Raw genomic sequence first — 111,903 nt, 5'->3', positions numbered from 1 at the left:
CGGCGATCATCAAACGCAAGAAGGACCAACTGGGCGACGCGCTCGGCGGCTTCGTCGAGAGCAACTTCCTCACGCCCGAGGTGATCGCGGAGAAGGTGGGCTCGCTCGACCTGAGCGGCCGCGTCGCGAACTGGATGGCCGACCCGGACAACTCCCAGAAGCTGGGCGCGGAGGCGGCGAAGCTGGTCAAGGTCATGAGCGAGGTGCTGCGCGACGAGGACGTCGAGGCGGTACTCAACTCGACGATCATCAAGCGGCTGGCCGAGCCCGAGTGGGGACCGCCCATCGGCCGCCTGGTGGAGACGCTGCTGCACGAGCAGCGCCAGCTGCCGCTGATCAACCTGCTCGCCGAGCGCGCCCACCATTGGGCCCTGGGCAGCCAGGGCGTGATCGACAAGATCGTCGACACCGACGGCCCGCAGTGGTCGCCGAAGTTCGTCAACTCGCTGCTGGGGGAGCGGATCTATCGGGAGCTCGTCGAGTTCACGTGGAAGGTGCGCAGCGACCCGGACCACGAGGTGCGCCAGTCCATGAGCACGTTCCTCTGGGACTTCGCCTCGGACCTGCAGCACGATCCGCGCACCATCGCCAAGGTCGAGGAGGTCAAGGCCGAGCTGATGGGCCGCGAGGAGGTGCGCCACGCGGCGCAGGCCGCGTGGCGGGCCGCGAAGCGGATGATCGAGGCGTCCGTCGACGATCCCGATTCCACGCTGCGGGAGAAGTTCAGCGAGTCGGCCGCTCGGTTCGGCGTGCGGCTGCGCGACGACCAGGCCCTGCGCGACAAGTTCGACTTCTGGGTCGACCGGTCCGTGCGGCACCTCGTCGAGAACTATGCGAGCCAGATCACATCGATCATCACGGACACCGTCGCGCGCTGGGACGCCGACGAGGCCTCCGGCAAGATCGAGCTCGCCGTGGGCCGTGACCTGCAGTTCATTCGGATCAACGGCACGGTCGTCGGTGCGATCGCCGGCCTGGTGATCTACTCGCTCACGCAGATCTTCTTCTGATTGGAATCACCCTGCTAGCTAACCGCTTGCAGGAGCTAGCACTAACTGTTAGCGTGGAACCAGCCGCGCGGACGGGAGACCGGATATGACGAGCGACGAAGAGACCGTTGAGAATTCGGGATCTGACATCGGAGCGTTCATTCGGGCGCAACGTCTCGCGGCAGAGGTGTCCATCCGGCAGCTGGCCGAGAAGGCGGGGGTGTCCAACCCGTACCTCAGCCAGATCGAGCGGGGGCTCCGACGACCGTCGGCCGACGTGCTCGGGCAGATCGCCAAAGCACTGCGGCTCTCGGCCGAGGTGCTCTACGTGCAGGCCGGGATCCTCGAAGAGCGTCCCGAATCCCCGGTGCGCGACGCGCTGATCGCGGACACGACCATCACCGAACGGCAGAAGCAGGCTCTGCTCGAGATCTACGAGAGCTTCCGCCGCGAGAACGAGACTGCATTGAAGGAGATCACCCCATGACCGAGCAGAACGCCCTCGACGACCTGAAGACCCCCCTCTTCGCCGCTCTCGGCGCCGGTGACTACGCCTACGAGGCCGTCTCCGAGGTCGTCGAGAAGCTGCGCGCCGCCGCGACCGACGCATCCAAGGACTTCCAGACCAAGGTCGAGGAGGCCCAGGCCAAGGTCGAGGAGGCCGCCGGCACCGCGCAGACCAAGCTGACCGAGGCCAAGGACGGCCTGCCCAAGGACGTCGACGAGCTGCGCGCCAAGTTCACCGCCGACGAGCTCCGCAAGGTCGCCGCCGCGTACATCCAGGTCGCCACCGACATCTACGAGTCGCTCGCCGAGCGCGGCGAGAGCGCCTTCGAGCGTCTCACCTCCGGCTCCGTGATCGAGGACGCCACCGAGCAGGCCACCAAGGCCTACAACTCGGCCGTCGAGCTGACCGAGTCCTCGCTGGGCCAGGTCGCGACCGCCACCAAGCAGGTCGGCGAGCGCGCCGCGAAGCTGGTCGGCCGCGCGGGCGACGAGAGTGCGGCCGCCGCCGATAAGGCGGAGGCCACCATCGAGGAGACCACCGAGAAGGCGGCCGCCGCCGTCAAGAAGGCTGCGCCGAAGAAGTCCGACGCCTGATCTTCCGCACGTGAGCTCCACCCCGGGCGCCCGGCGGCACTGCCGCCGGGCGCCCGACCTTTAGAATCGGTGTCATGGACGTCCTCCTCTACGGATTCGGCACTCTGAGCCTGCTCGCCTCGCTCGTGATCACGGTCGCGCTGCTCGCGACGGGTGCGTTCTGCCTCATTCACGCCCTCCGCGCCCCGGCCGACGCCTTCACCGCCGCTGGGAAGTGGAAGAAGAACTACTGGGTCATCACGCTGATCGTGTGCGAGCTGCTCGTGCTGGCCGGCCTGAACTACATGGGCACCGTGATCGGTGCGATCGGCATCCTCGTGTACCTCCTCGACGTGAAGCCGAAGCTCGACGAGGTCCGTCGCCCGCGCTACTGAGTCCGCGCTATTGAGTATTCGTTAGTAAGGTTGCTCGCATGAAGATCTCCAAGAAGCTCGTCGTCGGCGCCGCGGGCGCTCTCGGCGCCGGCGCCGCCGCCATCGCCGCGAGCGTCGCCGCCTACGCGCTGTCGTCGCCGGCCGAGCCGGCGAACGCGAAGCTGATCGAGGACTACGACGGGCCGCACGAGGACGGCGTCGTCGTCTCCGGCGACGGCACCCGCCTGCACACCAGGGTGTGGGGCCCGGTGGACGGCCCGATCGCCGTATTGATCCACGGCTGGACCTGCAATCTGGCCAACTTCCCGCGACAGGTCGAGCACCTCGTCGGCCGCGGATACCGGGTCGTCGCCTACGACCAGCGCGGCCACGGTGAGTCCGAGGCGGGCGCCTTCGCGTTCTCCGTCGGCGTGCTCGCCGACGACCTGCACGCCGTCCTCGCCGCCCACGTGCCGACGGGGAAGAAGGCACTGCTCGTCGGGCACAGCATGGGCGCTATCGCCATCATGGCCTGGGCGGACAAGTACACCGACGAGGTCGCCGAGCGCGCCCACCACGCGGTGCTGGCCTCCACCTACGCCAGCGATGCCATCGCCGGATTCGCCGGGGCCACGCCCCTGGCCGTGCTCACGCGCGTGGCGCCGCGGTTCACGCAGAAGCTCGGTGACGGCATTCTCGGTGCCACCTCCACGTTCAAACGCAACCGCCTGCATACCGCCGTCATCAGGTACACCGCGCTGTGCGGCTACTCGTCCTATGGCGCCGTGAGGTACACCGAGGACATGGTCGCCTCCTGTCCGCCGGACGTGCGCGCCGAATGGGGGCATGTGCTGGCCAGCGTCGACGTGACCGCGGGCCTGCGCAAGATCACGATCCCCACCTCCGTCGCGGTGGGCCAGTTCGACCACCTCACCCCGCCCGCGGACGCCGACATCATCGCCGGAGAGCTCCGCGTCGCCGGGAAGCTGGACCGCTTCGCGGTGATCCGCGACTCCGGCCACATGCTCCCCCTGGAGCAGCCGGAGAAGTTCAACGCCCTGCTGGACTCCATCCTCGACGGCCGCCCCGTCGCCGCCGGAGCGCCGCGCTGACACCCCGTCGGAATTGAACGACGTTTTTGAGAGGAAAACCGCAGGTCGCGCTCTCCAGAACGTCGTTCAATCGCGGGGGAGGGGGTCAGGAGAAGACGACGGTCTTGCGGCCGTGGACCAGCACCCGGTTCTCGAGGTGCCAGCGCAGGCCGCGGGCCAGCACGATCTTCTCGATGTCGCGGCCGCGGAGCACCATGTCGGTCGCGGCGTCGGCGTGGTCCACGCGCGCGACGTCCTGTTCGATGATCGGGCCCGCATCCAGGTCCGCCGTGACGTAGTGGCAGGTGGCGCCGATCAGCTTCACGCCCCGGGCGAAGGCCTGATGGTAGGGGCGTGCGCCGACGAAGCTCGGCAGGAAGCTGTGGTGGATGTTGATCGCCCGGCCGGCCCAGGCCGCGCACAGCTCCGGCGGCAGTACCTGCATGAACCGCGCCAGCACCACCGCGTCGGGGGCGAGTGCGTCGGTCAGGGACGCGACCTCGGCGAAGGCCGCCGACTTGTCGGAACCGGGGCCGGGGAAGGGCACGTGGTGGAACGGGAGGTCGAGGCGCTCGACGAAGTCCCGCTGGTCCTCGTGGTTGCCGATGACCGCGGCGATCCGCGCGTTCAGCTCGCCCGTCGCCACCCGGCCGACGAGGTCGTGCAGGCAGTGACCCTCCTTGCTGACCAGCACGACGATGTCCTTCGGCTCCGCGCTGGAGGTCAGGCGCCACTCCGTCTCGGGGCCGAGCTCCGCCGCGACCTCCGCCGCGAAACGGGACCGCAGCTCGTCGAGCGGGATCGCCACGCTGTCGGCGCGCACGGCCTGCCGGGTGAAGAACCAGCCGCTGTCCTGGTCCGAGTGGTACCCGGCCTCGACGATCCACCCGCCCACGTCGGCGAGGAAGGTCGAGATGCGCGCGACGATGCCGGTGGTGTCCGGACAGCCGAGGGTGAGGACGTAGCGTGTTTCGCGGGTCACGCCCGGTATCGTCTCAAACGTGCTCACACGCTCCGAAGTCGCCGCCTTCGTCGATCACACGCTGCTCAAGCCCGAGGCCACGGAGGCCGCGGCCGCCGCGGCCTACGCCGAGGGCCTGGACCTGGGCGTCTACGCCGTCTGCCTGTCCCCGTCGATGCTGCCGCTGCGCGCCGCGATCGACGCGCAGGCCGGTGCCGGGGAGACGGGGCCGCGGGTGCCGCAGCTCTGTGTCGTGGCGGGCTTCCCGTCCGGCAAGCACCACACCCTCATCAAGGCCGCCGAGGCGCGGATGGCGATCGAGGAGGGCGCGCACGAGGTCGACATGGTGATCGACGTCGGGCTCGCGCTCGCCGGTGACCTGGACCGCGTCTTCTCCGACGTGCTCACCGTCCGCGAGGCCATCGGCGCCGACCCCGTGCTCAAGGTGATCGTCGAGTCCGCGGCGCTGCTCGAGTTCGGCGACGCTGACCTGCTCGCCGAGGTGTGCCGGCGGTCCGTCAAGGGCGGCGCCACCTTCGTCAAGACCTCGACCGGGTTCCACCCGTCGGGCGGCGCATCCGCGGAGGCGGTGGCGCTCATGCGCGCGGCCGTCGGGCCCGAGGTGGGCGTGAAGGCCTCGGGCGGCATCCGCTCCGCCGAGGCCGCGCAGGAGATGATCGACGCCGGCGCCAGCCGGCTCGGCCTCTCCGGCACCCGCGCGGTGCTCGCAGGCTTCCCGGAGTAACGCACGTTCGCTCCGTCCGACGGTGCGCCCAGGCCCCGTCGGGCTAGGCGAGTTTCGCGGGCAGTGCCGCCCACCCGTACAGCGTGGCGAGCCCGCGATGCGTGCCGGGCCCGTCGAGCGCGAGGCCCGGGTACCGCTCGAACAGCGCGCGCAGCGCCACGGCGCCCTCCATCCGCGCCAGCGCCGCGCCGATGCAGGCGTGGATGCCGTAGCCGAAGGAGACGTTCTTCTTCGCCTCGGGCCGCGCGACATCGAACTCGTGCGGCCGGTCGAAGACGGCGGGGTCGCGGTTCGCGCCCGCGAGCAGCAGCGAGACGACGGTGCCCTCCGCGAAGGCGAAGCCCTCGATCTCGCCGCTCTCCCGGGCCGCGCGCGCGGTGCGCTGGACGGGGCTGGAGTAGCGCAGGATCTCTTCGACGGCGTTCGTCCACAGCTCGGGCTCGGCGCGCAGCCGCTCCAGCTGAGCGGGGTGCTCCAGCAGCGCGACGATCCCGTTGCCGATGAGGTTGACCGTGGTCTCGAAGCCCGCGCCGATCAGCAGCGCCGCGTTCGTCACCAGCTCCCGCTCGGTCAGCTCGCCGGAGCCGGCGAGCAGCGCGAACGGGTCGTCGGCGTCCGGCCGCGCGCGGACCCGCGCGAAATGCGCGGTGAGATATTCGTCGAGGCCCCGGAGCGCGTGTTGCGCGCGCCGGTAGACCGGCCAGTCGAGGCCCGTGTCGAGCAGCGGCGCCGCGGCCTCGCCCCACTCCAGCATGTACTCGTCGTCGGCCTCGGGCAGGCCCAGTAGCCGCCCGATCATCGTGACGGGCAGGCGCGCGGCGTAGCCCGTCACGAGATCGGGGCGGGGAGCGCGGGCGAGCTCGTCGAGGAGCTGCTCGCTCACGGTCCGTGCCCGGTCGGTGAGCGTCGCGATCGCCTTCGGGGTGAAGGTCCGGGCGATGGGGTGCCGGTACGCCGTATGCGCCGGAGGCTCGCTGACCAGCATCGACGGCGGCTCGACGGGGTTCGGCAGGCGCGGGTCGCTCCATTCGAGGACTTGGAGGAGCGGCCGCGGCAGGCCGAAGTCCCGCGGCTGAACGGTGGCGAACCGCGGGTCGCGCAGCACCGCCCGGCACAGCGCGTGATCGGCCGTCGCCCCGCCGACCTCGCTGCCGATGATCCGGCCCTGCTCGCGGATGCGGTCGAGCCGCGCGTACTGGCCGCCCGGCGCGCCGCGGTAGCCGAGCAGGAGCTCGGCCATGGTGTCGCCGCGGGCGGCGCGGCGGGGGAGGGCGTAGCGCGGCAGCCCGTGCAGCACCGCCCAGCGGACCCGCAGCCTCAGGTCGAGCCGCGGCGCGCTCACGGCCGCACCACCGTGGGATCGAGGGCCTCGACCACCAGCGGACCGTCGGGCGTGGTGCGCCAGAACCGGACCGCCGAGCCGACGCCCGGGACCTGCGGCTGCAGCAGTTCGTCGCCGCTCGCGCGCCACTGGGCGGAGAAGGGCCCGCCGTCGCCGGTGATCTCGAGGACGAACCCGGTGACGCCGCCGGTCTCGGACGTGCGCACGCGGCGTTCCTCGACGGTGCCGTGGCCGGGCACGGCCGCGCCGCGCAGTGCGGCCCAGCGCCGCTCGGCGTCCCGTTCCTGCGCGGCGCTTCCGAAGGAGGCCAGGTAGGCGAACCAGAAGCCGCACAGGACCAGCCCGGGGAAGGCGGTGAACAGCACCCGGAACCACAGGCCGGGGACGTCATCGGCCGTCCACAACCCGACGACGAGGACGGCGGCGCCGAGCGTGGCGATCACGAGGCCGACGCCGAGGAGCGTCTTCGTCGCGGCCGTGAGGCGCGGCGGCAGCCCCAGTGCGCTCGGTGGGTGCGCGCTGAAGTTACGCACGACGTGCACCACCCGACCCACCGGGGCGTCCATCGCCATGGCCCGCTAGAGCACCGAGCAGTTCGTGGCGCCGACGTCGGCGCCGCTCTCGATGTCCTTCGGCAGCACGTTCTGGCCGGAGTAGCGCAGCGAGATGCCCTCGTCGGTCATCTTCAGGTCGCTGGCGGTCAGGCCGTTCGGGGTGGGGATGTCGGCGACGGCCGTGATGAGCTGCTGCGCCAGGTCGTCGGGGACGCCGATGCCGAAGACCGACGCCTTGCTCGCCGTGAGCACCACCTTGTTGTCCTTGATGGTCGGCGTGAGGTTGACCGTGACCGGCACGATGACTGCGGTGCCGCTGATCTCGATCCGGTTCGCTGCGGCGTTCAGCGTGACCGTCGGGTCGCTGATGACCTGCGAGCTGACGACCTTGTTCTTGATGCCGTCGGCGGTGAAGGTGCCGACGATGGTGGCGTCGTCGATCTTGTTCTCGCCGCTGGGCTCGACGCCCTTGAGCAGGATGTGCGCGTTCAGCCCGGGAGTGCCCTGCATGCCGTCGACCTGGATGTCGATCGAGGAGATCTTGCCGCTCGCGTTCTGGATCAGCATCGGCGTCTTCGCGAAGCCGACCTTGGCGTCGCTCGCCCTCGTGCCCTGCTTGATGTTGTCCGCGAGGCAGTTCTGCACGTGGTTGCGGATGTACAGCTCGGAGCCGACGAGCACGATCACGAGGACCGCGACGAGGCCGGCCGCCGCCAGGCCGATGAGCTTGCCGGTGGAGCGCTGCTTGGCCGGCTTCGCGGGCTTACCGCCCCCGCCCCGGCCGCCCTGCCCCGACGGTCCGCCGGGCGGGATCTGCGTGGGCGGCACCGGGGGGAGCGGCGGCTGCTGGCCGGGCGCCGGCTGCGCGTGCGCGCCCGACGGCCGGGCCGCGGGCTCGATCGGCCGGGTGAAGCCGTCCTGCGGCCCGTCCTGCGGACCGTTCGGGGGGCCGGGGTTCTGCGGGGCGTTCGGGTTCGTGTCCATCGGCGTTAGATTGTTCCTCATCCCTGGGTGGCGACGGTGAAGGCCCTGCGATTGGCGAGGACGGGCAGCGTGGCCCGCACCTCGTCGACGCGGGCGAGCGGCAGGTCGACGACGAGCTGTTCCGGCCCGTCGCCGGCGGAGGCGAGCACCGCACCGTCGGGCCCGACGGCGAGCGAGCCGCCCACCCCGCGCGGCGCGGGGCCGGGCTCCGGGTCGGACGGGCGCGCCTGGTCGACGGCGACGACGTAGGTGGTCGAGTCCAGCGCCCGCGCGCGGGCCAGCGTGGTGAAGGCGTCGAGCTTGCCGGGGCCGTCGCCCCACGACGCGGGCGTGACGATCACCTGCGCCCCGGCGTCGGCGAGGCCCTGGTACAGGGCGGGGAAGCGCAGGTCGTAGCAGGTGCTCAGCCCGACGGTGACCCCGCCGACGTCGATCAGCACCGCACGCTCGCCGGGCTCGACGGTGCGCGACTCGGCGAAGCCGAAGGCGTCGAAGAGGTGGATCTTGTCGTAGGCGGTGCGGGTGCCGTCGGGGGCGGCGGACAGCAGGGTGTTGCGGACCCGGCCGTCGGCGGCGGGGGTGAACATGCCCGCGACGACGTGCACTCCGGTGGCCCGGGCGGCGTCGGCGACGCGCGTCGCCCACGGCCCGTCGAGCGGCTCGGCGACGGGCCCGAGCGGCACCCCGAACCGGCACATCGTGGCCTCGGGGAAGACGGCGAGCGCGGCCCCCGCCTCCGCGGCGCGCCGCAGCCCGTCCTCGACCAGCGCGGCGTTGGCGGCCGGGTCGGTCGTGGCCTCGAGCTGCGCCAGCGCGACGGTCAGCGATGTCATGCGCACCACACTACTGACTCACGCTCGACGACCCGTGCTCGAGACGGGTCGCCGCGCCGCACGGGCCGCTACGGGGCGACGAACGCCCAGTCGACGGTGAGCAGGTTGTCGCGGACCGGGCGACGGGGCGGGCGCGCGGCACCGTCGGTGCGTTCGGCCAGCGCGACCGCCGCCGCGCGCCAGCGGACCCGGTTGCCGTAGGGCGCGTACCCGGCGGCCTCGTCCCAGCAGCGATCCGCCAGCGCGAGCAGGGTGTGGATCCGCTCGCCGGGCACGTTGTGGTGGATCAGCGCCTTCGGCAGCCGCTCGGCCAGCTCCGACGGGTGGTCGGTGAATCCGGGATGCCAGGCCAGCGTGAGCGTCCGCGGCCCGGTGGCGTCGAGGACGATCCAGCAGCACCGCCGGCCCAGCTCGTCGCAGGTGCCCTCCACGAAGACGCCGCCCGGCGCGAGCCGCGAGGTGACCATCGCCCACGCGTCGGCCACCTCGGACTCGTCGTACTGCCGCAGCACGTTGAAGGCGCGCACCAGGTTCGGGCTCAGCCCCGCGAGCTCGAAGCCGCCGCGCGCGAACTCGACGCCGTCGCGGCCGGGCACCACGCGATCGGGGTCGATCTCCAGGCCCGTCACCCGGACCGCGGGGTTGATCCGCCGCAGCCAGGTGGCCCACTCGAGGGTGGTGTCGGGTAGCGCGCCGTAGCCCACGTCGACGGCCAGCGGCGACGGTCCGCCCAGCGCCGCGACGACGGGCGGCGAGTGCACCGACCAGCGATCACTGCGCCGCAGCCGGTTCAGCCCCGTCGTGCCGCGCGTGATGCGCCCTTCGGGCTGCCGAGCGATCCGGCCCTCGGGGGAGGGCACGGGTCAGTTGTTCTTGTCGACCCAGTACTTGAGGTACTCGGCCTCGGCGCGGAAGAGGTCCACGAGGTTGATGAGGATGAGCTGCTCGAGCTTGGTGCCCACGAACGGGACGAAGACCTTCACCACGGTGGTGTAGCGCATCGTGCAGCCCGTCTCGGTGTTGAACAGCGAGGCCTCACCCTTGAGCGTGCCGGGGCCCGCGGGGATCGACGCCTTGTAGTCGCCGATCGAGTTCTCGCCGTCCCATGCGCCGTAGAACTCCTCGCGCGTGATGATCATGTCCTTCTTCACGACGCCCTGCGCGATCGGCGGCAGGTACTCGTGCGGCAGGTTCTGCTTCTGGACGACCGTGATGCCCTCGTCGTCGACGTCGAACTCGGTGAGCTCCGACAGCGGGGTCAGGTTCCGGAAGTCGGTCATCTTCTCGGTCCAGTAGTCCTTGTCGGAGTACGCGGAGTAGAAGACCTCGGCGGGGAACGGGAAGCGCGCCGAGTAGCTGAGACGTCGTGCCATGTGGGGGAACCTTACCGGTCAGGCACGCTCGGCGATCCACTGCAGGGTGAACTCGCGCTCGCTCTCCATGAGCTCCTGCAGGTTCTCGATGACGAGCGACTCGACCTTGTTCGCGATGAACGGGATGGAGACGCTGGCCTCGCCGGTCCCGGTGATGCGCGCGCCCTCGGGGGCGGCTTCGATGACGCTCGTGCCGGACAGCTGCGCGGGGACGCCCTGGATCTCGGCGGAGAAGCGGCCCTCGGAGCGGGTGCCGTCGAACGGGCCCCACTCCTCGACGCGGTGGATCTCCAGGCCGCCGGGGCGGATCGCGGTCACGACGCTCGGCAGCTTGTCCTCGCCGATGAGGTGCACCACGAGCACGCGCACCGAGCGCTCGGCGCCCTCGCCGGTGATGGACAGTTCCGCGATGCGGGCGCCCTCGCCGCCGACCTCGGCCACGCGGGCGGGCCAGTACTCGGCGTCGGTGAACGCGCCGTGCAGCGTGGCCGGCTGGGTGGCGTAGTCGAGCGATCGCTCGAGACGGGTGGTCATAGCCGGACACGTTACCGTTGCGGGGTGCCTGAACTGCTATCGGAGTTGACCACGCTGCGTCTGGGCGGCCCCGCCCGCGCCTACCTGCGGTGCGATTCCGCCGCGGCGGTCGCGGAGGCTGTCGGCCGCTGCGACGCCGTCGGCGAGCCAGTGCTGCTGGTCGGCGGGGGCTCCAACCTCGTCATCGCCGATGCGGGCTTCGCCGGGACCGTCGTGCACGTCGCGCACGAGGACGTCGTGATCGACGGCACCGTGCTCACCGCCGACGCCGGCGCGATCTGGGACGACGTGGTCGCCGCCTCCGTCGACGCCGGGCTCGGCGGTCTCGAGTGCCTGTCCGGCATCCCCGGTTCCGCGGGCGCGACGCCGGTGCAGAACGTCGGGGCCTACGGCGTCGAGGTCGCGGCGTGGCTCGACGCCGTCGAGCTCTATCACCGCGCTACCGGGGAGACCGAGTGGGTCGCGCCCGAGACGCTGGGCCTCGGCTACCGCACGTCGCGCCTCAAGCAGCACGAGGCTCCCGGCGGCGGCTCGGCTGCTGCCGGCCCCGCCGACGTGGTGCTGCGCGTGCGGTTCGCCCTGTCCGACGGTGCGTCCGCCCACATCCGGTACGGCGAACTCGCCCGGGCGCTGGGCGCCGAGCCCGGTGGCACCGTCGACCCCGCGGCCGCGCGCCGCGCCGTACTCGACCTGCGTCGCGGCAAGGGCATGGTCCTCGACGCGGCCGACCACGACACGTGGAGCGTCGGCTCCTTCTTCACCAACCCCGTCGTGCCCGCCGCGAGCGCGGCGGCGATCGTCGCGCGCATCGAGGAGGCGACGGGCGAGAGCACCCCGCAGTACCCCGCGCCCGACGGCGTGAAGCTCTCCGCGGGTTGGCTCATCGAGCGGGCGGGGTTCCGCAAGGGCTACGACGGTGGCCGCACGGGCGTCTCCCTCTCGACGAAGCACACCCTCGCGCTGACCAACCGCGGCACCGGCACGACCGCGGAACTCCTTGACCTCGCGCGCGAGGTCCGGGATGGGGTGTTCGCCCGGTTCGGCGTCGAGTTGCGGCCCGAGCCCGTCCTCGTGGGTGCCGAGCTTCCTGCCCTGCGCCCGTAGAATTCCTACGGTGTTCGACATGTTTCGTGCGCCGGTAGGCCGGCGCGCCTTCCTCGGCGGTGCCGCGGCGACGGTGGCCGTCGTCGCCACCGCCTGCACCCGTGACGGCGGCATCGGCGAGACCAGGGCCGATGCCCCCACCTTCGAGTACGCGCCCGCGGCCGGGAAGAAGATCGGCCCCCGCGACACCGTCTCCGTGCGGGTGCGCGGCGGCACGTTCCGTCCGGGCGTGGCGCTGACCAACACCCAGTCGGGCAAAAAGGTCGAACTGACCGCGTCGCCCGACGGTGTGACCTATTCGACGGCCGAGCCCCTCGGCTTCGGCGCCACCTATCGCTGGTCCGGCGCCGCCGACGGCGAGGGCGGAACCTGGTCGAGTCTCGACGGCGAGGTCGCCGTGGTCTCGCCCGATGCGACCGTGTCGGTCCAGGTCAACATCGCCGACGGTGCCGAGGTCGGCATCGCCGCGCCGCTCATCCTCAAGTTCGCAGGCACGGTCGAGGACAAGGCGGCCGTCGAGAGGGCGCTCGAGGTCACCACGACGCCGCACACCGAGGGCTCCTGGGCCTGGCTGCCCGAGGACAACGGGTCCCGCGCGCACTGGCGCCCGCGGGAGTACTTCGCGCCCGGCACCAAGGTGTCGATGAACGGCAGGCTCTACGGCCTCGACCACGGCGGCGGCCAGTACGGTGCCAGTGATGTGACCAGCGATTTCGTCGTCGGGCGGTCGCAGATCGTCAAGGCCTCGGCTCCGTCGCACCGGATCCTCGTGATGCGCGGCGACCAGGTGTTCCTCGACCTGCCGTGCTCGTACGGAGAGGCCGACCTCCCGCGCAACGTCACCCGCTCGGGCATCCACGTGGTGAGCGAGAAGCACGAGGACTTCTACATGTCCAACCCCGCAGCCGGCTATTTCAACGTGCACGAGCGGTTCGCGGTGCGGATCTCCAACAACGGCGAGTTCATCCACGCCAACCCGCAGACAGTCGGGAACCAGGGCAGCACCAACGTCACGAACGGCTGCATCAACCTCTCGCTCGAGGATGCGCAGCGCTACTTCGCCAGCGCGCTCTTCGGCGATCCGGTCGAGGTCACGGGCACGTCGATCCCGCTCTCGGAGGCCGACGGGGACATCTACGACTGGACCCTAGACTGGCCGGCGTGGCAATCGATGTCGGCTCTGTCGAAGAAGTAGTGGTCCCCGGCGCGCGGAGGATGTCCGCGCGGGTGCTGTGCACCGTCCTCGCGCCCACGGTGCTCGAGTACCAGGCCACCGTCGCGCGGGTGCGGGGCCTGCAGGTGCACGAGGCGCTCGCGGTCACGCTCGACGGTGCCGCTCTGCCCGTCCAGGAGGTCGTCGGGCCGCACGGCGGCCGCATCCACCGCGTCGACGCGGGGCCGGGGCGGGTGCAGCTGGACTACCAGGCCCAGGTGGCGGGCTTCGCGGAGCCGGAGCCCGTCGACCCGTACCTGCAGTCGCTGTACCTGCGGCCATCGCGCTACTGCGAAGTGGATCGGTTCTACGGTTTCGCCGCGAAGCAGTTCGCGGACGTGACCGGGGACGCGCACCGCGCTGTGGCGGTGCGGGAGTTCGTGGCGAGCCGCCTCGACTACCTGCCCGGAGCCAGCCGCTCCGTCGACGGCGCCTCGGACACCCTGCTCGCCTCCGCCGGCGTGTGCCGCGACTACGCGCACCTGACGATCGCGCTGCTCCGTGCCCTGAAGCTGCCCGCCCGCATGAGCGCGGTCTTCGCGCCCGGCTGTGACCCGATGGACTTCCACGCCGTCGCCGAGGTGATGGTCGACGGCCGCTGGTGGGTGCTCGACGGGACCGGCCTCGCCCCGCGCGCCGCGATGGTGCGCATCGCCACCGGCCGCGACGCCGCCGACATCGCCTTCCTCGACAACCACGGCGGGTCCATCCGCTTCGAGCGGCTGACGGTGGCCGCGGAGTCCGCCGCGCCCCTGCCCTACGACGACCCCCGCGCGCTGATCCCCCTCGCCTGATGGTGCGTGGCGGCCGCCGCCGGGATCCGTGGCCGCCGCGCGATCATGTGTTGCTGCAGAACAGCCATGCGTGGGACGCATGGCTGTTCTTCGTGCAGGTCAAGGCGTATTTCGCGGCTCTAAGTCATGCGCCCGACGCATGCCCATCGGTGTGGCCGGATCCGGGTGCTGATCGCCGGCGCGCTCGAACGGGTGCGGGACATCGACGCGGCGCGGGGAACGGACGCGCACTTGGCACGGGTGGCCGTGGCCATGCGCCACACGCATGGCTTCGTCGCCGAAACAGGCCTCTGAACTGGGGAAACAGTAGCCATGCGTGGGACGCATGGCTCCTCGGCGGCAACACCACGCCTCCGACGGCTCGACGGCCGCCGACGAGTTGCCGTCGGTCAGGCGCGCCGCAGCGCCCGCAGCTCCTCGAAGACGGACCGGGCGTCGACGGGGCCGTCGACGCGGAAGCGGGCGGCGGTGGCCACCGCGGGGTCGGGATCGACCTTGATGGACACGTCGCCGGGCGAGTCGAGCACCGCGAAGGCCTTCTCGTCGGTCACGTCGTCGCCGAGGTACAGCACCGCGGCAGCACCGGTGCGCTCGCGCAGAGTCTGCAGCGCGCGGCCCTTCGAGGTCTCCAGCACCGCGAGTTCGAGCACGGCCTTGCCGTCGGTGGCGTGCACGCCGGGCAGGGCGGCGGGGCCCCGTCGGGCTTCCGCCAGGGCCAGCGGCGCCGCGGACGGATCCACCACATTGCGGACGTGCAGCGCGGCGCCCAGCGGCTTGGGTTCGACGGCCGCGCCGGGGAAGCGCTCGGCGATCGCGGCGAGGCCGGCGAGCACCGTCGACCGGAGCTCCCGCAGGTCGGCCGTGAGCGCGCCCTCGAAGCCCTCGGCCCACTCGGCGCCGTGGCTGCCCACGGTCACGAGCGACGACGGCGCACCGGACAGCCGCCCCAGCGTCGCGCGGTCGCGTCCGGAGACCAGCGCCACCGTCACCCCGGGCAGCCCTGCGAGCGACTCCAGCGCGGCGACGGTCCCGGGCAACGGGAACGCGGCGGCCGGGTCGGCGACGATCGGCGCGACCACCCCGTCGTAGTCGGTGGCCACCAGCACCGTCGGCAGCCCGGCGAACTGCGCCAGCGCCTGCGCCAGGTCGGTGGGCAGGCTCATGCCGGCGTCTCGTCGACGGTGCCGGCGAGCGTCTGCAGGAAGGAGCGGGCCCAGCGGTCGACGTCGTACTGCAGGACCTGCCGGCGCATGGTGCGCATGCGGCGCTTGCCGTCCTCGGGCTCCTGATGCGCGGCCTCGTCGATGGCGTTCTTCACGCCCTCGAGGTCGTGCGGGTTGCACAGGTAGGCCTGGCGGAGCTCGGCGGCGGCGCCGGTGAACTCGCTGAGCACCAGCGCGCCCGACGAGTCGTTGCGGCAGGCGATGTACTCCTTGGCGACCAGGTTCATGCCGTCGCGGAGGGGCGTGACGAGCATGACGTCGGCGGCGGCGAAGAAGGCGAGCAGCTCGCGCCGCGGCACGGGCCGGTGCACGTAGTGGATCGCGGGGCTGCCGACGCGGCCGAAGTCGCCGTTGATGCGCCCGACCTGCCGCTCGATGTCGTCGCGCATCATCTTGTACGACTCGACCCGTTCCCGCGACGGGGTCGCCAGCTGCACGAAGACGTGCCGCTCCGGATCGAGGCGGCCCTCCTTGTACAACTCGCCGATCGCGCGCAGCCGCACGTCGATGCCCTTGGTGTAGTCCAGCCGGTCGACGCCGAGCAGGATCTTCTCGGGGTTGCCGAGCTCCGTGCGCAGTGCGCGCGCCCGCTGCCGGGTCTCGGGGAGCTTCGCGGTGGCAGCGAGCTCGGCGGACTCGATGGAGATGGGGAAGGCGCCCACCCGTACCGACCGGAAGCCGACGGTGACCACGCCGAACTTCGATCGCACCCCGATCGAGCCCTTGCTGGTGGGGTACCCGGCCAGCTTGCTGGCGAGGTAGAGGAAGTTCTGGGCGCCGCCGGGCAGGTGGAAGCCGACGAGGTCGGCGCCGAGGATGCCCTCGATGATCTCGCGGCGCCACGGCATCTGCATGAACAGCTCGACGGGCGGGAAGGGGATGTGCAGGAAGAAGCCGATCTTCACGTCGGGGCGCAGCATCCGCAGCATCTTGGGCACCAGCTGCAGCTGGTAGTCCTGGACCCAGACGGTGGCGCCCTCGGCCGCGACCTTGGCGGTCTCCTCGGCGAAGCGGCGGTTGACCTCGACGTAGGTGTTCCACCACTCGCGGTGGTACTCGGGCTTGACGATGACGTCGTGGTACAGCGGCCAGAGGCTGCCGTTGGAGAAGCCCTCGTAGTGCTCCTCGACCTCCTGGGCGCTGAGCTTCACCGGCACGAGGAGCATGTCGGCGCCCTCGACGGGCTCGCGACCGACGTCGGGCGCACCGGGCCAGCCGACCCATGCGCCGTTGCGGGCGCTGAGGATCGGCTTGAGTGCGGTGACCAGGCCGCCGGGGGCTTCCTTCCAGGTCAGTGTGCCGTCGGGCGCCTTCTCGACGTCGACCGGAAGCCGGTTCGCCACGACGATGAAATCAGATTTTCCGAACGCCGCAGCAGTCATGGGCGGGCTACGCCTCCTTGGGGCCGATGCCGAGCATCGACAGCAGCATCCGGCACTCGTCGGCGTCCTCGGCGTACGCAGCCACGACCCGCTGGGCCTGGTGAGCCGTCTCGTCCGCTACGGGCTCGAGTTCGTCCTCGCTGATGTCCTGCGTGGTCTTCGGGGGCATGAACGCACCTTCGTTCGGGAATGACGAGCAAAGGACAGTTTACCCGCGCAACGATTCAGTCGCGGACCCGGCGGAACATGAGCCCGCCGATGGGGGGCTTCAGGTTCGGCGGGAGCTGGGGCCGGCGCAGCGTTCGGGCGATCCATTCGCCCAGCGTGACGCCCGCGGCAAGGGCGCAGCCGACGGTCAGTGCGGTCACCATGTTGGTCAGGGCGGAGGTGGTCTTGCCCTCCATCAGCTCGGACAGGCCGCGGTACACGGCGAGGCCGGGGACCAGCGGCGTGATGCCCGCGACGGCGACGATGAGTGGTGGGACCACGGCCCGGCGGGCGAGGAGGCCACCGGCCAGGCCGACGACGGTGGCGGCCGCCACCGACGAGACGATCGGGCCGAGCCCCAGGTTGAGGATCGATCCGGCGACCAGCGTACCCGCGCAGCCCGCCAGGAACGACGCGGTGAGCGCCCGGATCTGCGCGTAGCTGGCGAGTGCGAAGGCAGCGGAGGCGACGCCGCCGGAGGCGACCAGGATGGGTAGCGGCGCGTAGTCGAGGGGCTGCTGCTCCAGGGGCGGCAGCGTCGCGCCCAGCTGGCTGGTGACCCGCAGCGCCATGCCGACACCGGCGACCACGCCGCCGGTGAAGACCACCACCTCGAAGAAGCGCGCCGCGCCGGTCACGGGCGCGCCGGTGATGGCGTCCTGCACCGAGCCGACCAACGAGAGCCCGGCCATGAGCACGATGATGCCCGCGACGATCACTCGGTAGGGCTGCACGTCCCATCCGAATTCGATCGAGAGCCGGTAGATCAACGCGGCCGGCAGGGTTGCGAGGAAGCCGCCCACAACCTGTTGGAAGAAGTAGGGCAGGCCCCAGCTGCCCAGCCGCACGTTGACCATGTAGATCAGCGCCGTGGTCACGAAGGCCACAGCCGCGAGCGGGAGCTTGCCGCCGAGCAGCAGCGTGAGGGCGCCGGCCATGAGGGCCCAGCCGAAGGTCGCGACGGCGCGCGGGTACGGGTGCCCGGCGGTCATGATCGACTCGAGCGCGGCGAGCGCCTGGTCCGGCCGGATGCGGCCGCGGCCGATGCGCCGCACCAGGGTGTCGACCTGCGAGAGCCGGGTGTAGTCGAGGGATCGGTGGTTCACCGTCCGGATGTAGGTCGACGGGGGCAGGCCCCGCCCGCGCTGGACGCTCACGGTGATCGCGTTGTAGGTGACGGTGACGGTCACGTCGTCGATGCCGTAGGTCGCGGCGACGTACCGCACCTGCGCTTCGGTGTCGACGGCGCCGGTGCCCGAGTCCAGCAACACTTCGCCGACCTTCATCGCGACTTCGAGGACCTCGCCGACGGTCTCGTTGTCGCGGAGGTCGACGGGCTGCAGCGGCGTCAGGACCGGCATTCCGGCGGTGTCGACGGTCGCGGCGTTGCGCCCGGTCACCGCCTGGATTGCGTTCGCGAGACGGTCGCGGACCGCGGGCTTCATAGTGGGGCCACCTCCTCGGTGCATCACCGTAGTGCCGACGCGATCTCCGCGGCCACCCGCTCTCCCTATTCGATCGAGCGGACCGTCGCGCGGGGCCTCCCGGCCGTCGCCGCGGGTCGGATCCCCTGGTGGAGCCCCCTGTCGGGATTGAACCGACGACCTTCGCTTTACAAGAGCGGTGCTCTACCACTGAGCTAAGGAGGCGCGGGCCGTGTGGCCGGTGCTCAGCATATCGTTTGCACCATGACTGATTCCTTCGAGACCGTCCGCTGGAGCATCGACGATGACGGCATCGCCACCCTCGTGCTCGACCGCCCGGACCAGCTCAACGCCTTCAGTGTCACGATGGCGCGCGAGCTGACGGAGTTCTTCGAAGTCCACGCCCGGCGCGACGAGGTGCGGGCGGTCGTCGTCACCGGCGCGGGCCGCGCCTTCTGCGCCGGCATGGACCTCACCGGGGAGGGCAACGTCTTCGGCCTCGACGAGTCCGTGCGGCCCACGCCGGAGGAGTTCGCCGCGCACTACGACGAGGCCCCGTACCAGGACGGCGTCCGCGATACCGGCGGCAAGCTCACGCTGGCGATCTACTCCCTCCCCAAACCGGTCATCGCCGCGATCAACGGTCCCGCGGTCGGCATCGGCGCGACGATGACGCTGGCCATGGACACGCGCCTCGCGTCGACGAGGGCGCGGATCGGCTTCGTCTTCGGCCGGCTCGGCATCGTCATGGAGGCCTGTTCCAGCTGGTTCCTGCCGCGCATCGTCGGACCCGCGCAGGCCCTGGAATGGGTCTACTCCGCGGATATCCTCACGGCCGAGCAGGCGCGCGAGGGCCGTCTCGTGCGCAGCCTGCACGAGCCCGACGAACTCGTGCCCGCCGCGCAGGAACTCGCCCGGTCGTGGGTCAAGGGCCGCTCCGCCGCCGGCGTGGCCATCAACAAGCAGCTGATCTACCGCGGCCTCGGCGCCGCGACACCGCTGGACCAGCACCTGATGGACTCGCTCGGCATGTATTACACGTCGATCGGCGACGGCAAGGAGGGGGTCGCCGCATTCCTGGAGAAGCGCGACCCGGCGTTCACCGCGAAGGCCTCCGAGCTGCCCCGCATCGTCGCGGACTGATCCTCGCGGACTGACGGGGCCGCCCGGCCGACGTCCGGCCCGGCCTACTGTGGGGTCATGGCTCCTCCCCGCTTCCGGCAACTGGTCATCGACGCTGCGGACGCCCGAAGGTCCGCGGAGTTCTACCGCGCCCTCCTCGGTCTCGAATACCTCCCCGGCGACGAGCCGCGTGATGGCGCGGAGGACCCCGGCTTCATCGTCCTGCTCGGCACCGACGGCCGCCGCCTGCTGGGCTTCCAGACGGTGCCCGCGTTCGCCAGGTCGACGTGGCCGTCCATGGACGTGCCGCAGCAGCTGCACCTCGACTTCGCCGCCCGCGACGACGCCGAACTCGCGGAGCACCACCGCCGGGTCCTCGAACTCGGCGGTACGCTCGTCGAGGACCGTCTTGACGACCCGGAGGACCCGCTGCGTGTCTACGCCGACCTCGACGGGCACCCGTTCTGCATCTTCGTGGCCGAGCAATAAGCTGGCCGCATGGAAATCCGCGACGCCCAACCGGCCGACCTGCCGGCGGTCCTGGTCATCCACAACGATGCCGTGGAGAACTCGACCGCCATCTGGTCGGAGGAGAAGACCGACCTCGCCGAGCGCGAGGCCTGGCTGGCCGAGCGCCGCGCGGGTGGCTTCCCGGTCCTCGTCGCCATCGTCGACGGGGAACTCGGCGGCTACGCCTCGTACGGACCTTTCCGCGCGAAGTCGGGATACAAGCACACCGTCGAGAACTCGGTATACGTCGCCGACGGCTTCTACCGGCGGGGCATCGCCGAGGCCCTGATGAACGCGCTCATCGAGCGCGCGCAGCAGTCCGACGTCCACGTCGTCGTCGCGGCCATCGAGGAGTCGAACCACGCCTCGGTGGCTCTGCACCGCAAGCTCGGCTTCCGCGTCACCGGTCAGATGCCGCAGGTGGGCATCAAGTTCGGCCGCTGGCTGGACCTCGTCCTGATGCAGCGCATCCTTTAGCAGGATCGCTCGAACACCCGCGTCTACGGGGAGCGCGCCGCCATGGGTTCCGCGGCGGTCCGGCGCCGCAGGACGGTGGGCCGACCCCTCGAGCGGAGCGTCGAACCGACGGTCTCCCCGGCCGGTCGTAGCCGCGCGGGAGCGCCGATCGGAAACGATGTTCCGGACAGCTCGCTCGACATCGAATCTTCTTCGTACGCAGCTGATTCCGCGGCTTCGAGCTCGGCGATCTCGTCGGCGATCGCGGTCGCGAGGGCGATGTCCGCGATGCTTCTCTCGGCAGCCTCGAGCCAGGTGACGTGCTCGAAGCCTTCGCTGTCGTTCATGGCGCACCCCCGCCGTTCGGTGATGCTTTCGATCATATCGCCATCGTTCGATCAATAGATCACGAATAGATAACGATACGACGGCGATTGAACGCCCGCGAGCTGCTCCGGCCCGCCGGCCCCCCGGCTGGCCCGCCCGCCGGCCCTCCAACCGGCTCGCCCGCCGGCCCGCCGGCCGGCCCCGGCGACGTCGCGCCGTGGGCCGCGCTCACGCGCGGTGCCGCACCTCGTACCCGCTGATCACGGACACCCGGTTGAAGGCGTTGATGGTCACCGCGGCCCAGATGAGCACCGAGGCCTGCGCCTCGTCGAGCACGTCGGTGGCGCGGTCGTAGGCGACGTCGGCCGCGTGATGCGGCGGCAGTTCCGTGACCAGCTCGGCGATCTCGAGGGCCGCACGCTGCACGTCGTCGAACACGGCGGGCGCCTCTCGCCAGGCGGCCAGCACGTCGAGCTGCTGGTCGCTCAGGCCCGCCGCGCGGCCGGCGCGGGCGTGCAGGTCCAGACAGAACGCGCAGCCGTTGAGCTGTGAGCACCGCAGGTTCACCAATTCGACCACGTCCCGGCCGATTCCGGCCGCCTCCGCCGCCTCGGCCACTTCCGTCGAGACCGCGATCAACTGCTTGTAGATCCGGGGGGAGGCCTTGTCGATCCGCACGCGCTGGGCTGGCATGGCACTAGGCTAGCTGGCATGAGCAACGTCGACCCACAGCCCGAAGAGGTCGAGTGCGGGGCCGCCGCGGACGGGCCGGCCCCCGCTGCCGGCGTGGAGGTGATCGAACCCCGGGAGGTGCCGCTCGGCGGCCCCCGCGCGATGACGGTGCGCCGCACCCTCCCCACGCACGAACGCTCCATGGTCGGGGCGTGGTGCTTCGCGGACCACTACGGGCCCGATGACGTGGACCGGTCCGGTGGAATGAACGTCCCGCCGCACCCGCACACCGGCCTGCAGACCGTGAGCTGGCTGTTCGAGGGCGAAGTCGAGCACCGCGACAGCGCCGGCGTCGAGGCGTCGGTCCTCCCGGGCGAGATCAACCTGATGTCGGCGGGCTACGGCATCAGCCACTCCGAGGTCTCCACGCCGGAGACCCGCCGCCTGCACGGCGTGCAGCTGTGGCTCGCGCTGCCCGACCGGGCGCGCAACGCGCCCAACGGCTTCCAGCACTACGCGCCCCCCTCGGTCGACCTGCCCGACGTGCGGCCCGGCGGCCCGGGGGGCACCGCCCGCGTGTTCATCGGGGAGCTCGCGGGCAGCGCCTCCCCGGTCGTCACCGCGACGCCGCTGCTCGGCGCGGAGCTGATCCTGCGCCCCGGAGCGCGGGTCAGTCTCGCGGTGGATCCCGCCTTCGAGCACGGCGTGCTGCTCGATACGCCGCGCCTGCTGTTCGACGGTGTCGCGCTCGCCCGGGGCGGTCTCGGCTACGCCGGGCCGGGCCTCGGCGGCCTGCGCCTGCACAACCCCACCGAGGAGGACGCCCGGGCCGTCCTGCTCGGCGGCGTCCCCTTCGACGAGGACATCGTCATGTGGTGGAACTTCGTGGGGCGCACCCACGAGGAGATCGTGGAGTACCGCGAGGAATGGCAGGCGCGCGCCGCACGTTTCGGCAGTGTGAGCGGATGGCGCGACGATCAGTACCTGCCGGCGCCACCGCTCCCGACCACCCGGCTCAAGCCCCGCAGGAGGAACCCGCAATGACCGAGAACACCGAGAACGTCGCCGTCGCGCGCAACGACGCCGAGGGCCGCTACGACATCACCGTCGACGGCGAGCTCGCCGGCTTCACCCGGTTCATCGATCGCGGCGAGCAGCGCATCTTCCCGCACACCGAGCTCGACGAGAAGTTCTCCGGCCGCGGACTCAGCGGCATCCTGGTGCACGATGCCCTGGAGGACACCCGTGCTGCCGGCAAGCGGTTGGTCCCCGTGTGTCCGCTGGTCAAGAGGTACGTCTCCAAGCACCCCGAGGTGCAGGACATCGTCGATCCTGTGACCCCGGAGATCCTCGCCTCCTTGCGCTGAGACGGCGGCCGGGCTCGCGCACGTTCACAGGGAACTGACAGCGAGTCGTCAGAGTCCAGGGCGCCGCGGCGTGCACTATGGCGGTGTGTCCAGTGCTAAAGACGAATCCATGCCGCGCGTGCTCGTGGTCGACGACGAGCAGAGCATCCGGGAACTGCTGCAGGTCAGCCTGAAGTTCCAGGGCTTCGACGTGGCCGTCGCGCCGGACGGGCCCGGCGCACTCGACCGGGTCCGGTCCTTCCGGCCCGACGTCATGGTGCTGGACATCATGATGCCGGGCATGGACGGCCTCGGCCTGCTCAAGCGGCTGCGTCAGGACGGGATCGACGCGCCGGCGCTCTTCCTCACTGCGCGCGACTCGGTCGAGGACAAGGTCGCCGGTCTGACGCTGGGCGGTGACGACTACGTCACCAAGCCGTTCAGCCTCGAGGAGGTCGTGGCCCGGATCAACGTCCTGCTGCGTCGCCACGGCTTCGGCGAGGCCGAGAACCAGACCCGCCTGACCTTCGCCGATCTCGAGCTCGACGACGAGACGCACGAGGTGTGGAAGGCGGGGGAGTTGGTCTCGCTCTCGCCCACCGAGTTCACGCTCCTGCGCTACTTCATGGTCAACGCGGGGGTCGTCCTGTCGAAGCCGCGGATCCTCGATCACGTCTGGCACTACGACTTCGGCGGCGACGTCAACGTCGTGGAGTCCTACGTCTCCTACCTGCGGCGCAAGGTCGACACGGGGGACACGCGCCTGATCCACACCCTGCGCGGCGTCGGGTACGTGCTCCGCGAACCGCGGTGAGTCGCGATGGTCTCCGCTCCGGTGGCCGCTCCCGCGCAGCGGCCGACGTCGTTCGCCTCCCGCGTCCCGTTGCGCCTGTCGTTGGTGGCGCTGGTCGTCGGCGTGGTCTTCCTCGGCCTGTTGGCCTCCGGGACCGCGTTGACCGCGGCGATGGAGGACCAGCTCCTTTCCCGGGAGGACCAGACGCTGCGGCAGGCCGCAGACACCTGGGCGCGCCCCAAGCCCAACCTGCCGGAGCCGGTGCGCGGCGGAAAGCCCCCTCCCACCCGCTTCTACCAGGCGGTCTTCCTGCCCGACGGCACCCAGCTGCGGATCAGCAACCCTGACTTCACCGAGCAACCGGACCTCAGCGGCCTCGACGATCTGCACGGCGACGCCGTCACCGTGCCCTCCGCCGGCGGCAGGGGGCCGCAGTGGCGGGTCGTGCAGTCCAGCTCGCAGTACGGTGTGGCCTTCGTCGCCGTCACGCTCACCGACGTCGAGTCCACGCTGCGCGCCATGATCGTGCTGGAGCTGCTCATCGGCGCCGGCGTGCTCGTCATCGCCGGCGGACTCGGCTACCTCGTGGTGCGTCGTTCGCTCCGCCCGCTCGAGCAGGTGGAGGCCACGGCGGAGGCGATCGCGGCGGGTGACCTCACCCGCCGCGTCCCCGAGGCGCCCGCGCACACGGAGGTCGGCCGGCTCTCGAACTCGATCAACACGATGCTGCATCAGGTGCAGGACTCGTTCGATCGGGTCGCATCTTCGGAGGAGCGGGCCCGGGCCGACGAGGAACGGATGCGCCGCTTCGTCGGCGACGCCTCGCACGAGTTGCGCACCCCGCTCACCTCGATCCGCGGCTTCGCCGAGCTGTACCGGCAGGGCGCCACCGACGACACCGGATTCGTCATGTCCCGCATCGAATCCGAGGCGGAGCGGATGGGCCTGCTCGTCGAGGACCTGTTGCTGCTCGCCCGGCTCGACGCCCGGCGGCCGCTCGCGACCGACACCGTCGACCTGGTCGCGGTCGCGGACGACGTGGTGCACGCCGCGCAGGCCCGCGAGCCGAGCCGGGACATCGCCCTGGAAGCGGAGGCCGGCACCGTCGAGCTGTCGGGGGACCGGGACCGCCTGCACCAGGTGGTCACCAACCTGGTCTCGAACGCCTTGCGGCACACGCCCGACGAGGCGACGGTGCGCGTCCGGCTCGTCGAGGAGCCCGGTGCGGTGGTGCTGTCCGTCACCGATACCGGACCGGGCATGGAGCCCGACGAGGCCGCCCGCGTCTTCGAGCGGTTCTACCGCACCGACTCCTCGCGCAGCCGCGGCAGCGGCGGCGCCGGGCTGGGCCTGTCGATCGTGCACGGCATCGTCGAGCGGCACGGGGGCACCGTCACCGTCGACACCGCCCCGGGCGAGGGCGCGACCTTCACGGTGCGCCTGCCCCGTTAGCGAGCCGGGCGGTTCACTCCGCGGCGAGCGCCTCGACGATCCTGGTCTGCGCCTCGTCGAGCGACTCGGGCGAGGGGTTCGGGTCGGCCTGGCCGAAGTCGAAGTCGGTGAGCGCGTACGCGGGGAAGACGTGCACGTGCAGGTGCGGCACCTCGAGCCCCGCGATCACCACGCCGGCGCGCGGCGCGTCGAAGGCGCGCTTGACGGCCCGGCCGATCTTCCGCGAGACGGTGCTGATCTGGCTCCAGAGCTCGTCGTCGACCGACTCCCAGTGATCGACCTCCGCGCGCGGCACCACCAGCACGTGGCCCTGCGTGAGCGGCGCGATGGTCAGGAACGCCACCACCGCATCGTCCTGGTACACGAACCGGCCCGGGAGCTCGCCGGCGATGATCTTCGAGAACACGGTGCGGTCCGCGCCGGTCGTTTCAGCTGCCATACGGCCAGGCTAGTGGAGCGCCCCGGTAGTGTCATGGCGGTGCGAGTACTCGTCATCGGCACCGGCGGCCGCGAACACGCCCTCCTCGACGCCCTGACCCGCGATCCCCAGGTCACCGAGCTGCACGCGGCCCCGGGTAACCCGGGCACCGCGGCGATCGCGACCAACCACGACGTCGACGCCTCCTCCGGCGACGACGTGGCCGCGCTCGCCGAGCGGCTCGGCGTCGACCTCGTGGTGATCGGCCCCGAGGTCCCGCTGGTCCTCGGCGTGGCCGACGCCGTCCGCGCGCGCGGCATCGCCGTCTTCGGGCCGTCCGCCGCCGCGGCGCAGATCGAGGGCTCCAAGGCCTTCGCCAAGGACGTCATGGACGCCGCCGGCGTGCGCACCGCGCGCAGCGAGATCGTCGACAGCCCGGCGGGCATCGACGCCGCGCTCGACCGCTTCGGCCCCACCTGGGTCGTCAAGGACGACGGCCTCGCCGCCGGCAAGGGCGTCGTCGTCACCGCCGACCGCGCCGCGGCGCGCGCACACGCAGCCGACCTCCTCGAGTCCGGCCGGCCCGCGCTGCTCGAGTCCTTCCTCGACGGCCCCGAGGTCTCCCTGTTCTGCCTCGTCGACGGGGAGGACGTCGTCCCGCTGCTGCCGGCGCAGGACCACAAACGCGTCGGCGACGGTGACACGGGTCCGAACACGGGCGGCATGGGCGCGTACTCGCCGCTGCCCTGGCTCGCCGACGGGGCGGTCGACGAGATCGTCGAGACCGTCGTGCGTCCCGTCGCGCGCGAGCTGGCGCGCCGGGGCGTGCCCTTCTCCGGGCTGCTGTACGCGGGTCTGGCGATGGGGTCCGACGGCCCGGCCGTCGTCGAGTTCAACTGCCGCTTCGGCGACCCCGAGACGCAGGCCGTGCTCAGCCTGCTCGAATCGCCCCTCGGCGAGGCGCTGAACGCCACCGCCACGGGCGCTCTGGGCGCGCTGCCCCCGCTCCGGTGGCGCGACGGTGCCGCCATCACCGTGGTGCTCGCCGCCGAGAACTACCCGGCGACGCCCCGCAAGGGAGATGTCATCACGGGAGCCGACGGCGCGGGGATCTACCACGCCGGAACGGCCATCGACGGCGAGGGACGCCTGGTCTCCCAAGGTGGTCGTGTGCTCAACGTGGTCGGCGTGGGAGACGATCTGGCGGCCGCGCGGGCGGATGCTTACGCAAAGCTGGATCGGATCAAGCTGCCGGGCAGTCACTTCCGCACCGACATCGGCCATCAGGCCTTGCAGTAACGCATTTCTCCTCGTCGGTCGGTATGCGGACCGACGATTTGGTCGAAACCGTCTGGTCGAGCGGGACCTACTGGCAGCATGTCCCAGATGACAGCCGCGACCACGCCCAAGGGTGAGCGCCGGCGCGCGGCCCTCGTGGCGGCGGCCGGCGAGCTCCTCGTCGAGGGTGGCTTCGAGTCGGTCCGGCACCGCGCGGTCGCCCACCGCGCCCACATCCCGTTGGCGGCGACGACGTACTACTTCGAGTCGCTGGGCGATCTGCTCTCGAACGCCGTCGCCTACGCGGGCGAGCTGGACGTCGCCGCGGTCCGCGGCCGCTTGGAGGCCGTGAGCCGGCGCAGGCGCGGCGGCTCCGCGCTGGCGAAGCTCCTCGCGTCGACCTTCTTCGCCTGCGACACCGCGGCGGAACGCGGCGCGCTGGTCTCGCGGTACGAGCGGATGGTGCTGTGCGCCCGCGACCCGGAGCTCACCCGCCTCCAGGTGCAGGTGCGGAACGCGCTGGCCGAACTGCACGTCGAGGTGCTCGCCCGGTCGGGTCGCCGGGCCACGGAGGCGTGCGTCGCGCGACTGATGGCCATCGAAGACGGTGCCGCCCTCGCCGCGTTCACCTCCCGCGACGCCGACGTGCCCCGCGCGGTCCGCGACGCGCTCGCCGTCGTCGTCGACGATGTGGCGCCCGCCCTGGACTGACGGGCGCTCCTCGCGCGGGAGGTCGCGCCGTTCGTGCATGAGACAATCGGCGCGTGAGCACTCCCCGCATTCCCGACGTCCTCGCCAACCGGTACGCCAGCCCGCGCATGCGCGAGCTGTGGTCGCCGGAGTACAAGATCGTGCTGGAACGCCAGCTGTGGATCGCGGTGCTCAGAGCGCAGCGCGACCTCGGGATCGACGTACCCGACGGTGCCGTCGAGGCCTACGAGAAGGTCGTCGACCAGGTCGATCTGGCGTCGATCGCGGAGCGCGAGCGGGTCACCCGGCACGACGTGAAGGCGCGGATCGAGGAGTTCAGCGACCTTGCGGGCTTCGAGCAGATCCACAAGGGCATGACCTCGCGCGATCTGACGGAGAACGTCGAGCAGCTGCAGGTGCTGCGCTCGCTCGAGTACGTGCGCGACCACGCGGTCGCGGTGGCGGCGCGGCTCGCCGAGCGGGCGGCGCAGTACTCGTCGGTCGTCATGGCGGGCCGCTCGCACAACGTCGCGGCCCAGGCCACCACGCTGGGGAAGCGCTTCGCGTCGGCCGCCAACGAGCTACTGGTCGCGATCGAACGGCTGGAGAACCTGATCGGCCGCTACCCGCTGCGGGGCATCAAGGGCCCGATGGGCACGTCGCAGGACATGCTCGACCTGCTCGGCGGCGATCCCGCGAAGCTCGCCGCGCTGGAGGAGCGGGTCGCCGAGCATCTCGGCCTCTCGCAGTCCTTCGTCTCCGTCGGCCAGGTCTACCCGCGTTCGCTGGACCACGACGTGGTGAGTGCGCTGGTCCAGACCGCGGCGGGACCGTCGTCGATGGCCACGACGATCCGGCTCATGGCCGGGCACGAGTTGGTCACCGAGGGCTTCCAGCCCGGCCAGGTCGGCAGCTCCGCGATGCCGCACAAGATGAACACCCGCTCCTGCGAGCGCGTCAACGGCCTCGCCGTGGTCCTGCGCGGATACGGCTCGATGGCCGCCGAGATGGCGGGCTCGCAGTGGAACGAGGGCGACGTCTTCTGCTCCGTGATCCGCCGCGTGGCGCTGCCCGATTCGTTCTTCGCGATCGACGGCCTCTTCGAGACCTTCCTGACCGTCCTCGACGAGTTCGGCGCGTATCCCGCCGTGATCGAGAACGAGCTGAACCGCTACCTGCCCTTTCTCGCCACCACTCGCGTGCTCATGGCCGCGGTGCGCGCGGGCGTCGGCCGCGAGGTCGCCCACGAGGCGATCAAGGAGCACGCCGTCGCCGTCGCGTTGGCGATGCGCGAGGAGGGCAAGGAGCCCGACCTGCTCGACCGGCTCGCCGGCGACGCCCGCCTCGGCCTGTCCCGCGCAGCGCTCGATGCCGCGTTGGCGGACCGCGCCGCCTTCACCGGCGCCGCCGAGGCCCAGGTCGCTCAGGTCGTTGCGGCCGTCGAGGAGCTGACCGCGAGGTACCCCGACGCCGCCGGCTACACCCCCGCCCCCATCCTCTGACCCGCCCCCTTCCACCGATTGAACACTGTTTCTGTCCGCGGCGACCTGCGATTTCATGGTCCGAAACAGTGTTCAATCGAGCCGGGTTCGTCGCGTGGGGCGGCTGGGGAGGGCGAGTTTCGGGGTCGTGGGCGACGGCCCGCTCCAGCCACGCGTTCGCAGTTCCCTCTCTACGCGGTCGAGGAACTCCGCTCGCCCGGTGAGTAACGTCGGGGACGTGGCTCGGATGAGTCCCCAGCCCTGTCCGGTGATGGCGTTCCAGCGGATCACATCGGCGCGTTGCTGCTCGTCGGTGCGGTGGTACCCGCCGTCGTACTCGATCGCCACGCGATACCGAGCGGAGCCGAGGTCGACGTGGTACGGAGTGCCGGGAACCGGCTGCTGCGTCCGGAAGAAGTCGAGTCCGGAACGATGCACGACCAGGCGACTGTATGTCTCCCAAGGGGATTGGGATCCAGTGTCGGACTCATCGAGGACGGCTCGTACGCGGTTCGCGCCGTACAGTCCGGGGTGTTCGTCGAGGTAGGCGAGAATCTGTCGCCTCGTGGTGATCGAGTTCCCGCCCCTATCACGTCGTATGTACTGATCTATTCCGACGATCGCCTCGTCGTTCCGGACGAATCGTGCGAGATCGACCGCACCGCGGACTGCGGACGTGGTGGGCCAGCCCGATACCGTCAGGGTGTCCTCGACGGGCAGATGGCCGCACCGAACGACGACGCCCGCGCGCTTGCGCTGCTCCGGGAGCCATATCTCCGGTGGGTGGCCGCCCGCGTACGGCACGCCGTGCAGCTCCGCGGCCGACCATCCACAGAACACCATCTGTGGATGGGCCAGGACCAGAGCGGCTCGAACCTCGTCGACAGTCGGTGGTGCGCTGCCGACCCGCCGAACGCCGTGGATCACCGATCCCGTCGATCGTTTGACTTCGCGTGCCGATTGCTCGGCGAGCAGATCCCGAGTGCGTCGCATCATATGAATTGGACGCACCAGCGCGGCTATCGGATCCCACCTCCGATTGAACACTGTTTCTGTCCGCCTCCACCTGCGGTTTTAGCGGCCGAAACAGTGTTCAATCGGAGGGGCGATAGGGTGGCGGAGTGCGTCCTGAACTGAGCGAGTACACGCCGATCTACTCGGGCAAGGTCCGCGAGCTGTACGAGGTGGACGACGAGCACCTGCTGCTCGTCGCGAGCGACCGGATCAGCGCCTACGACTACATCCTGGACACGCCGATCCCCGACAAGGGGCGCGTGCTCACGGCGATGTCGGTGTTCTTCTTCGACGCCCTCGGCGTGCCGAACCACCTCGCCGGGCCGGCCGATGATCCGCGGATCCCCGAGCCCGTCCTCGGCCGCGCGCTGATCACGCGGCGGCTCGACATGGTGCCGGTGGAGTGCGTCGCCCGGGGCTACCTCACCGGCTCCGGCCTCAGGGAGTACCGCGCGAACGGCGAGGTGTGTGGCGTACCGCTGCCCGAAGGGCTCGTCGACGGCAGCCGTATCGACCCGCCGATCTTCACCCCCGCTACGAAGGCTGCCGTCGGCGACCACGACGAGAACGTCTCCTTCGAGCGGGTCGCCGCCGACGTCGGGATCGAGCTCGCGACGCGCCTGCGCGAACTCACCCTCGGCGTCTACGCGCGCGGCGCCGACATAGCCCGCGAACGCGGGATCATCCTCGCGGACACCAAGTTCGAGTTCGGCCACAGCTCCGACGGTGACCTCCTCCTCGCCGACGAGGTGCTCACCCCTGACTCGTCCCGGTACTGGGACGGCCGGCTCTACGAACCCGGCAAGGCGCTCCCCAGCTTCGACAAGCAGATCGTGCGCGACTGGCTCACCAAGGAATCCGGCTGGTCCACCGACGCCGGCACCCCGCCGCCGCCCCTCCCCGACGACGTGGTGGAGCGCACCCGCGCCCGCTACATCGAGGCGTACGAACGCATCTCGGGCCTGAGCTTCGCCGACTGGCCGGGGGCGGCCGCATGAGCGGGCCGGTGCAGCCCGTCGCGAAGAAGATCCCGGCGCCGCGGACCTTCCACGGCGACACCGTGATCGACGACTACGCCTGGCTCGCCGACACCTCCGACGAAGAGGTTCTCGACTACCTGCGCGCCCACAACGCCTACACCGAGGCGGCCACCGCGCACCACGAGCCGTTGCGCGAGGCGATCTTCGGAGAGATCAAAGCCCATACCCAGGAGACCGACATGTCGGTCCCGCAGCGGCGCAAGGGGTATTGGTACTACTCGCGCACGGTCGAGGGTGAGCAGTACGGCATCCACTGCCGCGCCCCGATCGCCGGACCGGACGACTGGACCCCGCCGGTGCTGTCCGACGAGCCGCTGCCCGGCGAGCAGGTGCTCCTCGATCTCAACGTCGAGGCGCAGGGGCACGAGTACATCGCCGTCGGCGCCGCCTCCGTCTCACCCGACGGTGCCCTGCTCGCCTACTCGCTCGACACGTCGGGCGACGAGCGGTTCACGCTGCGCATCAAGGACATCTCCACCGGCGAGCTGTTGCCCGACACGGTCGAGGGCGTCTTCTACGGCGCCACCTGGGCTCCGGTCACCGGCTCCGGCGCGCGGTACCTCTTCTACACCACCGTCGACGACGCCTGGCGCGCCGACAGCATCTGGCGGCACGAGATCGGTTCGGCCACTGAGGATGTGCGAGTCTTCCACGAGACGGATCAGCGCTTCGGCGTGGGCATCGGGCTCACCCGCAGCGAGAAGTACCTCATGATCGCGGCCTCGTCGACACTGAGCTCCGAGACGCACGTGCTCGACGCGACCGATCCGGCGGGCGAATTCCGCGTGCTGCGGCCCCGCGAGGAGGACGTCGAGTACTCGGTCGAGCACGCGGTGCTCGGCGACGAGGATCGGTTCCTGTTCCTGCACAACCGCACCGGCATCAATTTCGAGCTGGCCTCGGCGCCCGTCGAGGCGCCGGAGGAGTGGACGGTCCTCGTCCCGCACCGCGACGACGTGCGGCTCGAGTACGTCGACGCCTACGCCCGACGGCTCGCCCTCGGCTACCGGCGGGGCGGCCTGCCGCGACTCGCGCTCGCGGCGGCCACGGCCGCACCGGAGTTCAGCGAGTGGGATCCGAGCGAGGAACTGGTGAACCTCGGCCCCGCCGCGAATCCCGAATGGGACGCGCCGCGGCTGCGCCTGGCCTACGAGTCCTTCGTGACCCCCGGCACCGTCCTCGAGCTCGACCCGGAGACAGGCGAGCAGACGGTGCTCAAGCGGGCCAACGTCCCCGGCTATGACGCCGCGCTGTACACCGCGGAGCGACTCTGGGTGATCGCCGGCGACGGCACCGAGATCCCCGTGTCCGTGGTGCGCCGCGCGGACACCGGCGACGGCCGCGCGGACACCGGCGACGGGCCCGCGCCCACCCTGCTGTACGGCTACGGCTCCTACGAGGCCACCCTCGACCCCTGGTTCTCCGTCGCCCGGCTCTCGCTCATGGACCGGGGCGTGGTCTTCGTCGTGGCCCACGTGCGCGGCGGCGGCGAGATGGGCCGCGCCTGGTACGACCACGGCAAGCAGCTGGAGAAGCGCAACACCTTCACCGACTTCGTCGATGTCGCACGACATCTCGTGGACACCGGCCGCGCCGAGCCGCCGCGGCTGGTGGCGATGGGCGGCAGCGCGGGCGGCCTCCTCGTCGGCGCCGTGGCGAATCTCGCGCCGGAGCTGTTCGCCGGCATCGTCGCCGACGTGCCCTTCGTGGACCCGCTCACCTCGATCCTCGACCCGAGCCTGCCGCTCACCGTGGGGGAGTGGGACGAGTGGGGCAACCCGCTGGAGAGCGCCGAGGTGTACCGGTACATGCGCGATTACTCGCCGTACGAGAACGTCGCCGCGAAGCCCTACCCGGCGATCCTCGCGACCACCTCGCTCAACGACACCCGTGTGCTCCCGACCGAACCCGCGAAATGGGTGGCCAAACTTCTCGACCACAGCACGTCGGGCGAGCAGGTCCTGCTCAAGACGGAGATGGTCGCCGGCCACGCCGGGGTCAGCGGCCGGTACGCCAAGTGGCGCGAGACCGCCTTCGAATACGCCTGGGTCCTAAACAGGCTTGAGATCACGAAGTGATTGCGCCGCGCTGACGTCCGGGCGGTTCAGGGCTCGCCGAGCTCGATGTTCGCGACCTCGGCCGCGACTGCGAGATCCTGCCAGGACATACCGGCACCCTTGAACACGTTCGGGCGATCGGGGTCGCGCTTCGTCCGGCCCCGCGCGACGTCGGTGATCGACACGAGATCGTCACTGCGGAGGTTGCCTTCGCTGCGCGCGAGGACCACGTCACCGGACGATACGAGCGCCGTGGCGACATCCTCGACGACAACCAGTGACCGTTCGAGGAGTGTCCCGTCGAGCTCGCGACGATCCGGTTCGTGTGACCCGATCGCTGCGACGAATGCGCCATCCCGCACCAGACGGCCATCGAAGAGGGGGACTTCCGCGGAGGTGGCGCACACGATCATGTCCGCCTCGGTGATGTCTTCCGTCGAGCCCGGCTGTGCATCTATCCCAGTGGCCGAGATCGCTGCCACGGCATCGAGGAGCCGGTCACGGTTTCGTCCGATCAACCGGACCGACGTCAGTTCTCGTACGGCCGCAATGGCACGGACGTGCGCGCGTGCCTGTGGACCGGTGCCGTACACGAGCAGACGTGAGGACTCGGGGTCGGCGAGCGCATCGGCGGCGACGGCGGTCATCGCGGGAGTACGCAGCGCAGTCAGGGCTGTTCCGTCGATGAGCAGGCTCGGCGTCAGGGTCGCACCGTCCATGACGAGGTAGACCGCCTGGATGCGCTCGAGTCCCAGGGCCGGATTGCCCGGCGCGACCGAGGCGATCTTGACGCCGACCCAGCGGTCCAGATCGCTCGGCATGATGAGCAGGTGCCCGGCACCCGCATCGACGGACAGCCGTGGCGGATCGCCGGCGACATCGAATCCCGACGAGAGAACGTTCCGGAGCAGATCCCGGGCACGGTCCGGGGAGATGAGCTCGTTCAGTCGATCGGCGGAGACGAAGGGGAGGCCGGGGTCAGGGCGAGCGCTGGTCATCGGATCACACATCCTTGTGTTGGCGGAGGAGCTGCGCCTCCTTGCGGGTCACCGGCTTGGCGAATGCCACAGCGGTGAGCGAGATGGCGGCAAGGAGGACGAGGTAGGTTGAGATCGGTAGCCAGGAGCCGTCGAAGACATCGAGCAGCCAGGTGGCGATGAGCGGGGCGGTCCCGCCGGCGAGCGCAGCCCCCACTTGGTAGCCGAGGCTGACGCCGGTGTAGCGCACTCGGGTCGAGAAGATCTCGGACATCAGTGTTCCCAGGGTGGCGGTGACCGGGGGCCAGACTACACCGAGGCCGATCACGATCGCCGCGTAGAGAGCCCAGTTCATTCCGATGCCGAGCAGTACGAAGAATGGGGCGGAGAAGACGCCGATGGCGACCACTCCGGCAACGTAAACCGTCAATCGTCCGAACCGGTCAGAGAGCCGCCCCATCACCACGATCGCAACCGTGGACACGAGAGCGCCGACGCTGACGGCGTTGAGAACGGTCGAGCGGTCGAAGTCGAGGATGCCCGTGGCGTAACTGACGACGAACGTGGCAAAGATGTAGAACGGCGCGGTTTCGATCACCTTGGCTCCGATGGCGACGAGAACCGAACGCCAGTGGTCGCGCAGAGTCTCCCTGATCGGCAGCTTGGCGATGTCGCCGGACTTCTTCGCCTCGGCGAAGGCAGGAGTCTCGGCGAGACCGTTGCGGATCCACAGGCCGACCAGCACCAGGAGGATGCTGGCGACGAACGGGATGCGCCATGCCCAACTCTCGAAGGCATCTCCCGGCAGGCTGCTGACCGCGGCGAAGGATACGGTGGCCAGGAGCATTCCGATGGTGACACCCATTTGGGGAACAGCGCCGTAGAGCCCCCTGCGGTTCTCGGGGGCGTACTCGACGGCGAGGAGAAGTGCGCCGCCCCATTCGCCGCCGATGGCCAGGCCCTGCAGCAATCGGCAGACGATGAGAAGGATCGGGGCGATGACACCTACCTGGTCGTACGTAGGGAGGAGCCCGATCGCCACCGTCGCTCCGCCCATGAGGGACAAAGTGATGACCAGGGTGCGCTTGCGGCCGATCCGATCACCGATGTGGGAGAAGACGATTCCGCCGAGTGGGCGGATGAAGAACGTGAGCGAGAGTGCCAGGTACGAGAGCATCAGCGAGAGCAGCGGGTCACCCGAGGGGAAGAACTGCTTGTCGAAGATGATCGCCGAGGCGGTGGCGAAGAGAAAGAAGTCGAACCATTCGATGGAACTTCCACTGAGGCTGCCGAAGAGCACCCGCCACTGGAGCCCACCGGGTGCGCGAACGGATTCGGGAGCGGCGTCATGTGCCGAGCCGGGTGTACTCAAGGGTCTCTCCTAGGGGTGATGCCGGGGCGGGTCCGTTTGGCTGCGGTGCCCGAACGGGTCGGCACAGCGCCGGCGGCCTATCGCCATCAGTAATATGTACAATATTACACTCCGGTGAGGTGGGTCACAGAACTTCGAGTGAAGTCGCCCCTACCGGGATCGACGCCTCAGCTCTCGTCGTTGCCCGCCCAGATTCCGAGGATGTGGTTGAGGTGCCGCGTCAGGAGTGCGGCGGCCCCCGGCGCGTCGCCGGCCAGGATGAGGTCGAGGAGCTCGTGGTGCTCGTGCGCGGAGGCTTCGAGCCGACCCTGATCGCGGAGTGCCCGTAGCCCGTACAACCTGGTCATTCCGCGGAGCCTGCGGACGTCTTCGACGAGGACGGGGTTGTCGCTGAGTTCGAGGAGCCCGAGGTGGAAGGCTGTGTCGGCCGCGATGAACTCACGCAGTTCTCCCGCGGCCGCCGTCGAATCGAGCCTGTCGGCAAGGGGGCGCAGGGCGGATATCCGAGCCGTGTGAGCGCCGGCCCCGGCTTCGGTCGCGATCCGGTGGACGGCGGGTACCTCGAGCATGAGCCGGACCTCAGTGACGTGCGCGAGGCTGGACATGTCCAGCTCGACGATCTGATAACCGCGATGCCGTAGTGGAAGGACCAGTCCCTCCTCGGCGAGGCTGAGCATCGCCTCACGGACCGGGGTCGCTGAGACGTTCAGCTGCTTGGCGAGGGCCGGTGCGGAATACACCTCACCCGGCACCAATTCGCCGGCCACGAGTGCTTCGCGCAGGACCTGGATCACCTCGGCGCGGCGACTGACCTGCCCGCCGAGAGCCGTCAGCGCAGGCGTCGACGGCTGCTGGTCGTGTCCACGCTTCATGATGTCCTCATCCTGTCATGAACGACCGGCCGACGTGCCACGCACGTCGCGAAGTGCCCGGCCCCTGAAGTAAGGGGCCGGGCACTCGTCGGATCGGGGGACGATCAGTGCGGCATGACCATCTGGCGCTCGGCGGCGCCCGTGTCGGCCTGGCGCGAACGGGGCAGGAAGAACGCCGGGATGATGCACAGCGCCACCAGGATCGCGGCTACGAAGTAGGTGTTGCCGAAGGCCTCCGCCGCGAACGGCAGGTTGTCGTGCAGGAACTTCGAGAAGCCGGTCTCGCCCTGGAACATCGCGATGCCCTGCTCGCGGGCCTCGGGACTCGAGTTCAGGCCGAAGGCGATCGCACCGGTGTGCTTCTCGCCCTGCGGGGTCTGCATCGACGGGCCCGCGTTGGTCAGCCAGTTGGTGAACAGCACGGAGAAGATCGCGGTACCCATCGACGCGGCGATCTGCTGGACGATGTTCGTCAGCGTGGAACCGCGGGAGATGGACTCGGGAGCCAGGGTGCGGATGGCGGCCGACATGGTCGGCATCATCGTCATACCCATGCCGAGGCCCTGGACGAGCAGCGAGACCAGCAGGACCCAGTACGGGGTCTCGGCAGTGAGCTGCGTGAAGGCGATCATGCCGCCGGTGATCAGCGCGAGGCCGGCCATCACGAACTTGCCCGGGCCCATCTTGTCGGTGAGCACGCCGGCGATCGGCATGGTCAGCATGGCGCCGAGGCCCTGCGGGGCGAGCAACAGGCCGGCCATGAGGGTCGACTCGCCGCGGATGCCGATGAAGTACTGCGCGTACAGGATCGAACTGCCGAAGAAGGCCATCGCGAACATCGCGAAGGTGATCATCGCAACGGTCATGTTCCGGTTCTTGAAGAGTCGCAGGTCGAGGAGGGGCAACTTGGCGCGGAGCGCCCAGAACACGAAAGCGACGATCAGCACGAGACCGACGACGGTGGCGGGGACGACCCGCTCGCCGTACATCGAGGTATCGGCCTGCGCCTCGGGGATCGAGGAGACGCCGAACAGGAACAGCGCCAGGCCGGGCGAGAGCAGGAGGAAGCCGACGAGGTCGAACTTCTGGCCCTTGACGGGCTCGTCCTTGTCCAGCACGAACCAGGCGTAGACGATCGCGATCGCGCCGATCGGCACGTTGATCAGGAAGATCCAGTGCCACGAGAAGGACTCGATCAGCCAGCCGCCGAGAATCGGGCCGCCGATGGGGCCGAGCAGCATCGGGATACCGAGCACGGCCATGACGCGGCCGAGACGCTCCGGGCCGGCGGCCCGAGTCAGGATCATCATGCCGAGCGGCATCAGCATGCCGCCACCGAGGCCCTGCAGGACCCGGTACAGGATCAGCAGGTCGATGGAGGTCGCGGCGGCGCACAGCGCCGATCCTGCGACGAACATGGCCGTCGCGGCCATGTAGAGCCGCTTGGTGCCGAAACGGTCGGCGGCCCAGCCGGTCACGGGGATCACGGCGGCCAGGGCGAGGGTGTACCCGGTCATCGTCCAGGCGACAGTGGCGGGCGACGCCCCCCACTGCGCCTGGAAGGTGTTCTGCGCCACGGCCACGATCGTCATGTCCAGGATGGCCATGATCGACCCGAGGACGACCACGCCGGCCACCAGCAGGACGCGACGGTCGAGGCCCTCACCCGCGTGCGGGACCTCGCTCTTGTCGAGCGTGTTCTCGGTACTCATGCGTTCTCTTTCGTTGCGGTGAAGAAGGGGTTCGGAGGAATCAGGCCCTCGTCGAGGATCTCGACCATCACGTCGTGCAGGCGGACGCGGAGCGCCGACGGCAGCCGCTCCGCGAAACTCAGCACCTCACGGTGCTTGTCGCTGACCGCGGACGCAACTGTGTTTCGCCCGAGGTCGGTGATGGTCAGGTTCTTGATCCGGCGGTCCGAGGCGTCCTCACGCCGATCCACCATCTCGAGCTGGACAAGCTTCTCCACGTTCCGTCCCGTCGCGGCGACGGACAGCCCCAGATCGTCGGCGAGCCGGTTGATCGGGAGCGGGGCCTCGGCCGCCGCGAGTTGCAGCAGGATGTGGAACTGATGCGCGGTGATGTCCGACGACAGCATCGTGCCCAGGCTCTCCTGTGCGACGTTGCACATGAGACGGCCCATGAACTCGCCGAAGACCGCGCTGAGGTCCTCGGGAGTCACCTCCCTGGAAGTTGCTTGCACCCGAAAACGATAACTACTGCGCAACCATTGCACAAACGAGATAGATGTGTCCTGCATTACATCGCCGCGTAGGCTCGGGCGCATGACCGCTCTCGACTCCATCGCCCTCACCACGCTCGACGGTGCCGCCACCTCCCTCGCCGACTACGCGGGTCGCGCCGTGCTCGTCGTCAACGTCGCCAGCAAGTGCGGCCTGACGCCGCAGTACGCCGGCCTGGAGGCGCTCGCGACCCGCTACGCCGACCGCGGCCTGACGGTGCTCGGCGTGCCCTGCAACCAGTTCGCGGGCCAGGAGCCCGGCACCGCGGAGGAGATCGCCACCTTCTGTTCCACGAGCTACGGCGTCACCTTCCCGCTGCTGGAGAAGACCGAGGTCAACGGCGAGAACCGGAATCCGCTCTACGTCGAACTGACGAAGACCGCGGACGCCGAGGGGGAGGCGGGCGACGTCCAGTGGAACTTCGAGAAGTTCGTGATCTCACCGGATCGCTCGAGCGTGCAGCGCTTCCGCCCGCGCACCGAGCCCGAGTCCGACGAGGTCGTCGGCGCCATCGAGGCCGTCCTCCCCGCCTGACCACCCAGTTGGGAGACACGTAACCTTCCATCTCCGAACGGGACACCTCGGTCGCGCACACTGCGGATCATGAGCTCGCCGCTGTACGTCTCCGTGTCCGCCCTGTCCGATGCCACTCGCGCGGACGCGGAGCGGTTCGCGGCGCAGATGGACGAGCGTGGTGTGCCCGTCTCGCTGCTCGTGGCGCCCCGCCTCAAGGGCAAGTACAAGCTGGTCGACGACCCGTCGACGCAGTCCTTCCTGCGGGAGCGCCGCGCGGCGGGTGACGCGATCGTCCTCAACGGCTACGACCAGGCCGCGACGAAGCGCCGCCGCGCCGAGTTCTCCACGCTCGGCGCCCACGAGGCCGCGCTGCGTCTCGCCGCCGCCGACCGGGTCCTGGAGACCGTCGGCCTGCGCACCCGCGTCTTCGCCGCGCCCCGCTGGAACGCCTCCACCGGCGCGGTTCTCGCACTGCCCGACGCCGGCTTCCGCGTCAACCTCGGCTATACCGCGATCACCGACCTCGTGACCGGCGAGGAGGAGAAGGCCCGGGTCCTGGGCATCGGCGACGGTTTCCTCAGCGAGCCGTGGTGGTGCCGGGCGCTCCTCGCCCAGGCCAATCGCATCGCCCGACGGGGCGGCACCCTCCGCCTGGCGGTCGACGCCCGGCGGCTTGAGTCCTCGACCGTCTCCCGCACCATGCTCGACGCCGTCGACCTCGCGCTGCACCACGGCGCCGCGCCGGCGGTCTACGAGCACCGCGCCAGGGCCCTCGTTGCCGTCTGACCCCGGCGCGCGGCCCTGGGCGGGTCGGCGGCTCGGCGTCCCTCAGAACTCGTGCGTCGCCTCCGCGCCCCACGGGACGAAATCGGCGCCGTCGGGCCGCAGGTCCGCGAGCCGCCCGAGGTAGATTCCCGCGCCCTCCGGCGTGAGCAGCGCGTCGTGGATCGGGACCGCGGCGACGGGACGGACGGCGCGGAAGAAGTCGATGGTCTCGCTGATCCGGCACCACGGCGCGCTCACGGGCAGGCCGAGCACGTCGACGGCGACGTCGGGGACGTGCAGCGCGTCGCCGGGGTGGTAGAAGCGGCCGATCCGTTCCTCGTCGCCGAGGAGTACGGACGTGTTGTCGATCGTGGGGATGTCTGGGTGGATCACGGCGTGCGTGCCGCCGACGGCCCGGGCGATGAGGTTGCCGATCCCGTAGTCGTGGCCCGGGAGCGCCGCGATCCAGCGGCCGCCGCGCGCCGCCGCGGTGGTGGGATCTGCGAACAGCTGGGCGTCGGGGTTGGCGTCGACGAGGGCGTCAATCCGCTCGGGATCGAGGTGGTCCGGATGCTGATGGGTCACGACGATCGCGTCGAGACGGGTCAGGCCCTCGAAGCCGGAGGAGAAGGTGCCGGGATCGAACAGGACCCGGGTCTCGGACATCTCCACGAGGACGCAGGAATGGCGGTAGTGGGTGAGTCGCATGCGCCCAGTATGCGCCGGTAAACTCGGGCGTGAAGCGCGATCGACACCCGAGCGCGCGGTCGATTTCGAGAGGGAGCCGCAACGTGGCGCGGATTGTGGTGGACGTGATGCCGAAGGCCGAGATCCTGGACCCCCAGGGGAAGGCGATCGTGGGCGCGCTCGACCGCCTCGGCTTCGCCGGTGTCGCGGATGTGCGGCAGGGCAAGCGCTTCGAGCTCGAGATCGACGGTGACCTCAGTGACGAGCAGCTCGAGAAGATCGCCGCCGACGTGCTCACCAACACCGTGATCGAGGACTTCACCGTCACGCGGGTCGACGCATGACGCGCGTCGGCGTCATCACCTTCCCCGGCACGCTCGACGACGTCGACGCGGCGCGCGCGGTGCGGCGGGCGGGCGGCGAGGCCGTCTCGCTCTGGCACAAGGACCACGACCTGCAGGGCGTCGACGCCGTCGTCGTCCCCGGCGGCTTCTCCTACGGCGACTACCTGCGCGCCGGCGCCATCGCCTCCCTCGCCCCCGTGATGACCGAGGTCGTCGAGGCCGCGGGCAAGGGCATGCCGGTGCTCGGCATCTGCAACGGTTTCCAGATCCTGTGCGAGGCGGGCCTGCTGCCCGGCGCGCTGACCCGGAACGAGGGCCTGCACTTCATCTGCCGCGACGAGTGGCTGCGCGTCGAGGCCACCAACACCGCGTGGACGTCCCGGTACGAGCCGGGCGCCGAGATCCTGGTGCCGCTCAAATCGGGCGAGGGCCGGTACGTCGCCGACGAACACACCCTCGACGAGCTCGAGGGCGAGGGCCGCGTGGCCTTCCGCTACGCCGCCGGCAACCCGAACGGCTCGATGCGCGGCATCGCGGGCATCGCCTCGGCCGACGGCCGCGTCGTCGGCCTCATGCCGCACCCCGAGCACGCCACCGAGGCGCTCACGGGCCCGTCGGACGACGGCCTGGGCATCTTCTACTCCGCGCTGGACGCGGTGTTGTCGGCGTGATCGCTCCGCACCGGGCTTCCGCGGACGGGCTGTGCGCCTTCGTCGACGCCTCGCCGTCGCCGTTCCACGTCTGCCAGACGGTGGCCCGCCGGCTCGGCGAGGCCGGGTACACCGAGCTCGTCGAGCACGACGTGTGGCCGGGGCCGGGCAGGTACTTCGTGGTGCGCGGCGGCTCGATCATCGCCTTCGACTCGTCGCACTGCGAGCACGGGGAGCTTCCCGCGTTCCGCATCGTCGGCGGCCACACCGACAGCCCCAACCTGCGGGTCAAGCAGCACCACGATGCGGAGTCCGCCGGGCTGGCGCAGGTGCTCCTCGAGCCCTACGGCGGGGCGTGGCTCAACTCCTGGCTCGACCGCGACCTCGGGGTGTCCGGGCGGATCGCGGTGCGCGAGGGCGGCGGGGTCGTGCACACGCTCGTGCGCATCGACGAGCCGCTGTTGCGCGTGCCCCAGCTGGCGATCCACCTCTCGGAGAACCGCAAGGGCGTCGAGCTCGATCCGCAGCGCCACCTGCACGCGATCTGGGGCGCCGCCGGCGCTGGCGGCTTCCTGGCCCGGGTCGCGGCCTCGGAGGGGTACGCCGCCGACGACGTGCTCGGCTTCGAGCTGATGACGCACGACCTGGCGCCGTCGCGGACCGTCGGGGCCGGCGGTGCGCTCGTCTCCGCCCCCCGGCTCGACAACCAGGGCACCTGCTACGCGGGCACCGAGGCGTTGCTGGCGGTCGCGCCGGTCGACGGGATCGTGCCCGTGCTGGCGCTGTTCGACCATGAGGAAGTCGGCTCGGGCTCGGATCGTGGCGCCGCGTCCGACTTCCTCATCACAGTGCTGGAGCGGATCGGCCTGTCGCACGGCCTCAGCCGCGAGGACTTCCTGCGCACACTGAGCCTGTCCGCGGTGGCGTCCGGCGACATGGCGCACGCGACGCACCCGAACTACCCCGACCGGCACGAGCCCGCGCACCACATCGCGGTCAACGGCGGCCCGGTGCTCAAGGTGAACCAGAACCTGCGCTACGCCTCGGACTCCGACGGCGAGGCGCTGTTCGCCCTCGCCGCCGAGCAGGCCGGCGTGCCCCTGCAGCGGTACGTGCACCGCGCCGACCTGCCCTGCGGATCGACGATCGGCCCGATCACCGCCGCCCGCACGGGCCTGACCACGGTCGACGTGGGCGCGCCGCAGCTCGCGATGCACAGCGCCCGCGAGCTCATGGGCGCCGCCGACATCGGCTACTACTCCGCGGCCCTCGCCGCCTTCCTCGCGCCCGCCTGACCCGCCGCGCGGCGGTTCCGCGGTGGCCGGGCCCGCTCAGTCCTGCTCGGTGAGCATGGGCGCATCCGGTCCGAGCGGACGGTGCAGCAGCGAGCCGCGGGTCACCGCGGCGCGCCCGTACCGGGTCCGCAGCGAGTCCATCGCGAGGTCCAGGTCGGCGTCGTGCTCGCCGCCGTCGAAGGGCAGCGCCAGCTGCACCGCGCCGTGGCCTTCCAAGTTCGCGAGGGAGAGCCCGATCAGCGTGCAGCCGCGCTCGCGCACCAGCGGCATCGCCTCGTCGAGCAGCGCCCGCGCGGTGGCGAGAACGGCCTCCGTCCGGTCGGTCGGCTCGTGCAGCGAGCGCGATCGTGTCACGGACGTGAAGTCGTCGAACCGCAGCCGTAGCTCGACGGTGCGCGTGACGCGCCCGGCCGCCCGCAGGCGCTCGCCCAGGCGATCCACGATCGCGAGCGCGGTGCCCTCGATCTCGGCCTCGGACTTCGGGCGTCGTCCCAGCGCCCGCTGTGCCCCGATCGATCTGCGCCTGCGGCCGGTGTCGACGCGGCGCGGGTCGTGCGCCATCGACAGGGCGTACAGGTGCCGCGCGGTGCCCCGCCCGAGGAACGCGGCCAGGCGGTGCTCGCCCAGCTCCGCGATCTGCCCGACGGTGCGGACCCCCACCTCGTGCAGCCGGGCCTCGGTCTTCGGGCCGACGCCCCACAGACGCCGCACCGGCAGCGGGTGCAGGAACTGCAGCTCGGTTCCCGGCGGGACCTCCAGGAGGCCGTCCGGCTTGCCGACGGCGCTGGCGACCTTGGCGAGGAACTTGCTGCGGGCGACGCCGACGGTGATCGGCAGCCCGACCTCCGTGCGCACCCGCTCGCGCAGGCGCTCGGCGATCCGCACCGGGGTGCCGCGGATGGCGCGCAGGCCGCCCACGTCGAGGAAGGCCTCGTCGACCGACAGGCCCTCCACCAGTGGCGTGGTGTCCCGGAAGATCTCGAAGACCCGACGGCTGGCCTCCATGTACGCATCGAACCGGGGCGGCTGGGTGATCGCGAACGGGGCCAGGGCCAGGGCCTCGCGGTGCGGCATGGGGGAGCGGACGCCCTTCGCCTTCGCCTCGTAACTCGCGGCGAGCACGACGCCCGAGCCCACGAGGACGGGCCGGCCGCGCAGCCACGGGTGATCGCGCTGCTCGACCGAGGCGTAGAACGAGTCGAGATCGGCATGCAGGATCGACGCCCCGGCCCGCGCGTCCATGCTCATGACGGCAGTATGCCGCCGGGGTCCGACACGCAAGCGCACCCCCGGTCGCCGAAGTTCCGATCAGCTCGACCCGAACGCTCGCGCGTCACGCAGCCGCGGTGTTTACTGGGCCGATGGGATGGGTGGCGGCGGCGGCCGGACGCGTGGGGGTCGCTGCGCCCACCCTGCTCCTGGCCTCCCTGGTCATCTTCGCCGTGCTGCACGCGGTTCCCGGTGACCCCGCGGTGGCGCTCGCCGGTGCGGACGCCTCGCCCGCGACCCTGGAAGCGCTCCGGCACGAGCTGGGCCTCGACCGGCCGCTGGTGGTGCAGTACCTGCAGTGGCTGGGCGGGGCGCTCACCGGCGACCTCGGCCGCTCCTACGTGATCGGGGGCCGGATCGATACGCTCCTCGCCGACGGTCTGCGCAACACCGTCGTCCTGGGAATCACCGCCCTGGTGATCGCGGTCGTGATCGCCGCGGTGCTCTCGTTCGCCGCAGTCGCCTCGCGCGCGGCCTGGGTGCGTTCGGCGATCGCCGGTTTCGAGGTGATCGGGATCGCAGTGCCGCCGTTCGTGACCGGCGTCCTGCTCGTCGAGTTCTTCGCGGTCGTGTGGCCGCTGCTGCCCGCGGGAGGCACCCCGCCGCGCGGTTACACCGACGACCTCGGGATCACGCTCCAGTATCTGCTGCTCCCCGCCCTCTGCCTCGCGATACCGGTGGCCTCGACCCTCACCCGGTTCTTCTCCGAGGCGCTGCGCACCGAGTGGGCGCGGCCGTACGTCCTGACTGCGCGCGCCGCCGGTGTACCGGCGGGCCGGATTCTGGTGCGGGGCGCGGCCCGCAACGCCCTTCCCGCGGTCGTCACGGTGTTCGGCATCCAGGCCGGTCAGTTGCTCGGCTCGGCGGTGCTGGTCGAGGCGATCTTCGCCTGGCCGGGTCTCGGACAACTCCTCGGACAGGGCATCGCGGCGCGCGACTATCCGGTGGTGCAGGCGGTCCTGCTCCTGGCGGTCACCGTGTTCATCGTGATCGCTCTCCTCACCGATGCCGCGTACCGCCTGCTCGACCCCACCAGGAGGCCGGTGTGAAGGCGCCGCGCACGCTCGTCGTCGGCTTCGCCCTGCTGGCGGTGCTCGTCGTGCTCGGCGTCGCCGCTCCGCTCCTGGCGCCCGAGGACCCGCTCCGGCAGATCCCCGGAGCGAATCTCCTGCCACCGGGCGGCGGGCACCCCCTGGGCACCGACGACCTCAACCGGGACGTCCTCAGCCGCGTGCTGTACGGAATCCGGACCAGCCTGTTCGTCACCTTCAGTGCCGTCCTGATCGCGGCGGTGGTCGGCGTCGGGCTGGGCGTCGCCAGCACCACCCACCGGGTGGTCGACACCACCCTCGCGCGCGTCTCCGACGTCGTGCTCGCCTTCCCCGCGCTGATCCTCGCGATCCTGCTCACGGCGCTGCGCGGACCGGGCATCGTCACCGTCGTGCTCGCGATCGCCGTCGCCGAGGCCCCGGTCTTCCTCCGGCTGACCCGCGCCGAGATCCTGCGTCTGCGCGGAACCGCCTACGCCGAGGCGGCCCGGGTCGCCGGCGCGTCGCCGCGCACCGTCCTCACCAAGCACGTGCTGCCCAACGCGCTCGAGCCGCTCGCCGTGCAGGTGGCGCTCGCGCTCTCCCTGGGCGTCTTCGTCGAGTCCGCCCTGAGCTTCGTCGGCGTCGGGGTGCGGCCGCCCACGCCGTCCCTGGGCTCGGTGCTGGCGGGAGCGGTGAACAACTGGGATGCCAACGCGGCGTACGCGTGGGGCCCGCTGGTCGCGATCGTCGCCCTGTCGCTCGCCCTGCTGCTCATCGCCCGAGGATTCGCGGGGGCCCGCCGATGACCGCGCCGCTGACCATCACCGGTCTGACCATCACCCGCCCCGACGGCCGGGTGCTCGTCGACGGCCTGGACCTGACCGTCGCCGCGGGCTCCGTCACGGCGCTGGTCGGCGAATCGGGTTCGGGAAAGACGCTCACCGGCCTCGCGATCCTCGGACTCCTGCCGCAGGGGTTGACGGCCACCGGCAGCATCGAGCTCGGCGACGAGCAGGTGATCGGCCGGCCCGAGAACGAGCTCAGAGAGTTGCGAGGGACGCGCGCAGCGTTGGTCTTCCAGGAACCGCAGTCGGCGCTCAATCCGTCGCAACGGATCTGGCGGCAGATCCACCAGGTGCTCCGCGCCCACAAGCGGGTGTCGCGCGCCGACGGCCGGCGCCGCGCGGTCGAACTCCTGGCCGACGTGGGGATTCCCGATCCCGACACCCGCGCGGACTGGTACCCCCACCAGCTCTCCGGCGGGCAGAAGCAGCGCGTGGTCATCGCGCTCGCCCTCGCCGCCGAGCCGGCGCTCCTCATCGCCGACGAACCGACGACGGCCCTCGACGTCACCGTCCAGGCGCAGATCCTGACGCTGCTCCGCGACCTGCGCGACCGGAAGGGGCTTGCGGTGCTGCTCATCTCGCACAATCTGGGTGTCGTGGCCGACCTCGCCGACACCGTGACCGTCGTGCGCCAGGGCGAGACCGTCGAGAGTGCGCCGGTCGACGAGTTGTTCGCGAATCCGCAGGCGGGGTACACCCGGGACCTGCTCGCCGCCGTTCCGCGCCTGCCCGCCGCGCCGTCGGACCCCGCCCCGTCGGACCCCGAGTCGCCGGAGCCGGTGGTGCGCGTCGAGGGGATTCGCGTCCTGTTCGCCGGCACCGCCGCCCTGGACGGGGTGGATCTCGTCGTGGGGCGCGGTGAGGTGGTGGGTCTCGTCGGTGAATCGGGCTCCGGGAAGACGACGCTGGGCAGGGTCCTGCTCGGGCTCCAGCCGATCGATGCGGGAGTCGTCGACGTGCGCGCGACGCGGCGCGCGCTGATCCACCAGGACCCGTACGCCTCGCTCGATCCGCGGTGGGACATCGGTCGGATCGTGGTGGAGCCGCTGTACATCGCGGGCGAACGCGACGACCGGATCCTGCGGGAGCGCGCCGCCGACCTGATCGACGCGGTGCGCCTGCCCAGCGACGTTCTGCGGCGCCGTCCCTCCGAGCTGAGCGGCGGGCAGCGGCAGCGGGTCGCCTTCGCGCGGGCCCTGGCGTCGGCGCCGGAACTCCTCGTCGCGGATGAGCCGACGAGCGCCCTGGACGTTTCCGTGCAGGCGGGCGTACTCGACTTGTTCCGGGAGCTGCATGCGGAGTTCGGGTTCGCCGCGGTCTTCGTCACCCACGACCTGGCGGTGGTGGGCGAGGTGGCGGACCGCGCGGTGGTCCTGCGCCAGGGCCGTGTGGTCGAGGAGGGGCCGGCGCGGGCCGTGCTGGCGGCGCCGCGATCCGAGTACGCGCGCGACCTCGTCGCCGCCGTCCCGGTCCCGGACCCGGTGGAGCAGCGGTCCCGACGGAAGGGGATCCGATGAGCGGAGTGACGAGGCGTTCGGTTCTGTTGGGGGCGCTGGGAATCGGGGCGGCCGGGGTGCTCTCCGGATGCACGTCCGCCGTGCAGCAGGCGCGGGAGGCGAACACCGCGCCGGGAACCGTCGGCGGCACCCTGGTCCTCGGCTCTCTCGCTGACATCGATCCGAAGTCGATCTACAGCCAGTCCGTCACGACGATGGCGATCGGGCTGTTGGTGTGGGACACGCTGATCCGCTACGACCGCCGCACCCGGACGCCGACGCCGGCGGTGGCCCGATCCTGGGAGGCCGCGCCCGACGGGCTGAGCATGACCCTGCGCCTGCGGGACGACGTCCGCTTCCACTCCGGTCGTGCCCTCACCTCGAAGGACGTCGCGTACGCGGTCTCGGTGTACGCGTCCGATGCGGCGGGATCGCAGCTGCAGGCGGCCGCCAAGGCGGTGACCGCCGTCGAAACCCCGGACCCGCTCACCGCGGTACTCCGCTTCGCCGCGCCCGTTCCCAACATCTTCGACCTGCTCGAATTCATGTTGCTGGTGGACGAGAACTCTGCCGCGGGCCTGCGCGCCGGCACGGAATTCGTGGGCACGGGGCCGTTCCGGTTCGACGGCCGCGAGGTCGCGGCGACCGCGCGGTTCCGCCGTTTCGACGACTACTGGCGGGGGCCGGCGCGCCTCGACGGCGTCGTCCTGCGAGTGGTCAGGGATTCGGGCGCATTGCTCACGTCCATTCGCGCCGGCCAGTCGGATCTCGTCCTCGACGCTGCGCCCCGCGCGCTGCGGCAGTTCCGGGACGAGTCGCTGTACCGGGTCACGACCGGCGACGTCGATGACGCCGCGTACTACGTGGGTGCCAACGTCGCGTCGCCGGCGCTGGCGGACAAGCGCGTGCGGCAGGCGATCTCGTACGCCGTCGATCGGGATCGGATCGCGAAGGAGGTGTTCGCCGGCGCGGCCCAGCCGAGCTCGGCCCCGTGGGCGGCCACCTCACCCGGATACGATGCCGCGGCCGCGGCGCACTACCGGAAGGATCCCGCCCGGGCGCGGGCCCTGCTCGCCGAGGCGGGCGGCCCCCGTCGTCTGACCCTGAGCTACCCGACCGGTCTGGCGGCGGCGCCGGCGATCGCCGCGATCGTGCAGAACGATCTCGTGGAGGCCGGGGTGGAGGTGGACCTCGATCCCCGCGAGCAGGCGGCCTTCTCGCCCTTCCTCAAGTCCGGTCAGCACCAATTGTGGGTGGGCCCGCACGGCTTCGGCCAGTCCGACCCGCTGACGCTCGCGGCGGGCGCCGCACCCTTCAAACCGAAGGGCAACCTGTCGGGCTTCTCGGCTCCCGAGTACACCGCGCTCGTCGCGCGACTGGCGGAGGCCGGCCCGGGACGGCCGGCCGTCCTGCGCGAGTACACCGAGTACCTGCTGGACCAGCAGTTCATCGTCGACCTGGTGGTCTCGCCCGCCACGTACGTCTCGCCGGCGCGGGTCAAGGGCCTGGATTGGAACCTCTACAAGTACATCGACCTGCACGGCGTGACGATCCGCTGATCACAGCCACCGGTAGCGAACTTCCGGCCGTCCCCGCCCGCCGTACTCGGTGACCCGCTCGCACAGCCGGTCGTCCGCGAGACGCTCCAGGTACCGCCAGGCGGTGACCCGCGACATCCCCGTGCGCGCGGCCACGTCGGCGGCGCCGAGGGCCCCGTCGGCGTGCCGCAGCGCGCCGGTCACGGCCTCCAGGGTCGACGGTGCCAGCCCCTTCGGCGCGGTCGTCGCCGCGGGCGCCTCCCGCAGCGCGGCGAAGGCGGCGTCCACCTCGCGTTGGCCCACGTCGCCGCCGCCCAGCGCGTCGCGGAACGAGAGGTAGCGGCGCAGTCGGTCCGCGAAGGCGGCGAACGTGAAGGGCTTGATGAGGTAGAGGATCGCGCCGCTCGCCATGGCGCCGCGGACGGTCTCCATGTCGCGGGCCGAGGTGATCACCATGACGTCGGGGCGCGGCCGCACGCCCGCGAGGTCCGCCGCGAGGTCGAGGCCGCTGCGGTCCGGCAGTCCCACATCGGCGAGCACCAGATCGACGGGCGGGCCGGCGACGGCGGACCGGCGGACCTCGCCCAGCGCGGCGGCCGCCGTGCCGGCGATCCCGGCGACCTCGAATCCGGCTACGCGCCGGACGTATTCGACGTGCGCTCGAGCGATCTGCGGCTCGTCGTCGACCACCAGCACCCGGATCGTCGTCATCGGTCTCCCTCCGGCAGGCGCACCGTCACCCGCGACGGTGCGCGCTGCGCCTCGATCGTGCCATCCGCCTGGCGCACCACCTGATCGACCAGGGCGAGCCCGAGCCCGCCGCCGTGCAGCCGGGCGCCGCGGTCCTTCGTCGAGTAGCCGCGGGTTCGGGCGCGGGTGAACTCGTCGGCGGACATGCCCGGCCCGCTGTCGGCGACCCGCAGCTCCCAGTCCCCGTCGTTGCTCGACGCCGAGAGCTCCACCCAGCCGCCCGGCCCGGCGGCGTCGATCGCGTTGTCCACCAGGTTGCCCAGCAGCGTGAGCAGTTGGACGTCGGGCAAGGGAGCGCGGGCGAGGTCGGTGCCCTCGGCCACGGTCAGCTCGACGTCGAGCGCGGACGCGGTCGCGGTCTTCGCAACGAGCAGCGCGACGGCGGACGGGGTGGGATCCCCGGCGAGCCGGTCGATGAGCCGCTGCGCGGCGGAGCGGTCGGCGACGGCCAGGTCCGCGGCCGCCTCCTCCTCGCCGAGCTCGATCATCGTGACCACCGCGTGCAGCCGGTTGGCGTGCTCGTGGGCCTGCGCGCTCAGCGCGTCGGCGAGGGAGCGGGCGGTGTCGAGCTCGCCGAGGACGGTCTGCAGCTCGGTGCGGTCGCGCACGGTGAGCACGGTCCCGAGGGGGCCGGTCGGGCCGGTGACGGGGCGGCGGTTCACGAGGAGCACGCGGCTGCCGGTCACGTGCAACTCGTCGGTCAGGTCGGCGGCGCCGCGCAGTGAGGGCGGCAGGTCGCGCTGCCCCACGTCGCCGTCCGCGAGCTCCAGCAGCCGCCGGGCCTCGTCGTTGACGACCCGGGCGGGCCCGTCGGGCGCGTCGGCGTCGAAGACGAGGAGACCCTCCGACAGCGTGTGCAGCACCGCGTCGTGGTGCTCGTAGAGGCCGCGCAGGTCGTGCGCGGACAGCCCGAGCGTCTGGCGGCGCAGTCGCCGCTGGGCGAGCGCGGAGAGCGCGACCAGCAGGAGCAGCGCCACGGTGACGAACGCCAGGATGCGGGGCAGCGCGTCGCGCACCTGGTCGCCCAGCCGGGCGCGGGTCACGCCGGCGGCGACCAGCCCCACGACCGTGCCGGACGCGTCGTACACGGGCGTGACGGTGCGGACCGACGGTCCGAGGCTGCCCGCGAACGTCTCCGTGAAGGTCTCGCCGGCGAGGGCACGGTCGATGGTGCCGGTGAACTTCCCGCCGATCAGCGCGGGATCGGCGTGGCTCAGGCGGGTGCGGTCCGGCCGCATGACCACGACGAAGTCGAGGCCGCCGAGTTTTCCGATGCGCTGCGCCACCGGCTGCACGACCGCGGAGCCGTCGGGGGCGGCGAGCGCCGTCACCGTCGACGGCGAGGCCGCGAGCGCTACCGCGGCGGCGCGGGTCTGCTCCCGGGCCGTGCGGTCACCGTCGTCCCTCGCCTGTGCCACGACCAGCCACGACGCGCCGACGGCGATGGTCAGCAGGATCGCCACCTGGGCCAGGAAGGACTGGGCGGCGACGCTGCGTGCTCTGTTCCTCACACGCACGACGTTTACACAATGAACACAAGCTGTGCTGCAGATCACAGTTCTTCCAGTATCGATCCAGGCTCGTTCCAGACCCATCGACCGAGGAGGACGCCGTGGCGGCTCAAGGAAAACGTGACCGGACGCACTGGCTCTACATCGCGGTGATCATCGCCGTCGTGGCAGGCGTGACCGTGGGCCTGGTGGCCCCCGAGTTCGGCAAGGGGCTCAAACCCCTCGGCGACCTCTTCGTCAGCCTGATCAAGATGATGATCAGCCCGGTGATCTTCTGCACCATCGTGCTGGGCATCGGCTCGGTGCGGGCCGCGGCCAGCGTCGGCAAGATCGGCGGCATGGCGCTGGGCTACTTCATCGGCATGTCGACGTTCGCCCTCGGTATCGGGATCGTGGTGGGTAACCTGCTCAAGCCCGGCACCGGCCTCGGCATCCACGCCGACCCGACCGTCGGCGCGAAGTACGCGGACCAGGCGCACGCCGCGGGTGGCACGTGGGGCTTCATCCAGGGCATCGTCCCGGAGACGCTGTTCTCCGCGCTGACCGCGGGCAGCGTGCTCCAGGCGCTGTTCGTCGCGCTTCTCGTGGGCTTCGCGCTGCAGGCGATGGGCCCCGCCGGCGAGCCCGTCGTGCGGGCGATCGGCGTGCTGCAGAAGCTGGTCTTCCGCATTCTGGTGATGGTCCTGTGGCTGGCACCCGTCGGTGCCTTCGGTGCGATGGCCGCCGTCGTCGGCGCGACGGGCTTCGACGCCGTGATCCAGCTCGGCTGGTTGATGCTCGCCTTCTACATCACCTGCGCGCTGTTCGTCTTCGTCGTGCTCGGCGGGCTGCTGCGCTTCGTCACCGGCCTCTCGGTGTTCAAGCTCGCCCGCTACCTGGGCCGCGAGTACCTGCTCATCGTCGCGACGTCGTCCAGCGAGTCCGCCCTGCCGCGGCTGATCGCCAAGATGGAGCACGCGGGCGTGGAGAAGACCACGGTCGGCATCGTGGTGCCCACCGGCTACTCCTTCAACCTGGACGGCACCGCGATCTACCTGACCATGGCCTCGTTGTTCATCGCCGACGCGATGGGCTCGCCGCTGAGCTACGCGGAGCAGTTCTCGCTCCTACTGTTCATGATGATCGCCTCGAAGGGCGCCGCGGGCGTCACCGGTGCCGGCCTCGCGACGCTCGCCGGCGGCCTGCAGAGTCACCGCCCCGAACTGCTCGGCGGCGTCAGCGTGATCGTCGGCATCGACCGGTTCATGTCCGAGGCCCGCGCGCTGACCAACTTCTCCGGCAACGCGGTCGCCACCCTGCTCATCGGGAAGTGGACCTCGACCGTCGACCTGGCGCAGACGCAGCGCGTGCTCGACAAGCAGGACCCGTTCGACGAGGCGACGATGGTCGACGATCACGGAGCCGAGGCCCCCGCCGCCCCGGAGGCGAAGGTCACCGCCGCACACTGACCGATCGCCGCAGGCAGCCGTCCCGACCGTTCGCGGTCAGGACGGCTGCAGCCGGTGTGCCAAGTCCTTCGCGGACTTCTCGTCGAAGTCGCCGGTGACCAGCAACCGGCCGCCGGTGATCCGGTCGGCGACGGTGGGCGCGGAGACCACGCGGCCGCCGATGACGATTGCGATCCGCTTGCCCACGTTGCGAGCGGTGAGATCGGCCACGGCCTTGGCGTCGGGATCGGCCAGTTCGAGAGTGACCGCCCAGCGATTCTGGTTCTGCGGCAGGAAGGCGCTCGCGCGCTTGACGGGGGTACGGGTCACCGAGGGGGCGACCGCGTACAGGAAACGCCCAGCGGTGTCGCATATCCGGGCGGGTTCCGTGGCGGCGGGGCCGCCCTTCTGGCACTGTTCCGGGGTGGTCGGGACCGCGCTCGTCACCAGTCGCACCTGTGGCACCTGCGGCGCGGTGACCGGCTCGCCGTGGGCGACGCCCTGATATGCGGTCGTCGCGGTCGCCGCGGCGATCATCGCAGCAACACCGAGAACTCGTACGCTTCGTCTCCCCATGTCGCGAGATTACACCGAGAATGTTCGATGTTCAGAGGAATCTGGCGCGGACCGATTCCTCCGTGAGCCCGTAGTCCGCGAGTGAGTAGGTGTGGTTGGGGCGGCGGGCGCCGGAGCGGCTGGCCTCGTGCATCGCTGCCATCGCCCGTCGCGCGTCGTCGGTGAGGTCGAGTCCGAAGGATCCGTAGATCGACCCGACGGTGCCGAGCGGGTCGGCCACCAGGTCCCGGTAGTCCACGTCCACGAACTGGGCCCCGCGCCCGGCGGCGGTGTGGCGCGCACGGGCCTCGTCGAATGCGGCGAGCCCGCGGGCCCAGGTGTCCAGTTGGTCGGCGCCGATCGTCGCGCCGGTGAACGCCGTCGACCAGCCCTCCGTGGCGTGCTGCGCGAGCGAGCAGACCGAGGCGATGATCGTCTCCGCCGGACGGTGACACTGCACGATCAGGGCGTCCGGGTACACCTCGAGCACGGCGTCGAGCGCGAACAGGTGGCTCGGGTTCTTGAGCACCCACCGCTTGCCGGGGTCGTTCATGCCGATCAGCTGCAGGTTCCGCTTGTGCCGGCGGTAGGCGGGCGTCCAGTCCTGTTCGGCCAGCCACGCCGCGTACGACGGGACGTGCGCGAGGCACTCGTAGGAGACGGAGTGCACCGACTGGCGCAGCAGCTGCCAGCACTCCTCGACCTCGGCGGCCGACATGTAGTGCAGCCCCATGAATTCGGGGTGCTCGGTGTGGTGCTGCGCGTACTGCTCGTCGAGGAGCCGGTAGACGGGGTTCTCGGTCCACGTCGCGCGCGGTGGCCGTGGCTGCGGCACCTCCGCCAGCCACATCTGCAGGCCCTGGTTGCCGGGGTCGGCATCGAGCAGCCGGTGCAGCGCCGTGGTTCCCGAGCGGGGGAGGCCGGTGACGAACATCGGCCGCTCGACGACGGTCTCGGCGTGGCCGGGGTTCGCCGCGAAGGCCGCCTCGCTGATGAGGCGGGTGGAGAGCGCGCCGCGGAGGAAGACTCGCGAGAGCTTCGAGCCGAGCTCGGTGAGCGCGGCCTCCTCGCGGTAGGAGTCGAGGAGGACCTGCAGGGCCTCGCGGTAGCCGTCCGACGGGTCGCCGAAGTCGCTGAGCCCGGTGCGCCGCATCGCGGACTCGTGCAGGTCGTCGACCGTTCCGACCCGGGTGCCGGCGACGTTGGTGCTTTCAGACATGGAATTCTCCGCAGTTGACGTCGAGCGTCTGGCCGGTGATGCCGGACGCGCGGGGGGAGGCGAGGAAGAGGACGGCCGAGGCCACCTCGTCCTCGGTGGGCAGGCGCCGCAGGTCCGAGTTCTTCGCCGCGTCGGCGTAGTCCTCCTCGACGGTGACGCCCTTCGTGCTCGCGCGGTACGCGAAGTAGGCCTTGAGCGTGTCGCCCCAGATCCAGCCCGGCACCACGGAGTTGATCCGGATGCCCTCGGGGCCGAGCTCGGTGGCGAGGGACTGCGCGAGCGCGAGCTGCGCCGTCTTGCCGGCCTTGTAGCCGCCGTAGCGCAGATCGGAGTGGCGGATCACCATCGAGTTCACGTTCACCACGGCCCCGCCCCCGTCCGCCTCCGCGAGGGCCTCGCGGAAGGCGAGCACGGTGCGCAGCGCGCCGAGCGCCATGAGGTCGACGCTCTGCAGGATGTGCGCCGGCTCGGTGTTCACCAGGCGCTGCATGGAGGGATAGGTGAAGGCGTTGTTGACCACCGCGTCGACCCGCCCGAAGCGTTCCTGCACCTGCGCGGCGAGCGCGGCGAGCGAGTCCTCGTCGGTGATGTCCGCCGGGATCGCGGCGGCGGCGCCACCGGCACTGTTGATCTCGGCGGCCATGGCCTCGAGGCGGTCGGCGGTGCGCGCGACGAGGACGACCTGCGCGGCCTCGTCGGCGAACCGTCGGGCGAGGACGGCGCCCAGGGCCGGTCCCGCCCCCGCGATGACGACGACCCTGCCGTCCAGCCCCAGCCCGGGCATCAGCCGACCATCCTTTCGCCGATGAGCCTCGCCCGCTCCGCGATCCGGGCTCTCCAGGACTCGGGGGCGATGCGGTTGGACTCGTAGTGGGGGAGGTGCTGCGCGACGTCCGCGATCGGAACCACCTGCGCGGTCGGCCCGTCGGCGGCCGTGAGCGGGGAAGAGGTGCGCTGCCAGCGGAACTGGAGGTAGCCGCGACGATGGCCGAGCGTCTCGATCCAGTTGGTGAGGCCGGGGTCGTTCCGCGCGACCACGATCCGGATCATGCCGTCCGGATCGACCTGCGCCTGGGCGCCGTTGAGCGAGGTCTGGTGGTTGATGTAATCGAGCGAGATGTACCAGAGGCTGCCGAGCTGGAAGCCCAGGTACGGCGCGTCGCCGCGGGGCACCGTGATGATCAGCGCCTGATCGTCGGCGAGGTCGTAGTGCCCCACCGAGGAGAACTGGGTGGCGAGGCCGCCGGGGGTGAGGCGCGGGGCCGTCAGGGTGTTCACCGGCAGCGGGTCGTAGAACCATTGCGGGAACTGCAGCCAGGTCTTCACGCGGTTCACCAACTGCTTGCCCGCGGCGGCGTACCGCTTGGCCATGAGCTCGGGGGTGAGCGGCGGTGGCGCGGTGCCGGCGGTGTCCGTGCGGGCGATGGCGAAGGTGCTGCGCCGCGCCGACCAGTCGTCGAAGACCTCGCGGATCACCAACTGCGCCTTGCCGGCCGGCAGCCGGAAGTAGTCCGGCCCCGGCTCCCCGGGGCCGAACCGCACCTCGAACCTGCCGTCGTCATCGATGGTGAGTTCGCGGTCGTCGAAGGCCACGGCGCTGGCCGGCACGTTGTCGTCGGTGTACTCGCCGCCGCCGAGCACCTGGAAGCTGATGTCGCGGGTGGTGCCCCGGCGGCCCGTGACCACGTACTCGTGCGCGCCGTCGACCCGCGCGCCGAAGTACAGCGTGTCCGGGTTGTCGAGGCCCATCTTGGTGAACGGCCCGGTGCCGCTGAGCAGGAACGGATGATCCTTGTCGAAGTGGAAGGCGCCGTGCACGCAGGCCGCCACGCCCTGTGCGAGGTACTGCAACCCCTCCAGCAGGTCGGCTTCGGTCTCGATGTGCGGTGCCGCGGCGACGAGACCCTCGGCCTCGGTGATCGCCGCGACGAGCGGATCGCTGTACATCCCACCTCCGGTAGTGGTACAAATGTGGACCATTGCGGTAGAACCTGTTCCAGACCGTAGGCGCAGGCGTCGGCGAGTGTCAAGGAGAAGCGATGACGGAATCAGTGGAACCGGTGGAGCCGCCCGGACGGGCGGCGCGGATCTCGCCGCCCACCGCGCGCGTCGTGGCCGTGCTCGACTTCCTGTCCCGGCACGAGCGCGAGCGGTTCGGGATCTCGGAGCTCGCGCGACGCGTCGGGCTGAGCAAGCCCACCTGCCTCGGCATCGCCGCCACCCTGGTCGAATCCGGATACCTGATCCGCGACGACCGGGACAAGACCTACCGCCTCGGCCCGGCCCTGATCCCTCTCGGGCGGGCGGCTCGCACGTCGCTGCGGGCCGACCCCGCGGGCGGCGACGTGCTCACCGGGCTGTGGGAGGCCTTCGGGCATCCGGTCTCGCTCTCGGGCGTGGTCGGCGATCGGGTGACGGTGCTCGACGTGGCCGTCGACCCGGTGCGCCCCGCGATGGTGAAAGTCGGTGACAGTTACCCGTTCACGCCGCCGATCGGGCTCATGTACGTGCTCTGGGACCGCACCGGCCGGCTCGAGCGGTGGCTCGCCCGCGACCGGACCCGCGCCGACGGTGACCGTCTCGCCCGGGTCATCGAGACCTGCCGCGCCGATGGCTACCTCGTCGAGCTGCTCACCCCCGCGGGGCAGCAGCTGTACCGGCTCATGGCGGGTGTGCCGGGTGACATCCCCGCGGAGTTGCGCGCGCTGCTGGGGGAGGTGGTCGCCGGTATCGGCGACCGAGTCCACCTGCGCGACGAGGCGGGGGCGGCCGGCGAACCGCAGAACGTCAGCGTGATCTCGGCACCGGTCTACGACGGCGACGGGGCCCAGGCGATGGTGGCGAGCCTGTACGTCAGCGCCGAGTTGGACGAGCCCGGCATCGCGGAGCGGGCTGCCGCCCTCATCGCCGCCGCCGACCGGATCACGGTGCGCATCGGGGGTCGCAAGCCCCGGTCGTGACGTTGACAGGCCGTGAGAACAGGTTCTAGTCTTCCGGAACAGAAATGGACCGAAGTGGTCCAAATATGAACCGGAGGTTCGGCGTGGTGGAAACGATGGTCGCCGCAGATCATCTGCGGGTCCTCGAGGCGGAGGCGGTGTACGTCTTCCGGGAGGTGGCCGCCACCTTCGAGCGGCCCGTCCTACTGTTCTCGGGCGGCAAGGACTCGGTGGTCATGGTGCACCTCGCGGCCAAGGCGTTCTGGCCCGCGGCGATCCCGTTCCCGGTGCTGCACATCGACACCGGCCACAACTTCGACGAGGTGCTCGCCTTCCGCGACGAGCTCGCACGGCATCGGGGGCTGCGGCTCGTGGTCGGCCGCGTGCAGGACGACATCGATTCGGGCGCCGTCGTCGAGCCCACCGGCCCGGGCGCCACCCGCAATCGGCTGCAGACCGCGACGCTGCTGCGCACGCTCGGCGAGCACCGGTTCGACGCCGCCTTCGGCGGGGCGCGTCGCGACGAGGACAAGGCGCGCGCCAAGGAGCGCATCTTCAGCTTCCGGGATCGCTTCGGGCAGTGGGATCCCCGCGCGCAGCGCCCCGAACTGTGGAACATCTTCAACGGGCTGCACCAGAAGGGGGAGCACATCCGCGTGTTCCCGCTCTCCAACTGGACCGAACTCGACATCTGGCAATACATCGCCGCCGAGGCGATCGATCTGCCCCCGCTGTACTACGCGCACGAGCGCGAGGTGGTCGAACGCGACGGCATGCTGCTCTCGACGGGGCCGCTCGTCGACGTCCTTCCCGGGGAGACGCCCGAGATCCGGACGGTGCGGTTCCGCACCGTCGGGGATGCGACCTGCACCGGCGCCGTGGAATCGGGCGCCACCACCCCGGAGGCCGTCGTGGCCGAGGTCGCCACCACCCGGATCACCGAGCGCGGCGCGACCCGCGCCGACGACCGGATCTCGGAGGCGGGCATGGAGGACAGGAAGAAGGAGGGCTACTTCTGATGGAGATCCTGCGCATCGCGACTGCCGGCAGCGTGGACGACGGCAAGTCCACGCTCATCGGGCGTCTGCTCTTCGAGTCCAAGGCGGTGCTGGAGGACCAGCTCAGCGCCGTCGCCGCCACCACCGCCGCCCGCGGCGAGGAGGGCGTCGACCTCGCGCTGCTCACCGACGGCCTGCGCGCCGAGCGGGAGCAGGGCATCACGATCGACGTGGCCCACCGCTACTTCGCCACCGCGACCCGCAAGTTCATCCTCGCCGATACCCCCGGGCACGAGCAGTACACCCGCAACATGGTCACCGGGGCGTCGACCGCCGACGTCGCGCTGATCCTCGTCGACGCGCGGCACGGCCTCACCCGGCAGTCCCGCCGGCACGCCTTCCTGACCTCGCTGCTCGGCGTCGAGCACGTCGTGCTGTGCATCAACAAGATGGATCTGGTCGGCTTCGACCGTGCCCGCTTCGACGCCATCCGCGCCGAGTTCGCCGAGTTCGCGGCGAAGCTCGAGGTGCACGACGTGGAGGCCATTCCGGTCTCGGCCCTGTTGGGCGACAACGTGACCGAGCGGTCGGGCAACACGCCCTGGTACGACGGCCCGTCGCTGCTCTACCACCTCGAGAACGTGCACGTGGTGAGTGACCGGAACCTCATCGACGCGCGCCTGCCGGTGCAGTACGTCATCCGGCCCCAGGGCACGGAAGCGGAGCGCAACGACTTCCGCGGCGTGGCGGGCACCGTCGCGTCCGGGGCGTTCGCGATCGGCGACGAGGTGGTCGCGCTCCCGTCGGGCTTCACCACGACGGTGGCCGAGCTCTACCGGCCCGGCGGCGCGAAGGTCGATCGGCTGCAGGCCGGGGAGGCCGCGTGCGTACGGCTCGCCGACCACCTCGACGTGGGCCGCGGCGACGTGCTGTGCCGGCCTGCCAACCGGCCGCAGTCCGCGACCGACCTGGACACCACCGTGTGCTGGTTCTCCGACACCGCGACGCTCACCGTGGGTGCCGAGTACCGGATGCTGCACGCCCACAGCTCCGAGCCGGTGCGGGTGGAGGCGCTGGACTACCGGCTCGACACCAGTACGCTGCACCGCGACCAGGACGCCACTGAACTCGGACTCAACGACATCGGCCGCGTGCGGCTCACCGCCCGCCGGCCCGTCCTCTTCGACCCGTACCGGCGCGGCCGCACCCTCGGCAGCTTCGTGCTCGTCCACCCGCAGACCAACGAGACCGTCGCCGCCGGGATGATCACCGGCCCGACGCTGAAATCCACCGCGGTGGTCTGGCACGGCGCGGCCGTGCGGCGCGAGGACCGCTCGACCCGTGGCGGCACCGTCTGGCTGACGGGGCTCTCCGCGTCCGGCAAGTCGACGGTGGCGTGCGAACTCGAGCGCCTCCTCGTCGCGCGTGGCGTGCCGGCCTATCGGCTCGACGGCGACAACCTGCGGCACGGCCTCAACGCCGATCTCGGCTTCTCCGCCGCCGACCGCGCCGAGAACGTGCGCCGCGTGGGCGCCGTCGCGCAGCTGCTCGCGGACGCGGGCACCGTCGCGATCGCGTCGCTGATCAGCCCGTACACCGCGGATCGCGACCGGATCCGGGCCCAGCACGAGGAGGCGGGCCTGCCTTTCGTCGAGGTCTTCGTGGACACCCCCGTCGCGCTGTGCGAGCAGCGCGACCCGAAGGGTATGTACGCGAAGGCGCGGGCGGGCGAGATCGCTGATTTCACCGGCGTGAGCGCTCCCTACGAAGTGCCGGAACGGCCCGAGCTGGTGCTGCGGCCGGAGGACGGCGAGCCCGCCGAACAGGCGCTGCTGGTGCTCGACCGCTGGCTGACGATCTGGCCGTGAATCACCCGTCTAAACTGGGCTGGTGCACGTAGACACGGTGACCCACGCCGCCTCCACGCCCGATGTCGACCAGCCGTACCGCGAGCTCGGACTCAAGGACGACGAGTACCGGAGGATCCGCGAGATCCTGGGCCGCCGACCCACGGATGCCGAGCTCGCCATGTACTCGGTGATGTGGTCCGAGCACTGCTCCTACAAGAGCTCCAAGGTGCACCTGCGGTACTTCGGCGAGACCACCACCGACGAGATGCGGTCGACGATGCTCGCGGGCATCGGCGAGAACGCGGGTGTCGTGGACATCGGCGACGGCTGGGCCGTGACCTTCAAGGTCGAGTCGCACAACCACCCGTCGTACGTGGAGCCCTACCAGGGCGCCGCTACCGGCGTGGGCGGCATCGTCCGCGACATCATGGCCATGGGCGCCCGGCCCATCGCCGTGATGGACCAGCTGCGCTTCGGCCCGGCGGAGGCCCCCGACACCCGCCGCGTGCTCGACGGGGTCGTGCGCGGCGTCGGCGGCTACGGCAACTCCCTCGGCCTGCCCAACGTGGGCGGTGAAACCGTCTTCGACGCCTCCTACGCGGGTAACCCGCTGGTCAACGCGCTGTGCGCCGGCGTGCTGCGCACGGAGGACCTGCACCTCGCCTTCGCCTCGGGCAAGGGCAACAAGATCATCCTGTTCGGCGCCCGCACCGGCCTCGACGGCATCGGCGGCGTCTCCGTGCTCGCCTCCGAGAGCTTCGATGCGGACGAGAAGCCGAAGAAGCTGCCGTCGGTGCAGGTGGGCGACCCGTTCATGGAGAAGGTGCTCATCGAGTGCTGTCTGGACCTGTACCGCGAGAAGCTCGTGGTCGGCATCCAGGACCTCGGCGGCGCCGGCCTGTCCTGCGCCACCTCCGAGCTGGCGGCGGCGGGCGACGGCGGCATGTACGTCGACCTCGACCAGGTGGCCTGCCGCGCCCAGGGCATGAGCGCCGCGGAGATCCTCTCCTCCGAGTCGCAGGAGCGCATGTGCGCCGTGGTGACGCCGGAGAACGTCGACGCCTTCATGGCCGTGTGCGCCCGCTGGGACGTGCTCGCCACGGTGATCGGTGAGGTCACCGACGGCGAGCACCTCGTCATCGACTGGCACGGCGAGACCGTCGTCGACGCCCCCGCGCGCACGATCGCGCACGACGGCCCCGTCTACCAGCGCCCCGTCGAGCGGCCCGCCTTCATGGACGCGCTCATCGCAGACACCACCGCCGGCCTGCGGCGCCCCGAGTCCGACGACGAGCTGCGCGCCACCGCGCTGAAGATGCTCGCCTCGCCGGCGCTGTGCTCGCGCAAGTTCATCACCGAGCAGTACGACCGGTACGTCCGCGGCAACACCGTGCTCGCCGAGAACGCCGACGGCGGCGTCATCCGGATCGACGAGACCACGCAGCGCGGCATCGCCCTCTCCACCGACGCCTCGGGCCGCTACACCTACCTCGACCCGTACGCCGGCGGCCGGCTCGCGCTCGCCGAGGCCTACCGGAACGTCGCCGTCACCGGCGCCACCCCGAAGGCCGTCACCGACTGCCTGAACTTCGGCTCGCCGGAGGATCCGGGCGTGATGTGGCAGTTCCAGCAGGCCGTGCACGGTATCGCCGACGGCTGCGTCGAACTGGGCATCCCCGTGACCGGCGGCAACGTCAGTTTCTACAACCAGACCGGCAGCACCGCGATCCTCCCGACGCCGGTGATCGGTGTGCTCGGCGTCATCGACGACGTCCGCCGCCGCATCCCGACGGGCCTCGGCACCGAGCCCGGCGAGACGCTGTACCTCCTCGGCGATACGCACGACGAGTTCGACGGTTCCATCTGGGCCCAGGTCGAGCACGACCACCTCGGCGGCGTCCCGCCGCGCGTGGACCTGGGTCGCGAGAAGCTGCTCGCCGACGTGCTCACCGCCGCGTCGCGCGACGGCCTCGTCTCCGCCGCGCACGACCTCTCCGAGGGCGGCCTGTGGCAGGCCGTCGTCGAGGCCGCGCTCGCGGGCGAGACGGGCTGCCGCCTGCTGCTCCCCGAGGGGGCCCAGGATGTTGCGGGCGCCTTCGTCCAGCTGTTCTCGGAGTCGACGGGCCGCGTGCTGGTCGCGGTGCCGCGCACCGAGGAGACCCGTTTCGCCGCCGTGTGCGCCGCCCGCGAGCTCCCGGCCGTCCGCATCGGCGTGGTCGACCAGGGCAGCGACTCGGTCGAGGTCCAGGGCCGGTTCAGCGTCACGCTGGCCGACCTGCGCGCCGCACACGAGGGCACCCTGCCCGCACTGTTCGCCTGATGGCGGCTCCGACCGGCCAGGAGAGCGTGCCCGAGGCGGGCCTGCACGCCGGGCTCCGCGCCCGACACCTGATCATGATGAGCCTGGGCTCGGCGATCGGCGCCGGCCTGTTCGTCGGCGCCGGCAAGGGGATCGCGCTCGCCGGCCCGGCGGTGCTCATCGCCTACGCCGTGGCCGGGCTCGTCGTCATCGCCGTGATGCGGATGCTGGGCGAGTTGGTGGCCGCCGACCCGAACCCCGGCGCCTTCTCGCACTACGCCGGGCGCGCGCTCGGGCCGGGCGCCGGCTTCGCCGTCGGCTGGCTGTGGTGGGTGCAGCTGTGCCTGGTGGTGGCCGCGGAGGCCGTGGCCGCGGCGGCCATCCTGAACGGGCTGCTGCCCGGCGGGCCGCCCGTCTGGTTGTGGGCGCTGCTCTTCATGGCCGCGCTGACCGCGCTGAACCTCGCCGGAGTCCGTGGCTTCGGCGAGTTCGAGTTCTGGTTCTCCCTGATCAAGGTCGTCTTCGTGGCGCTCTTCCTGATCATCGGTGTGGGCTACCTCCTCGGGTGGACGGGCGAACCGTCGCCCGGGCTCGGCAACCTCACCGACTTCGCGCCGCATGGGATCAGCGGCGTCGTCGCGGCCCTCCTGGTGGTGGCCTTCGCCTTCGGCGGCATCGAGATCGTCGCGGTCGCCGCGGCCGAGACCCGGGACCCCGAGCGCACCGTCGGGCGCGCGATCCGCGCCACCGTGTGGCGGATCCTGGTCTTCTACGTCGGCAGCGTCGCGGTGATCCTGCTCGCCCTGCCCTGGGACGATCCGGCCGTCGCGAAAGAGCCCTTCGTGGCGGTGCTGCGGGCCGCCGGGTTGCCCGCGGTCGGCACCACCCTCGGCGTGGTCATCGTGGTGGCGCTGCTGAGCTCGCTCAACGCGAACCTGTACGGCAGTTCGCGGATGCTGTACTCGCTCGCCGAGCGGAGGATGGCGCCCGCGGGCTTCGGGCGCGCGAACGCCTCGGGCGTGCCCGTCCTCGCGGTGCTCGCCAGCTCGGTCATCGGCTTCCTCGCCGTGCCCGCGACGTACGTGTGGGGTTCGGAGGTCCTGGACCGGCTGCTCGCCGTCGTCGGGTCGACGCTCATCGTCACCTGGCTCGCGACCATCGTCTCGCAGATCGTGCTGCGTCGCCGCGCCGATCGCGACGGCACGCCGCTCCCGCTGAAGATGTGGGGCTACCCCTACCTGTCGTGGGCGGTGCTCGTGGTGCTGCTGGGCATCGTCGTGCTCGCGATCGCCAACGACGACGTCCGCTACCAGGTGCTCTCGACCGCCGGGATCGTAGCGCTGCTCTGGGTCGCCGGGACGGTGCACGCGCGCCGTCAGGCCCGCCGGGCTCCCTTGGAGCGGTAGAGGCCCGCGTCCGCCGCGACGATGAGCGCCTCCACCGAGGAGCCCGTCTCGGCGGTGTCGGCTGTGCCCACGCTCGCGCCGATGCGCACCACGTGCGCCGGGGCGTCGTCCGTGGCGGGCAGTCCGATGGGCGTGGACAGTGAGCGGTGCACGAGCTGCGCCGCGTCGGCGGGCAGGAAGGGCGGCGAGACGAGGACCGCGAACTCGTCTCCGCCCACGCGGTACAGAGTGCCGACACCTGTCAGCGAGGTGCTGATCCGGGCGGCCGTGGCGATCAGGAGCTGATCGCCCACGGCGTGTCCGAGCCGGTCGTTGATCCCCTTGAACCCGTCGAGGTCCACGAGACAGAATCCGACCGGGGCCGATCGCCGCGCCGCGAGATCCTCCTGCAGCCGCCGGCGGTTCGGGAGCCCGGTGAGCGGATCGTGGTGCGCGAGATGGCTGAGCTCGGCGTGCGTCGCCAGCAGCTCCGTGACGTCGTGCCCGGCGCCGACGAGCAGCGGCGGTCGGTCGCCCTCCGCGGGCACCCGGCTCAGCGCCCAGCGGCCGACGCTGGTGTCGCCCAGGAAGCGCAGCCGCCGGTGCTCGAGGAACCGGGTGACGCCCTCGTCGTCGGCGTCGGCCAGCTCCCGCAGGACTCTTGCCACGTCGGCGGGGTCGTCGGAGAGGAGCGGGCGAACGTCGTCGCCCGACGGCCCGAGGAGCGTCGGATTGGCCTCCATCATGCGGGTCATCGCGGAGCTCGCCTCGAGGATGCGGCCCCGCTCGTCGGCGACGAAGACCGGCGAGCGCGCGTGCTCGAACATCACCCGCAGTCGTGCCTGCGCCTGCCGCTCACCCTCCTCGGCCGACCGTTGGGCCAGCTGTGCGGCGCGATGAACGACGGCCTGCCCGTCGATGATCCGCCGAGTGAGCGCCTCGGCGTAGCCGGCGGCGTACTCCGCGAGGATCAGCGCCGTCCGCCGCCGGACCTCCGCCGACGGCTCCCGGGTCAGCGTGTCCGGCAGGGTCGCGATGGCGCGTCCGCCCGCCGCGGCCCCTGCGGGCACGGTGATCTGCAGCGAGACCAGCAGGCTCCCGACCTCGCGGCCCACCGCCGGGTCGAAGGGGTCGGAGCCGAGCGCCGCGATCACGGATTGGAACGCGGCCAGTAGCTCGGCGCGGACCACGGACGCGGGCAGCGGCAGGTAGACGTCGTCGGCGATCGCGAGGAGGAACTCGTCCACGAGGAGCGCGACCACGGAATCACCGCGCGCGAGGAAACCCAGCGGTGATGAGGACTCCGGCATACCCCTCCTCACTCGGCTTCTGATCCGACAGCATACGTGGGCGATGCGGTTCGACTAGATTGCGTGTTGCAATGACGTATCTCGAATCGACCAGCGCACCGTCGACGGTCCCGCTGGACATGGATCGGCCGAACGGCTCCCGGCTGTACGACTACTTCCTGGGTGGCACGAGTTACCTGCCCGTCGACCGGGACGCCGGTGAGGAGATCGCCCGCGAGGCCCCGCATTGGGCGCTCGGGGTGCGCTTGACCAGGACCTTCGCGCGTCGCGCGGTGCAGACGATGGCGAACGCGGGCGTCGAGCAGTTCCTCGACCTCGGCGCGGGCGTCACGGCCGGTGGGACGGTGCACGAACTGGCGCGCCTGGTCAATCCCGCGGCGCGGACGGTGTTCGTCAACCGCGAGCCGATCGCGTACGAGCTGGGACGTCAACTCGTGGGCGACGACCCGGGTGCCGGCGTCCTCAAGCTCGATGTCCGCGACGCCGATGCGGTCCTGAAGCACCCGGTGACGCGCGGTCTCATCGACTTCGACCGGCCCGTCGGGCTGCTCGCCGTCGGCACGTTCGTCCTCCTCGGCGATCGGGGCGACCCCGGCCGCCTGCTCCGGAGGTATCGCAGCGTCATGGTGCCCGGCAGCATGATCGCCCTCTCGCACGTCTCGGGCGAATCCGCGCATCCGGAGATCGCGGCCGAACTGCGCTGGATGCGTAGGCGTTACGAGCGATCCTCCATTCCGCTGGACATGCACCCCCGGGCAGAGATCCTCTCCTGGCTCGACGGCACGGAGATCCTCGAGCCCGGCCTGGTCCGGTACGGCCGGTGGCGTCCCGAATTCCCGCTCACCGAGGCGCAGTTGCGGTGCGACTACGGCTATGTCGGCCTGGGCCGGATCGTCTGACCGAGCGCCGGTCAGCGCGCGATCGGCAGGGTCGTCACGATCCGGTCCGACGGTGTGCTCGCCCCGCCGGGGCGCTCGATCGAGATGCCGAAGGTGGCCGCGCCGTCGATCGACGTGACCGCAGCCGTCGTCGTCGGCCGGACGTCGGCCTGCGACATCGTGCCGCGGGAGCGGGCGCCGCCGCCCGGGTCCATCAGCCACATCTGGTAGACGGTGCCGTCCTGCGGCGGCGGGACGTCGTTCATCAGCACCACGCCGGCATTGCGCTCGCGCGAGTAGATGAACGAGATCGTCGCGTCGCCGACCCGGGTCTGCGCGCTCCGGGCGTCGGGCGCCGCGAGCACGATCTCCGCCTCCGACGGTGCGGGAGCATCCGACCCCGCGAAGATCGAACGACCGAGCACGACACCGGCGGCGACGGCGACGACCACGACGGCGGCCGCGGCCGCGGCGCGCAGCGCCGTGCGCGACGCTGCGGGTGAGCGGCGCCGGCGCAGCGGCGTCACGCCCGGGTCGTCGACGACCTGGCCGAGGACGCGGTCGAAGATCTCCGCGGGCGGCTCGACCGCGTACCGCGCGGCCTGGGCCGCCATCGTCTCGCGCACCGTTCCGACCCGGGCGTCGAAGTCCTCGCGCACCTCGGCGGTCGCGGCCGAGCGCGCGGCCTCGACGGACGCGCGTTCGTCGGCGTCGAGGGCGTGCAGCGCGTAGACCTCGGCGTCGTCGAGGAGCGGATCCTCGCTCCCGGTGCTGTTCGGGGTTTCGCTCATGACGTTCTTCCGAGGGGTTCGAGGCAGCGGCGCAGGCGCGCGATCCCGTCGCGGATCCGGCTCTTGACCGTGGCGAGCGGGGCGTCCAGGCGCTCCGAAACCTCGCGGTAGGTGTGGCCGCCGTAGTAGGCGAGGGTGAGGGCGTCGCGCTGGGGAACGGTGAGCGTGTCCAGGCAGTCCACCACGGCGCCCGAGTCCTCGCGCTGCTCGTTCGTCTCGGCCACCACATCGTGGGGACGCTGGTAGCTCGCGTGGGCGAAGCTGTTCTCCCGCTCGCTGCGCGAGCGCTCGGCGCGGACCCGGTCGACGGACCGGTGATGGGCGATGGTCACCAGCCAGGCCTCGGCGGAGCCGCGCGCGGCGTCGAACTCGGCCGCCTTGCGCCACGCCTCGAGGTACACCTCCTGGGTGATCTCCTCGCCGTAGCCACGGTCCCCGATGACGCGCAGGGCGGTTCCGTAGACCAACCGGCCGGTGCGCTCGTAGAGGTTGCGGAACGCCCCGACGTCACCGTTCGCGGTGCGCTCGAGCAGGTCGTCGGCCTCGGTTCGCGCACGTGTCATCCGCGTGCCTCCTTCGTCCCGCAGTACGTTACCGGGTCGCCGGACGGCCGACCGGGCACGACTCCCCCCTCCCGCGGGACGGGGCAGGGTCAGGGGAGCAGACACAGCGGCGCGATTCGTTCGGGGCCCGTGGTGGGCGTGCGAGGATCGCTCATCGAGTCGCCTCCGGCGCGAGAACGATCTGCTGCACGTCGAGGTACCCGGACCGGAACCCGGCCTCGCTGTAGGCGAGGTAGAACTCCCACAGCCGCCGGAACTCCGGCGAATCCGCCGGCGACGGCAGGCCGTCCGGATCCGCGAGGAAGCGCTCGCGCCACAGGCGCAGGGTCTGCGCGTAGTGCGCGCCGAAGCGGTGCCGGGCGAGGACGGCGAGGCCCGCCGCCCGCGCGGAGGCCGCGATCGCCTCGGTGGACGGCAGCATCCCGCCGGGAAAGATGTACTTCTGGATCCACGTGTACGTCCGTACCGAAGCGAGCATCCGGTCGTGCGGCATCGTGATCGCCTGCAGCGCGATCCGGCCGTGCGGGGCGACGAGTCGCGCCAGCGTCGCGAAGTACTCGTCCCAGTGTGCGGCGCCGACGGCCTCGATCATCTCGACGGAGACGATCGCGTCGTACTCGCCGTCGACGCTCCGGTAGTCGAGCAGATCGACCTGTACCCGATCGGACAGTCCGGCTGCGGCGATCCTGTCCAGCGCGAGGGCGCGCTGTTCCGTGGAGAGCGTCACCGAGCGGACGACGGCGCCTCGCGCCGCGGCCCGCAGGCAGAGTTCGCCCCACCCGGTTCCGATTTCGAGGACGCGGGTGCCGGGTCCGACGCCGGCGGCGTCGAGGAGGCGATCGATCTTGGCGCCCTGCGACTCCGCCAGCGCGGACCACTGCGGCCTTCCGGGTTCCCCGGCGCGGGTCACGCCCGGCGCGCCGTCGGGGAGCTCCGCGGAGGAGAAGAGTGCGCTCGAGTAGGTGAGGGTCTCGTCGAGGAACGCCGCGAAGAGCTCGTTGGAGAGGTCGTAGTGGTGGGAGACGTTGTCCCGCGTGTGATCGAGTGTGCCGATCTCGGTGCCGGGACGGGCGGTCGCGGCGAGGCGGCGCAGCGACTGCAGCCACCGTGGCACCAGGTCGGACATCCGCTCCGCAAGGGCGGTGAGAGTCGTGGCCAGGTCGGGTGAGTCCCACTCGCCGGCGACGTAGGCCTCGCCGAAGCCGATGAGCCGCGACGTTCCGATCCTTCGATGCACGGCGTCGGGGTCGTGCAGGACGATCGTCGGGCCCGGGGAGACGGCGGTGTCGCCGGTCGCGAGCGCGACGCCGCTGCGCCGCGCGGCGCGTGCGAGCAGGATGCGGGCCGCGCGCCCGAGGACGCGGGCACGGAGACCGGTGGGGACGGGGACACCGAGGTGGTCGGCTTGTGAGCTGTGGGACGTGAGTTCGACGGTCAACGGTGCGCCTTCCGATCGGTGGGGTCGGGACGGGGGACGAGCGGCAGGCCGGAGGCCCAGAGGCGGATGCCGTGCAGGCGGATCCGGACGGCGACGAGGAGCGGCACGAGCGGGGTGCGCAGTTGCGCCAGGAGGATCCGCTTCAGTGTGGCGTCCCGGCGGGTGCCGCGCCACTGGGCGATGAACGGCGCCTGGTCAGGACGCTCGAGCACGACGTCGATCGACAGCGTCGCCTCCGGTTCGGGCATCCGGAGCCGGTACACGCCGTCCACCGGGTTGAAAGGGGAGACGTAGAACGCCTTGGCCACCGACGTGCCGGACTGGGCCTCGGGCCCCAGTACGTAGGCGTGCCGCCCGCCGTACGTGTTGTGCACCTCGGCGACGATCGCGCGCACCGCTCCGGTCGCGTCGTGGCACCAGAAGACCGTGAGCGGGTCGAAGACGTAGCCCAGGCAGCGCGCGTTGAGGAGCGCCGTGATCGTTCCCACGGGGACGTCGGCGCCCTGCGCGCGCAGCGTCTGCTCCACCCGGCCGCGGAGGGTGTCGGCGCCCTCCGTCACCGGGAACAGGTGGTCGGCGGCCCGGAACGAGACGAGGGGACGCAGCCACCACGGGACCCGCGGCGGAGCGTCGACGTCGATGAGCCAGCTCGCGCTCCGGTACCGGAACCCGTGCCGCACGGGGGAGCGCCGCAGGTGCCCGATCTCGGTGTCGTACATCGCGGGCACCCCCGTCACGCCGCGCTCCCGACCACGCGGCGCGCTGCGCGCAGGCCTGAGGCCGCGCCGTCCTCGTGGAAGCCCCAGCCGTGGTACGCCCCCGCGAACGCGAGCCCGGGGCCCGAGATCTCGTCGAGGCGCCCGGCCGCAGCGACGGACTCGGTGGTGAATTCCGGGTGCTCGTAGGGCAGCTCGGCGAGCACCCGGGACGGGTCGACGAGGTCCGCGCCACCGAGCGTCACCAGCGCGGTCTCCCCGCCGCGCGGCAGGCCCATGAGCCGGGTCACGTCGTACGTCACGCACACCCGCCGGCCGTCGTCCGTGGCGAGGTAGTTCCAGGAGCCGCGGGCGTTCTCGGTACGCGGGAGCAGCGAGGTGTCCGTGTGCAGGAGAGCGGGATTCGGCGTGTAGCGGATCGCGCCCAACAGTTCGCGCTCCAGGGCGGTCGGAGCGTCGAGCAGTGAGAGCGCCTGGTGCGGATGGACCGCCACCACGGCACCGTCGAACTCCTCCGCGGCCCCGGTGTCGTCCACGATGCGCACGCCCCGGGGCGTGCGCGCGAGGCCGCGCACGCCGGTCGCCACCCGCACGTCGGCGATGCCCGCCGCGATCTTCTCGACGTAGCGCGCGGAGCCGCCGACGACCGTGCGCCACTGCAGCGAGTGCCCGACCGAGAGCATCCCGTGGTTCGCGAGGAAACGGAACAGGTAGCGGGCCGGGTAGGCGTCGACCCGGTCCGGCGGGCAGGACCAGACGGCCGCGACCAGCGGGCGGAGAAAGCCCTCCACCAGGCGCTCGCTGAAGCCCTCGCGCAGAACGAAGGCGCCGAGGGGCAGATCCGGCTCGTCGCTGTGCAGGTGGTGGCGAGCGCGGCGATGGAACCGCGGCACCTCCGCGAGCAGCCGCAGGTGGCGGCCGTCGGCCAGGTGGCGCGCTGTCGGCACGAGGCCCCGGATCCCCCTGCCGCCCGCGAACTCGACGCCGCGCACGTCGTCGCGGATCGACATGCTCATCTCCGCGTCGCGGGTCTCGACACCGAGCTCGTCGAACAGGCTGCACAGGACGGGGTACGTGTGGTCGTTGTGCACGAGGAACGCCGAGTCCACCCGAACCGGGGAGTCGAGCCCGAGGTCGACGGTGTGCGTGTGCGCGTGGCCGCCCAAGCGCGCGTCACGCTCGTAGAGCGTGACGCGTGCGGATCTAGTGAGTTCGTGGGCGGCGACGAGCCCGCTGACCCCGCTCCCGATCACCGCGAAGCGTCTGTTCGCAACGTTCATACCCGTCCTTCGGAGCCGCGCCGCCGCCGGATGGGATCGGGACCGGAGAGATTTCCCATGGCGTGTGCGCGGTGCGGTGGGGTTAGCGTGGAACCATGAGCATACGCGCATCCGCCGTCATCGACGCTCCCGTCGACGTGGTCGTCGACTGGTTCTCCCGCCCCGGAGCGTTCGCCCGTCTGCAGGCGCCCTGGCTGCCGATGCGGCTCCGTTCCCAGGCGACCTCCCTCGCCGACGGGGTGACCGTGATCGACCTGCCCGGGGGGCTGCAGTGGCGCGCGGTGCACGACCCGACGGCGTACGAGCCCGGGCGACGGTTCGTCGACGAGGTATCGGTGGACGGCGTTCGGTCCCTTCCCGCCGGCTTGTTCCCGTGGCGGCACGTCCACGGGTTCGAGCCCGTCGCCGCGGACCGCACTCGGGTGACCGACGAGGTGCAGACCCCCGTGCCGGAGCGGCTGCTGTCCGAGGTGATCGCCTTCCGGTACCGGCGGCTCGCCGGGGATCTCGCCGCGCACCGCCGGGCGGCCGACGCGGGCCTGGCGCCCGTCACCGTCGCGATCACGGGCGCGTCCGGGCTGGTCGGGTCCGACCTCGCCGCCTTCCTCACCACGGGCGGGCACCGGGTTCTGCGGCTCGTTCGCGGCGAGCCGCGGTCGGACGACGAACGCCGGTGGGACCCGGCGGCACCGGACCCCGCCGCCCTCGAAGGGGTCGACGCAGTCGTCCACCTGGCCGGGGCGAGCATCGCTGGACGCTTCACGTCGGCGCACAAGGAACGGATCGAAGCGAGCCGGATCGAGCCGACGCGGCTGCTGGCCCGTGCCGCCGCCCGCGCAGGCGTTCCGGTGTTCGTCAGTGCCTCCGCCGTCGGCTGGTATGGCCGCGACCGGGGCGACGAGGTGCTGACCGAGGAGTCGGCTGCGCCCGCGGAGCCCGACTTCCTCGCCGACGTGGTGCGGCGGTGGGAGGCCGCCGCGCACGACGGGGCGGGCGACGGGACCCGGGTGGTCACCGTGCGGACGGGCATCGTCCAGGCGCCGCAGGGCGGGACGCTCAAGCTGCTTCTTCCGCTGTTCCGGGCCGGCCTCGGCGGGCGGCTCGGTGCGGGCCGGCAGTGGCAGCCGTGGGTCGCTATCGACGACCTGGTCGACGTCTACCACCGCGCACTGTGGGACACCGGCTTGTCGGGCGCGGTCAACGCCGTGGCGCCGGGCGTCGTGCGTAACGAGGCGTACACGCGGGCTCTCGGCCGGGCGGTGCACCGGCCGACTCTGATTCCCGTTCCCGCGTTCGGTCCGGCACTCCTCTTGGGGCGGGAGGGCGCCGACGACCTCGCCTTCGCCTCCCAGCGGGTGCGCCCCGCCGTCCTGGAGCAGCGCGGTCACGCCTTCCGGTACCCCGCGGTCGACGACGCACTCGCGCACCTGCTCGGCGGCTGAACGCCTACGCGCGGGGGCTGCAGATCAGCCTGAGGTGGTGCGTGCGTGCTCTCCGGCGGGGACGATTCGCCGTCCAGCTCCCCCGGGGGTGTACCCGACATGTTCTAGAAACGACCCTTTCTGGGACAGTGCCGCCTAGCGGTTCTGCTCGGGGCGGGGAAGGAAGATCGGCTTGCCGAACGTGGTGAGAGTGTCGTCGGTGGCCTCGGTGCTGATCGCGACGGTGGCGTAGGTGCGGACCTGGACGCCGCCGATGCAGTTGTCGACGGCAATGCGGATGTCACGGGACATGACCTGGGCGTTGGGGCCGTCGACGGCCTTCTTCGCGTAGGGAATGTCCTTGGTGGTGCCGGGCTTGAGAATGCCGGAAATGTTGCCGGTCTCGGTGACGGTGTCCGAGAGCGTGCCCGACAACGAGCCGGTTCCGGTGCCCGAGACGCTGCCGCCACCTTGCCCGCCGCCGGAGCCGCCCTGCCCCTGTCCGGTGACGGTGCCGGACGCGCTGACTGTCGGCGTGGGCACCTTGCTGCGATTATGTCGTTCAGCGTCGGTTTGGGGGTTGACAAACCGTAGTGGTGTGATTGATTGCCGGGCATCACGCGACAACTCGTCGCACCAACCCGTGTAGGTCCCTGATTCGAGGAGCTTGTTGATGCCCGACAACCCCAACGCCAACTCGGCCGGCGGCCCGGCTGGCGGAGGCTTCAGGCGGCCACCGCAGCCGACGCCGCTCCCCGCCGGCGGGCCCCGGCACACCCGCACCGCCGCTGATGACACAGCGCAGATACCGGTCCAACGGCCCAAGGGGGCTGCGGCCGGATCAGACGCACAGCGGCCTCGTCTGTTGCAGCAGCGCCTGCAGGGTGCGTTCCTGACGATCATCGGTATCGCTGGGATCGTCGGCGGCGTCCTGTTCTCCATCGAAGCCCCGCGCTTCACCCCGGTGCCGGTGGTGTTCCTGACCTTCTGGCTCGTTATGGTCATCGTCGGCCGGATCCTGTTCACCGGCCTGAATAAGCTTCGTGCCGCCGGAGTCGGTGCGCCTGCACCGCATCAGGTGCGTGCAGCGGCCGCTGTTGCCGCGATCGTCGTCGCGGTCGGGATGATGGGCTTCGCCGCCACCAGCGCCGGCAGCGGTACCGCGCAGGCAGCACCGTGCCCGGGTGGAGGACCTGCCACCTGCGGACCGGACCCGAACGCTCCGACGCTGACGTTCACGCCGCCGCCCGCACAGACCAACGCACCAGGTGGGCAGCAAGGCGGCCAACAGGGCGGCCAGGACAGCAACGGGATCGCAACCTCCCCCGCCCAGGGCGGCGACAACGGCCCCGGCATCCAGGCCCAAACACCCGAGTTCGGCACCCCCGGCCAGCAGGCCCCGAACATCCCCGGCAACGAACAACCCGGCCAGGGCGGCCAGCAGCCTGCCCAGGGACAGCAGACCGGCCAGCAAAGCCCCGTACGGACCACTGCGCCCGGTCAGCCGCAACAGACTGGGCAGCCCACCCAGTCCGGTCAGCAGCCCACATCGACGGTGACCGTTACCCAAACTCAGTCCCAGTGCCCTGCACCTGGCGCAGCAGGCGCACCCGGACCGGGCGGCCCCGGTGGCGGTGTCCCTGGCGGCGACGGCGGCACGACGGGCGGGCCCGATAGTGACAGCTAAGGACGGAGCGCCTTCCTGGGCATACCTCGTCGCGGAGGCGACCGGAGTGATGGCAGGACGGCGGCGTAACACCGGCGGCGCACCTACGCCCTCCGCAGATGCGCCGACTGATGCAGCCAACGACACGGCCTCGCTCGTCGACGACTCGGCGGACCAGGCGCCCGCTAGCGAGCAGCCGATCGCGTCCGCTCCGGACGCCGCTTCATCAGATACCACTGATGAGCCGAGCAGCGCCGATCAGCCATCGGACGGAACGATCACCAGAGAACTGCCGGAAGACGACTCAACGAGCGTGCTTCACAGCTACACATCCACAGGCATGCGAGTCCCGATGCCCGGCGAGTACGGTCCGTTCACGCCAGAGCAGCAGGCAGCACAACAGCAGCTCCCGGACCTCAGCAACCCCTTCCCTGCGTCACCTGAAGTGCCGACGCAACCTGAGGTGCCAACGGAACCTGAACCTGTCCTGACGCCGACTCCCAATCCGCTTGGGCTTGTGGATCCCACATTGCCCGCCCTTGAGCCCGGAAACGGGTTGGTCTACGGACCTCCGAGCAATCCGGATCTACTCGCGAGAGTTCCCCGTCCAGACACTTCATCTACCGAAGATATCGCAGGTGTTCTAAGCAGCGGATCGACCGCGCTCGGCGCCATTTCCGCTCCGTTCCAAAGTGGACTACCCCGGTTCAATACAGGAACCCGACAGGCATCACCCTCCCGGTGGACGATACCTAAAGGGATACGCGATACCGGCGTCAAACTCGGGACCCGATGGGGTTACGCAGGAATCGCAATGGAAGCCGCCTCGGGAATCACGGAACTCGCCAATGGTGGGCCTATCGGCGAAACTGTAGGAAAGAGTTCCGGCGCGATAGCAGGTGGTCTGGGAGGCGCGTGGGCCGGAGCCGCTGTGGGCGGAATGATTGGCGGACCACCTGGCGCGTTTGTTGGGGCTGCACTTGGCGCACTTGCTGGAACTGATCTTGTTAGCAGAGGCGGAAGATCTGTTGGAAAATGGATCGGAGGCCTGTTTAGCTGATGTCTCACGGAGGTGCACAGTGGGCGCTTTGGGCGATCGCTGCAGTTAGCTTGCTCGGGAACTTCTACACCCTAGCTACGGAACGCGAACGAAGATTGAACGAGGCTCCATCGCTAGCGTGGATGTTCTGGCTGTCGGCGATAGTGCTGTCGGCTTCAATCGGAGCTTCCATAGCAATCCTGCAAAATGCCGGCGCCGGAGCAGCCTCTGCCGCGATGGTATTAATCGCAGCCTTAGTTGTTTCGATACGAAGCACTCAATTCTTCCGAATGTTCGGTAGAGTGATCACCATGGTAGATAAGTAGGGTTCGCTATGTCGCCGTCGATGTGGAAGTGGGAATTTCTATGGATCAACTGCTAGCGGTACTTCTTTCGTGCGCGGCTATTGTTGTAGGTTCATGTGCACCGTTGGGGAGTCGGAAGCGCTTAGGCGTCGGCCTGAGCCTGTGGGCGCTGGGGAGCGCTGCAGCCATTGCGTCGCTACTGCTGTTCCGTGTAAGCGACAAGACGCATTTTTGGATATGGGTGACCGGGATCTTTGTTTCTTCGCTCGCTATTCTTTCTCAGGTTGTTCTGGCTTGGCGTCAGAAAGTCCGCAGCGTTCAAACGTAGGCGCGCCCTTAGTGCCCCGGCGCTGTTGCTTGGAGTCCTCGAACTACGCGACGTCATTAATTAACTGGACCCGCCACCGTCCCTGGCAGAAGACGAACGATCGTTCATGAGACAGTCCGGCTGCTGACGCGTTCGCCCAGGTCGAAGGTGTAACGCGACCCGTGTCCGCAACAACGTTACGCAACCCTCCGTTTTTGAGACAGTCGTGGCGTGTGAGTCGGTCATGCACGGGGGTCGGCCCGCGCCGCGACCAGCTGCTCCGAGAACTTCATCGACAAGGCCTCCGGCAAGCGCGCCACGCGGCGCACCCTCGACAGTGCGCTGCCGCTGGCCAACCGCGGAGGCGACCAGTTACCAAGCGAGGCCGGACCTCCTCTGAACAGCGACTGGTTCACACGTCCCAGGTATGCACGGGATTCCCCTCGTGCATCAGCTGTACGTAGTCGGCGAGCATGCCGCGCAGCGCCTGCGCGCGGGACTCGCCCGCGGCCTCGCGGTTCGCGACGGCCTGACGCTGCCACGACGAGCCCGTCCGGCGCTGGATACACCGGCCCTCCAGGACCTGCAGGTACCGCTCGCGCGACTTCGACCCGACGCCGTACGCCTCGAGGCCGGAGTCCATGAGCGGGAGCAGGCGGCGGAGCACCAGCTCGTCGGGCCGGATCCAGCCGACGTTCGGCCAGTACAGCCCGGCGTCGAAGGCGTCGCGGGCCCCTGAGTGCAAGTTCTCGGTGGCGGCGTCGAAACTCATCTGCGTCCAGATGGGGCGGTCGGCCTCCACCAGCGCCCGGACCACGCCGTAGTAGAAGGCGGCGTTCGCCATGGTGTCCACCACCGTCGGGCCCGCGGGCAGCACGCGGTTCTCCACGCGCAGGTGGGCGTGCCCGTCCACGACGTCGTAGACGGGCCGGTTCCAGCGGTAGACGGTGCCGTTGTGCATCCGCAGTTCGGGTAGCTCGGGCGACTCGCCGCGGGCGACCACCTCCAGAGGATCGACGTCGCTGCAGACCGGCAGGAGCGCCGGGAAGTACCGGGTGTTCTCCTCGAACAGGTCGAACGTGGAGGTGATCCATCGCTCACCGAACCAGACCCGGGGACGCACGCCCTGATTGCGCAGCTCGATCGGCCGGGTATCGGTTGCCTGCTCGAACAGCGGGATACGGGTCTCGTGCCAGAGGGCCCTCCCCGCGAGGAAGGGGGAGTTCGCGGCGATCGCCACCTGCACGCCCGCGATCGCCTGCGCGGCGTTCCAGTGCGCCGCGAAGTCCTCCGGAGCAACCCGCAGGTGCAGCTGCAGCGAGGTGCACGCCGCCTCGGGAAGGATGGTGTCGGAGGTGATGTCGAGCCGCTCTCCGACCACCGCGCCGGGCAGGGGTGCGCCTTCGATATCGATCTCGATGTCCTCGCCGCGTGCCGCGAACACCTGCTCGTTGAGCAGGTCGTAACGCGGGTTCGCGGAGAACCACTGCTTGCCGAAGTGCTCCTCCTCGAGCGTCGGCAGCATGCCGATCATGACCAGGTTCGAGCCCGCGGCGCGGGCGCGCCCGTCGGCCCGGTTCAGCGATTCGCGCAGCGAATCCTCGAGGTTCTCGGTGCTCTGGTCGACGAACGGCCTGGGCGCCACGTTGATCTCGATGTTGAACTGGCCCAGCTCGGTCTGGAAGTCCGGGTCCGCGATGGCGTCCAGCGCCTCCGCGTTCGCCATGGCCGGCTCCATCTCGTCGTCGACGAGGTTCAGCTCCACCTCCATGCCGAGCAGCGGCTCGGGCGGCGCACCGTCGTCCGTGAACAGGCCCTCGGCCAGCATCCGGGCGATGGCGTCCGTACCGCGCTGGACCTGGCGGCGGAACCGCATGCGGTCCTCGCGCGTGAACACCCTGGCATCGACATCGGCACCCATGGTTCGCAGCTTTGCAGAAGCGTCGCGGCGCTCGCGGCCGAATCGCTAGAGCCGCACGATCGGCAGGTACCGCGCGATCTCGCCCGCGCGGGAGCCGCTGGCCGCGAGGTCGGCGGCCTCCGCCGCTTCGTCGACGGTGACCGCGCCCGTCGCCAGTCGCAGCCAGACACGCGGCGCGCACTCCACGACGTTCGGGGGCGTGCCCCGGGTGTGCCGAAGGCCCTCGATGCACTGCACGGCGACGAAGGGGGGTACCCGCACCTCGACCGATCCGCCCGGCGCGTCCTGTGCCAGTGTGCGGGCCGTCGACCGTACCGCGGCGGCGACCGCGGCCCGCGGGGGAGAGGGCGCGTCGTCGTCGACGATCCAGTCCCGGACCGCCAGTACCGCGGCCCGCATCGCCGCCGGATCGATCGCCTTCGCCACTCGTGCTCCCTGTCCTCCGGGAAGAAACCTACTCGTCGATTCGTTTCCGCTGGCGGGTCGGTCCTACAATCGGGTCAGGCCATGCCCCCAGCCCCAGGAGTCAGCCGTGCCGCAGCTTCCGCTCAGCGTCGTCAACCCCGCTCCACTCGATGAGGGTGAGGAGCAGGAGCCCCGGGAGGAGTGCGGCGTCTTCGGCGTCTGGGCCACCGGGGAGGACGTGGCGAAGCTCTCCTACTACGGCCTCTACGCCCTGCAGCACCGCGGCCAGGAGGCCGCCGGCATCGCGGTCGGCGACGGCCAGCAGGTGCTGGTCTTCAAGGATCTCGGCCTGGTCAGTCAGGTCTTCGACGAGCAGACGCTGAGCTCCATGCCCGGCCACGTGGCCATCGGCCACTGCCGCTACTCGACCACCGGCTCCACCACCTGGGAGAACAGCCAGCCGATCTTCCGCACCACCAGCGCGGGCAACGGCGTGGCGCTCGGCCACAACGGCAACCTGGTCAACACCGCGGAGCTCGCAGAGCGGGCCGTCGAGGTGGGCGTCGTCGGCGGCCGCCCGCGCAGCGCGGGCACCTCCGACTCCGACATCCTCACGGCGCTGCTGGCGCACGCAGCCGCCGACCGCACGCTGGAGCAGGCGGCGATGGAGTTGCTGCCCACGGTCAAGGGCGCCTTCTGCCTCACCTTCATGGACGAGCACACCCTCTACGCCGCGCGGGATCCGCACGGCGTGCGCCCGCTTTCGCTGGGCCGCCTGGACCGCGGCTGGGTGGTGGCGTCCGAGACCGCCGCGTTCGACATCGTCGGCGCCTCGTTCGTCCGCGACATCGAGCCCGGCGAACTGCTCGCGATCGACGAGGACGGCGTGCGTTCCACCCGCTTCGCCGAGCCCACCCCGAAGACCTGCATCTTCGAGTACGTCTACCTCGCCCGCCCCGACTCGGTGATCCACGGCCGATCGGTGCATTCGACGCGCGTCGACATCGGACGACGCCTGGCGCGTGAGCACCCCGCCGACGGCGATCTGGTGATCCCGGTACCGGAGTCGGGCACGCCCGCGGCCGTCGGCTACGCCCAGGAATCGGGCATCCCCTACGGCCAGGGCCTGATGAAGAACGCCTACGTCGGCCGCACCTTCATCCAGCCCTCCCAGACCATTCGCCAGCTCGGCATCCGGCTCAAGCTCAACCCGCTGCGCGAGGTGATCCGCGGCAAGCGGCTCGTCGTCGTCGACGATTCGATCGTCCGCGGCAACACCCAGCGCGCCCTGATCCGCATGCTCCGCGAGGCCGGCGCCGCCGAGATCCACGTGCGCATCGCCTCATCGCCGGTGAAGTGGCCCTGCTTCTACGGCATCGACTTCGCCTCTCCGGCCGAGCTCATCGCCAACGGCGGCGGCGCCGACTCCATGGAGGCGATGGTCGAGTCGGTCCGCGCGGCGATCGGCGCCGACTCGCTGGGCTACATCTCGCTCGACGAGATGACCGCGGCCACCGAGCACGCGGGCGAATCCCTGTGCCGGGCCTGCTTCGACGGGGTGTACCCCATCCCGCTGCCGGAGTCGACGTCGATGGGCAAGGCCGTCCTGGAGAACATGCTCAAGGCCGGCACGCAGGGCGACCCGCTGCAGGCCGAGAACGACAACGCGTCCGCGCTGCGTCGTCCCTGAGCGGGGCCGGCCCGGCGCGGGCCCCTGACTGCGCTGGACGCCCGCCGTCTCCCGGTCCGGTAGCCTATGAATCCGTGACGGATTCCAACACCCACCCGCCGCAGGGTGCCTCGTACGCCGCTGCAGGAGTCGACATCGAGGCCGGTGACCGGGCCGTCGAGCTGTTCAAGCCGCACGCGAAGCGCGCGACCCGCCCCGAGGTCCTCGGCGGCCTCGGCGGTTTCGCCGGCCTGTTCGCGCTGAAGAAGTACCGCGAGCCGGTGCTCGCCGCGTCCACCGACGGCGTCGGCACCAAGATCGCCGTGGCGCAGGCCCTGGGCAAGCACGACACCGTCGGCATCGACCTCGTCGCCATGGTCGTCGACGACCTCGTCGTGACCGGCGCCGAGCCACTGTTCCTGCAGGACTACATCGCCGTCGGCAAGGTGGTCCCCGAGACCGTCGCCGAACTGGTCGGCGGCATCGCCGAGGGCTGCGTCCGCGCCGGCTGCGCCCTCCTGGGCGGCGAGACCGCCGAGCACCCGGGCCTCATGGCCGAGGGCGAGTACGACCTGTCCGCGACCGGCGTCGGCGTCGTCGAGGCCGACGAGGTGCTCGGCCCCGACAACGTGCGCGCCGGCGACGTCGTGATCGCCATGGCGAGCTCCGGACTGCACAGCAACGGCTACAGCCTGGCCCGCAAGGTGCTGCTCGACTGGGGCCACATGGACCTCGGCGGCTATGTCGAGGAGTTCGGCCGCCCGCTGGGCGAGGAGCTGCTCGAGCCCACCGCCATCTACGCCCTCGACTGCCTGCGGCTCGCGCAGGAGACGCAGGTCCGCACGTTCTGCCACGTCACCGGTGGCGGACTCGCGGCCAATCTGGGCCGCGTGATCCCCGACGGACTTGTCGCCGAGCTCGATCGCAACACCTGGAGCCCGTCGGCCGTGTTCGCGCTCATCGCGCAGCGCGGGCGGGTGGAGCAGGCCGAGATGGAGAAGACCTTCAACATGGGCGTCGGCATGGTCGCGATCGTCGCGCCCGAGGACGTCGACCGCGCGCTGGCCGTGCTCACGGCACGCCACATCGACAGCTGGGTCCTGGGCACGATCAAGAAGTCCGACGGTGCCTCCACCGGAGCGGTACTGAGCGGATCGCACCCGAAGTTCTAGGAACGCCGGAGGCACCGTGACCCGTGGTCACGGTGCCGTGCCGGAGATGCGAGCGGGAGGGCGCGACGCGCGTCAGGCGCGGCGCCACTCCTCTTCGCGGTACGGCTCTCCCGCGACGTCGCTCCACTCGGGGTGTGTGGCGAGAACATCGGCCTCGTCGGTCACGCCACCCGCCAGCTCGTCCTGCAGCCTCTTCAGGTCGGTGCTCGGGGTGCTGTACTTCAGCTCCCGTGCAACCTTGGTCTGCTTCGCCTTAGCCCGGCCGCGGCCCATGGGGGACCCCCTTGCGCAATGAAGGGGCGGCCAGCTACCGGATCAACCGGTGGGTGGCGGCCCCTTTCTCCGTGTAGTAATTCTTCCTGCCGTCCAGTTTAGCGTGCTCGCGCCGTTGATGCTGCCGCCCGGGTGTCAGTCGGCGCGTTTGAGGGCCTTCGTGGCGTCCTTTTCGACCTTCGGGGGCAGGTCACCGGCCTCGAGGAGGGCGCGCAGCCGGTCGGGTCGGGTCGCGCGGAACAGGTCCCGGACGGTCGCGCCGTGCGCCGGGACGTGCGCGACGACCACCGGATCGCCGGCCGCCACAGGACCGGGTTCGAGGACGCGGAGATACGCCCCGGAATCGCCCCTGGCCATGAATCGCGCCAGCCAATCGTCCTCGCCGGACCACAGCGCGAAGGTGCGGCACGGCGTGCGGGGGATCGTTACCTCAAGCTTGAGCGTCGCCCCGACCCGAAGCCGGGTACCCACCACGAGGTCCGTGGTGTCGCCGTCGAGGCGCAGGTTCTCCCCGAACCAGCCGGGCGGGAGCTCGCGACCGAGCTCGTCGGCCCAGCGCCGCGCCTCGTGCTCGGAGTAGGCGTAGACGGCCTGTTCCTCGCCACCGTGGTGCCGGGTGTCGCAGACGTGGTCGGTGACCGGACCCAGCCGGCCCACGTCGACGGGCCCGTCGGCGGGCCGCTTGTCGATGGCGGTGCGCTGCTCCGGCCTGCGCGGATCGAGCTGCCGCTCCTCGCCGACGACGCAGACCGCGACGACCCTGGTCGGCGTCATCGGCCGCGCAGCCGATCGACCGCGGACCGTCCGGCTTGCTCTGCGGCGTCCGCCGACGGCGTGACGTCGGTGTCGATCGCGGCGGCCGCTCCGCCAGCGTCGAGCTTCGCGTCGTCCGGGACCGACCGCTTGATCAGCGCGAGAGCGAGGGGGCCGTAGTCGGCGTGTTCGACGACGGTGCCGAGTCGTCCGACGGTGCGCCCGTCCAGCGTCACGGGGTCGCCCGTCGCGGGCCGGGCGTCGGCGGAACCGTCGAGGTGCAGGAGCACGAGGCGGCGCGGTGGCCGGCCCAGGTTGTGCACGCGCGCGACGGTCTCCTGCCCGCGATAGCAGCCCTTGTCCAGGTGCACGGCGGTGTCGATCCAATCGACCTCGTGCGGGATGGTCTTCTCGTCGGTGTCGACGCCCTGCCGGGCGCGGGCGGCGGCGACCCGTCGGGCCTCGTAGGCCCAGGTGCCTGCCGGGCGCGCCCCGGCGGCGACGAGGGCCGCGAAATCCGCGCCGAGCCGCTCCCGCGACACGACGAGGTTCACCTCGCCGGGCTCGCTGCGGCGGACCCCCTCCACCTGGGCGGCGACGGTCTCGGCCTCGGGGCCGATCACGGTCAGCACCGCGAGATCGTCGCGCGCCTGCACCTGCACGTCGGACCGGAAGACCATTCGCTGCAGGTACGTGGCGAGGTCCGGGCTCAGCGGCGCCTCCGGGGGCGCGAGCGCGGCCGGCTCGGTGTCGAGGTAGGTGGTGCCGTCGACGTCGATGAGGTGGAAGTGGTCGAGCACGCGGCCGCTGCCGTCCAGATTGAGGTTCTGCGTCGCGGTGCGGTCCGGCAGGTGCTTCAGGTGCTGGCTGGTGATCGAGTGCAGCCACGACAGGCGCTCGGGGCCCGTCAGGGTGATCACGCGGCGATGCGAGCGGTCGATCACCGCGGCGCCGCGTTCGGCCGCCCGCTGCTCACCGAAGGGATCCCCGAAATGCCAGGTCACGCCGGTATCCGGAGTGCCCTCCGGGTTCATGATGCCGGACGTGGAATGTTCTTCGGTCGACACTCCCCGAGCTTACCCCGGTGGCTGCGCGGCGCTCCGGGGCGTCGAATACTGTTGCCGCCATGGCATCCGTGGTGGTCACCCTGGACGGTTCCGTGCGCGCTCCCGACGCGCCCCTGCTGTACGCCGACGACCTGGGCGCGGTCCGCGGTGACGGCTGCTTCGAGACCCTCCTGGTGCGCGACGGCGCGCCGCTCAAGGGGCGCGCGCACCTCGATCGGCTGGGCCGTTCGGCCGCCGCGCTCGGCCTCCCCGCGCCGAACGACGGCGCGTGGTGGGCGGCGATGCAGCGCGCCGCGATGCTCTACGGCGAGGAGGCGGGGAGCGCCGAGGGGGCGCTGCGGCTCGTCTACACGCGGGGCCGCGAGTCCGATCCCGGCACGCCCACCGCGTACGTCATGGTGAGCCCCCTGCCCGAGCGGGTGCGGGCGGCTCGGGCCGAGGGCGTCTCGGCCATCACCCTCCCGCGGGGCTATTCGACGGCGCTCGGCGCGGACGCGCCGTGGCTGCTCCTGGGCGCGAAGACGCTCTCCTACGCCGTGAACATGGCGGCCGCGCGGTACGCCGCCGAACAGGGCGCCGACGACGTGATCTTCACCTCCAGCGAGGGACGCATCCTCGAGGCGCCCCGCGCCACCGTCGTGGTCGCCCGCGGCCGCACTCTGGTCACCCCGCCCGCGGAGCAGGGCATCCTGCCGGGCACCACGGTGCGCGCCCTCTTCGACGCCGCGGAGGACAAGGGCGTACGCACCGCCGTCGAGCCGCTGTTCCCCGCGGACCTCGTCATGAACGACGGGGTGTGGCTGGTCTCGTCGATCACGCTGTGCGCGCGGGTGCATACGCTGGACGGCCGCGCCCTGCCCGCCGCGCCCATGGACGGGACGGTCCGGTCGCTCATCGAGGCCGGGATCGAGAACACCCCGTAGTTCCGGCCTTCACGTTCGCGCAGGTTCGGTGAGGAAGAATTCAATCGGACAATCCCGGCGCTGCCCTCGGACGGGCTTCGACGGGCATAGCGTCGCGGGATGAGCACCAGCGAGCACACCGGTGTCCAGGGCGACCAGCTCGGCACCAGCCTCAAGCCTCGGCACATCACGATGATCTCGATCGCGGGCGTCATCGGTGCCGGCCTGTTCGTCGGATCGGCGAACGCGATCAAGCTCGCCGGTCCGGCGGTGCTGATCTCCTACAGCCTGGCCGGGCTGTTGGTGGTCCTGGTGATGCGGATGCTCGGCGAGATGGCGACGGCGCACCCCGACACCGGCTCCTTCTCGACGTACGCGGAGCGGGCACTCGGGCGCTGGGCGGGGTGCAGCATCGGGTGGCTGTACTGGCTGTTCTGGGTGCTGGTGATCCCGGTCGAGGCGACGGCGGCCGCGGTGATCCTGTCGAAGACGGTGGGCGGCCCGCAGTGGTCCTGGGCGCTGCTCGTGGTGGTGCTGCTCACCGTGACCAACCTCTTCTCGGTCGGCAACTACGGCGAGTTCGAATTCTGGTTCGCGCTGATCAAGGTCCTGGCCATCGCGGCCTTCCTGGTGCTGGGCGCGCTCGCGATCTTCGGCGTGCTCCCCGGCTCGGGGGTCTCCGGAGTGCACCACCTGTGGGACACAGGAGGCTTCATGCCGAACGGCGCGGGGGCGGTGATCGCGGCGATGCTCACCACCATGTTCACGTTCATGGGCTCGGAGATCGTGACGATCGCCGCCGCCGAATCGCCCGAGCCCGCCAAGGGCATCACCAAGGCGGTGAACTCGGTGGTCTGGCGCATCTGCCTGTTCTACATCGGTTCGATCTTCGTGATCGTGGCGCTCGTGCCGTGGAACACGCTCGACTCGGCGACGGGCTCGTACCAGGCGGTCCTGAGCGGCATGAACATCCCTGCCGCCGCGGGGATCATGGACGTCGTGGTGCTCGTGGCCGTCGCCTCGTGCCTCAACAGCGCGCTCTACACCGCCTCGCGGATGCTGTACTCGCTCGCCAGCCGCGGCGACGCGCCCCGCGCGGCCGGCCGGACGACGAAGCGGGGCGTTCCCGCCGTCGCGGTCCTGGCGTCGATGATCCTGGGCTTCCTCGCGGTGATCGGCAACTACGTCCTGCCCGAGAAGCTCTTCGGCTACCTCCTGGCGACGACGGGCGCGGTGGCCCTCTTCGTCTACCTGGTGATCGCGGTCAGTCAGATCGCCCTGCGCCGCCGGGAGAGCACCCCGTCGCCGCTGCGGATGTGGTTCTTCCCGTGGGCCACCTACGCGGTGATCGCGTTCATCGTCTTCGTCATCGTCGCGATGATCGTCGACGAGAGCCAGCGCAGCGCCGTCGGGCTCTCGACCGCCCTGGCCGTCATCGTGGTCGCCGCCAGCGTGGTGCATCAGCGGCGCGCGGATCGACGGATCAGCGCCCCGACCGCGTGAGCGCGCGGGAGGTCCCGCCCCGGCCCGCGACGTGTGCTGCGTCTCAACACTTGGGATCGACGGGCTGAACTACTACCATCAGTAGTACTTACTACCGGATGTAGTAGTGCAAGCGGCCGGCGACGACGCCGGCCCGCCCCCTCGGCCCAGGGAGTACGCAGTGACCGCATTGGACATCGCCCGCTGGCAGTTCGGCATGACCACGGTGCTGCACTTCATCCTCGTGCCGCTGACCATCGGCCTGGCACCGATGGTCGCCACGATGCAGACGATCTGGGTCGTGACGGGCAAGCGGGCCTGGCTCAAGGCGACGAACTTCTTCGGCAAGCTCTACCTCATCAACTTCGCTCTCGGCGTCGCCACCGGCATCGTGCAGGAGTTCCAGTTCGGCATGGCCTGGAGCGAGTACAGCAAATTCGTCGGCGACGTCTTCGGCGCACCGCTCGCGCTCGAGGGCCTCGTCGCCTTCTTCATGGAGTCGACTTTCCTCGGGCTGTGGATCTTCGGCTGGACGAGGCTGCCGAAACTGGTTCACCTGGCCTGTATCTGGCTCGTCGCGGTCGGCGTGAACGCCTCGGCCTTCTTCATCATCGCCGCGAACTCGTGGATGCAGCATCCCGTGGGCGCCAGGTTCAACCCGGAGAAGAACCGCGCCGAGCTCACGAGCATCTGGGAGGTGCTCACCAACTCGACCACCCTCGCGGCCTTCCCGCACACCGTCTTCGGCGCCTGGCTCACCGCCGGCACCTTCGTCGCCGCGATCGGCGGCTGGTGGATGGTGCGCGGAATGCGCAAGGGCGATCCCGACGCGATCGAACTGGCGAAGTCCATGCGGCCCGTCACCCGGTTCGGCCTGGGCGTCATGATCGTCTCGGCCGTCGGCCTGGGCATCACCGGCGATGTGCAGGCCAAGCTCATGTTCGAGCAGCAGCCCATGAAGATGGCCTCCGCGGAATCGCTCTGCCACACCGAGACCGGCGCCAGTTTCTCCCTGCTGACCATCGGCACGCAGAACAACTGCGAATCGGTGACGCACGTGCTGCAGGTGCCGTACGTGACTTCCTTCCTCGCCAACGGCGACCCCAACTCGACCCTCAAGGGCGTCACCGAGCTGCAGGCCGAGGCCGTCGAGAAGTTCGGTCCCGGCGACTACCGTCCCAACCTCTTCGTTTCCTACTGGGCGTTCCGCGCGATGATGGGCTGGTCCATCGGCTCGGGCGTGCTGGCCGTCGCGGGCCTGTGGGTCACCCGCCGTGGCCGCATCCCGAATCAGAAGTGGTTCAGCCGGATCTGCCTCATCGCCCTGCCGACGCCGTTCCTCGCCAACACCTCCGGCTGGGTCTTCACGGAGATGGGCCGCCAGCCGTGGGTGGTGGTGCCCAACCCGGAAGGCGACCCGACGATCCGGCTCACCGTGGGCCAAGCCGTCTCCGGGCACTCGGTCACGATGATGGCCTTCTCCATCATCACTTTCGCCGCGGTCTACGGCACGCTGTATCTCCTGTGGTTCTTCCTGCTCCGGCGGTACGTGATCAAGGGGCCGAACCTGCACACGCCTCTGGACCCGCCCCACGACGACGATCCGCCGGGAGACGAGCCCTCCGGCGACGATCCGCCCGGCGACGATCCGCCCGGCGACGAGCGCGGCCGGAAGGCATCGTCGGAACACCTCTCGTTCGCGTACTAGGAGGCCGCCATGACACTTCCCGACTACTGGTTCCTCGCCATCGGCTTCCTGTTCACCGGCTACTTCGTGCTGGAAGGCTTCGACTTCGGCGTCGGCATGCTCATGCCGATCCTGGGGCGCAAGCGCTCCCATCCCGACGCCGAGAAGCGGCGGCGCGTGCTGCTCAACACGATCGGCCCCGTGTGGGACGGCAACGAGGTGTGGCTGATCACCGCCGGCGCGGCGATGTTCGCCGCCTTCCCCGTCTGGTACGCCGAGGTCTTCTCCGGCTTCTACCTCGTGCTGCTGGCCATCCTGGTGGGCCTCATCACCCGGGTCTGCGCGATCGAGTGGCGCGGCAAGATCGACGAGCCGCGGTGGCGCGGCTGGGCGGACGTGGGGATCGGGCTCGGTTCGTGGATCCCCGCGTTCGCGTGGGGCCTGATCTTCGCGAACATCGTGCGCGGCGTCGACCTCGACGAGCGCGGTGGCATGACGAGCGAGGTCTGGGACCTGCTCAACCCCTACGGGCTGCTCGGCGGGATCGCCACCCTCGTCCTGTTCCTTCTGCACGGCGCGATCTTCATCGCGCTCAAGTCCGACGGTGACGTGCGGGTGGACGCCCGGCGGCTCGCGGTGCGGATGTGGCTGCCCGTCACCGCGATCGGCGCCGCATTCGCCGTGTGGACCCAGCTCGAGCACGGCAAGCCCTGGACGTGGGCGATGGTGGCGCTGGCCGCCGCCGGGCTGCTCGCCGCCGGCCCGTTGATCCGCCTCGGGCGGGAGCTGGCGGCGTTCTTCGCGACCTCGCTGACCGTGTTGTCCGTGAGCGTGCTGCTCTTCGGTGCGCTGTTCCCCAACGTGCTCAACGCGACCGACCCCGCCCGCTCGATCACCATCGAGGCCGCCGCCTCCTCGCACTACACGCTGGTCGTGTTGTCCTGGTGCACCATCGTGCTCCTGCCGATGGTGATGATCTACCAGGCGTGGACCTACTGGGTGTTCCGCAAGCGCATCTCCGCCGCCCAGATCCCGCCGTCCATCGGGCTCAGCCCCCGTGCCTGACACCCGGGCGCCCGTCGACCCACGGTTGCTGCGCTACGCGCGCAGCTCGCGCGGGTTGATGGCCACCGTGATCGCCTGCGGCGTGGCGGAGACCGTCGCGGTGATCGTGCTGGCCGTCGCCCTCGCGACGGCGCTCGCCCGCCTCGTGACCGGGAACGCGGACGTGACGGGGCCGCTGGCGCTGACCGTCGGAGCGGTGGCGGTGCGCGTCGCCGTGAGTCACCTGCGATCGCGCATCGAACGGCGGGCCGCGGACCGCGTGGTCTCCGAATTGCGTTCCGCCGCACTGGCGGCGGTCGGTCCGGGCCGTACCCCTGGGGATCGCGAGGAACTGCGCACTGCGCTCACCCGGGGTCTCGACGACCTCCCGCCGTACCTCACGGGGTACGTCCCCGCCCTCGCGCTGAGCGTCATCGCCACCCCCACGCTGATTCTCGCGATGTTCGTCGCGGACTGGGTCTCCGGCACGATCGCGCTGGGCACCCTGCCCTTGCTGCCGATCTTCATGGTGCTCATCGGCCTGCTCACCCGAGACCGGACGCGGCGGCGCCTGCGGGCCATGTCGCGGCTCTCGGCCCGGCTGCTGGACCTGGTCGCGGGCCTGCCCACGCTGCGGGCCCTCGGCCGCGAGCGCGGACCCGAGCGGACGGTGCGCGAGCTCGGCGCGCGCAACGAGACCGAGACGATGGGCGCGCTGCGGATCGCCTTCCTCTCCTCCTTCGCCCTCGAGCTGCTCGCCACGCTGTGCGTCGCGCTCGTCGCGGTGAGCATCGGCCTGCGCCTGGTCTACGGCGAGATGACGCTGTTCGCGGGCGTCGTCGCGTTGATCCTCGCCCCCGAGGTGTACCGGCCGCTGCGCGCGGTCGGTGCCGGATTCCACGCCGCCGAGCAGGGGATCGAGGCGACCCGGCGGGTCTTCGCCGTGCTCGACGCGCCCGCGCCGGCGCCGGTCCGCGGCACGGCGCACCCCGGTGTGCTCGTGGCGCGAGGAGTCACCGTCGACGGACGGGACGGCGCCGCACCGTCGGGCTTCGACGGTGCCTTCGTCCCCGGCCGGGTCACGGTGCTCACCGGGCCCAACGGCTCGGGGAAGTCCACGCTGCTCACCGTCCTGGCCGGCCTCGCCGCGCCGGACGCGGGCTCCGTGACCGTCGACGGCGAGCCGCTGGCCGGCGGCCCGGAGTGGTGGGCGCACGTGGCCTGGTGCCCGCAGCATCCCTATCTCGAGCCGGGCACGCTGGAGCACAACTTCACGCTGCTGGGCGCCCCCGCACCGGATTCCGTGCCCGCGGTACTGGCCGCGACGGGCCTCGACGAGGTGGTCGCCGAAGGCGGCTGGGACCGGCCCGTGGGCACCGGCGGGGCCGGGCTCTCCGCCGGGCAGCGGCAGCGGCTCGCCCTCGCTCGCACGCTCGCGCTCGGGCGCCCGGTGCTGCTGTTCGACGAGCCCACCGCGCACCTCGACGACGAGCTGGCCCCGCGCGTGCTCGCGGCGCTGCGCGCCCGCGCCGACGCCGGCGCGACCGTGGTCATCGCCTCGCACGATCCGCAGGTGCTCGCCGCCGCCGACGCAGTGCTGGAGGTGGCCCGTGCGTGACCTGCTGAGCTGCCTGCGCGCCATGCGGACCCGACCCCTCGCCGCACTCGGCGCCGTGGGCGCCGGCGTCCTCACCGCGGGCAGCGCGCTCGCGCTGGCGGGGCTCTCCGCGTGGCTCATCACCAAGGCGTGGACGATGCCGCCCGTGCTGGCGCTGACGCTGGCCGTCACCTCGGTGCGCGGGCTCGGCATCACCCGCGGGCTGATGCGCTACGTCGAGCGGCTCGCGAGCCACCGGCTCGCGCTGCGGGGGCTCACCGAACTGCGCGCGGCGCTGTACGCGCGCCTGGCCGGCGCCGCGCCCGCGGAGTCCGTCCGGCTCTCCGACGGCGAGCTCCTCGCCCGCACCGGCGCCGACGTCGACGCCGTCGGCGATGCGCTGGTGCGCACCGTCATCCCCGCCGCGGCCGCGGCGACCGTGTCGGTGGCGGCGACGGGGTGGATGTGGTTCCTGGACCCGCGCGCGGGGCTCGCACTCGGAGTGTGCTTGCTGCTCGCCGGGGTCGCCACGCCCTGGCTGACCGCCCGCGCCACCCGCGATCGCGCGGCCGCGGAGGCGGCGGGCAGCGAGGCCTTCGGCGCGGCGGCCTCCGCGGTCCTCGACCACGGCGGCGAACTCGCGGTCGCGGGCCGGCTCGACGAGGTGCGAGCCCGCGCCACCCGCGCCGAGGACGCCCGGCGGTCCGCCGTCGACCGCGCGGCCCGCACGGGCGCACTGGCGGACGCGGCGATCCCGCTCGCCGTCGGCGTCGCCGTCGTGGCCGCGCTGCTCGTCGCCGTCGCCCGGGTCGACTCGGCGTCCGCCACCACGCTGGGCATCCTGATCCTGCTGCCGCTGAGCGCCTTCGAGGCCGTCTCCGTGCTTCCCGACGCGGCGCGGCAGTACGTGCGCTCCGCCGACGCCGCGGGCCGCCTCGCGCCACTGCTCACCCTGCCCGCGGTGCCCGCCGGCACTGAGCCGGTCCCGCCGCGGCCGACCCTGCAACTGGGCGCGCTGGTGCTCGAGCCCGGCGATCGGCTCGCGGTGCGCGGCGCCTCCGGGGCGGGCAAGACCACACTGCTGCTCGCGCTCGCCGGGCTCGACGACCGCGGCGGCGAGGTCCTCGTCGACGGGACACCCGCGCGCGACTGCGCGGACCTGCCCGCCGCGGTGGCCTTCTTCGGCGAGGCCGCGCACGTCTTCGCGACGACGGTGGCCGAGAACTGCCGCGTGGCGCGCGGCGACGCGACCGACGCCGAGATCGACGCGGCGCTGCGCCGGGTCGGGCTGGGGGAGTGGCTCGACGGGCTCCCCGACGGCGTGCGTACCCCGCTCGAGGACGGCGCCGCGTCGCTGTCGGGGGGCCAGCGGCGCCGGCTGCTGCTGGCGCGGGCGCTGCTGAGCCCCGCCGCCGTCGTCCTCCTGGACGAGCCGACGGAACACCTCGACGAGGCCGACGCGCGACGGCTGCTCGCCGAGATCCTCGACCCCGCCGGGCTGTTCCCCGGGCGCACCGTCGTCGTCGCGGGACGCGCGGAGCCGCCCGCGGACGTGCGGGGGTGGGAGATCGAGCGGCGCAGGTCGGCGTAGCGCTGCGCGGCGCCGTGCCGAGCGGCGCCGTGCTGCGCGGCGGTCAGTCGCGCAGGATGCCCGCGATCGCCGCGTCGACCGCGGCTTCCGCGAGCGGCCACTGCTGCTCGCCCGGCAGGTGGTGCAGCGGGCCGCGCAGCGCCATCTCGGCGAAGCCGTGGACCATCGACCAACAGGACCAGGTCGCGGACCGTCGGGCTTCGGGGCGCAGCAGGTTCGCGTGCACCAGGAGGTCGAGGGCCTCCGACAGCGCGACGTACGGCGGGATCCCGTGGAGCGACTCGGGATCCGGCACCTCGTCGCCGAAGAAGCACACCGAGAACCATCCCGGTTCGGCCAGGGCGAAGGCGATGTACCCGAGGCCGACGGCGCGCAGGCGCTCGACGGGGCCCTGCCCGGGGCGCACGGGCATGGCGTCGGCCATGCGCTGCTCGATGGCGGAGCTCACGGCCCGCAGCAGCGCCAGCCGGTCGGGGAAGTGGCGGTACGCGGCGTTGGGGCTCACGCCGACCCGGCGGGTGACCTCGCGGATCGTCAGGGCCGACGGTCCGCCCGCGCGGGTGACCTCGAGGCCCGCGTCGACCAGCGCCTGCGCCAGGTCCCCGTGGTGGTACGCCATTCCCTTGTGGCCCCCGTCCGTGAAGTGTACGGTGTGAACATAACAGATGTGGACGCCGTAAACATGCGAGGAGTCGTCATGACCGCCATTCCCACCGTCGTCGACCGCGAGACCTGGCAGAAGGAGCTCGACTCTCTGCGCATCCGCGAGAAGGCCGCGACCCGCGAGCTCGACGCCATCGCCGCCCAGCGGCGCGCCCTACCCGCCGTGGAGCTGCCGGAGTACCGGCTGACCGCCGAGGACGGCTCGTCGGTGACTCTCGCCGAGGTCTTCGACGGCCACTCCCAGCTGCTGACGTACCACCACATGTGGACCGACGGGAACGAGTGGCAGTGCCCGGGGTGCACGGGCTTCACCTCGCAGTTCACCCGGCTCGACGCGCTGGCGAACTGGGACGCGCGGTTCGTGATCGTCACCAACGGCCCGATCGACGAGGCGCTGGCGTACAAGCGGCGCGTCGGCAACACGATGACCTGGTTCTCGAGCGCCGGCAGCACCTTCGGGGCCGACGTGGGCGCGGGGCCCGGCGAGGGTTTCGCGCTGAAACCTTCGTCCGCGATGGTGAGACCGTCTACCGGGTGTGGAACACCACCGGTCGCGGTACGGAACAGCTGGGGTACCTGTTCGGCGTTCTCGATGCCCTGCCCTACGGGAGGCAGGAGCAGTGGCAGGACGTGCCCGACGGCTGGCCGCAGGCGCCCACGTATGCGAAGTGGGCTTCTTCGCAGCAGATCGCCGCACTGTATGGTGCCTGACCAGTGCGTTCGCCCTCCGGAAAATTCCGTTGCCGACGTCCCGGCGCGGGCGTAGCGTCGACGACGTCAACGAAAGGAGGTGGTCCGAGAAATGGTGAATTTCAGGACTGAGGAGGTGGCCGCCGCCTGACGGCGGTCGCCCACCTGGAATACGGCAGGCCCCGGGAGCGCGTGATGTTCACGCACCCGGGGCCTGTTGCGTGCGGCCGGCGTTCACCCCGCCGCCGGGTCGGGGCGCATCCCGCAACCGAGTCCTTCGCTCAGGCGGCGTGTTCCGGCGCGGTGGAACGGTGGAGATGGCCGGAGGGGGTGCGGGTCTCGACGGTGTGCCGTCCCGACGGATCCGCGACCTCCCGGGCTCTCCAGCCCAGCCCCTCCTTCGCGTAGTTGCATGCGGCGCATAGTCCTTCGCCGTTGTCGACGTCCGTGGGGCCGCCGGAGACGTGGCGTTCGACGTGATCGATGTGAGCGATCGGCGCGTCGCAGTACGGGGTCCGGCAGTACTGGTCGCGTGCGGCGATCAGGTCGGCGAGTCCCTGGGGGAATCGGCGGGCGTGGGAGTCCAGACCGACGACAGCGCCCGTCCCCGGGGCCACATAGAGCCGCCGGACCCAGGCGACACCGGCTGCGGTGGCCTTGCCGACGATTCGGCGCGCGATCTCGGCGGGGAGCTCCCCGCCGTCCCGCACGTGCGCCGTGCCGGGCTCACCTCCGAGTAGGACGGTGGCTAGATCGACCGACCGACAAGTTTTCGATTTGCTCCACCCACTCGAACGTTGAGGTTCGAGTGGGCGGTGCGGAGTCAGCCCGCGTAGCGGTTGAGCTTGGCGGACAGGCGCGGTATGAGCTCGCCGTCGGCGTCGATCCGCTCCTCGACGTACGCCAGGGCGCCGCCCTGCTCGACGAGGCCGTACAGCCGCTTCGACGCGCCGGCCAGCGGGGAGCTCTTGGAGCGGATCACCACGTCGGTCTCGAGCTCCCACGCGGTCTGGGAGACGGGCTTGCCGTAGTAGAGCTCGACGATGCCGCTGGCGTGGGTGACGAGGAACTCGATCTCGTCATCCTCGCCGATGCGCCAGAAACCGGCCTCGCGGAGGTCGGGCTCGGAGAACTCGCCCTGATCGTCCAGCTTCCAGGACCGCGCTTCCCAGGAGAGGAAGTTCTGCCCGTCGTGGCTGACCACGATCTGCTGGCCGAAGTGGTAGTCGCCGGACTCGTCGTGGCCCTCGCCCTCGCCGCGCCAGACGCCGACGAGGGGGAGCAGCCCGAGCAGGCCGGAGTGCAGGTCCGGGCCCTGCCGCAGATTCGCCGTGTCGTCGGCGAGGGGAAGCCCGGGGAGGTTCGAGATGTTGCGCGACGATGTGGTCTCCGCGCGCTGGATCGCCGCGTCCAGGGCCTCCTGGCCGGTGCCGGCGGAGGCGTCGGGGGTGGCCTCGTCGCTCACGGTGGACCTACTGGCCGTCGGTGAGGACGCGGTACATCACGAAGATCGCGAAGACGAAGATCGCGACCGACGCCACCGCCATGAGGATCTCGAAGAAGATGACCATGGCCCCGATTCTAGCCCCCGTCGCGCACGGGCTCGCAACCGACCGAGTCCTCCGGTTCCCGCTCCACCGGCGCGGAGGTGGCCGGGGCGTCGACCGGCGCGCCCGCCCGCCGCGGTGCGAACAGGAAGGACGTGACCGCGGTCACGGCGACGATGACGGCGACGATGGTCATCGAGCTCGACAGGCCGTCCATGAATGCGCTGCGCACGGTGTCCGCCAGGGCCGCACCGGCGCTGCCGAGCTGTTCGGCCACGGCGAGGCCGCCCGCGGCGGACTCGCGTGCGGCCTCCGCCGCCTCGGGCGGAAGCCCGCCGAGGTCGGGCAGATTCGCGGTGTACGTCGAGCTGTACACGGCGCCCATGAGAGCGATGCCGATGGCCGATCCGACCTCACGGGTGGTGTCGTTCATGGCGGAGGCCACGCCCTGCTTGGAGAGCGGCAGGGAGCTGACGATCGCGGTGGTCCCCGTCGAACTCGCCAGTCCGATGCCCACGCCCGCGATCATCAGACCGCAGAGGAACGGGAGATAACCGGAGCCGGCGTCCATCCGGGAGACGGTGACGAATCCGGCGGCGAGGAGGGTCAGCGCGAGCCCCATCGTCACGTTCATGCCGATGCGGCTGACGATCGCCGGGGTGGCGAGGGAGACGGGAACGACCACCGCGGCGACGGGGATCAGCGCCACCGCGCTGATGAACGGGCTGTATCCGAGGATGAGCTGGAGGTACTGGAGGCCGACGAAGAGGAAGCCGAACAGCGCCATGAACTGCACCACGACGACCACGCCGCCCGCCCGGAAACCGGAGATGCGGAACAGGCGCGGATCGAGGAGGGGGTGCTCGGTGCGCAGCCCCGCGATCGTGTAACCCGCGAACGACAGCACGCAGACGATGAGCGACGCGACGACGATCGGTTCGGTCCAGCTCGTCTCATTACCCTCGATGATCGCGAAGACGAGCGATCCGATGCCCACCGTGGTGAACAGGGCGCCCAGCAGGTCGGGGCGGTGCGACTCCTCCTCCCAGGTGTTCCGGGCGAGCAGAAGTGCGGCGACGCCCGCGGCGACGGCCATCGCCGCACTGACGTAGAAGATCGAGCGCCACGACCACACCTCGAGCATCGCTCCGGCGCCGACCAGTCCGAGGATGGCCCCGGCGGACGCGAAGCCCGACCAGACGGCGACACCGCGGGCCCGCTGATCTTCGGGGAACGTCGCGGTGATGGTCGACAGGGTGCCGGGCATGATCATCGCCGCCCCCAGGCCCATCACGATCCGCCATGCGATCAACTGATCGGCGGAGTCCGAGAGGCCCGCGAACAGGGCGCCCACAGCGAAGACGACCGTGCCCACGACGAGGACGTTGCGCCGGCCGAGCCGATCCCCGAGGGCTCCGAGCGGGAGCACGAGCGCGGCCAGGGTCACGGTGTAGGCGTCGGCGATCCAGGTCAGCTGCGCGTTGCTCGCGCCCAGCGTGACGGCGAGTTCGGGCATGGCCAGGTTGATCGCGGACACCGACGCGACGACGAGTACCAGTGCGAGGCACATCGAGAACAGGACGCCGGTGGTCCCGGCGCGATCGCCGGTCTGTGCGCCGACGGCGGGTGGATGGGTGGTCACGGGGCTACCTCCGGGTGCTGAGATGAAGATCAGATCAGAACTGAAGAAATCATCACATACAATCCCGGGGGTGTGCAACACTTGTGGCGGCGGATTGTCAGAAGTGATGGATTCATCACTGAATGAAGGAGGGCCGATGACCGGCACGGGTGCAGCGGAGCCGACCAGCCGCCTCGAACAGCGGAAGGTGCGGACGCGGGCGGCGCTGATCGCGGCCGGGCAGCGCCTACTCGCGGAAGGGCGCACCGACGTCGCGGTGTCGGTCATCACCGACACTGCGGACGTGGGCCTGGGGTCGTTCTACAACCACTTCGCCACCAAGGAGGCTCTGTTCGCCGCGGCGAGCGAGGCGGCCGCGCAGGAGATCGTGGCGGGGCTCGACGACCTGACGGCCGAGATCGCCGATCCGGTCGAGCGGTTCACCGCGTGCCTACGCCTGGTCGGGCGGATGCACCGACGGCTGCCGCAGCTGAGCGGAATCCTGCTGCGGTCGGGTGCGCCGATGCTCAGCGTCCAGGGTGAGCTGATGCAGTTCCCGCGCCGCGACCTGCTTCAGGCCGTCGAGCGGGAGCGATTCGCGGTGGCCGACGCCGACCTGGCCCTCGCGATGACGGCGGGTGCGATGCTCATGCTCGGGCAGCTCCTCGTCGACGACCCGGAGCGCGACGACGCCGCGGCGGCCGATGCGATGGCGCGCACACTGTTGATCGGTTTCGGCGTGGACCCCGGCGAGGCCGAACGGATCTGCGCCCTGCCGTTGCCCGTGCTGCCCGGAAACGATTGAACGTCGTTATGGAGACTCCCACCTGGGGTTCGGTTCTCCATAACGACGTTCAATTGCGGGGCGAGGGCCTACTTGGCGACGGTGATGTCCTGGTTGTAGACGCCGTTCGACTCGGGCGAGACCTGGACGTCGCCGTTGCCCACCGAGGACAGCGCGCGCAGCGTCCAGGTGCCCGGCGCCGCGAAGAAGCGGTAGTCGCCGGTGCCCGAGGCCACGACCTCGGCGGTGAACTCGCCGGTGCCGTCGAGCAGGCGCACGAACGCTCCCGCGACGGGGTTACCGGCACCGTCGAGGACCTGACCGGTCAGGACGGTCTCCTTCTCGACGTCGACGCCGGCGGGCAGGACCTGGCCCTGCTTCGGTGCTCCACACATTCTGGTCTTCCTTACTTCTCGATCGGGGCGCCCACGAGGGAGCCGTACTCGACCCACGAGCCGTCGTAGTTCTTGACGTTCTTCTTGCCGAGGAGCTCCTGCAGCACGAACCAGGTGTGCGAGCTGCGCTCGCCGATACGGCAGTACGCGATGGTCTCCTTGGACTCGTCGAAGCCCTTCTCCGCGTACAGTGCCGCCAGCTCCTCGTCCGACTTGAAGGTGCCGTCCTCGTTCGCGGTGGTCGACCACGGGATGTTGATCGCGCCGGGGACGTGGCCGCGCTGCTGCGCCTGCTCCTGCGGGAGGTGGGCCGGCGCGGAGATCTTGCCGGCGAACTCGTCGGGCGAACGCACGTCGACGAGGTTCTTCTTGCCGATCGAGTCGATGACCTCGTCGCGGAACGCGCGCAGCGACAGGTCGACGGGCTTGGCCTGGTAGTTCGTCGCCGGGCGGGTCACCGCGTCGGTCGACAGCGGGCGGCCGTCGAGCTCCCACTTCTTGCGGCCACCGTCGAGCAGCTTGACGTCCTGGTGGCCGTACAGCTTGAAGTACCAGTACGCGTACGCGGCGAACCAGTTGTTGTTGCCGCCGTAGAGGACCACGGTGTCGTCGTTGCCGATGCCGCGCTCGGAGAGCAGCTTGGAGAAGCCCTCCTGGTCCAGGAAGTCCCGGCGGATCGGATCCTGGAGGTCCTTGCGCCAATCGAGGCGGACGGCGCCCTTGATGTGGTTGTCGTCGTAGATCGACGTGTCCTCGTCGACCTCGACGAAGACGACACCCGGGGTGTCGAGATTCTGCTCAGCCCAGTCTGCGGAGACCAGGACGTCGGAGCGAGCCATGAGGATCCCTTTCGTTGATTCCTATGGACGTGAAGTACGGCGAGATAGCTACTTCGAGGGTGCGCGGATGCGCTGGGAGGGCAGGGGGATGCGCCGAGAATCGGGCACCCGGCCCGGAGAGGGGTGGGACTAGCCCAGACAGCGACAACCGGCCATACGGCACAGATCGACCGCCAGACGACGGGTGAGCAGCAGCTCACAGCGGTTGCGCATGGGACCGAGAGTACCCAACCCTGGAGGTTCCGTCACGGCAGGGTCGCAGCACCCTCGGCGCGCGGCGCGTCAGGAGAGCGGGCGGTAGAAGGCTCCGGGGGTGACGGTGACCCCGTCGGCCTCGCCGAGCAGCACGACATCGGCGTTCTCCGCCCGCGCCCCGGTGGGCGCGATGCCGAAGGGCAGGGCCATCCGCGGCAGCACGCGGGTGAATGCCGCCAGGACCGTCCGATCCTCGCCCGGCAGCAGGTCCGCCGTGGCGTGATCCTCGGGGCCCGAGTAGATCCCGGTGGCGCGCACCGAGATCGCATCGCCCTCGTTCGCGAAGTCCGCCGCCACGGAGATCAGCACCTCGCGCGCCGGGTCGGCCGGGGTGGGCAGCGGGACGGTGCCGGTGAGGACGATGCCCTTCGAGGCCTTCACGTAGCCGTCGGCGGGACTGCCCGCGCCGGCCCGCCGGGGGGCGGGCGTGTGCACCTGCAGGTCGACGATGTCCATGAACCGGCCCATCGTCTTCTGGTCCAGCCGCACCCGCGCCTCCACGTGCCCGGCCGTGATCGGCGTGTCCGCCGCGAAGGTCGGGAGCAGGCCGCCGGGGATGCGGACGTCGGTCATCTCGGCCTCGATCCGGGCGCTGCGCTCCCGCACCTTCGCGGGCCCGGCGATCGTCAGCTTCGGGTGCTCCCCACCCGAGAGCAGATAAGGGAATCCGCCGATCGTCACCTCGGGGTCGTCCGCGAGGTTCGCGGCGGCCCGCAGGTCGCGCGAGAGCCGGTACTCGGCCGTCGCCGCAGAGCCCAATTCGGCGAACAGGGCGACTGTGAGCAGCGTCGCAACGGCGACCAGAACCCGCCTGATCCACGCCCGTCCCTGCCCTCGCGTCACCCGCACACCCTCTCGCCCACGGCGACGCCGTGCCGCACGGCGTCCTGGCCACCGCTATTCTGACATTCAACTTTTTCATCGAGACCGTCGCGCACCCGTGGGGAGGACCTGTGGATCTGATCCTGCTCACATCCGACCGGGAGCCGGATTCGGTGCTGCCGTCGTTGTCGCTGTTGCCGCACACGGTGCGGACGCTGCCCGCCGATGTCTCGTCGTTGTTGGAGGTCGGACCGGCCGAGGTCGCGCTCGTGGACGCCCGCACCGATCTGGTGACCGCCCGCGGCCTGTGCCGGCTGCTCGGCAGTACGGGCGCGGGACGGATCGCCGTGGTCGCGGTCCTCACCGAGGGCGGGCTCGTCGCGGCCAGTGCCGACTGGGGGCTCGACGACTTCCTCCTGCCGGCGATCGGGCCGGCCGAGATCGACGCCCGGCTGCGCCTCGTCGCCGCGCGCCGGGACGCAGGCGGCGAGGACGAGGTGGCCGACAAGGTCACCCTCGGAGAGCTCGTCATCGACGAGGGGACCTACACCGCCCGCCTGCGCGGCAAGCCGCTGGACCTCACCTACAAGGAGTTCGAGCTGCTGAAGTTCCTCGCGCAGAACGTGGGCCGCGTCTTCACCCGCGCCCAGCTGCTGCAGGAGGTGTGGGGCTACGACTTCTTCGGCGGCACCCGCACCGTCGACGTGCACGTGCGGCGCCTGCGCGCCAAGCTCGGCGCCGAGCACGAGGGCATGATCGGCACCGTCCGTAACGTGGGCTACAAGGCGGTGCGGCCCGTGCGAGGCAAGACGGAGCGCCCCGCCCTGGATGATCCCGAGGACACGGAACCGACGGACGAGGATCTCGAGGAGCGGTAGATGGTCGACGAGGTGCGCGGGCCGATCCCCGATCCGGGGGCGGTGCTGGCGATCGCCGCCGCCGCGGAGGCCGCCGACGGCATCGGCCCGCTCTCCGAGCAGTTCCGACTCGGCGTCGCTGGCGACGGCCCGCACCTGATCGCCCGGGGCGAGGACGGTGCACCGTCGGGTTACGCGGGGATCGTCGTCCCGCCCTCGGGTGGGGCCGGCGCGGCCGAGGTCGTCGTGGCCCCGTCGGAACGCCGACGGGGCCTGGGGCGATCGCTGGTGACCGGGGCGCTCGAACTCGTGGGCGACGGCGGCACCGTGTGGGCGCACGGGGACCTGCCCGCCGCGCGCGGCCTCGCCGCGGGGCTCGGCCTGAACCCGGTGCGCACCCTGCTGAACCTGCGGCGCCCGCTCGCCGGCCTGGCGCCGGTTCCGGCTCCGCCCGCGGACGTGCGCGTGCGCACCTACGCCGGGCCGTCCGACGACGCCGCGATCCTCGCCGTGAACAACGCCGCCTTCGCCTGGCACCCCGAGCAGGGTGGCTGGACCGGCGCGCAGATCGATGAGCGGACGGGCGCCGACTGGTTCGATCCGGCGGGGTTGTTCCTCGCCGTCGATGAGCAGGACCGGCTCCTGGGATTCCACTGGACCAAGGTCGCCGACCCGGCCGCGGGGCTCGGCGAGGTGTACGTCGTGGCGGTCGCACCCACGGGGCAGGGGCGTGGCCTGGGGCGGCTCCTGACCGCAGTCGGGCTGGAGTACCTCGCGGACCGGGGCCTCGCCGAGGTGGAGCTGTACGTGGAGGGCGACAACGAGGCTGCGCTGCGCACCTACGACCGTTTGGGTTTTGCGGAATGCGAAAGACACGTCGCGTACGCGCGACCGTAATGCGATCGACCGACCGAGTTTCCCTGTCATTCACCTAGGACACCCGATTCGGACACCCGGCCTCCCTATCGTTCCTCAACGATACCCGCCTGCTGGCGTGATCAGTCCTGACCCGACCCGGAGGAATCTCGGTGAACTTCAAGCGTGGATCCGTATCGGCCCTTGCCCTCGTGGCGGCCATGTCCCTGACCCTGTCCGCCTGTGGCGGCGAGGAGTCGAGCGAGGCCTCGGGCGCTTCGCCCGCCGGCGGCTCGGGCGTCCAGTGCGACGGCAAGCTGCAGCTCAAGGGCAGCGGCTCGACGGCGCAGGCGAACGCCATGACCGTCTTCAAGAACACCTTCGCCCAGGACTGCTCCGGCGCCAACGTCGACTACAGCGGCAACGGCTCGGGCCAGGGCATCACGGAGTTCACCTCCGGCCTGACCAACTTCGGCGGCACCGACTCGCCGCTGAACGCCGACCAGGCCAAGAAGGCCGAGGAGAAGTGCGGCGCTCCCGCGCTGAACCTTCCGCTCGTCTTCGGCCCGATCGCCGTCTCCTACAAGCTGCCCGGTGGCGTGGCCCTGAACCTCTCGGCGCCGACGCTGGCCAAGATCTTCAGCGGCGTGGTCACCAAGTGGAACGCTCCCGAGATCGCCGCTGAGAACAACGGCACCGCGCTGCCCGACCTGCCGATCACCGTGGTCTTCCGCTCCGATGAGTCGGGCACCACCGAGAACTTCCAGAAGTACCTCCGTTCGGCCGCTCCGGCTGAGTGGTCCGCCGACAAGAGCGGTAAGGCCTTCAAGGGCGGCACCGGCCAGGGCGCGAGCGGCAACGCCGCCGTCGCCGCGACCGTGAACAAGGCCGAGGGCACCATCACCTACGCCGAGTGGAGCTTCGCCAAGGCGCAGAAGCTGCAGATCGCGAACATCATCACCTCCGCCGGTCCCGCGCCCGTGCAGCTCTCGAACGAGTCGGTGGCCAAGACCATCGAGGCCGCCAAGTTCAAGACCCCGGGCAGCAAGGACCTGGTCATCGACACCGAGGGCTTCTACAAGCCGACGACGGCCGGTGCCTACCCGCTCGTGCTCGCGACCTACGAGGTCGTGTGCTCGAAGTACTCGGACGCCGAGGTCGGCAAGGGCGTGAAGACCTTCCTCAAGGTCGCGGCCAGCAAGCAGGCGCAGGACCAGCTCACGGACCAGGGCTACGCCCCGATCCCCGAGTCCTTCCGCACCACGCTCAACCAGTCGATCGACTCGATCCAGTAAGACACTGCTGAACCACCGAGCGTCGTGCGGGCGGCCGACAAGGCCGCCCGCACGACGCCCGGCTCAGCCGGAAGGACGACGCATCCGTGGCCGAACAACGGGGAAACATGGCGACTGAGGATTCGACGGACCGCGCCGCCGAGAGCGCCGAGGGCGCAGCGGGCTCCGTCACCGCAACCACCGGCGGTGCGACCCGCACCGCCTTCGCCGGGGGCGGTCCCGACCGCATGGAGAAGATCTTCAAGTGGGCGGCGTACGCCTCGGGCGCGCTGCTCGTGGCCGTCATCGCGCTGATCTTCCTGCAGCTCGTGGTGCAGGCGATCCCGGCCCTCACCAAGAACAATGTCAACTTCCTCACCAGCTCCGAGTGGCAGACGACGCCGTCCGACATGCGGTTCGGCATCCTCGAGATGCTCAAGATCACCGTTCTCTCCTCGGTGATGGCTCTGATCCTCGCCGTGCCGGTGGCCGTGGGCATTGCGACCTTCCTCGTGCAGTACGTGCCGGCGCGCCTGTCGCGGCCGCTCAGCGCGGTGATCGACCTGCTCGCCGCCGTGCCGTCGATCATCTACGGCCTGTGGGGCATCTTCGTGCTCGCGCCCTTCCTGGTGCCGCTGCAGCGCTGGCTCAACGAGAACCTCGGCTGGTTCTTCCTCTTCAAGACCGGCAACGTGGAGCTCTCCCTCGGCTCGACCGTGTTCACCGCCGGTATCGTGCTCGCGATCATGATCCTGCCGATCATCACCTCGATCACGCGCGAGGCCCTGCGGCAGACCCCCGTCGCGCACCAGGAGGCCGCGCTGGCCCTGGGCGCGACCAAGTGGGAGGTCATCCGCCTCACGGTCTTCCCGTACGGCCGGTCCGGCATCGTCGCCGGCTCCATGCTCGCTCTCGGGCGCGCGCTCGGCGAGACCATCGCGGTGCTCATCATTCTGTTCGCCGCCACCAAGACCTCCATCTGGTCGCTGTTCGACAGCGGCTACACCTTCGCTTCGAAGATCGCTTCCGCCGCCGCTGAGTTCGACAACGTCGACCAGCGCGGCGCCTACATCGCCGCCGGCCTCGTGCTGTTCGTGCTCACCTTCGTGGTGAACGCGGTCGCACGCTGGATCGGCGGAGGACGGGTGAACGGATGACCGCCACCGAGCTCGACGACGTCGCCAAGAGCGGCGCCGTCTTCCACCGCACGTCGGCCTCGCGACGGATCAGGAACAACGCCGCCGCGATCATCTTCGGCGCCTGCTTCCTGCTGGCCCTCGCGCCGCTGGTCTCCCTGCTGTACATGGTGATCGCCAACGGCCTGCCCGCGATCCTGGACCCCGACTGGTGGACCAAGTCGATGGTCCGCGTGGCCCCCGACTCCTACGCCGGCGGTATCCGGCACGCCCTCTACGGCACGCTCGTGCAGGCCGGCGTCGCGACGCTGTTCTCCGTGCCGATCGGCGTGATGGTGGGCATCTTCCTCGTCGAGTACGCCGAGGGCACCCGCCTGGGCAGGATCACGACCTTCATGGTCGACGTGCTCGCCGGCATCCCGTCGATCGTGGCCACGCTGTTCATCTTCGGCGTCTGGATCACCACCTTCGGAATGCCCCAGTCCGCGTTCGCCGTGAGCCTCGCGCTCATCCTGCTGATGGTGCCCGTCGTCGTGCGGTCCACCGAGGAGATGCTCAAGCTCGTCCCGGACGAGCTGCGCGAGGCGTCCTACGCACTGGGCGTCCCGAAGTGGAAGACCATCGTGCGGATCGTGCTTCCGACGGCCGCGTCCGGCATGGTCTCCGGTGTCTTCCTCGCCATCGCCCGCGTGGTCGGCGAGACCGCGCCCGTGCTGCTCCTCGTGGGCATCAGCGACCGGATGAACTACGACCTGTTCAACGGCAACATGTCCTCGCTGCCGCTGTTCATCTACGACCAGTACCGCAACAATCCCGGCGCCGTCGGCGAGTACCGGGCGTGGGGCGCCGCCCTCACCCTGGTGATCCTCGTGGGCATCGCGAGCGGCCTCGCCGCCCTCATGTCCCGGCTGCTCGCCCCCAAGACGAAGTAAGTAGAAGGAGATCCATCATGGCGAAGCGCCTGGACATCAAGGACCTGAACATCTACTACAGCGCGTTCCACGCGGTGCAGGACGTCTCGCTGACGGTGCCGCCGAACTCCGTCACGGCGTTCATCGGGCCGTCGGGCTGTGGCAAGTCGACGGTGCTCCGGTCGATCAACCGCATGCACGAGGTGACCCCGGGTGCCCGCGTCGAAGGACACGTCTCCCTCGACGGCGCCGACATCTACGGTCCGGGCGTCGACCCGGTGGGCGTGCGCAAGACCATCGGCATGGTCTTCCAGCGGCCCAACCCGTTCCCCACCATGTCGATCCGCGACAACGTCGTGGCCGGGCTCAAGCTGCAGGGCATCCGCAGCAAGGACAAGCTGGACGAGGTGGCGGAGCAGTCGCTGCGCGGCGCGAACCTGTGGGGCGAGGTCAAGGACCGGCTGAGCAAGCCGGGCGGCGGCCTCTCCGGTGGCCAGCAGCAGCGCCTGTGCATCGCCCGCGCGATCGCGGTCAGCCCGGACGTGCTGCTCATGGACGAGCCCTGCTCTGCGCTCGACCCGATCTCGACCCTCGCCATCGAGGACCTGATCGGCGAGCTCAAGCAGAAGTACACGATCGTCATCGTCACGCACAACATGCAGCAGGCGGCGCGTGTCTCCGACCAGACCGCCTTCTTCAACCTCGAGGCCACGGGCAAGCCCGGCAAGCTCGTCGAGATCAACCCGACGGAGAAGATGTTCTCCAACCCGGACGAGCAGGCCACCGAGGACTACATCTCGGGCCGCTTCGGCTGACGGGTCACGCGGGTCACATCACCATGGAGTCGTCGGATATCGGCCGTACTCTATGGGGATGACGACGCAGACCTCGACCGGTGGCCGGCACTGCACCGTCCTGCCCGGCGATCGCGTGGTCGCCCAGCGGCGCGGGCGAGTGCTGCTGGTGGACGCACCCGCGGTGGGCGGTCCCGCCGCGATCGCCGAGCTGCAGGCCGCCCTGGATGCCGAGGGTGATCTCGCCACCGTTCTCCGGGGCCGCACCGGCCCGGCGTTCGCGGCGGTCGAGATCGGCGACGGTACCGTGCGGGCCCTGCTCCGCGGCATCGCGGGCGCCGACGAGGACCGCTCGGTGACCGTCGCGATCTTCCACTCGGCGGCGGCCCCCGCGCCCGATCACGCGCTGCACGCCGGTGCGGAGTTCGTCGAGCGGGTCGCTCCGCTGACGCCGGGCTCGGTGGTCACGGTCACCGTCGGGCCCCCGCCTCCGCCGGCCCCCGTGTGCGGGCCAGCCGCCCTGCACCTCGACGGCGGCGCCGTCCCCGGCGCGGGCCTCGTGCTGTGGTCGGAGGAGGCCCTCGCGGCCCCGGCGGAGGGCGAGATCTCGACCGATGTCTTCCCCGCGGATGCGCCCACCAACGAGGAGCCGACCGGGGTGAGCCCGCTGTTCGCCGCCACCGAGTACGACGTCGAGGTGGGCGAGGTGAGCGCGGCCCTCGCCGCCGGTCCCGTGGTCGAGGGCAGGCCCTGCGTCTTCGGGCACCTCAATGCGCCCGTCGCCGCCTACTGCACGCGGTGCGGCGCCCTCGTCGATCGACGGCTGCCGCTGGAGAGCGGCCCGCGGCCGCCGCTGGGCCTGCTCGTCGCCGACGACGGCACCGCCTTCGTCGTGGAGAACGACATGATCATCGGCCGTGATCCGGCCGCGTTCGTCGCCCAGCGCGCGGGCCGCCCGCAGATCGGTGGTGCCGACCGGCTCCTGCCCGTCGTACTGCCGGACCGCACCGGAGCCCTCTCGCGCGCACATCTGGAGATCCGAATCGACGGCTGGCAGGTGCTCGCCGTCGACGTGGGCTCGGCGAACGGCACGTGGGTGCGGCCACCGGGCGCGGCGCAGCCGCTGCGCCTGCCGCCGGGACAGCCAGTGCCCCTCGGTGTCGGCTCCGACATCCACCTCGGCGGCCGGATCCTGCAGCTCCAGGACGGCGTGGCTTCCTGATTCCGGCTCGCGCCGGCGGCCCCCGGACAGCACGAACGGCCGCCCGGAGGACGGCCGTTCGGGTGGGGGTGGCTTACTTCGAGACGTCGTCGGTGGGCTCGGCGCTGCCGGTGGCCTGGAAGATCACGCGGCGGCCGATCTCGACGGCGTGGTCGGCGAAGCGCTCGTAGTAGCGGCCCAGCAGCGTCACGTCGACGGCCGTGGCCACGCCGTGCTTCCATTCGCGGTCCATGAGCACGGTGAACAGGTGGCGGTGCAGGTCGTCCATCGCGTCGTCCTGCTCCTCGATCTCCGCGGCCTGCTTCGGATCCTGGGTGATCAGGACCTCGCGGGCGGACTGCGCGAGCTCGACCGCGAGGCGGCCCATCTCGGCGAAGTAGCCGTTGACCTCCTCGGGGAGGGTCTTGTTCGGGAAGCGGCGGCGGGTCACCTTGGCGACGTGCAGTGCAAGCGCGCCCATCCGGTCGACGTCGGCCACGATCTGGAAGCCGGAGACCACGACGCGCAGGTCACTCGCGACGGGGGCCTGCAGAGCGAGGAGGGAGAACGCCTCCTCCTCGGCGCGGCGGCTCAGTCGGACGATCTCGTCGTGCTCGGTGATGACCTCCTCGGCGAGGGCGAGGTCGGCCTGGAGCAGCGAGTTGGTGGCCTTCTCCATGGCAATGCCCGACTTTTCGCAGATATCGCCGAGGATGTCGTTGAAAGTGGCCATTTGCTGGATGTACGCGGTACGCATGGCCGAAGTATATTCGGCCCGGTCATACGCAATCGCAGCGTTGCATGAACGAAGGGTGAACGACCGTCAACCTCCGCTGGTCTCCTCCTCCGCGCCCGGCATCGCCGCCGCGTCGGACTCCCACGGGTCGTCGAGCCAGCCCTCGGGGAGGACCACCTTGCCGGGCGTGCCCTGCCGGCCGCGCGGGCCCTCGGCGTCCTTGGGGCAGGGCACGTCCTGCGGCAGCGTGTCGAGGAGCGCGCGCAGGTCGGCGAGGGTCTTGACGGTCGCCAGGCGGGTGCGCAGCTCCCCGCCGGCGGGGAAGCCGCGCAGGTACCAGGCCACGTGTTTGCGGATCTCCCGCATGCCCTTGTCCTCGCCGTGGTGCGCTGCCAGCAGCTCGCCGTGGCGGTACATGATGGCGGTGACCTCGCCCAGGTGCGGCGGCGTCGGCATCGGCGTGCCGTTGATCGCGGCCGAGAGCTCGGAGAACAGCCACGGGCGGCCGAGGCAGCCGCGGCCCACGACGACGCCGTCGCAGCCGGTGCGCTCCATCATGGTGACCGCGTCCTCCGCTGCGAAGATGTCGCCGTTGCCCAGCACGGGCACGGCGTCGCCGAAGTGGTGATGCACGTGCTCCTTGAGGCGGGTGATCTCGTCCCAGTCGGCCCGGCCCGAGTAGCGCTGCGCGGCGGTGCGGGCGTGCAGCGCGACGGCGACCGCGCCCTGCTCGGCCGCGATGCGGCCGGCATCGAGGTGGGTGTGGTGCTCGGCGTCGATGCCCACCCGGAACTTCACGGTGACGGGGATCTCCGGGGCGCCGGCGGGGGAACCGTCGGCGATCCCGCGGACCGCGGCGTCGACGATGCTCGCGAAGAGGTTCCGCTTGTAGGGCAGCGCGGAGCCGCCACCGCGGCGCGTGACCTTGGGGACGGGGCAGCCGAAGTTCATGTCGAGGTGATCGGCGAGGCCCTCCTCGGCGATCATCCGCGCGGCCTCGTAGGTCCACTTCGCGTCGACGGTGTAGAGCTGCAGGCTGCGCGGGTCCTCGTCGGGGGCGAAGGTCGTCATGTGCATCGTGACGGGATGTCGCTCGACGAGGGCGCGCGCCGTCACCATCTCGCACACGTACAGCCCCGCGACGGTACCGGTGCGTGCGCGCTCGAGCTCGCGGCAGAGGCTGCGGAAGGCGACGTTGGTGACTCCGGCCATCGGTGCGAGCACGACGGGGGAGTCGAGCTCGAACCGTCCTATGCGCAGCGTGGGCCGCGTCGTGGTGGCTGTGGTCATCAGAGGTCTCCCGTGGTCGTTCATCCCATGATCGCTGGCGGCGGTCCGTCCGGGCAAACCGCGACGGCCCGGAACGACGGAACCCGCCGTGCCCGAGGGCGCAGCGGGTTCCGGGTGTGTCGGTACTAGACGGCCAGGCCGGCCTTCTCGCGCTTCGCGGCCTCGCGGGCCAGCGAGCGGTCGCGCATCTCCTCGAACTTCACGGCCGCGGCCTCGAGCTCGTCGAGGAAGGCCGCGAGCTCCTCGCGGGTGCGCTCGCCCTCGGCGGAGAAGTCCTCGCGCTCGAAGATCTTCCACTTGCGCAGGACGGGCATGACGACCTCGTCCTTGTGCTGGCGGAGGTCGTAGATGCCGTGCTTGGCCATGAGCACGCCGTTGCGACGGAAGTCGGGCATACCGGCGCCGGGCATCTCGAAGTGCTTGATGGTGTCGGTGATCGACCGGATCGCCTGGTCCGGGACCAGGTCGAGGCCGGCGGCCGAGATGTTGCGGTAGAAGATCATGTGCAGGTTCTCGTCGGCCGCGATGCGCTGGAGCATCTTGTCGGCGATCGGGTCCTGGCAGACCTTGCCCGTGTTGCGGTGGCTCACGCGGGTGGCGAGCTCCTGGAAGGTCACGTACGCCACCGAGTGGAGCATCGTCATCTTCTGCTCGGTGTGCTGCGCCACCTTGCCCTGCGGGTCCCAGCCGTTGGTCATGTGGATCATGCGGGCCTGCTCGAGCTTGACGGGGTCGACGCCGCGCGTCACCACGAGGTAGTCGCGCATCGCGATGCCGTGGCGGTTCTCCTCCGAGGTCCAGCGCCCGACCCAGTGGCCCCAGGCGTCGTCCATGGAGAAGTTCGCCGCGATCTCGCGGTGGTACGTCGGCAGGTTGTCCTCGGTGAGGAGGTTGGTGATCATGGCGGCCTTGGCCACCTCGTCGAGCTGGCTCTCCTCGGGGTCGTAATCCGTCCCGCCGAGGGCGGCGTAGTTCTTGCCGTCCGACCAGGGGATGTAGTCGTGAGGGTTCCAGTCCTTCGTCATCGAGAGATGGCGGTTGACGTTGTCCTCGGCGACACCGGAGAGCTCCTGTAGGAGCTCCAGCTGGGTCAGTTGGCGGGTCGACATCATTCCTCTTTCGACTTGTGGATCAGTTCCAGATTATCCCGGAAGCCTACGCACTTCGGTCCTCGTACTCAACGTCCCCAGCAGAAGGTGACCCTTTCGTGGAGGGGCGCACCCGGTGCATCGTCACGGGACAGGGGTACGTTACACCGAGACGAGGGTCACAGGATCCATCCGAGTTCCCGCGCGCGGACCGCTGCCTCGTAGCGATTGGCGGTTCCCAGCTTTGCCATCGCGGACGAGAGGTAGTTGCGGGTGGTGCCGGCGCTCAGGTGCGCCCGCTTGGCGATCTCCTCGACCGACGCGCCGTCGGCGGCGAACTCCAGCACGTCGGCCTCGCGGGCCGTCAGCGGCGAGTCCCCGGCGCTGATCGCCTCCGCCGCCAGCTCCGGGTCGACGTACCGCCCGCCGCCGTGGACGGTGCGGATGACCTGGGCCAGCGTCGCCGCGGGCACCGTCTTCGGCAGGAAGCCGCGGATCCCGGTCGCGAGCGCGCGTTTGAGGTAGCCGGGCCGACCGTGGCTGGTGACGATGAGGATCGCGGCGCCGGGCGTGTGACGCAGCAGCTCAGCGGCGGTCTCGATGCCGTCGGGCCCGGGCATCTGCAGGTCGATCACCGCGACCGCGGGTGCGTGGCCCGCGGCCGCGCGGCGTTCCCACAGCGCGATCAGCTCAGTGCCGGACGCCGCCTCGGCGGCCACCGTGATGTCGGCCTCGAGTTCCAGCAGAGCCGCGACGGCCGTGCGGATCAGGTGTTCGTCGTCCGCGATCATCACCTCGATCGCCGGTGCCTCGGTCATGCCGCCTCCCAGGTCGCGGTCAGGACGAACTCGTCGCCCTCGTGCGTGGCGTCCAGGCCGGCGCCCACCGCGCGGAGCCGGCCGCGCAGCCCGTCGATGCCCGACGGTGCGCCGTCGCCCCCGGTGGCGGGGCCGGCACCGTCGTTGCGCAGGACCAGGCCCGAGGGGCGCAGCGTGAGCACGGCCTGCGTGGCCGTGGAGTGTTTGACGATGTTGGTGGTGCCCTCGCGCACGACCCAGGCGGCGGCCTCGTGGAAGGCGGGTGGCACGGCGCCGGGCTCGCCGATGATGCGGAGGTGGCAGCCGGCGGCGGAGAGCAGCGAGCGGGCGCCGGCGACCTCGGTGTCGAGGTCGATCGCGCGGTAGCCGCGGACCAGGGTGCGGGCGTCCTCCATCGACGCGACCGCGAGGGCCTTGACCTCGTCCATCTCGGCAGCCGAGCGGTCGACGGCGCCCGCCCGGGCCAGCGTGGCGGCCAGCTCGCTCTTGACGGAGATGGCGGAGAACGCGCGGCCGACGACGTCGTGCAGATCGCGGGAGAAGCGCAGGCGCTCCTCGGCGACCTCGAGCTCGGCGGCGAGCCGCTTGCCGTTCTCCAGTTCGGTGAGGATCTGCAGGCCCCAGACGGTGCTCCGCGTGGTCCACATGAGGGCGGTGCCCACCAGCAGCAGGAGGAGTGTGATCTTCCAGCCTTCGGGTCCGCGGAGGAGGAGCGGCGTGAGGATCGCGCCCGCGATCAGGACGAACCAGCGGTGGCGGAGGAACGGAATGACGCCCGCCGAGGCCATGAGGAAGCTCATGGACGCGGTGACGGCGGCTTCACGCTCGTCCACGGCGCCGTTCAGCTGGGCGACGACGACGGCGACCAGCCAGACCCCCGCGACGCCGGCGACGGCGAACCGCCAGGCCAGCCGGCGCTGGCGGCCGGTCGCGCGGATCGCCAGGTCGGGCTGCGCCTCGATCCCCGCGACCGCGGCGAGGCCGGCGATCACGAGACTGATCGCCGGCCAGGTGCGGGTGCCGCTGATGAGCAGCATCGTGATGACGCCCACCATGACGCTCTGCAGTACGAGCCGGGTGTAGAGGCGGTACTTCTCGACCCCCGGCATGTCCCGCCACCACGCGATGGCACGCCGCACCGGAGGGGATGTCACCCCCGGTCGTCCCAGCGGAACCACTTCTTCGCGAGGAACAGAGCGATCAGTGTCCATACCGCCAGTGTCGCAAGCGGGCGGCCGGTCTCGCCGAAGGTGGCGGCGAAGCCGAGGGGCGCGGCGTCGTCGGGCGCGCCGGGGGCGAGGCCGGCCTGTCCCAGTCGGATGAGGTCGGAGATCGCGGCGAAGGGCGTCCAGTCGGCGATCAGGGCGAGCCGGTCGGGGAGGATCTGCCGGATGTTCGCCATGCCCACCATCGAGATCACCATGACGGGCATCGACGTGATCTGGGCCGCCTCGGCGTTCTTGGTCATCGCGCTGGTGGCGAGCGCCAGGAGGGTGAAGATCACCAGCCCTGCGGCGAGCGCGAACAGCATGAGCAGGGCGTTCACGGGCAGCGGGCCGCCCGTGCCGTACACCGCGCCGGCGACGATCGCCGCGCCGAGCAGGGTGAGGGCGATGCCCGGCACCGCGGGCGCCGCGAGGATCTGCAGGTCCGAGGATTCGCCGGTGCGCAGCCGCTTGAGCACGCCCTCGGATCGACGGGTCGTGACCATCGACAGCACCGAGTAGTACTGCACGAAGAGGAGCGCGAAGACCGCGAACATCTCCATCGTGATCGCCACGCCCAGCGGCTTGGGCGCCTGATCCCCTCGGGCGAGGAAGTACAGGAGCAGCGGCATACCGATGGGGAACACGGTGCCCATGAAGAGCAGCGTCTTGTTGCGCCGGAACTGCAGGAACTCGGCGTGCGCGAGCGCGCGCAGCGGGTGCCGGCCGTACCCGACGGCGGGCGTCGCCGCGGTGGCGGCGGAGGTGTCGGCGGTCATGCGGGGGCTCCGATCGGTGTGTCGGTGGCGGTCTCGTCCTCGCTCGCGATGGTGAGGAAGACCGATTCCAGGGAGGGGTGGCGGGCCTGCAGCCCGGACAGCGCGAGACTGCGGTCGGCGGCCCACCCGAGGAGGGCGTGCAGATCGTCCTGCAGCCGGTGCGTGCGCAGGGTGACGCGGCCGGCCCCGTCGGCCCCGGCGGACCAGCCGCCCGAGAGTGACGGCAGGGGCACGCCGGGGTCGTCGATATCTCTAGGAGCCTCCTGACTGTCCACGACGTGGCTGACGGGTCTCATCGTGGCTGTTGTGGCCCTGTGGCGGACGGATTATCTGCATGTTCTCCTCGACGGGCTTCTTGTTTGGCCGGCGG

Annotated in this window: 111 protein-coding genes, 1 tRNA gene and 1 pseudogene (1 of these 113 only partly in view); 57 read left to right on the top strand and 56 right to left on the bottom strand. The window is 70.9% G+C overall.

The annotated features are described in order from the left end of the window. The 5 genes from FK529_RS00555 to FK529_RS00535 all read left to right on the top strand — a co-directional run. Positions 1-1,010, top strand: the 3' portion of a protein-coding gene (locus FK529_RS00555; RefSeq protein WP_231702895.1) for a DUF445 domain-containing protein. The gene continues 214 nt to the left of window position 1, outside the view; only the last 1,010 of its 1,224 coding nucleotides appear in the window; its start codon lies beyond the left edge, outside the window; it ends in the stop codon at positions 1,008-1,010. Between the two features lie 85 nt (positions 1,011-1,095). Further along, positions 1,096-1,476 (top strand): helix-turn-helix domain-containing protein, encoded by a 381-nt coding sequence (locus FK529_RS00550; protein WP_146434377.1) that lies wholly within the window; start codon positions 1,096-1,098, stop codon positions 1,474-1,476. Beyond that, positions 1,473-2,090: a heparin-binding hemagglutinin gene (locus tag FK529_RS00545; protein WP_146558556.1), complete on the top strand. Its 618-nt coding sequence runs from the start codon at positions 1,473-1,475 to the stop codon at positions 2,088-2,090. Before FK529_RS00550 ends, FK529_RS00545 begins: the two co-directional genes overlap by 4 nt. Positions 2,091-2,164: 74 nt before the next feature. Continuing rightward, complete coding sequence (locus FK529_RS00540; RefSeq protein WP_146558554.1) at positions 2,165-2,464, top strand: DUF2516 family protein; 300 nt, start codon at positions 2,165-2,167, stop codon at positions 2,462-2,464. A 38-nt stretch (positions 2,465-2,502) separates the two neighbouring features. Further along, positions 2,503-3,555 (top strand): alpha/beta fold hydrolase, encoded by a 1,053-nt coding sequence (locus tag FK529_RS00535; protein WP_146558552.1) that lies wholly within the window; start codon positions 2,503-2,505, stop codon positions 3,553-3,555. Between the two features lie 85 nt (positions 3,556-3,640). On the opposite strand, the gene purU is transcribed toward FK529_RS00535, so the two are convergent. Further along, complete coding sequence (purU, locus tag FK529_RS00530; protein ID WP_146558550.1) at positions 3,641-4,516, bottom strand: formyltetrahydrofolate deformylase; 876 nt, start codon at positions 4,514-4,516, stop codon at positions 3,641-3,643. A 7-nt stretch (positions 4,517-4,523) separates the two neighbouring features. On the opposite strand from purU, the gene deoC reads away from it, so the two are divergent. Further along, entirely contained in the window at positions 4,524-5,240 is a 717-nt protein-coding gene (gene deoC / locus FK529_RS00525) for a deoxyribose-phosphate aldolase (protein ID WP_146558548.1), read from the top strand. 43 nt (positions 5,241-5,283) lie between these two features. Here deoC and FK529_RS00520 read toward each other — a convergent pair whose 3' ends face one another. From FK529_RS00520 to FK529_RS00490, 7 genes are all read right to left on the bottom strand, one after another. Beyond that, complete coding sequence (locus FK529_RS00520) at positions 5,284-6,582, bottom strand: cytochrome P450 (RefSeq protein WP_231702857.1); 1,299 nt, start codon at positions 6,580-6,582, stop codon at positions 5,284-5,286. Beyond that, entirely contained in the window at positions 6,579-7,154 is a 576-nt protein-coding gene (locus FK529_RS00515; protein ID WP_146558546.1) for a hypothetical protein, read from the bottom strand. Before FK529_RS00515 ends, FK529_RS00520 begins: the two co-directional genes overlap by 4 nt. Before the next feature lie 6 nt (positions 7,155-7,160). After that, positions 7,161-8,120 (bottom strand): LmeA family phospholipid-binding protein, encoded by a 960-nt coding sequence (locus FK529_RS00510; protein ID WP_146558544.1) that lies wholly within the window; start codon positions 8,118-8,120, stop codon positions 7,161-7,163. Positions 8,121-8,137: 17 nt separating this feature from the next. Beyond that, positions 8,138-8,944 (bottom strand): carbon-nitrogen hydrolase family protein, encoded by an 807-nt coding sequence (locus tag FK529_RS00505; protein ID WP_146559467.1) that lies wholly within the window; start codon positions 8,942-8,944, stop codon positions 8,138-8,140. A 77-nt stretch (positions 8,945-9,021) separates the two neighbouring features. After that, positions 9,022-9,813 carry a class I SAM-dependent methyltransferase gene (locus FK529_RS00500; protein WP_231702856.1) on the bottom strand — a complete coding sequence of 264 codons (792 nt, stop codon included), beginning with the start codon at positions 9,811-9,813 and terminating at the stop codon, positions 9,022-9,024. 3 nt (positions 9,814-9,816) lie between these two features. Further along, the gene (locus FK529_RS00495; RefSeq protein ID WP_146558542.1) at positions 9,817-10,326 is read right to left on the bottom strand and encodes a DUF2505 domain-containing protein; all 510 of its coding nucleotides are present in this window, start codon (positions 10,324-10,326) and stop codon (positions 9,817-9,819) included. A gap of 18 nt (positions 10,327-10,344) precedes the next feature. Further along, entirely contained in the window at positions 10,345-10,860 is a 516-nt protein-coding gene (locus FK529_RS00490; RefSeq protein ID WP_146558541.1) for a DUF2505 domain-containing protein, read from the bottom strand. A gap of 24 nt (positions 10,861-10,884) precedes the next feature. On the opposite strand from FK529_RS00490, the gene FK529_RS00485 reads away from it, so the two are divergent. From FK529_RS00485 to FK529_RS19915, 4 genes are all read left to right on the top strand, one after another. After that, positions 10,885-11,964 carry a UDP-N-acetylmuramate dehydrogenase gene (locus FK529_RS00485; RefSeq protein WP_146558539.1) on the top strand — a complete coding sequence of 360 codons (1,080 nt, stop codon included), beginning with the start codon at positions 10,885-10,887 and terminating at the stop codon, positions 11,962-11,964. 19 nt (positions 11,965-11,983) lie between these two features. Further along, on the top strand, positions 11,984-13,159 hold the full coding sequence (locus tag FK529_RS00480) for a L,D-transpeptidase (RefSeq protein WP_146559463.1): 1,176 nt from the start codon (positions 11,984-11,986) through the stop codon (positions 13,157-13,159). Continuing rightward, positions 13,126-13,971, top strand: a complete 846-nt coding sequence (locus FK529_RS00475; protein WP_146558537.1) for a transglutaminase-like domain-containing protein — start codon at positions 13,126-13,128, stop codon at positions 13,969-13,971. The genes FK529_RS00480 and FK529_RS00475 overlap by 34 nt, the downstream gene beginning before the upstream one ends. 126 nt (positions 13,972-14,097) lie before the next feature. Then, positions 14,098-14,265, top strand: coding sequence for a hypothetical protein (locus FK529_RS19915; protein WP_158635013.1), 168 nt, complete (start codon positions 14,098-14,100; stop codon positions 14,263-14,265). Between the two features lie 95 nt (positions 14,266-14,360). Here the strand turns inward: FK529_RS19915 and otsB are convergent, their stop codons facing one another. The 5 genes from otsB to FK529_RS00455 all read right to left on the bottom strand — a co-directional run bounded on the left by otsB (position 14,361) and on the right by FK529_RS00455 (position 18,432). Next, complete coding sequence (otsB, locus tag FK529_RS00470; RefSeq protein WP_146558535.1) at positions 14,361-15,134, bottom strand: trehalose-phosphatase; 774 nt, start codon at positions 15,132-15,134, stop codon at positions 14,361-14,363. Then, the gene (locus FK529_RS00465; RefSeq protein WP_146558533.1) at positions 15,131-16,576 is read right to left on the bottom strand and encodes an alpha,alpha-trehalose-phosphate synthase (UDP-forming); all 1,446 of its coding nucleotides are present in this window, start codon (positions 16,574-16,576) and stop codon (positions 15,131-15,133) included. The genes otsB and FK529_RS00465 overlap by 4 nt, the downstream gene beginning before the upstream one ends. Positions 16,577-16,583: 7 nt before the next feature. Beyond that, on the bottom strand, positions 16,584-16,745 hold the full coding sequence (locus FK529_RS20150) for a hypothetical protein (RefSeq protein WP_166436353.1): 162 nt from the start codon (positions 16,743-16,745) through the stop codon (positions 16,584-16,586). A 55-nt stretch (positions 16,746-16,800) separates the two neighbouring features. After that, on the bottom strand, positions 16,801-18,228 hold the full coding sequence (locus tag FK529_RS00460; protein WP_146558531.1) for a threonine/serine exporter family protein: 1,428 nt from the start codon (positions 18,226-18,228) through the stop codon (positions 16,801-16,803). A gap of 129 nt (positions 18,229-18,357) precedes the next feature. After that, positions 18,358-18,432, bottom strand: a tRNA-Thr gene (locus tag FK529_RS00455). Positions 18,433-18,471: 39 nt separating this feature from the next. On the opposite strand from FK529_RS00455, the gene FK529_RS00450 reads away from it, so the two are divergent. Genes FK529_RS00450 through FK529_RS00440 form a run of 3 tightly spaced genes read left to right on the top strand, consistent with a single transcriptional unit; the run spans position 18,472 to position 20,316 of the window. After that, complete coding sequence (locus FK529_RS00450) at positions 18,472-19,350, top strand: crotonase/enoyl-CoA hydratase family protein (protein ID WP_146558529.1); 879 nt, start codon at positions 18,472-18,474, stop codon at positions 19,348-19,350. A 57-nt stretch (positions 19,351-19,407) separates the two neighbouring features. Beyond that, the gene (locus FK529_RS00445) at positions 19,408-19,818 is read left to right on the top strand and encodes a VOC family protein (RefSeq protein ID WP_146558527.1); all 411 of its coding nucleotides are present in this window, start codon (positions 19,408-19,410) and stop codon (positions 19,816-19,818) included. Positions 19,819-19,827: 9 nt separating this feature from the next. Next, a complete protein-coding gene (locus tag FK529_RS00440; RefSeq protein ID WP_146558525.1) occupies positions 19,828-20,316 on the top strand; it encodes a GNAT family N-acetyltransferase in 489 nt (162 codons plus the stop codon). Positions 20,317-20,339: 23 nt separating this feature from the next. Here the strand turns inward: FK529_RS00440 and FK529_RS00435 are convergent, their stop codons facing one another. Both FK529_RS00435 and FK529_RS00430 read right to left on the bottom strand, forming a co-directional pair. Next, on the bottom strand, positions 20,340-20,642 hold the full coding sequence (locus FK529_RS00435) for a hypothetical protein (RefSeq protein WP_146558523.1): 303 nt from the start codon (positions 20,640-20,642) through the stop codon (positions 20,340-20,342). 208 nt (positions 20,643-20,850) lie between these two features. After that, complete coding sequence (locus FK529_RS00430) at positions 20,851-21,315, bottom strand: carboxymuconolactone decarboxylase family protein (protein ID WP_146558521.1); 465 nt, start codon at positions 21,313-21,315, stop codon at positions 20,851-20,853. Positions 21,316-21,333: 18 nt separating this feature from the next. Between FK529_RS00430 and FK529_RS00425 the strand changes: the two genes are divergently transcribed. From FK529_RS00425 to FK529_RS00410, 4 genes are all read left to right on the top strand, one after another. Beyond that, the gene (locus FK529_RS00425) at positions 21,334-22,338 is read left to right on the top strand and encodes a pirin family protein (RefSeq protein WP_146558519.1); all 1,005 of its coding nucleotides are present in this window, start codon (positions 21,334-21,336) and stop codon (positions 22,336-22,338) included. Beyond that, complete coding sequence (locus FK529_RS00420; protein WP_146558517.1) at positions 22,335-22,661, top strand: GNAT family N-acetyltransferase; 327 nt, start codon at positions 22,335-22,337, stop codon at positions 22,659-22,661. The genes FK529_RS00425 and FK529_RS00420 overlap by 4 nt, the downstream gene beginning before the upstream one ends. 109 nt (positions 22,662-22,770) lie before the next feature. Beyond that, positions 22,771-23,454, top strand: coding sequence for a response regulator transcription factor (locus FK529_RS00415; RefSeq protein ID WP_166436362.1), 684 nt, complete (start codon positions 22,771-22,773; stop codon positions 23,452-23,454). A gap of 6 nt (positions 23,455-23,460) precedes the next feature. Then, on the top strand, positions 23,461-24,885 hold the full coding sequence (locus tag FK529_RS00410) for a sensor histidine kinase (protein ID WP_146558513.1): 1,425 nt from the start codon (positions 23,461-23,463) through the stop codon (positions 24,883-24,885). A 13-nt stretch (positions 24,886-24,898) separates the two neighbouring features. Here FK529_RS00410 and FK529_RS00405 read toward each other — a convergent pair whose 3' ends face one another. Continuing rightward, entirely contained in the window at positions 24,899-25,324 is a 426-nt protein-coding gene (locus FK529_RS00405) for an HIT family protein (RefSeq protein ID WP_146558511.1), read from the bottom strand. Between the two features lie 39 nt (positions 25,325-25,363). Here FK529_RS00405 and purD point away from each other — a divergent pair, with 39 nt between their 5' ends. From purD to purB, 3 genes are all read left to right on the top strand, one after another. Further along, complete coding sequence (gene purD, locus FK529_RS00400) at positions 25,364-26,602, top strand: phosphoribosylamine--glycine ligase (RefSeq protein ID WP_193559643.1); 1,239 nt, start codon at positions 25,364-25,366, stop codon at positions 26,600-26,602. A gap of 87 nt (positions 26,603-26,689) precedes the next feature. Beyond that, positions 26,690-27,292, top strand: a complete 603-nt coding sequence (locus FK529_RS00395; RefSeq protein ID WP_146558507.1) for a TetR/AcrR family transcriptional regulator — start codon at positions 26,690-26,692, stop codon at positions 27,290-27,292. Positions 27,293-27,345: 53 nt separating this feature from the next. Further along, positions 27,346-28,773 (top strand): adenylosuccinate lyase, encoded by a 1,428-nt coding sequence (gene purB, locus FK529_RS00390; RefSeq protein ID WP_146558505.1) that lies wholly within the window; start codon positions 27,346-27,348, stop codon positions 28,771-28,773. A gap of 72 nt (positions 28,774-28,845) precedes the next feature. Here purB and FK529_RS00385 read toward each other — a convergent pair whose 3' ends face one another. Next, entirely contained in the window at positions 28,846-29,556 is a 711-nt protein-coding gene (locus FK529_RS00385) for an endonuclease domain-containing protein (RefSeq protein ID WP_158635012.1), read from the bottom strand. Positions 29,557-29,873: 317 nt separating this feature from the next. On the opposite strand from FK529_RS00385, the gene FK529_RS00380 reads away from it, so the two are divergent. Together FK529_RS00380 and FK529_RS00375 are read left to right on the top strand one after the other, a co-directional pair. Continuing rightward, on the top strand, positions 29,874-30,764 hold the full coding sequence (locus tag FK529_RS00380) for a phosphoribosylaminoimidazolesuccinocarboxamide synthase (protein WP_146558500.1): 891 nt from the start codon (positions 29,874-29,876) through the stop codon (positions 30,762-30,764). Next, positions 30,761-32,884, top strand: coding sequence for a S9 family peptidase (locus FK529_RS00375; RefSeq protein ID WP_146558498.1), 2,124 nt, complete (start codon positions 30,761-30,763; stop codon positions 32,882-32,884). The genes FK529_RS00380 and FK529_RS00375 overlap by 4 nt, the downstream gene beginning before the upstream one ends. Positions 32,885-32,910: 26 nt before the next feature. On the opposite strand, the gene FK529_RS00370 is transcribed toward FK529_RS00375, so the two are convergent. From FK529_RS00370 to FK529_RS00350, 5 genes are all read right to left on the bottom strand, one after another. Next, positions 32,911-33,861 (bottom strand): ornithine cyclodeaminase family protein, encoded by a 951-nt coding sequence (locus FK529_RS00370; RefSeq protein WP_146558496.1) that lies wholly within the window; start codon positions 33,859-33,861, stop codon positions 32,911-32,913. A gap of 4 nt (positions 33,862-33,865) precedes the next feature. After that, a complete protein-coding gene (locus tag FK529_RS00365; RefSeq protein ID WP_146558494.1) occupies positions 33,866-35,212 on the bottom strand; it encodes an MFS transporter in 1,347 nt (448 codons plus the stop codon). Between the two features lie 167 nt (positions 35,213-35,379). Then, complete coding sequence (locus FK529_RS00360) at positions 35,380-36,084, bottom strand: GntR family transcriptional regulator (RefSeq protein WP_146558492.1); 705 nt, start codon at positions 36,082-36,084, stop codon at positions 35,380-35,382. Positions 36,085-36,188: 104 nt separating this feature from the next. Next, complete coding sequence (locus FK529_RS00355; protein ID WP_146558490.1) at positions 36,189-37,796, bottom strand: DHA2 family efflux MFS transporter permease subunit; 1,608 nt, start codon at positions 37,794-37,796, stop codon at positions 36,189-36,191. Beyond that, on the bottom strand, positions 37,793-38,287 hold the full coding sequence (locus FK529_RS00350; protein ID WP_158635011.1) for a MarR family winged helix-turn-helix transcriptional regulator: 495 nt from the start codon (positions 38,285-38,287) through the stop codon (positions 37,793-37,795). The genes FK529_RS00355 and FK529_RS00350 overlap by 4 nt, the downstream gene beginning before the upstream one ends. Positions 38,288-38,369: 82 nt before the next feature. On the opposite strand from FK529_RS00350, the gene FK529_RS00345 reads away from it, so the two are divergent. Together FK529_RS00345 and FK529_RS00340 are read left to right on the top strand one after the other, a co-directional pair. Next, the gene (locus FK529_RS00345; protein ID WP_146558487.1) at positions 38,370-38,861 is read left to right on the top strand and encodes a glutathione peroxidase; all 492 of its coding nucleotides are present in this window, start codon (positions 38,370-38,372) and stop codon (positions 38,859-38,861) included. A 69-nt stretch (positions 38,862-38,930) separates the two neighbouring features. Further along, positions 38,931-39,629 (top strand): DUF2334 domain-containing protein, encoded by a 699-nt coding sequence (locus FK529_RS00340; protein ID WP_146558485.1) that lies wholly within the window; start codon positions 38,931-38,933, stop codon positions 39,627-39,629. A 42-nt stretch (positions 39,630-39,671) separates the two neighbouring features. Here the strand turns inward: FK529_RS00340 and FK529_RS00335 are convergent, their stop codons facing one another. Then, on the bottom strand, positions 39,672-40,316 hold the full coding sequence (locus tag FK529_RS00335) for an MBL fold metallo-hydrolase (RefSeq protein ID WP_146558483.1): 645 nt from the start codon (positions 40,314-40,316) through the stop codon (positions 39,672-39,674). A gap of 83 nt (positions 40,317-40,399) precedes the next feature. Here FK529_RS00335 and purS point away from each other — a divergent pair, with 83 nt between their 5' ends. The 3 genes from purS to FK529_RS00320 are packed head-to-tail and all read left to right on the top strand — an operon-like array spanning position 40,400 to position 42,584. Beyond that, positions 40,400-40,639 (top strand): phosphoribosylformylglycinamidine synthase subunit PurS, encoded by a 240-nt coding sequence (purS, locus tag FK529_RS00330; RefSeq protein ID WP_146558481.1) that lies wholly within the window; start codon positions 40,400-40,402, stop codon positions 40,637-40,639. Beyond that, positions 40,636-41,310 (top strand): phosphoribosylformylglycinamidine synthase subunit PurQ, encoded by a 675-nt coding sequence (purQ, locus tag FK529_RS00325; RefSeq protein WP_146558478.1) that lies wholly within the window; start codon positions 40,636-40,638, stop codon positions 41,308-41,310. The genes purS and purQ overlap by 4 nt, the downstream gene beginning before the upstream one ends. Beyond that, positions 41,310-42,584, top strand: coding sequence for a M18 family aminopeptidase (locus FK529_RS00320; protein WP_438947167.1), 1,275 nt, complete (start codon positions 41,310-41,312; stop codon positions 42,582-42,584). Before purQ ends, FK529_RS00320 begins: the two co-directional genes overlap by 1 nt. A gap of 36 nt (positions 42,585-42,620) precedes the next feature. On the opposite strand, the gene dinB is transcribed toward FK529_RS00320, so the two are convergent. Then, positions 42,621-43,832, bottom strand: a complete 1,212-nt coding sequence (gene dinB, locus FK529_RS00315; RefSeq protein WP_146558474.1) for a DNA polymerase IV — start codon at positions 43,830-43,832, stop codon at positions 42,621-42,623. A 113-nt stretch (positions 43,833-43,945) separates the two neighbouring features. On the opposite strand from dinB, the gene FK529_RS00310 reads away from it, so the two are divergent. From FK529_RS00310 to FK529_RS00295, 4 genes are read left to right on the top strand one after another with little or no spacing between them, the layout of a single operon-like run. Further along, complete coding sequence (locus tag FK529_RS00310; RefSeq protein ID WP_146558471.1) at positions 43,946-44,902, top strand: ABC transporter permease; 957 nt, start codon at positions 43,946-43,948, stop codon at positions 44,900-44,902. Continuing rightward, positions 44,899-45,690, top strand: coding sequence for an ABC transporter permease (locus FK529_RS00305; protein WP_146558469.1), 792 nt, complete (start codon positions 44,899-44,901; stop codon positions 45,688-45,690). Before FK529_RS00310 ends, FK529_RS00305 begins: the two co-directional genes overlap by 4 nt. Next, entirely contained in the window at positions 45,687-47,246 is a 1,560-nt protein-coding gene (locus tag FK529_RS00300; protein ID WP_146558467.1) for an ATP-binding cassette domain-containing protein, read from the top strand. The genes FK529_RS00305 and FK529_RS00300 overlap by 4 nt, the downstream gene beginning before the upstream one ends. Next, positions 47,243-48,784: an ABC transporter substrate-binding protein gene (locus FK529_RS00295; protein WP_146558465.1), complete on the top strand. Its 1,542-nt coding sequence runs from the start codon at positions 47,243-47,245 to the stop codon at positions 48,782-48,784. Before FK529_RS00300 ends, FK529_RS00295 begins: the two co-directional genes overlap by 4 nt. Here FK529_RS00295 and FK529_RS00290 read toward each other — a convergent pair whose 3' ends face one another. Beyond that, positions 48,785-49,474: a response regulator gene (locus FK529_RS00290; protein ID WP_146558463.1), complete on the bottom strand. Its 690-nt coding sequence runs from the start codon at positions 49,472-49,474 to the stop codon at positions 48,785-48,787. Further along, positions 49,471-51,024: a sensor histidine kinase gene (locus tag FK529_RS00285; protein ID WP_231702854.1), complete on the bottom strand. Its 1,554-nt coding sequence runs from the start codon at positions 51,022-51,024 to the stop codon at positions 49,471-49,473. Before FK529_RS00285 ends, FK529_RS00290 begins: the two co-directional genes overlap by 4 nt. A 101-nt stretch (positions 51,025-51,125) precedes the next feature. On the opposite strand from FK529_RS00285, the gene FK529_RS00280 reads away from it, so the two are divergent. Continuing rightward, positions 51,126-52,472 carry a cation:dicarboxylate symporter family transporter gene (locus FK529_RS00280; protein ID WP_146558459.1) on the top strand — a complete coding sequence of 449 codons (1,347 nt, stop codon included), beginning with the start codon at positions 51,126-51,128 and terminating at the stop codon, positions 52,470-52,472. A gap of 36 nt (positions 52,473-52,508) precedes the next feature. Here FK529_RS00280 and FK529_RS00275 read toward each other — a convergent pair whose 3' ends face one another. Genes FK529_RS00275 through FK529_RS00260 form a run of 4 tightly spaced genes read right to left on the bottom strand, consistent with a single transcriptional unit; the run spans position 52,509 to position 56,172 of the window. Then, positions 52,509-53,027, bottom strand: coding sequence for a SecDF P1 head subdomain-containing protein (locus FK529_RS00275; protein ID WP_146558457.1), 519 nt, complete (start codon positions 53,025-53,027; stop codon positions 52,509-52,511). 31 nt (positions 53,028-53,058) lie between these two features. Next, positions 53,059-54,225, bottom strand: coding sequence for a sulfotransferase family protein (locus FK529_RS00270; protein ID WP_146558455.1), 1,167 nt, complete (start codon positions 54,223-54,225; stop codon positions 53,059-53,061). After that, entirely contained in the window at positions 54,218-55,009 is a 792-nt protein-coding gene (locus tag FK529_RS00265) for an SDR family oxidoreductase (protein ID WP_146558453.1), read from the bottom strand. Before FK529_RS00265 ends, FK529_RS00270 begins: the two co-directional genes overlap by 8 nt. Further along, entirely contained in the window at positions 55,009-56,172 is a 1,164-nt protein-coding gene (locus FK529_RS00260; protein ID WP_146558451.1) for a DUF1214 domain-containing protein, read from the bottom strand. Before FK529_RS00260 ends, FK529_RS00265 begins: the two co-directional genes overlap by 1 nt. Positions 56,173-56,264: 92 nt before the next feature. Between FK529_RS00260 and FK529_RS00255 the strand changes: the two genes are divergently transcribed. From FK529_RS00255 to FK529_RS00235, 5 genes are all read left to right on the top strand, one after another. Beyond that, positions 56,265-57,185 carry an IclR family transcriptional regulator gene (locus FK529_RS00255; protein ID WP_146558449.1) on the top strand — a complete coding sequence of 307 codons (921 nt, stop codon included), beginning with the start codon at positions 56,265-56,267 and terminating at the stop codon, positions 57,183-57,185. Positions 57,186-57,250: 65 nt separating this feature from the next. Continuing rightward, complete coding sequence (gene cysD, locus FK529_RS00250; protein WP_146558447.1) at positions 57,251-58,183, top strand: sulfate adenylyltransferase subunit CysD; 933 nt, start codon at positions 57,251-57,253, stop codon at positions 58,181-58,183. Then, on the top strand, positions 58,183-60,030 hold the full coding sequence (cysC, locus tag FK529_RS00245; protein WP_146558445.1) for an adenylyl-sulfate kinase: 1,848 nt from the start codon (positions 58,183-58,185) through the stop codon (positions 60,028-60,030). Before cysD ends, cysC begins: the two co-directional genes overlap by 1 nt. Before the next feature lie 22 nt (positions 60,031-60,052). After that, positions 60,053-62,332 (top strand): phosphoribosylformylglycinamidine synthase subunit PurL, encoded by a 2,280-nt coding sequence (gene purL / locus FK529_RS00240; RefSeq protein WP_193559642.1) that lies wholly within the window; start codon positions 60,053-60,055, stop codon positions 62,330-62,332. After that, complete coding sequence (locus tag FK529_RS00235) at positions 62,332-63,717, top strand: amino acid permease (protein ID WP_146558441.1); 1,386 nt, start codon at positions 62,332-62,334, stop codon at positions 63,715-63,717. The genes purL and FK529_RS00235 overlap by 1 nt, the downstream gene beginning before the upstream one ends. Here the strand turns inward: FK529_RS00235 and FK529_RS00230 are convergent. Then, on the bottom strand, positions 63,687-65,006 hold the full coding sequence (locus FK529_RS00230) for a diguanylate cyclase domain-containing protein (RefSeq protein WP_146558439.1): 1,320 nt from the start codon (positions 65,004-65,006) through the stop codon (positions 63,687-63,689). The genes FK529_RS00235 and FK529_RS00230 overlap by 31 nt on opposite strands. Before the next feature lie 71 nt (positions 65,007-65,077). On the opposite strand from FK529_RS00230, the gene FK529_RS00225 reads away from it, so the two are divergent. After that, on the top strand, positions 65,078-65,905 hold the full coding sequence (locus FK529_RS00225) for an SAM-dependent methyltransferase (RefSeq protein ID WP_146558437.1): 828 nt from the start codon (positions 65,078-65,080) through the stop codon (positions 65,903-65,905). 11 nt (positions 65,906-65,916) lie between these two features. Here FK529_RS00225 and FK529_RS00220 read toward each other — a convergent pair whose 3' ends face one another. The 5 genes from FK529_RS00220 to FK529_RS00200 all read right to left on the bottom strand — a co-directional run bounded on the left by FK529_RS00220 (position 65,917) and on the right by FK529_RS00200 (position 70,672). Continuing rightward, positions 65,917-66,675: an anti-sigma factor gene (locus tag FK529_RS00220; RefSeq protein ID WP_146558435.1), complete on the bottom strand. Its 759-nt coding sequence runs from the start codon at positions 66,673-66,675 to the stop codon at positions 65,917-65,919. Next, entirely contained in the window at positions 66,672-67,238 is a 567-nt protein-coding gene (sigK, locus tag FK529_RS00215) for an ECF RNA polymerase sigma factor SigK (protein WP_146558433.1), read from the bottom strand. The genes FK529_RS00220 and sigK overlap by 4 nt, the downstream gene beginning before the upstream one ends. Positions 67,239-67,389: 151 nt before the next feature. Next, on the bottom strand, positions 67,390-68,676 hold the full coding sequence (locus FK529_RS00210; protein WP_193559641.1) for an SAM-dependent methyltransferase: 1,287 nt from the start codon (positions 68,674-68,676) through the stop codon (positions 67,390-67,392). Then, the gene (locus tag FK529_RS00205; protein WP_146559459.1) at positions 68,673-69,395 is read right to left on the bottom strand and encodes a DUF1365 domain-containing protein; all 723 of its coding nucleotides are present in this window, start codon (positions 69,393-69,395) and stop codon (positions 68,673-68,675) included. Before FK529_RS00205 ends, FK529_RS00210 begins: the two co-directional genes overlap by 4 nt. Positions 69,396-69,409: 14 nt before the next feature. Beyond that, positions 69,410-70,672 (bottom strand): NAD(P)/FAD-dependent oxidoreductase, encoded by a 1,263-nt coding sequence (locus FK529_RS00200; protein ID WP_146558431.1) that lies wholly within the window; start codon positions 70,670-70,672, stop codon positions 69,410-69,412. Positions 70,673-70,767: 95 nt separating this feature from the next. Here FK529_RS00200 and FK529_RS00195 point away from each other — a divergent pair, with 95 nt between their 5' ends. Further along, positions 70,768-72,114, top strand: coding sequence for a TIGR01777 family oxidoreductase (locus tag FK529_RS00195; protein ID WP_146558429.1), 1,347 nt, complete (start codon positions 70,768-70,770; stop codon positions 72,112-72,114). 135 nt (positions 72,115-72,249) lie between these two features. Here the strand turns inward: FK529_RS00195 and FK529_RS19910 are convergent, their stop codons facing one another. Next, positions 72,250-72,636, bottom strand: a complete 387-nt coding sequence (locus tag FK529_RS19910; protein ID WP_158635010.1) for an MspA family porin — start codon at positions 72,634-72,636, stop codon at positions 72,250-72,252. 130 nt (positions 72,637-72,766) lie between these two features. On the opposite strand from FK529_RS19910, the gene FK529_RS00185 reads away from it, so the two are divergent. Then, positions 72,767-73,780 (top strand): hypothetical protein, encoded by a 1,014-nt coding sequence (locus FK529_RS00185; protein WP_158635009.1) that lies wholly within the window; start codon positions 72,767-72,769, stop codon positions 73,778-73,780. Between the two features lie 2,042 nt (positions 73,781-75,822). Here FK529_RS00185 and FK529_RS00180 read toward each other — a convergent pair. Beyond that, positions 75,823-77,331: a glutamate-cysteine ligase family protein gene (locus FK529_RS00180; protein WP_146558423.1), complete on the bottom strand. Its 1,509-nt coding sequence runs from the start codon at positions 77,329-77,331 to the stop codon at positions 75,823-75,825. A gap of 45 nt (positions 77,332-77,376) precedes the next feature. After that, entirely contained in the window at positions 77,377-77,730 is a 354-nt protein-coding gene (locus tag FK529_RS00175) for a sterol carrier family protein (protein WP_166436361.1), read from the bottom strand. Positions 77,731-77,863: 133 nt separating this feature from the next. Here FK529_RS00175 and purF point away from each other — a divergent pair, with 133 nt between their 5' ends. Next, complete coding sequence (purF, locus tag FK529_RS00170) at positions 77,864-79,426, top strand: amidophosphoribosyltransferase (RefSeq protein WP_146558419.1); 1,563 nt, start codon at positions 77,864-77,866, stop codon at positions 79,424-79,426. 74 nt (positions 79,427-79,500) lie between these two features. Further along, positions 79,501-80,577, top strand: a complete 1,077-nt coding sequence (purM, locus tag FK529_RS00165; protein WP_146558417.1) for a phosphoribosylformylglycinamidine cyclo-ligase — start codon at positions 79,501-79,503, stop codon at positions 80,575-80,577. Positions 80,578-80,649: 72 nt separating this feature from the next. Here the strand turns inward: purM and FK529_RS00160 are convergent, their stop codons facing one another. From FK529_RS00160 to ygfZ, 3 genes are all read right to left on the bottom strand, one after another. Then, complete coding sequence (locus FK529_RS00160) at positions 80,650-80,850, bottom strand: DUF3073 domain-containing protein (protein ID WP_146558415.1); 201 nt, start codon at positions 80,848-80,850, stop codon at positions 80,650-80,652. A 135-nt stretch (positions 80,851-80,985) separates the two neighbouring features. Beyond that, the gene (locus FK529_RS00155) at positions 80,986-81,624 is read right to left on the bottom strand and encodes an MOSC domain-containing protein (protein WP_146558413.1); all 639 of its coding nucleotides are present in this window, start codon (positions 81,622-81,624) and stop codon (positions 80,986-80,988) included. Next, positions 81,621-82,637, bottom strand: coding sequence for a CAF17-like 4Fe-4S cluster assembly/insertion protein YgfZ (ygfZ, locus tag FK529_RS00150; protein WP_146559457.1), 1,017 nt, complete (start codon positions 82,635-82,637; stop codon positions 81,621-81,623). Before ygfZ ends, FK529_RS00155 begins: the two co-directional genes overlap by 4 nt. A 92-nt stretch (positions 82,638-82,729) precedes the next feature. Here ygfZ and FK529_RS00145 point away from each other — a divergent pair, with 92 nt between their 5' ends. The 6 genes from FK529_RS00145 to cydC all read left to right on the top strand — a co-directional run bounded on the left by FK529_RS00145 (position 82,730) and on the right by cydC (position 90,973). Next, positions 82,730-83,593 (top strand): aminodeoxychorismate lyase, encoded by an 864-nt coding sequence (locus FK529_RS00145; RefSeq protein WP_146558411.1) that lies wholly within the window; start codon positions 82,730-82,732, stop codon positions 83,591-83,593. A 99-nt stretch (positions 83,594-83,692) separates the two neighbouring features. Next, complete coding sequence (locus FK529_RS00140; RefSeq protein ID WP_146558409.1) at positions 83,693-85,075, top strand: amino acid permease; 1,383 nt, start codon at positions 83,693-83,695, stop codon at positions 85,073-85,075. 160 nt (positions 85,076-85,235) lie between these two features. Continuing rightward, on the top strand, positions 85,236-86,762 hold the full coding sequence (locus tag FK529_RS00135; RefSeq protein WP_146558407.1) for a cytochrome ubiquinol oxidase subunit I: 1,527 nt from the start codon (positions 85,236-85,238) through the stop codon (positions 86,760-86,762). 9 nt (positions 86,763-86,771) lie between these two features. Further along, positions 86,772-87,806: a cytochrome d ubiquinol oxidase subunit II gene (gene cydB / locus FK529_RS00130; RefSeq protein WP_146558405.1), complete on the top strand. Its 1,035-nt coding sequence runs from the start codon at positions 86,772-86,774 to the stop codon at positions 87,804-87,806. Then, positions 87,799-89,403, top strand: coding sequence for a thiol reductant ABC exporter subunit CydD (gene cydD / locus FK529_RS00125; RefSeq protein WP_231702853.1), 1,605 nt, complete (start codon positions 87,799-87,801; stop codon positions 89,401-89,403). Before cydB ends, cydD begins: the two co-directional genes overlap by 8 nt. Then, positions 89,396-90,973 (top strand): thiol reductant ABC exporter subunit CydC, encoded by a 1,578-nt coding sequence (cydC, locus tag FK529_RS00120; protein ID WP_231702852.1) that lies wholly within the window; start codon positions 89,396-89,398, stop codon positions 90,971-90,973. The genes cydD and cydC overlap by 8 nt, the downstream gene beginning before the upstream one ends. Before the next feature lie 43 nt (positions 90,974-91,016). Here cydC and FK529_RS00115 read toward each other — a convergent pair whose 3' ends face one another. Continuing rightward, positions 91,017-91,592, bottom strand: coding sequence for a TetR/AcrR family transcriptional regulator (locus FK529_RS00115; protein ID WP_146558403.1), 576 nt, complete (start codon positions 91,590-91,592; stop codon positions 91,017-91,019). A gap of 78 nt (positions 91,593-91,670) precedes the next feature. Here FK529_RS00115 and FK529_RS00110 point away from each other — a divergent pair. Continuing rightward, positions 91,671-92,347, top strand: a pseudogene (locus FK529_RS00110) (DUF899 family protein). Positions 92,348-92,607: 260 nt separating this feature from the next. Here the strand turns inward: FK529_RS00110 and FK529_RS00105 are convergent. The 3 genes from FK529_RS00105 to FK529_RS00095 form a co-directional block, all read right to left on the bottom strand. After that, positions 92,608-93,036 (bottom strand): HNH endonuclease, encoded by a 429-nt coding sequence (locus FK529_RS00105; RefSeq protein ID WP_231702851.1) that lies wholly within the window; start codon positions 93,034-93,036, stop codon positions 92,608-92,610. Positions 93,037-93,149: 113 nt separating this feature from the next. Further along, positions 93,150-93,791 carry a heme-binding beta-barrel domain-containing protein gene (locus tag FK529_RS00100; RefSeq protein WP_146558402.1) on the bottom strand — a complete coding sequence of 214 codons (642 nt, stop codon included), beginning with the start codon at positions 93,789-93,791 and terminating at the stop codon, positions 93,150-93,152. Between the two features lie 116 nt (positions 93,792-93,907). Further along, entirely contained in the window at positions 93,908-95,515 is a 1,608-nt protein-coding gene (locus FK529_RS00095) for an MFS transporter (RefSeq protein WP_231702850.1), read from the bottom strand. A 136-nt stretch (positions 95,516-95,651) separates the two neighbouring features. On the opposite strand from FK529_RS00095, the gene FK529_RS00090 reads away from it, so the two are divergent. Continuing rightward, positions 95,652-96,299, top strand: coding sequence for a TetR/AcrR family transcriptional regulator (locus tag FK529_RS00090; RefSeq protein WP_146558400.1), 648 nt, complete (start codon positions 95,652-95,654; stop codon positions 96,297-96,299). A gap of 68 nt (positions 96,300-96,367) precedes the next feature. Here the strand turns inward: FK529_RS00090 and FK529_RS00085 are convergent, their stop codons facing one another. The 3 genes from FK529_RS00085 to FK529_RS00075 all read right to left on the bottom strand — a co-directional run bounded on the left by FK529_RS00085 (position 96,368) and on the right by FK529_RS00075 (position 98,610). Further along, entirely contained in the window at positions 96,368-96,673 is a 306-nt protein-coding gene (locus tag FK529_RS00085) for a DUF1416 domain-containing protein (RefSeq protein WP_146558398.1), read from the bottom strand. A gap of 11 nt (positions 96,674-96,684) precedes the next feature. Next, on the bottom strand, positions 96,685-97,512 hold the full coding sequence (locus FK529_RS00080) for a sulfurtransferase (RefSeq protein ID WP_146558396.1): 828 nt from the start codon (positions 97,510-97,512) through the stop codon (positions 96,685-96,687). A 282-nt stretch (positions 97,513-97,794) separates the two neighbouring features. Continuing rightward, positions 97,795-98,610 (bottom strand): LmeA family phospholipid-binding protein, encoded by an 816-nt coding sequence (locus tag FK529_RS00075; RefSeq protein ID WP_158635008.1) that lies wholly within the window; start codon positions 98,608-98,610, stop codon positions 97,795-97,797. 110 nt (positions 98,611-98,720) lie between these two features. On the opposite strand from FK529_RS00075, the gene FK529_RS00070 reads away from it, so the two are divergent. The 7 genes from FK529_RS00070 to FK529_RS00040 all read left to right on the top strand — a co-directional run bounded on the left by FK529_RS00070 (position 98,721) and on the right by FK529_RS00040 (position 105,638). Next, a complete protein-coding gene (locus FK529_RS00070; RefSeq protein WP_146558391.1) occupies positions 98,721-99,467 on the top strand; it encodes a winged helix-turn-helix domain-containing protein in 747 nt (248 codons plus the stop codon). Then, on the top strand, positions 99,468-100,343 hold the full coding sequence (gene mshD / locus FK529_RS00065; RefSeq protein ID WP_146558389.1) for a mycothiol synthase: 876 nt from the start codon (positions 99,468-99,470) through the stop codon (positions 100,341-100,343). A 179-nt stretch (positions 100,344-100,522) separates the two neighbouring features. Continuing rightward, positions 100,523-101,596, top strand: a complete 1,074-nt coding sequence (pstS, locus tag FK529_RS00060) for a phosphate ABC transporter substrate-binding protein PstS (RefSeq protein WP_166436360.1) — start codon at positions 100,523-100,525, stop codon at positions 101,594-101,596. A gap of 107 nt (positions 101,597-101,703) precedes the next feature. Next, complete coding sequence (pstC, locus tag FK529_RS00055) at positions 101,704-102,732, top strand: phosphate ABC transporter permease subunit PstC (RefSeq protein ID WP_146558385.1); 1,029 nt, start codon at positions 101,704-101,706, stop codon at positions 102,730-102,732. Further along, positions 102,729-103,643, top strand: a complete 915-nt coding sequence (pstA, locus tag FK529_RS00050; RefSeq protein ID WP_146558383.1) for a phosphate ABC transporter permease PstA — start codon at positions 102,729-102,731, stop codon at positions 103,641-103,643. The genes pstC and pstA overlap by 4 nt, the downstream gene beginning before the upstream one ends. Positions 103,644-103,660: 17 nt before the next feature. After that, the gene (gene pstB / locus FK529_RS00045; RefSeq protein WP_146558381.1) at positions 103,661-104,437 is read left to right on the top strand and encodes a phosphate ABC transporter ATP-binding protein PstB; all 777 of its coding nucleotides are present in this window, start codon (positions 103,661-103,663) and stop codon (positions 104,435-104,437) included. 58 nt (positions 104,438-104,495) lie between these two features. Continuing rightward, a complete protein-coding gene (locus tag FK529_RS00040; RefSeq protein ID WP_158635007.1) occupies positions 104,496-105,638 on the top strand; it encodes an FHA domain-containing protein in 1,143 nt (380 codons plus the stop codon). Between the two features lie 73 nt (positions 105,639-105,711). Here the strand turns inward: FK529_RS00040 and phoU are convergent, their stop codons facing one another. The 7 genes from phoU to FK529_RS00005 form a co-directional block, all read right to left on the bottom strand. Next, on the bottom strand, positions 105,712-106,374 hold the full coding sequence (gene phoU, locus FK529_RS00035; RefSeq protein ID WP_146558377.1) for a phosphate signaling complex protein PhoU: 663 nt from the start codon (positions 106,372-106,374) through the stop codon (positions 105,712-105,714). A gap of 66 nt (positions 106,375-106,440) precedes the next feature. Next, positions 106,441-107,643: a tRNA dihydrouridine synthase DusB gene (dusB, locus tag FK529_RS00030; protein ID WP_146558375.1), complete on the bottom strand. Its 1,203-nt coding sequence runs from the start codon at positions 107,641-107,643 to the stop codon at positions 106,441-106,443. Between the two features lie 125 nt (positions 107,644-107,768). Continuing rightward, positions 107,769-108,755, bottom strand: coding sequence for an acyl-ACP desaturase (locus FK529_RS00025; RefSeq protein WP_146558373.1), 987 nt, complete (start codon positions 108,753-108,755; stop codon positions 107,769-107,771). A 155-nt stretch (positions 108,756-108,910) separates the two neighbouring features. Further along, positions 108,911-109,549, bottom strand: coding sequence for a response regulator transcription factor (locus FK529_RS00020; protein ID WP_146558371.1), 639 nt, complete (start codon positions 109,547-109,549; stop codon positions 108,911-108,913). Further along, positions 109,546-110,703, bottom strand: coding sequence for a sensor histidine kinase (locus tag FK529_RS00015; protein WP_231702849.1), 1,158 nt, complete (start codon positions 110,701-110,703; stop codon positions 109,546-109,548). The genes FK529_RS00020 and FK529_RS00015 overlap by 4 nt, the downstream gene beginning before the upstream one ends. Continuing rightward, positions 110,700-111,533: an ABC transporter permease gene (locus FK529_RS00010; protein WP_146558369.1), complete on the bottom strand. Its 834-nt coding sequence runs from the start codon at positions 111,531-111,533 to the stop codon at positions 110,700-110,702. Before FK529_RS00010 ends, FK529_RS00015 begins: the two co-directional genes overlap by 4 nt. Further along, entirely contained in the window at positions 111,530-111,829 is a 300-nt protein-coding gene (locus FK529_RS00005; RefSeq protein WP_146558367.1) for a hypothetical protein, read from the bottom strand. Before FK529_RS00005 ends, FK529_RS00010 begins: the two co-directional genes overlap by 4 nt. Between the last annotated feature and the right edge of the window lie 74 nt (positions 111,830-111,903).

It is taken from the genome of Tsukamurella asaccharolytica, from assembly GCF_007858435.1.
Lineage (GTDB): Bacteria > Actinomycetota > Actinomycetes > Mycobacteriales > Mycobacteriaceae > Tsukamurella > Tsukamurella asaccharolytica.
The sequence above is the reverse complement of the archived record's forward strand: the minus strand, read 5'-3'. Positions and strand labels throughout refer to the sequence as shown.

What these genes read in the sequence shown, in the direction of transcription:
- phoU (WP_146558377.1), bottom strand. Translation starts at nt 106,374, where the DNA reads ATGCGTACCGCGTACATCCAGCAAATGGCCACTTTCAACGACATCCTC.
- FK529_RS00290 (WP_146558463.1), bottom strand. Translation starts at nt 49,474, where the DNA reads ATGACGACGATCCGGGTGCTGGTGGTCGACGACGAGCCGCAGATCGCT.
- FK529_RS00310 (WP_146558471.1), top strand. Translation starts at nt 43,946, where the DNA reads ATGGGATGGGTGGCGGCGGCGGCCGGACGCGTGGGGGTCGCTGCGCCC.
- FK529_RS00360 (WP_146558492.1), bottom strand. Translation starts at nt 36,084, where the DNA reads ATGAAGCGTGGACACGACCAGCAGCCGTCGACGCCTGCGCTGACGGCT.
- FK529_RS00230 (WP_146558439.1), bottom strand. Translation starts at nt 65,006, where the DNA reads ATGCCGGAGTCCTCATCACCGCTGGGTTTCCTCGCGCGCGGTGATTCC.
- FK529_RS00440 (WP_146558525.1), top strand. Translation starts at nt 19,828, where the DNA reads ATGGAAATCCGCGACGCCCAACCGGCCGACCTGCCGGCGGTCCTGGTC.
- FK529_RS00155 (WP_146558413.1), bottom strand. Translation starts at nt 81,624, where the DNA reads ATGACGCCGACCAGGGTCGTCGCGGTCTGCGTCGTCGGCGAGGAGCGG.
- FK529_RS00355 (WP_146558490.1), bottom strand. Translation starts at nt 37,796, where the DNA reads ATGAGTACCGAGAACACGCTCGACAAGAGCGAGGTCCCGCACGCGGGT.
- FK529_RS00495 (WP_146558542.1), bottom strand. Translation starts at nt 10,326, where the DNA reads ATGGCACGACGTCTCAGCTACTCGGCGCGCTTCCCGTTCCCCGCCGAG.
- FK529_RS00205 (WP_146559459.1), bottom strand. Translation starts at nt 69,395, where the DNA reads ATGTACGACACCGAGATCGGGCACCTGCGGCGCTCCCCCGTGCGGCAC.
- FK529_RS00270 (WP_146558455.1), bottom strand. Translation starts at nt 54,225, where the DNA reads ATGTCTGAAAGCACCAACGTCGCCGGCACCCGGGTCGGAACGGTCGAC.
- FK529_RS00300 (WP_146558467.1), top strand. Translation starts at nt 45,687, where the DNA reads ATGACCGCGCCGCTGACCATCACCGGTCTGACCATCACCCGCCCCGAC.
- dinB (WP_146558474.1), bottom strand. Translation starts at nt 43,832, where the DNA reads ATGAGCATGGACGCGCGGGCCGGGGCGTCGATCCTGCATGCCGATCTC.
- FK529_RS00040 (WP_158635007.1), top strand. Translation starts at nt 104,496, where the DNA reads ATGACGACGCAGACCTCGACCGGTGGCCGGCACTGCACCGTCCTGCCC.
- FK529_RS00265 (WP_146558453.1), bottom strand. Translation starts at nt 55,009, where the DNA reads ATGCCCGGGCTGGGGCTGGACGGCAGGGTCGTCGTCATCGCGGGGGCG.
- pstA (WP_146558383.1), top strand. Translation starts at nt 102,729, where the DNA reads ATGACCGCCACCGAGCTCGACGACGTCGCCAAGAGCGGCGCCGTCTTC.
- mshD (WP_146558389.1), top strand. Translation starts at nt 99,468, where the DNA reads ATGGTCGACGAGGTGCGCGGGCCGATCCCCGATCCGGGGGCGGTGCTG.
- cysC (WP_146558445.1), top strand. Translation starts at nt 58,183, where the DNA reads ATGGAGATCCTGCGCATCGCGACTGCCGGCAGCGTGGACGACGGCAAG.
- FK529_RS00090 (WP_146558400.1), top strand. Translation starts at nt 95,652, where the DNA reads ATGACCGGCACGGGTGCAGCGGAGCCGACCAGCCGCCTCGAACAGCGG.
- FK529_RS00510 (WP_146558544.1), bottom strand. Translation starts at nt 8,120, where the DNA reads ATGGACACGAACCCGAACGCCCCGCAGAACCCCGGCCCCCCGAACGGT.
- FK529_RS00020 (WP_146558371.1), bottom strand. Translation starts at nt 109,549, where the DNA reads ATGACCGAGGCACCGGCGATCGAGGTGATGATCGCGGACGACGAACAC.
- FK529_RS00145 (WP_146558411.1), top strand. Translation starts at nt 82,730, where the DNA reads ATGGCATCCGTGGTGGTCACCCTGGACGGTTCCGTGCGCGCTCCCGAC.
- FK529_RS00450 (WP_146558529.1), top strand. Translation starts at nt 18,472, where the DNA reads ATGACTGATTCCTTCGAGACCGTCCGCTGGAGCATCGACGATGACGGC.
- FK529_RS00275 (WP_146558457.1), bottom strand. Translation starts at nt 53,027, where the DNA reads ATGGGGAGACGAAGCGTACGAGTTCTCGGTGTTGCTGCGATGATCGCC.
- FK529_RS00195 (WP_146558429.1), top strand. Translation starts at nt 70,768, where the DNA reads ATGAGCATACGCGCATCCGCCGTCATCGACGCTCCCGTCGACGTGGTC.
- otsB (WP_146558535.1), bottom strand. Translation starts at nt 15,134, where the DNA reads ATGAGCCTGCCCACCGACCTGGCGCAGGCGCTGGCGCAGTTCGCCGGG.
- pstC (WP_146558385.1), top strand. Translation starts at nt 101,704, where the DNA reads ATGGCGACTGAGGATTCGACGGACCGCGCCGCCGAGAGCGCCGAGGGC.
- FK529_RS00460 (WP_146558531.1), bottom strand. Translation starts at nt 18,228, where the DNA reads ATGAAGCCCGCGGTCCGCGACCGTCTCGCGAACGCAATCCAGGCGGTG.
- cydB (WP_146558405.1), top strand. Translation starts at nt 86,772, where the DNA reads ATGACACTTCCCGACTACTGGTTCCTCGCCATCGGCTTCCTGTTCACC.
- FK529_RS00140 (WP_146558409.1), top strand. Translation starts at nt 83,693, where the DNA reads ATGAGCACCAGCGAGCACACCGGTGTCCAGGGCGACCAGCTCGGCACC.
- FK529_RS00410 (WP_146558513.1), top strand. Translation starts at nt 23,461, where the DNA reads ATGGTCTCCGCTCCGGTGGCCGCTCCCGCGCAGCGGCCGACGTCGTTC.
- FK529_RS20150 (WP_166436353.1), bottom strand. Translation starts at nt 16,745, where the DNA reads ATGCCCCCGAAGACCACGCAGGACATCAGCGAGGACGAACTCGAGCCC.
- FK529_RS00295 (WP_146558465.1), top strand. Translation starts at nt 47,243, where the DNA reads ATGAGCGGAGTGACGAGGCGTTCGGTTCTGTTGGGGGCGCTGGGAATC.
- FK529_RS00180 (WP_146558423.1), bottom strand. Translation starts at nt 77,331, where the DNA reads ATGGGTGCCGATGTCGATGCCAGGGTGTTCACGCGCGAGGACCGCATG.
- FK529_RS00010 (WP_146558369.1), bottom strand. Translation starts at nt 111,533, where the DNA reads ATGACCGCCGACACCTCCGCCGCCACCGCGGCGACGCCCGCCGTCGGG.
- FK529_RS00375 (WP_146558498.1), top strand. Translation starts at nt 30,761, where the DNA reads ATGAGCGGGCCGGTGCAGCCCGTCGCGAAGAAGATCCCGGCGCCGCGG.
- FK529_RS00345 (WP_146558487.1), top strand. Translation starts at nt 38,370, where the DNA reads ATGACCGCTCTCGACTCCATCGCCCTCACCACGCTCGACGGTGCCGCC.
- FK529_RS00340 (WP_146558485.1), top strand. Translation starts at nt 38,931, where the DNA reads ATGAGCTCGCCGCTGTACGTCTCCGTGTCCGCCCTGTCCGATGCCACT.
- FK529_RS00430 (WP_146558521.1), bottom strand. Translation starts at nt 21,315, where the DNA reads ATGCCAGCCCAGCGCGTGCGGATCGACAAGGCCTCCCCCCGGATCTAC.
- FK529_RS00445 (WP_146558527.1), top strand. Translation starts at nt 19,408, where the DNA reads ATGGCTCCTCCCCGCTTCCGGCAACTGGTCATCGACGCTGCGGACGCC.
- FK529_RS00235 (WP_146558441.1), top strand. Translation starts at nt 62,332, where the DNA reads ATGGCGGCTCCGACCGGCCAGGAGAGCGTGCCCGAGGCGGGCCTGCAC.
- FK529_RS00005 (WP_146558367.1), bottom strand. Translation starts at nt 111,829, where the DNA reads ATGAGACCCGTCAGCCACGTCGTGGACAGTCAGGAGGCTCCTAGAGAT.
- FK529_RS00260 (WP_146558451.1), bottom strand. Translation starts at nt 56,172, where the DNA reads ATGTACAGCGATCCGCTCGTCGCGGCGATCACCGAGGCCGAGGGTCTC.
- FK529_RS00335 (WP_146558483.1), bottom strand. Translation starts at nt 40,316, where the DNA reads ATGCGACTCACCCACTACCGCCATTCCTGCGTCCTCGTGGAGATGTCC.
- FK529_RS00405 (WP_146558511.1), bottom strand. Translation starts at nt 25,324, where the DNA reads ATGGCAGCTGAAACGACCGGCGCGGACCGCACCGTGTTCTCGAAGATC.
- FK529_RS00370 (WP_146558496.1), bottom strand. Translation starts at nt 33,861, where the DNA reads ATGACCAGCGCTCGCCCTGACCCCGGCCTCCCCTTCGTCTCCGCCGAT.
- purQ (WP_146558478.1), top strand. Translation starts at nt 40,636, where the DNA reads ATGACGCGCGTCGGCGTCATCACCTTCCCCGGCACGCTCGACGACGTC.
- cysD (WP_146558447.1), top strand. Translation starts at nt 57,251, where the DNA reads ATGAACCGGAGGTTCGGCGTGGTGGAAACGATGGTCGCCGCAGATCAT.
- FK529_RS00435 (WP_146558523.1), bottom strand. Translation starts at nt 20,642, where the DNA reads ATGAACGACAGCGAAGGCTTCGAGCACGTCACCTGGCTCGAGGCTGCC.
- dusB (WP_146558375.1), bottom strand. Translation starts at nt 107,643, where the DNA reads ATGACCACAGCCACCACGACGCGGCCCACGCTGCGCATAGGACGGTTC.
- FK529_RS00080 (WP_146558396.1), bottom strand. Translation starts at nt 97,512, where the DNA reads ATGGCTCGCTCCGACGTCCTGGTCTCCGCAGACTGGGCTGAGCAGAAT.
- FK529_RS00515 (WP_146558546.1), bottom strand. Translation starts at nt 7,154, where the DNA reads ATGGCGATGGACGCCCCGGTGGGTCGGGTGGTGCACGTCGTGCGTAAC.
- FK529_RS19915 (WP_158635013.1), top strand. Translation starts at nt 14,098, where the DNA reads ATGCGCCCGACGCATGCCCATCGGTGTGGCCGGATCCGGGTGCTGATC.
- FK529_RS00425 (WP_146558519.1), top strand. Translation starts at nt 21,334, where the DNA reads ATGAGCAACGTCGACCCACAGCCCGAAGAGGTCGAGTGCGGGGCCGCC.
- FK529_RS00545 (WP_146558556.1), top strand. Translation starts at nt 1,473, where the DNA reads ATGACCGAGCAGAACGCCCTCGACGACCTGAAGACCCCCCTCTTCGCC.
- FK529_RS00550 (WP_146434377.1), top strand. Translation starts at nt 1,096, where the DNA reads ATGACGAGCGACGAAGAGACCGTTGAGAATTCGGGATCTGACATCGGA.
- ygfZ (WP_146559457.1), bottom strand. Translation starts at nt 82,637, where the DNA reads ATGAACCCGGAGGGCACTCCGGATACCGGCGTGACCTGGCATTTCGGG.
- FK529_RS00395 (WP_146558507.1), top strand. Translation starts at nt 26,690, where the DNA reads ATGACAGCCGCGACCACGCCCAAGGGTGAGCGCCGGCGCGCGGCCCTC.
- FK529_RS00225 (WP_146558437.1), top strand. Translation starts at nt 65,078, where the DNA reads ATGACGTATCTCGAATCGACCAGCGCACCGTCGACGGTCCCGCTGGAC.
- FK529_RS00185 (WP_158635009.1), top strand. Translation starts at nt 72,767, where the DNA reads ATGCCCGACAACCCCAACGCCAACTCGGCCGGCGGCCCGGCTGGCGGA.
- FK529_RS00540 (WP_146558554.1), top strand. Translation starts at nt 2,165, where the DNA reads ATGGACGTCCTCCTCTACGGATTCGGCACTCTGAGCCTGCTCGCCTCG.
- FK529_RS00255 (WP_146558449.1), top strand. Translation starts at nt 56,265, where the DNA reads ATGACGGAATCAGTGGAACCGGTGGAGCCGCCCGGACGGGCGGCGCGG.
- pstB (WP_146558381.1), top strand. Translation starts at nt 103,661, where the DNA reads ATGGCGAAGCGCCTGGACATCAAGGACCTGAACATCTACTACAGCGCG.
- FK529_RS00200 (WP_146558431.1), bottom strand. Translation starts at nt 70,672, where the DNA reads ATGAACGTTGCGAACAGACGCTTCGCGGTGATCGGGAGCGGGGTCAGC.
- FK529_RS00115 (WP_146558403.1), bottom strand. Translation starts at nt 91,592, where the DNA reads ATGGCGTACCACCACGGGGACCTGGCGCAGGCGCTGGTCGACGCGGGC.
- FK529_RS00535 (WP_146558552.1), top strand. Translation starts at nt 2,503, where the DNA reads ATGAAGATCTCCAAGAAGCTCGTCGTCGGCGCCGCGGGCGCTCTCGGC.
- FK529_RS00160 (WP_146558415.1), bottom strand. Translation starts at nt 80,850, where the DNA reads ATGGGCCGCGGCCGGGCTAAGGCGAAGCAGACCAAGGTTGCACGGGAG.
- sigK (WP_146558433.1), bottom strand. Translation starts at nt 67,238, where the DNA reads ATGACACGTGCGCGAACCGAGGCCGACGACCTGCTCGAGCGCACCGCG.
- FK529_RS00480 (WP_146559463.1), top strand. Translation starts at nt 11,984, where the DNA reads ATGTTTCGTGCGCCGGTAGGCCGGCGCGCCTTCCTCGGCGGTGCCGCG.
- FK529_RS00085 (WP_146558398.1), bottom strand. Translation starts at nt 96,673, where the DNA reads ATGTGTGGAGCACCGAAGCAGGGCCAGGTCCTGCCCGCCGGCGTCGAC.
- FK529_RS00175 (WP_166436361.1), bottom strand. Translation starts at nt 77,730, where the DNA reads ATGCGGGCCGCGGTACTGGCGGTCCGGGACTGGATCGTCGACGACGAC.
- FK529_RS00490 (WP_146558541.1), bottom strand. Translation starts at nt 10,860, where the DNA reads ATGACCACCCGTCTCGAGCGATCGCTCGACTACGCCACCCAGCCGGCC.
- pstS (WP_166436360.1), top strand. Translation starts at nt 100,523, where the DNA reads ATGTCCCTGACCCTGTCCGCCTGTGGCGGCGAGGAGTCGAGCGAGGCC.
- FK529_RS00465 (WP_146558533.1), bottom strand. Translation starts at nt 16,576, where the DNA reads ATGACTGCTGCGGCGTTCGGAAAATCTGATTTCATCGTCGTGGCGAAC.
- FK529_RS00420 (WP_146558517.1), top strand. Translation starts at nt 22,335, where the DNA reads ATGACCGAGAACACCGAGAACGTCGCCGTCGCGCGCAACGACGCCGAG.
- FK529_RS00415 (WP_166436362.1), top strand. Translation starts at nt 22,771, where the DNA reads ATGCCGCGCGTGCTCGTGGTCGACGACGAGCAGAGCATCCGGGAACTG.
- FK529_RS00025 (WP_146558373.1), bottom strand. Translation starts at nt 108,755, where the DNA reads ATGATGTCGACCCGCCAACTGACCCAGCTGGAGCTCCTACAGGAGCTC.
- FK529_RS00220 (WP_146558435.1), bottom strand. Translation starts at nt 66,675, where the DNA reads ATGAGCGAAACCCCGAACAGCACCGGGAGCGAGGATCCGCTCCTCGAC.